Below are 114,014 nucleotides of genomic sequence, written 5' to 3'. Positions count from 1 at the left end.
CCTATCTGCGCCGCAGCCTCGGCCTCGTCACGCAAGACAGCCGCCTGCTCTACGACCGCAATGTGCTGGACAACGTGATGCTGCCGCTGATCCTCGCCGACATGCCGGTGCGCGACGCCAAGGCGCGTGTCCGCGCGGCGCTGGAGCGCGTCGGCCTGGCACAGCATGAGCGTTCGATGCCGATTTCGCTTTCGGGCGGCGAACAACAACGCGTTGCGATCGCGCGCGCGATCGTCAATCGCCCGACCATGCTGATCGCAGACGAACCAACCGCCAACCTCGATGCGGCCTATGCGCAGGACATCGCTGCGCTGTTCCGCGACTACAACGAAGCCGGCGTGACGATGATCATCGCGACCCACGATGAACGCCTGTTCGCCGATCGCGCGCCGCGCCGCATCGAACTCTCGAAGGGAAGGCTGGTGAGCGCATGACCCGCTGGTTCGCCCTCCACGGCATCGCGCTCACGCGCGCCGTCAAACGTCTCACCCATACCCCGCTCGGCACCCTGCTATCGGTGCTCGTGGTTGCCATCGCGCTGGTGCTGCCCGCCTTGGGCTATGTGCTTGCCGACAGCGTCGCCCGACTTGCACAAGGCCTGTCCGGCCAACCCGAGATCAGCCTCTTCATGGAAGTGGGCGCCGACAAGGCCAAGGTCGCCGCAGTCGAACGTGCGCTGCGCAGCGACAAAGGCGTCACCGGCCTGCGCTTCGTTCCGCGCGACGAAGCGCTCAAGCAGCTGGCAAGCGGCAGCGGCTTGGGCGACGTGACCCGCGCGCTCGGTGAGAATCCGTTGCCCGACGCCTTCATCATCACCCCGCACAGCGACGCACCCGCCGAGTTCACACGCCTCGCCGAGAGCTTCCGCAAACTGCCCGGCGTCGCGCATGTGCAACTCGACACCGAATGGGTGCAGCGGCTGGCAGCATTGGTGAGCCTTGTGCACTCGGCGGTCGGTGCACTGGCCGGCCTGCTGGGCGCCGCGCTGGTCATCGTCACCTTCAACACCATCCGGCTGCAGATCCTGACGCAGCGGCACGAGATCGGCGTCAGCCTGCTGCTCGGCGCAACCCAACAATGGGTGCGCCGCCCCTTCCTGTGGTTCGGTGCGCTACAAGGCGCGCTCGGCGGCCTCGCCGCCTGGGGGCTGCTGCTCGGCATCCTGGCGCTGATGCAGGGGCCCGCCACGCGACTCGCCGAGTCCTACGGCATCCCACTCGAACTCGGTGGGCCGGATCTCCTCGGCGTAACCGTGCTGATCGGTTTCGCAAGCCTGCTCGGCTGGCTCGGCGCCGCGCTGTCGGTTCGCCGGCATCTGCATGCGGCCGGTGAGCGCAGTGACGGCTGAACACGACGGCACGGCCCCGCGGCTGCGAAAGCGATAGCACGTAAAAAAGGCCGGGGTGCAAACGCCCGGCCTTTTTCGTTACTGCCTATAGCAGATCAGAACGGCCGTGCGCCGTAGGCCTTCTCGAACCGCGCCGCGATCTCATCGCGCGTCGGCGCGTAGTTCTGCGGGCCGCGAACTTCGATCTTGTAAGCGCCCATCACGCTTGCAAGCTGACACGCCTTCTCCAGCGACCAACCGTTGGATAGCCCGTACAGCAGCCCGCCGCGGTAGGCATCGCCACACCCGGTGGGATCAGCGATCGCGGTGATCGGCACCACCGGTACGCGCGTTTCGCGCCCGTCGGCAAAGATGTCCGAACCTTCGCCGCCGCGCGTGACAACCAGCCCCTGCACCTTGGCCGCGATCTGCGGCAGCGTGAGACCGGTGCGCTCGCACAGCAGATGGGCTTCGTAGTCGTTAACGGTGCACCAGGTCGCCCAGTCGAGGAACTGCAGGAAGTCCTCGCCCGAGAACAACGGCATCGCCTGACCCGGATCGAACACGAAGGGGATGCCCGCGGCGTGGAAGTCGCGTGCGTGCTGCAGCATGCCGTCGCGCCCGTCCGGCCCGACGATGCCCAGCGTCACGCCCGCTGCATCCGCCACATGGTTCTGGTGCGAGAAGCTCATCGCGCCGGGGTGGAAGGCGGTGATCTGGTTGTCGTCCAGATCGGTGGTGATGAAGGCCTGCGCGGTGTAGCTGCCCGGCACTTCGCGCACATGCGTATCCGGGATACCAAGATCCGCCAGGCGCTTGCGGTAGGGCGCGGCGTCCTCGCCCGCCGTGGCCATGATCAGCGGCGCACCGCCGAGCAACTTCAGCGCATAGGCGATGTTGCCCGCGCAGCCGCCGAACTCGCGCCGCATGTCGGGCACGAGGAAGGAAACGTTCAGGATGTGGATCTGGTCGGGCAGGATGTGCTTCTTGAAGCGATCCCGGAAGACCATGATCGTGTCGTAAGCAATCGACCCGCAGATGAGGACAGACATGGCGGCTCCAAACTTGGTGAAGCCGCGATTCTATGACGGGCGCGGGCAATGATCGCCGTACGATTCGCTGACGCGACAAAAACAAAAGGCCGGGCAAGCCCGGCCTTCTCGCACGCAGCGTCCGGATCAGAAGCCGAACACGACGTTCACGCCGCCGTAGCTGGCGTTGACCTTCTCCTGGTTCGAAATGTCGTAACGCCAAGCGCCAACCTTCAGCGATTCCGGCTCGTACTCCTCGATGCCGATGCGGGCATTGACCCAGCCCTGCTTGGTGATGCGGTAACCCGCCTCAAGCACGTAGCCCACTGCATTCTTGTAGTCGACCGTCTCGGTCGCCGCGCCATCACGCTTGAGTTCTGCGCTGATGTTGTTCACGAAGCGCAGGCCGGCGCCGAAACGCCACTTGTCGACGCCGGTGTAGTAGCCCATCAGTTCGAACGGCACGCGCGAGAAGGTGGCATCGCCGTTCTTCGCGCTGGCGTAGTCGGGGTGGTAGTTCAGCGTGGCCTGCAGCGCGATCGGCATGTTCGTCGGCGCCCACAGCGCGCCAGCGCCGATGTTGAACAGGTTGCCTGCACGCAGCTCGGTGGAACTGCCATCGGTGTAGGTGATCGTGGCGATCTCGTCGCCACCGTAGGTGAGCCCCCCGGTCAGCGCGAAGAAGACGGAGCGGCCTTCATCGGCCTGGGCGCTGAGGGTGCACAAAGAAGCCGCAACGGCGGCCAGCAGCATTTTCTTGTTAATCTTGGGTCGGGTCGTTGTGCTCGCAATCCATCGCGGCGAGCGGCGCGAGCGCTCATCCGGCTTGGCGGGCGCGGGCGGATTCTGCCGTGTGTTGTGCCCATCGCGTGGCCCATTCCGTCACGCCAAGGCGTGGTCGTGTGCCGCGTTTGATCCTGCGCAAGCGGGCTTGCGCGCATGGCCGCGACGGGAGATACCCGCCGCAGAGTGTGAAGTAGCCTCGCGCGGCAAACGGGCCATCCGCGGACAATGCCGGCGAACCACTGCGCCGCCTGCAAGCGCACCGACGCCGCAGCCGATCTGTCGAACGGATCATGAGCCATACACCACATGCTTTCCGGAGAACTGCGCGATGCCTGCGCTGAATATGAGAACCCGCTGGGTGCTGGGCCTGCTGGCGATGGCAGCCCTGCTCGCCAAACCCGCCTACGACTACCACCTCGCCCGCCAGGCGCGGGCTGCGGCGCAGGCACGGTATGCCGCGGACAAGGCTGAATTTCAGCGCTTGTGCCGGGAGGTGGCAGGCTACAAGTTCTACCGCAAGGCTGAGAACGTTGAGGGGATTCTGCTCTTGAAGGTTCGTCGCGATGGCGATTGGCAGGACATCATGGCGCCGGGGACAGCGTTCGCGTTGGAATCAAAAGACGAGGGTTACATCACGTCATTTCTCGCCTACCGTCGTACTTCGTCGGGTGTCCAGGACGAAAGCTATTTCGTAAGCACCACTAAGACGGAAGACTCGACATCGGGCTTTGCCTACGTCGACGTCATAGATGACAAGACTGGCAGGCGGATTCACTACACGCCTCGCTGGGACGAACCGTGGCAGTACGACAAGTCCTACTCGAAGGGCTACATCAAGTTCTGGCTGGATGAAAACCCACCGCTAGACCCGCCCCCCCGTTATGCGGTGACCTTCGAAGACCATGTCGTGCCTACGGAACGGGCACGCGGTTTGGCCAGCGGCACGGTCAAGGTGATCGATACGCAGACCAATGAAGTGATGGCCGAGATGCTCCGCTACGCCTGGAGCCCGCCAGGCGCGTTCTCGGCGAGCGCCACGCCCTGGCTGTCGGCCTACAAGTGCCCGGCTGTGAGTGTTGGATCAAGCTATGCGACGCGCCAATTTGTCGATCGTGTGCTGATCCCCCCTGGCGTAAAGCCTCCTCCAATGCCACTGCTGCACCAATAACCTCCGCCGACAGTGACGAAGGTTGGGTTGAGCGTAGCGAAGGCCAAGGTTTGGGTTGAGCGCAGGTTGGGGCGGCTGGCGATTCGCTTTGTCGCTTTGCAGGCGTGCGTTGGCCGGGGTCCCGCCCCCGGCGGGCGTGTTACTTCTTTTGCTTCGTCAAAAGAAGTAACCAAGAAAAGACGACCCGGCGTTCGCGGCCCTACGGGCTGCCCTCACTACGGCATCGCCCGTCGGCCGGCCTCGCGAACTCGGCGCTGCGCGCCTCAAACAGCGAGTCCGGACTGCCCCGCCGGCCGACACCTCCGTTCGGCGCTCTCGACGGGACCCGAAAGTCAAAACCATCGGTTGAGCAACGATTGCGTGTGTTTCGTAGCCTGGATGGAGCGCAGCGAAATCCGGGGCAGGCGTATCCAGATGCTCAACCGCACATCCCGGATTCCGGCCTTCGGCCTGCATCCAGGCTACGGAAATCCGACAGCGGGGAAACGTCGACGCTTCTTCCTCCCCCTCTGAAACGCCGAGCAGCGCAGCGTCGCCGGGTTCCGACGTGCACAGCACGGCGGGGCCGAGGACTGTTTGAGCTCCGAGCGCAGCGAGGGCGAGTTCCGCAGGCCCCCGGCGACGCGAGCAGCGCAGGGCACCGTGCGCGAAGCGCGCGGCGTTGAAGCGGGGCCGCTTCTTTGGTTCCTTTCTTGTCGGCACAAGAAAGGAACCCGCCCGCCGGGGCGGGACCCGGCTTGAACGGGAAGGCCAGCGCACACTGGCAGCACACATCGCAAGCCAAAGCGTTGGGCTTCGCAAAGCTCAGCACCAACCTACCAACCCACAACCCCACAAAACAAAAGAGCCCGCACTCAGCGGGCTCCCTTCCTCAGCGCACGAGGCCGTCGCAACGGCCTGCCACCAAAGCCTTACTTCAGAGCAGCCAGCGCCGCCTCATAGTTCGGCTCGTTCTTGATCTCGCTGACGAGTTCGCTGTGCAGCACCTTGTTGTCAGCATCGAGCACGACCACGGCACGGGCGGTGACGCCGGCGAGCGGGCCGCTGGCGATGTCGACACCGTAGGCCTGCTTGAAGGCCTCGCCGCCGCGCATGGTCGACAGCGTCATCACATTCTTCAGGCCTTCGACCTCACAGAAGCGCTTGGCGGCGAAGGGCAGGTCGGCGGAGATGACGAGCACGACGGTGTTGTCGAGCGACGAGGCGCTTTCGTTGAACTTGCGGGTCGACACCGCGCAGGTCGGCGTATCGAGCGAGGGCACGATGTTCAGCACCTTGCGCTTGCCGGCGAACTCGGCGAGGCCGTGGTTGGCGAGGTCGGCGCCGACCAGTCCGAATTCGGCGGCGGTGCTGCCGGGGGCCGGGAACTTGCCGGCGACATCGATCGGGTTACCGCCCAGGGTGACTGTGCTCATGGTGTTGCTCCTGTCAGGGTTGAGGGTGATGTTGCGGGCGCCATCTGGCGGGCGCCTCGGGTTCTCTGTTTGTACGCGTTTCGCGTGACAAGTTCGCGAGCCTACACCGAATCGGCTGCGTGCCGGGCGGCGGTTCAGCGCGGATCCCGATAGCGTTCTGCGATCGAATCGATCACGCCGCGCTTCCTGAGCGCATCGAGGGCGGCCTGGAGTTTCCCGGCCAGACCCGGCGTCGAACCGCGGTTGAGCGCGAAGTAGTAGCTGTCATCACTCGACAAGGTGTAGACGACGCGCACGTCTTCGGCCGAACGCGCCTGCCGGCGCAGTTCCCTCGCCAGGATGCGTTCCACGCCGACGATGAGTTGCACCCGGCCGTTGAGGAATTTCCGGACGCTGCTCTCGACATCGTCGGCGTAGTCGATCTGCCCGATCGGTACGCCCAGCTCGATCAAACGGTGGGCACCGGCGCCCTGCCGTTCAGCACCGATGCGATAGCGTGCAAGCTCCGAAACTTGCAGGGTCTGGATCGGGCTTTCGCGCAGCGCGAACAGGCGTTGCATTTCCGCCGCGGGCAAGGGGCCTACCCAGTCGAACTGGGCCTCGCGAGACTTGAGCCGGACCATGGTGAAGGCGAGCCGGTTGGGCATCTGACTGGCCAGTGAATAAACCCGAGCCCAGGGCACGATGTGGATCTCGCAATCGAGTCGGGCCTCGGCACACACGACGCGGAGGACATCGGTCGAGAGACCTGCAGGCGATCCGTTCTCCTGGTAGTTGTACGGCGGCAGCGATTCGGCATAGGCGATCACGTCGGCCGCATACGACGGCACGATGCCGAACACCGCAGCGATCACAGCCAGGCAGCGAAGGACGCGAGCGCTCCTTGGAACAACCCGTGCTGGGCGCCGAACTTCGCTCACGCCGGCCCTCCCCGTCCACGACACGGCCTCGACCGCGCACAGGCGCTGCGAGGCGGAAAAGCGCTCACTGTGAAGACCACCGTTCACCGGTCTGCAGACGCCACAGTGAAGCGTATTGGCCGCTCTGCGCCAGCAACTGTTCATGCGTACCCGTTTCGATGATCCGCCCTCCTTCCATGACATGGATGCAATCGGCGTGGCGCACCGTCGAAAGACGATGTGCAATGATGAGGCTGGTACGGCCGACTACCAGCCGCTCTAGTGAGCGCTGGATCGCGGCCTCGGTTTCATTGTCGACCGCGCTGGTTGCTTCGTCCAGCACCAGGATCGGCGGATTTTTCAGGATCGCGCGGGCCAGCGCAATGCGCTGGCGCTGGCCACCGGAGAGCTTCTGGCCGCGCTCGCCGACCGGCGTGTCGTAGCCCTGCGGCAGCGCGGAGATGAAGTCGTGCGCCTCGGCCGCGACGGCCGCCGCGACGATGTCCTCCCGTTTCGCGGCGGGCAGCGCGTAGGCGATGTTCTCGGCCACCGTGGCGTCGGCGAGGAAGCTGTCCTGCGCGACATAGCCGATCGCGCGGCGCAGGTCCTGCAGGTTGGCTTCGTCGATCGGCGCGCCGTCGAGCAGGATGCGGCCGGATTGCGGCTCGATGAAACGCAGCAGCAGCTTCACCAGCGTGCTCTTGCCGCTGCCGGTGCTGCCGACGAAGGCGACCGTGTGGCCAGCAGGAATATCGAGCGCAATGCCGTGCAGCGTCGGCGTGTCGCCGTAGGCGAAGCGCACATCGTCGAAACGCAGCGCGCCGCGCACCGAGCCGGCCGGCAGATGGCGGCCCTCGTACGGAATCGCGAGCGGCGTATCGATCAGGTTCATGACCCGCTCGATCGAGGCCATCGAACGTTGGTAGAGGTCGGTCATGTCCGCGAGCCGGGTCAGCGGCCACAGCAGACGCTGCGTCAGGTACACCAGCACCGAGTAGCTGCCCACGCCCAGCTCGCCGTTCAGGGTCAGGAAACCGCCGTACAAAAGCGTGACCGTAAAGCCGGCCAGGATCACCATGCGGATCACCGGCGTGATCGCCGCGGAGAGGCGGATTGCCTCAGCATTGCGCACCCGGTAAGCGTCAGAACCCTGGCGCACATGCTCGGCCTCGTAGGCTTCTGCCGTGTAGGCCTTGATCGTGGCGATGCCGAGCAGGTTGTTCGACAGTCGTGACGCGAGCGTGCCGGCCGCCTCGCGCACGCCGGCATAGCGCGGTGCGAGCCGGCCCTGGAACCAGAAGGCACCGTAGAGGATCACCGGCACCGGGATCAGCGACAGGAAGGCGAGCTTGGCGGTCAGCGCGAAAAACACCGCGCCGACCATCAGCGAGGAGCAGAAGACCTGAATCAGGTCGTTCGCACCGCCGTTGAGGAAGCGCTCCATCTGGTTGATGTCGTCGCCGAGGATGGACATCAGGTTGCCGGTGCGCTGGCGCTCGAAGAAGCCCATCTCCAGCCGCTGCACATGCTGGTAGGCCTCTTGCCGCAGGTCGTGCTGCAGGTTCTGCGCCAGCGTGCGCCACTTCACGTCGTAGAGGTACTGGAACAGCGATTCGCCGACCCAGATCAGCGCCGTCACCGCGGCGAGCAGCACCAGCTGATCCTTCGGTTCATGCACGCCGACGCGGGCGAGGAAGGAGTCCTTGCGGTTGACGACCACGTCGACCGCGACGCCGATCAGCACCTCGGGCAGCACGTCGAAAAACTTGTTCAGTACCGAGTACAGCGACGCGAGCCATACGTCGCGCCGGTAGGCGCGCGCGTGGCCGAGCAGGCGGGCGAGCGGATGCGTGGCGCTCATGAAGCATCCCCTTTCGGCGTTGCCACTTCGACAGTCGCCGCAGTCGGCGCGCTATCCGGCACAGACAGGGCCTGCGCGAGCGGCGCCGCGATGCGTTGCCAGGCCTCGGCGTTACGGGCGCAGGCGGCCAGCGCCTGCTGCACCGTGGGCCGCTCGTCGTCGCTCAGGTGCGCGGCGGCATACGCCTCGATTTCCGCGGCCAGCGCGGTATCGCGGGCACCGTCCAGCGGGCTGCTCACGATGTAGCGGCGGGCCCAGGTGGAGGCGCGCGCAAACAGCGTGTCGGCATGCGCCTGGGTGAAGGTCCACACCTGGCGCGCGTTGCCGTGTTCCGCCAGCCAGCCGGCAAGGCTGTCGCGCACCGCGCGCGGCAAGGCATCGTCGATGCTTAACGCCAGCACGCTTTCCACCGCCTGCGGTGTGGGTGCGAAGGACAAGGCGTGGCCGTAGGCCCATTCGAGGCCGGTGTCTCGGTTGGCACGGCTGCGCGCGATCAGTGCATCGAATTCGGCCGGCTGCGCGTGGGCGGCATACACCTTCAGCAGGCCGATGTAGCGGTCTCGCGGCACGTTGGGTTCGTCGCGCGCGACCTGCTGGCGCGCCAGCGCGATCACGCCCGCATCGCCCGCCAGGCCACGCAGGGTTTCCACCTCCGCGGTGAGCACCGCGAAAGCCGGCTGCGCCTGCTGATCGGCGGGCAAGGCGGCAAGCCGATCGGCCACCGGTGCGAGCCAGGCACGTACGCGGGCATCCCATGCGGCGACCTGCGGTGTGTTGCGTGCCAGCGCACGTACCGCGCGCATCATCTGGATCGCGCTACCCCAGGTCTGCGGTGTATCGGACACCGGTAGCGCATCCAGCATCGCGATCACTGTGTCGACGCGCTGATCGCCGGTCTGCGCTAGCGCCCAGGCATCGCCCAGCAAGCGCGCACGCTGCTCGGAGCTGAGCTGCGGGAAGCGCGCAAGCAGCGTGTGCAGGCTGGCGTCGTCCCACGCGAGCCGCCACAGATCGAAGGGTGAGGGCTCGACGCTGCGCTGCGTACGGCAGGGCGGGCCGGCGAGCGACAGCGGCGCACTGCCCAGTTCGATGCGCTCGCGCGCGACGCCGTCCTGTGCCGCAAGCTGCAAGGGCAGCGGCCACTGCTCATCGGCCGCGGCGACCGAACCAAAGCCATAGCGTTGCTGGCGCAGGCTGATCTTTTCCTGCCCCGCCTCACAGCTGCGTTCGGCAAACACCGTCGGGTGCCCGGGCCGTGTCGTCCAAGCCTGTGCAAACGCAGCGACCGGTTTGCCGCTGCGCTTGGCCAGTGCGTCCCACAGATCGGCGCCCGTGGCGTTGCTGTAGGCGTGTTTGGTGAGGTGACTGCGGATGCCGTCGCGCAAGCCCTGTTCGCCGAGGTATTGCTCAAGCAGGCCGATCACCATGTGGCCCTTGTTGTAGGTGGTCGCGTCGAAGGAATCGAAGGCGGCGCGATCACTCGCGACCGGGCGGGCGATCGGCTTGGCCGTCGCCAGCGCGTCGTCCCGCATCGCCTTGTCACGCTCTTTGCCCAAGGAGTCGAGGGCGCGCCATTCGGGGTTGAGTTCGCGCGCGGCCTTCACGCCCATCCACTCGGCGAAGGCTTCGTTGAGCCAGAGGTCGTCCCACCACGCCATCGTCACCAGATTGCCGAACCATTGATGCGCAATCTCGTGCGCGATGGTGGTGAAGCTGCCTTCGCGCTGGCTGTGGCCGGCTAGATCGGGATCGAGCACCAGCAGCGGCTCGCCGTAGGTGATGAGGCCCCAGTTTTCCATTGCGCCGCGCTTACCTGGCACAGCGAGCTGGTCGAGCTTGGGCAAGGGGTAACGGATGCCGAACCATTGGTGGTAATAGTCGAGCACCTGCCAGGTAACCGCCATGGCGTAGCCGGTGTGCTGACTGAGGCCCTCGGTCGTCCAGATCGCGAGTTCGATGCCGTCGTGCGTGGCGCGTGCAGCCTCGAATTCGCCGACGGCGAGCGCGACGAGGTAGGACGCCATCTTCGGCGTCGGCATGAAGCGCACTTCCTTGCGGCCATCGGGCAGGCTGCGTTCGCTCGCCTGCGGCATGTTGCCAAGCACGGTGAAGCGGGCCGGTGTGCGCACGCTGATGTCGAAACGGGCGCGGAAGGCCGGCTCGTCGAACAGCGGCATCATGCGCCGGGAGCCAATCGGCTCCATGTCGGTAACCAGCATGCGCTTCTCGCTGCCGGCGGGCGTGAGGTAGCGCGCCACATAGAGCCCTTCGCCATTTTCATCGAGCGCGCCCTGCCAGCTCAGCCCGATCGTATGACGGCCGGGTTGCAACTTGCGTGGCAGGCGGATCGTGATCGTCTGCGCCTGCGCGTCTGCCTCCACCGGCATCGTCAGTGCAACACCATCCAGGGAGTCGGCACGCACCGTCAGCGCGTCGGCGTGCAGCACGATCTCGTTTGTGGCTCGCCGCAGCTCAAAGCGGATGGTCTGGCGCCCGGAGAACTGATCGGCGTAGGGATCGGCGTCCAGCTCGACCCGGTAGTCGATCGGCACCACGCTGCGCGAGAGCGCGCCGGGCACCTGATCGAGCTTGAAGGCGTATGCCGTGCCGCAACACAGCGTCAGGCTCAGGCCAATGAGGCCACCAAGACTGCGCAGGAACATCGTTGTCTCCGTCGGATGCGCTGGCAGAGGGCCAAGCGCCGAGGGCGACAGTTTAGGGCCTGAAGCGCCGCATTCCGGCGGAAGCGGCAGAGGGGACAGACTGCGGCTCGCGAGTGCGCCGCGATCAAGACTTCATCGCAAACTTTGTCACATTCGGTGAAACGCAATCTTTGACAAGCAATTTTGTTCGAAATCCGGACAATGCCGACTCAACCCCCATGAACCGAGGTCCGGATGTCCGCAACACGCCCCCTCCCCTGCGCAGGACGCTGCCGGCACTTTGCGCCGGAGAGCTCGCATTGCGAGTTGCATGGCAAGGGCATCGAGGCACCGTTCGAGCAGCGCTGCGATCACCACGAGGTGATGGAGTCGTTCGCCGTGCGCAGCAACCTCTCACTGCTGGACTGGCGCGATACGAACCGGGCCTGAACCGGCCCGGCCGAAGCCTTAGATCGCGTCAGGGTCGAAGGACATGCCGGCGCCGGGTTCCAGCGCCTCCCACACGATGTTCTCTTCGAACGCGACGTGCGCCGTCAGCGCCGCCGCAAAGGCACGCACACCTTCCACCGACGGGTTCGCAAGCGCCGCGGCCAGCTCACGCAGCCGATCGTGATCGCGACGGGTACGCTCAGCCAGATCCGCGCGCCCGGCTGCCTCAAGGCGCGGCAGCACATGTTTTTCCTCTTCCTCGAAATGCCCTACCAGCTCGCGCTCGAAGGTGTCGCGGATGCGTTGCGCGACGGCCGGCAAGGAGGTGGGGTCGTCCGGCGTAAGCGCCCGCACGGCGAGGGCAAGCTTGAGCGCCGAAGCGTGTTCGTGAGAGAGGTGGATCAGGCGAGGGCTGCGTGTCATGTGTGGGTCTGGCCTAACGGTTCTAAAGCCCATCCGCACGGACGGGAAATTGGCAGATTCGCATTTAACGGCAAAGTTCTGCACCAAGGCTTGAGGTTGATCAAAGCGCCCCGATCGCCGCCAAGGCAGGCATGTTGCTTGCAGTAGCCATTCCGAACGCCTAACCTTGCCCGCTTTGCCCGGTACGGCAGCCCCCGGACACCCGCCGGTGGATGCTCGCCGCAGCCCCGCCCGACAGGGCGGCGCGATACCGGGCCGCGCCAGACTCAGGAGCCCCGAAACGATGCGCATGCCCCAACGGCTTGCATTGATCACCGCCGCAGTCGCCTGCCTGCCCGGCGTATTCGCCGCCGAGGTCCCGCCCGGCACCCAACTGCATCCGATTCAGGAGATCGTGCGCGGCAATGGCACCGAGCCCGCAACGCTGGATCCGAACAAAGCCGAAGGGCGCCCCGAATCGAGCCTGGCCCTTGAGATGTTTGAGGGGCTGGTCAGCCCGGACATCAACGGAAACGTGGTGCCCGGTGTCGCCGAGAAGTGGGAGAGCCTTGAAGGTGGGCGCGCATGGCGATTCACACTGCGCAGCAACGCGCGGTGGTCCGACGGCAGCCCCGTGACGGCGCACGACTTCGAATACGCATTCAAGCGCATGGTCGATCCGAAGACGGCCTCGCAATACGCGTGGTATCTCGGGAAAGCCAGCAATGTAAAGAACGGCACCGCAATCGTCGAAGGCAAGCTGCCGCCCTCGGAACTGGGCGTGAAGGCGCTCGACGACCGCCATCTGCTCATCACACTGGAGCAACCGGTCGCCTACCTCGTCGCCACGCTCGCGCATGGCAGCCTGATGCCGGTGCCGCGCAAGGTGATCGAGAAGTACGGCGACCGCTGGACCGAGCCCGGCAAGATGGTCTCCAACGGGGCCTACAAGCTGGCCGAACGGGTGGTCAACGAGCGCATCGTAATGGTGCGCAACCCGATGTACTGGAACAACGCGAAAACGGTGATCGACAAGGTCACCTTCCTCCCGATCGTCAATCAGTCCGCCGAGTATCAGCGTTACCGCGCCAACGGGCTCGACATGACCGCTGACGGCGGCGTACCACCAGAGCAGCTCAAGCAGATCCGGCGCGAGATTCCGAACCAACTGGTGACCTGGCCACAACTGGGCACCTACTTCTACGCCTTCAACTTCCGCAAGAAACCCTTCGACGATGTGCGGGTGCGCAAGGCGTTGTCGCTCGCCCTGCAACGCGAAGTCATCGCGGAAAAACTGGTCGGCACCGGCGAGACGCCGGCTTACAGCCTCACACCGCTGAACGCCGCGGGCTACGTCCCGGTCGTACATGAATGGCAGCGCTGGACGCAGGCGCAACGCGAGAATGAGGCCCGCCGGCTGCTGGCGGAGGCGGGCTTCACGAAGACCCGGCCGCTGCGCTTCGAACTGCTCTACAACACCAACGAGAATCACAAGAAGATCGCGCTCGCCGCTGCGTGGATGTGGCGACGCATCGGGCCGGTAGAAGTCGTGCTGGTCAACCAGGAATGGAAGAGCTTTCTCGACTCGCGCGCACGGGGCGAGTTCGAGGTCTGCCGTTACTCCTGGGTTGCGGATTACAACGAACCGTCGACGATGCTGGATCTGTTCCACTCCAAGCACGGCAGCAACGATTCCAAGTACAACAATCCGCGCTACGACGCGATCATGGAGCAGGCCAAAGTCACCCCGGATGCCGGCGACCGCGCACGGCTCTACCAGGACGCCGAACGCATCCTCGCGCAGGACTTTCCGCTCGCCAACGTTTACCACTACAGCGTGCGCCGCCTGATCAAGCCGTGGGTCAAGGGCTACGGGCGCGACCCCGAGGGCCGCATCCTGACCCGCGACATCTACATCCTCGCCCACTGACGCCGCCGCCATGCTCAAGTTCATCTTCCGCCGCCTGGTACTTGAGGCGCTGCCGACCCTGCTGGTGCTGGTGACCGTCACCTTCTTCCTGATCCGGCTCGCGCCGGGTGGGCCGTTCTCCACCGAAGCGGCGATGCCGCCGGAGGTGATGGCCGCGGTTGCGGCCAAGTACCGGCTCGACCAGCCGGTGTGGCAGCAGTACCTCGGCTACCTCGCCGACCTCGCCCGCGGCGACTTCGGCCCCTCGTTCAAGTACAAGGACTTCACCGTCAATGACTTGGTCTGGGCCGCCGCGCCGGTCTCCTTCCGGCTCGGCCTGTTCGCCTTCGTGATCGCGGTGATCGTGGGCGTCGCCGCCGGTGTTACCGCCGCGCTGCGGCAGAACACCTGGATCGATTATTCGGTGATGGGCGTGGCGATGATCGGCGTGGTGCTGCCGAACTTCGTGCTCGCCCCGGTACTGGCGCTGGTGTTCGCGATCTGGCTCAAGTGGCTGCCTGCGGGCGGCTGGGAGGGCGGCAAGCTGATGTACGTCGTGCTGCCGGTGGCGGTGCTGTGCCAGCACTACATCTCGGTGATCGCACGGATCACGCGCGGCAGCATGATCGAAGTGCTGGGTAGCCCCTACATTCGCACCGCGCGCGCCAAGGGCCTGCCGACCGGCTACATCCTGCGCCGCCATGCCCTGAAGCCCGCGCTGCTGCCGGTGATCTCCTACCTCGGGCCGGCCTTCGTCGGCATCATCACCGGCTCGGTCGTCGTCGAGACCTTCTTCGGCATCCCCGGCATCGGCCAGCTCTTCGTCAATGGCGCGCTGAACCGCGACTATCCGATGGTGCTGGGCCTGACAATCCTGATCGGCGCGCTGACCATCTTCTTCAACGCCGTCGTCGACATCCTGTACGGCGTGATCGACCCGCGCATCCGTCTGCAATGAGCACCTCGACCATGAATACCCCGACCGTTGCCGCCCGCCTGATGCGGCCGCTGCCGCCCTTGCCGGGGCTGGACGACACCCTCGCGCAGAGCATCCGCGGCCGCAGCCTGTGGGCCGATGCGCGCCGCCGCTTCCTGAAGAACCGCGCTGCGCTTGCGAGCCTCGTGATCCTGGGCCTGATCGTGCTGCTGTGCGCCTTCGCCGCCCTGCCCTCGCCACACGCCTTCGACGACCCGGATTTCGAGAACATGCACATCGCGCCTGAACTGGCGACCGCGCACTGGTTCGGCACCGACAGCCTCGGCCGCGACCTGTACGTGCGCACCCTGCTAGGCGGCCGCATCTCATTGATGGTGGGCGCGCTCGGCGCACTGGTCGCGGTGCTGATCGGCACGCTGTACGGCGCCACCGCCGGCTTCCTCGGCGGCAAGACCGACAGCGTGATGATGCGGCTGCTGGAGATCCTCGCCAGCTTCCCGGTGATGTTCCTGGTGATCCTGCTGATGACCTTCTTCGGCCGCGAACTGTGGCTGATCTTCCTCGCGATCGGCGCGGTCAGCTGGCTCGACATGGCGCGCATCGTGCGCGGCCAGACCCTGTCACTGAAGCGCAAGGAGTTTGTCGAAGCAGCGCGGGTCTGCGGCGTGTCGCGCTGGGGCATCATCACCCGCCACATCGTGCCGAACGTACTGGGCATCGTGGTCGTGTACGCAACGCTGCTGGTGCCCTCGATGATCCTGTTCGAGAGCTTCCTCTCCTACCTCGGGCTCGGCGTGCAGGAACCGATGACGTCCTGGGGTGCGCTGCTCGAACAGGGCGCCAAGGCGATCGAGGCCGCGCCCTGGGAGCTCGCCTTTCCGGCCGGCTTCCTGGTCACCACCCTGTTCTGCTTCAACTTCATCGGCGACGGCCTGCGCGACGCGCTGGACCCGAAGGAGCGTTGATGATGAACGACCCCCACGCTCGCTCTCGCTCGCTGCCCCCCAGGGGGGCGCCCGGCGGCTCCGGGCGGCCGAGCGCCGCCGGATCCCTCCTTCAAGTCCGCAACCTGAACGTCCGCTTCGCCACGCCCGAAGGCGAGGTTGCGGCGGTCAACGACCTTTCCTTCGACCTCGCCGAGGGCGAATCGCTGGGCATCGTCGGCGAGTCCGGTTCCGGCAAGAGCCAGACCGCCTTTGCGCTGATGGGTCTACTGGCGAAGAACGGCCGCGCGAGCGGCGAGGTGATCTACGGCGGCGCGAACCTGCTGGCGCTGTCGGAAGCCGAACTGAACCGCCGCCGCGGGTCCGAGATCGCGATGATCTACCAGGACCCGATGACCGCGCTGAACCCCTACCTCACGGTAGGCGACCAGCTCACCGAGGTGCTGCGTTTCCACAAGGGCATGGATCGCAAGGCGGCAGCGGCAGAATCCGTGCGCATGCTCGACGCGGTGAAGATCGCAGAGGCGAAGAAACGCTTGGGCATGTACCCGCATGAGTTTTCCGGCGGCATGCGGCAGCGGGTCGTGATCGCGATGGCGCTGCTGTGCCGGCCGAAACTCCTGATCGCCGACGAGCCCACCACCGCGCTGGACGTCACCGTGCAGGCGCAGATCCTGCGGCTGCTGCAAGAGCTGCGGCGCGACTTCGGCACCGCGGTGATCATGATCACGCACGATCTGGGCGTCGTCGCCGGCGTCTGCGATCAGGTGCTGGTGATGTACGCCGGCCGCGTGATGGAACAAGGCCCGGCCGAGACTCTGTTCGCCAGTCCCAGCCACCCCTACACGATGGGCCTGCTTCATGCCGTGCCGCGCATGGACCACACCCACGGCAGCGACCAGTTGGCCACGATCCCCGGCAACCCGCCGAACCTGCTCGCGCTGCCGCCGGGCTGTCCGTTCGCACCCCGCTGCATCGAGCGCGACGCCGCCTGCCTTGCGCCGGCACCGCTCGCCGACTTCGGCGACCAGCGCCGCCGCGCCTGCCATCGACCGATCGAACACCTGCTACGCGCCGAAACGGAGGGCGCCGCATGACCGCCCCCTTGCTGGAAGTCCGCGACCTGCGGGTCGAATTCAAGGTCGGCCGCGAAGGCTGGGCGCCCTGGGCGCCGCCGCGCAGGCTCAAAGCGGTGCAGGAGGTCAGCTTCACGCTGGCCGCGGGCGAGACGCTGGGCATCGTCGGCGAATCCGGCTGCGGCAAGAGCTCACTGGCGCGCGCGCTGGTCGGCCTGAACCCGATCGCCGGCGGCAGTGTGAAGCTCGCCGGGCGCGAACTGGCCGGTCTGCCGGAAGCGGAATGGCAAGCCTTGCGCGGCGACGTGCAGATGATTTTCCAGGACCCGCTCTCGTCACTGGACCCGCGCATGACCATCGGCGACATCATCGCCGAACCGCTGCGCTGGCTGCGGCCGGGCATGGCGCCCGCCGAGGTCAAGGCGGAAGTCGAACGGGTGATGGCCCGCGTCGGCCTGCAACCGAACGTGATCAACCGCTACCCGCACGAGTTCTCCGGCGGCCAGTGCCAGCGGGTCGGCATCGCGCGGGCGCTGATCGTGAAGCCCAAACTGATCATCTGCGACGAGCCGGTGTCCGCGCTGGATGTATCGATCCAGGCTCAGGTCATCAACCTGTTGATGGCTCTGCAGCGGGAAGACGGGCTGGCGCTGATCTTCATTGCCCACGATCTGGCGGTGGTGCGCCACATCTCGGACCGGGTGCTGGTGATGTACCTCGGCCGGGTGATGGAGACGGCCGACGCCGACACGCTGTTCCGCGCCCCGGCCCACCCCTACACCCGAGCGCTGCTCTCCGCGGTGCCGATTCCCGATCCGGCACTGGAACGAAACAAGACCGTGCAGATCCTCGAAGGTGACCTGCCGAGCCCGATCTCGCCGCCCTCCGGCTGCGTGTTTCGCACCCGCTGCCCGAATGCAATTGCGGCCTGCGGCGTCGGCGTACCGAAGCTGGCGCATCGAAGCGGCAGCCACGCCGTGGCCTGCACCTTGGCGGAGATCGATGCGGCCGGCTGAACGGCGCGCATCAGGCGCGCAATTTCCATCAAATCCAGCCCGCGCTTGCGGATTGCGCGCCTCGCATCTGCGGCGGCGCAACAGATTTCTGGAAAAAACAGGTCCCCATTTCGCTACGGCAGCAAAGCAAATTTCGACTAGCCCGGAAACCCGCCCCCAAAGAGCCTTTCCGTCAATGTGAACGGACACGCTCTTTGGTACTAATCCCATCTTCATTTGCTGCAACGCAAGAAGCGTTCTTGCCAAATGGATAGCGTTTTGTCATTTTCGACGAGTAAAATCGTCAAACACTATCAAGACGCGACTTCGCCACAAGCGAAGAATCCGCGACAGAGACAAAACCCGATCGCGCTCCCACAACGCGACCGTTCTTCCAGAGCGAGAACACTGAACATGAGTACGCAAACCCCTAGCTTCGAGGTCGGACATCGCGTCCGCATTGGCCACCTCGACGCCGGCGCTGCCGCCCGGCACGCCTTCTTCAATGGCCGCACCGGCACCTTGGTACGCAAGAACCGCCTCGGCGGCAACGCGCGCGAAGCCATGTGGTACGTGAAGGTCGACCCTGACGAGGCCTGCGCTTCGCTCGAGGCGCTGTTCTACGCCTCGGAACTCGAACCGGTCGCCTGAGCGCCACGTAGCAAGCGAAGCCCGGCGAGTCGCCAGACGGCGCGCCGGCAAGGTCCTCGGTCTGCATGCAAACACAAATGCCAGGAACAAAATGCGTTATTAGCACTCTCTAGCATCGAGTGCTAACATTGTTCCAGAGGTAATTGTTGGAGGTATGCAGATGACCACATCGCTGTCGTTCCCCGTCCCGTCCGCACTGGGCAGTCTGGATCAGTACGTTCAGGCGGCGAACCGCTTCCCGATCCTGACCGAAGCGCAGGAGCTTTCGCTCGCGCGCAAGCTGCGCGACGAACAGGATCTCGAGGCTGCGCGTCAGCTGGTGCTTTCGCACCTGCGGCTGGTGGTTTCGGTTGCCCGCAACTATCTCGGCTACGGCCTGCCGCACGGCGACCTGATCCAGGAAGGCAACGTCGGCCTGATGAAGGCCGTCAAGCGTTACGACCCGGATCGCGGCGTACGCCTGGTGAGCTTTGCGATCCACTGGATCAAGGCCGAGATCCACGAATACATCCTGAAGAACTGGCGTCTGGTGAAGATCGCGACCACCAAGGCGCAGCGCAAGCTGTTCTTCAATCTGCGCAGCATGAAGACCGACAGCAGCACGCTGACCACCGGCGAAGTGGCCGAAATGGCCCGCGTGCTAGGCGTGAAGCCGGAAGAAGTGCGCGAGATGGAAACCCGCTTCTCGGGCGGCGACGTTGCGCTGGAACTCGGCCCGGAAGAGGACGACGACGGCCGTGTGGCACCGATCGCCTACCTCGCTGACGCCAACGCCGAACCGACCGCCGTGCTGGAAGCACGTGGCCGCGACCGCCTGCAAAGCGAAGGGCTGGAGAGTGCGCTGGAATCGCTCGATGAGCGCAGCCGCGCGATCATCCGCCGCCGCTGGCTGGCCGACGACGAGAGCGCCACGCTGCAGGAGCTGGCCAGCGAGTACGGCGTTTCCGCCGAACGCATTCGCCAGATCGAGGCGAAGGCGCTGCAGAAAATGAAGGGCGCGCTGGCGGCGTACGTGTGAATCGCCAGCCTGTGCCAACGATATGAACAAGGCCCCGCAAGGGGCCTTGTTGTTTTCCGTTACTCGCTTTGCTGACCCGGGCGGCGGGGCCGCTCGGGTTCCTGGCGGCCATGTTCGCGCGTGTCATGCGCACGGTTACCCCCTTCGGGCGCTCGCTGCGGCGGCGGATTGACGCCCTGCATGGGCTGCCGATCACCGCGCGGTTCTGCCGGACGCCCCTCAGGCGCAGGCGGACGCGGGCCACCGCGCTGAGCCTCAGCACCACCCCCGCCGGGAATCGGCATCATGCGCGGCGGCATGCTCGGATTCGGGCGCGGCGGCGGCGCCTGCTCGCTGCCCGGCGCGGGCGGCCAGCGCCGCGGTGGCGCGCCGTCACTGCTTCGCGGCACGCCCGACGCCCCCGAATGAACCGGCTCAGCCCCTTGCCGTGGCATGCCGGGCACGACCCCGGGCTGGTTCTGTTGCGGCCCAATGTTGGGCATGGCAGGTTCACGCTGCGGCGGGGTGGCTTGCGGACGCACGTCGCGTTCGATCGGGATGATCGGCGCCGGCGCGCTGCGCACGGGCGGTGCAGCCGGTATCGGGCGGTCAGCCGGCGCCTGCGGCCCTGCACGTTCGCCACCCCAGCCTTGCGGTGCCCGGCGCGGATCGCCGATCGGGTAGCGCGGCAGATCCCCCCGCTGTGGGTCGCCCGGAATTCGCGGCGGCATCGGCGATGGCGCAGAAGGCGGTACCGGTTGTGCCCCGGGCCCGCCGGACCGGCGTGGATCGTTCGACCAGCCAGCACCGCCGGGCCCGCGAGGCGGCTGCGGCGTGACGCCCGGAGGCGGTGGTGGCATGCCGCCGATCGGCAGGTGTCGGATCACGTCGGTACGCACACCGTCCTGGGCATGTTGAATCGGGCGGGAACGGAAGAAATCGTCGCGCGACACAAAGGTAGCGGCATCAAGCTGTGCGCCGTAGCGATAGTCGATCGGTCGGCGCGGGAAGTCACCATTCTGGCCGCCGGGCGTAGGTGGCATACGCGTGACATGGGTGATGTTGATGCGCCGGATGTAGTTGTCGCTGTAGGCGTAGGCCGGGCGATAGACCTCGAAGGGCGCGAGCGGGAACCAGCCGACGACCGGCCCGAGCCGCACGCTGATCGCGATGCCGGGCGTGCCGCCGTAGAAACCCACCAGCGCTGGCGCATACACCGGGCGCGCGACGTAGCTACCCGGCGCCCAGGCCCAACGGCTGCCGATCATGATCCAGCGCCCGTAGTGGAAGGGCGCGAAGCCCCAGGGCGCATCGTCGATCCAGGTCCACCCCCAGGGCGCAACCCAGGCCCAATGGCCGAAGCGGTAAGGCGCCCAGCCCGGCGCCACCGCGACCGGATACCACAGCGGCCCATAGCGGCCGTCTTCCTCCCAACGACCGTGGCCGTCGAGCGCCTCGATGCCGGTCATCTCGGGCGACACATAGCGGCTCGACGCCAGCCGATCCTGCTCGCGATCACGCCCCTCCGCCCATTCGTCGAACTGGCTGCGAGTGGCTTCTTCCGACGCGACGAGACGCTGCGCCTCAAGATTGAGTTCGACGCGCTGGCCCGCCAGTACCGTAAGCCGCTCGACAACGCCGCTGACACGCGCACGGCCGGCAAACACGGAGACCCAGGCACGGCGTGAGGCAGGGTCGTATTCCAGCGCGTAGTCACCGGCGCGTTGCGCTTCGATGCGCACGCCCCCCGCGCTGATCAGCAGTTGCTCGTCGTCCGGCAGGCTGCGCAGGCGCACGCGAGCCACGCCTCGCCGCACCTCAAGGGCGAGCACGGCGTCGTCGACGCGATCGAAATTGAGTTGCGAATCGGCGTCCAGACGCACTGAGGTGCTGCCGATACGGACCTCGGCGCGACCATCAGTCGCGCTCCAGAGCCCGACGCCAGAGGTGACCGGCATGTTCACATTGATCGGCGCCCAGTCCTGGCTATCCGCCATCCAGGCTTCGATTCGCCCCTCAACGAGGCTGATCCGGCCGACCCGCCCAGGCGGGTCCGGCACTTCGGCCCAAGCCTGCGCCATCAAGCACAGCGCGCCAATCAGCGCCCACACCCAACGCAAGCCGCCGTCTGCTCGCCACTCCCGCATCAAAAGCCCCCACTGCGCTGCGCGCATTGCAAGATCGCCGCGCCGACACGGCGGGCGTACCTGCTCAACGCCTCACGGTTCAGCGTCGCTGACGGCGGCCAGGCAAGGAGTTGTAACAGTCGGTGAAGCCTACTTGCCGGCGATCAGCAGGCGCAGATCGTCCGCGATGTTCTGCGGTGTTTCACCGTGGCGGATGTAGAGCCGCAGGCGGCCCTGCGGGTCGTAGGCATAGGTGCCGGCAGTGTGGTCCACCGTGTAGTTGCCGCCTGCGATGTCGCCCTGCTTCTGCGCGAAGACGCGGAAGTCTTTCATCACGCGCTCGGTCGTCGCGGCATCGCCACGCAGTCCGATGAAGCTGGGGTTAAACGCAGGCATGTACTCCGACAGCAGCTGCTGTGTATCGCGCTGCGGATCGACGGTAACGAACAGCACCTGCAGGCGCTCGCCATCGGCCCCCAACAGCTTTACGACCTGCGCCATCGTCGTGAGGTTGGTCGGGCAAACGTCTGGACATTGCGTGTAGCCGAAGAACACGGTGACAGCCCTGCCCTTGAACTCAGCCAGCGAGCGCGACTTGCCGTGCTGATCGGTCAGCGTGAAGGCCTTGGCATAGTCGGCACCGGTGATGTCGGTGGCGTGGAATTTCGGGGCGTCAGAAACGCCGCAGCCGCCTAAAAGGGCGGCTGCGAGCACGGCGAGAAAGCGGCGGCGCATCACAGGTAGTGGTCTATCAGCAGGGCGGCGAACAGCGCTGAAAGATACACGATCGAATACCGGAAAGCGCGGCGCGCGAGCGCGTCGGAGTAGTTCATCCAGAGCCGCCAGCCGTAGCGGATGAAACCAGCCCCAAGGGCGACAGCCGCAACAAGGTAGGGCAAGCCGCTCATCTTGGTTGCGTACGGTAACAGCGTCACCGCAAACAGGATCAACGTATAAAGCAGCACCTGCAGGCGGGTGTATTCCGAGCCGTGGGTTACCGGCAGCATCGGCAGGCCGGCACGGGCGTATTCCTGCGTGCGATACAGCGCGAGCGCCCAGAAGTGCGGCGGCGTCCAAGCGAAGATGATCAGGAACAGCAGGCAGGCGTCCGCCGACACCTCTCCCGTCACCGCAGCCCAGCCCAACACCGGCGGCATCGCGCCGGACGCACCGCCGATCACGATGTTCTGCGGCGTGTAGGGCTTCAGCAGCACGGTGTAGATCACGGCGTAGCCCACAAAGGTCGCAAGCGTCAGCCACATCGTCAGCGGGTTCACCGCCTGCCACAACACCGTCAGGCCGAAGCCGCCAAGCAGGCCCGAGAAGGCCAGCGTCTCGGCTGGCGTCAGCACACCGCGGGGCAGCGGCCGCGCGCGGGTACGCGCCATCACCGCATCGATCTTCTGTTCGATGAGGCAGTTGATCGCCGCCGCCGCACCGGCAACGCAGGCGATACCGAGCGTGGCGGCGAACACCGTCGCGGCGCCGGGCAGACCCGTCGGCACGGCGAGGAACATGCCGATCACCGCGCAAAAGACGATCAGCAGGTTGACGCGAAATTTCGTCAGCGCGCCGAAGGCCCGCAAACGGTCGGCCAGCGGCTGCGCGAACTCAAGCGAGAGCGTTCTCATTCAGGCACCTCCCCCGAAGTACCGGCACGGCACGCGGCCGCACGGCGTGGTTGATCCGGACCATCACCAGCACCAGCAGCAACGCGCCGGCGTTATGCATCACCGCGAGCGGCAACGGCAGGCTCAGCAGCACGTTGGCGACGCCCAGCGAAATCTGCAACACGAGCGCTGCCAGCAACAGGGCACCGAGACCCCGCGTCGTCGTACGGCGTAGCAGCGCAACCGACAGCGCGGCGAGCAACACGCCAGCCACAAGCGCGCCAACACGATGACTCAGGTGTATCGCAGTCAGCGCCGCGTTCGACAGCAGATCGCCCGTGGCGGTCATGCCAAGTTCGCGAACAAGATGGAAGGCATTGCGGAAATCGGCCTCTGGCCACCAAGCGCCATGGCAGGTCGGCAAATCGGTGCAGGCCAGCGCGGCATAGTTGGTGCTGACCCACCCGCCGAGAATGACCTGGCAGATCAGCGCGACAAAAGCTGAACGAGCGAGCCACGCTTGCGCGGGCGACACTTCGATGCGACGCAGACCGGATAGTCTGCACGCGAGCCATGCGAGCAGCGCTGCCGTCGTCATGCCGCCGATCAAGTGACCGCTCACGATGGCTGGCTTCAGCAGCAGCGTGACCGTCCATTTGCCAAGCAACCCCTGAAAAATCACCACACCCACGAGCGCCAGCGCGAGCCCGAGCGGCGCGCCTTCGCGACGGCGGCGCCAGGCCGACACCGCGATACCAAGGATCAGCAATCCCAGCGACGCCGCCAGATAGCGATGGACCATCTCCTTCCACGCCTTGGGCATTGAAACCGGCCCCTGCGGCGCTTCCGCCTGGGCGGCCGAGATGGCGTCGGCTGCGTGATGCGGACTCAGTTGGCCGTAGCAGCCGGGCCAGTCAGGGCAGCCGAGCCCCGCATCCGAAAGCCGCACATAGGCCCCCAGCACGATCACGATGCAGGCAAGCGACAGCGCGGCGAGGACGAGTCTGCGCAACATGACGGTCACCCGAGCTGCGAGTACTTCAGGATGCGCGTCAGATCCTTGATGATCCGCTTCGGTTCGGGTTGTGCGGGGTAGCGCATCATCCGGTTACCGAGCGGATCGACCATTTCGATGCGCCCGCTGGGCGCCGCCGCGGCGTCGCCATGCACCACGCGCAAGCCCGGATGTTCGGCCAGCAACTCCGCACTGGGCGTGCTGCCATCCGTCACCAGCCAGACCCGCTCCACGCGCTCCATTTCCTTGCCTTGCGCCGTACGTACCTGGCGCATGATCCAGAGATCGTGCCGACAAGTCGCATCGCACGCCGATGGGGCCGCGTAGACCATCAACCAACGCCCCTTCAGACTCGCCGGATCCAGCGCGCGGCCACCGAGTTCGACCATGCGCCCCGGCTGCCATGGTGCTGGCTGCAACAGCTCACCGTAGTTGGCGCCGCCCGGCGCGCGTCCGAACCAGTAAAGCGTGTAACTGGCGATCACCGGCGCAGCACATACAGCCGCGATCAACAGCAAAGTGCGGCGGGCATCAGGCTTCATCACGTCGCAGACTCCTCATTCCAAACCACAGCGTCAGTCCAGCCGCCAACGCGGCGAGCAAGAACCATTGCATCGCATAGCCGCGATGTTTCTCCGGCCCGAAGGCCAGCGGCGCCCATTCGCGCACGAGACCGTCCCCGACGTCGCTTTCCAGTTGCAGCAAAAGTGGATAGGCCTTTGCGGCGCCCGCCCGCCGCTGCATCTGCGTCGCATCGATGCGCGACCACAGCGCCTCGCGCGCATCGCCGCCAGCCAGCGTGAAGCCCTGCGTTGATGGCAGCACCGCAACGCCAAGCAGCGTTTGCTCTCCAACTTGCAGGGGCGGCAAGGGGAGCTGTGCGCGGTCGGCCGGCATCGGCGCCCAGCCTCGATTGACGAACAGCCAGCTGCCGTCAGCCAGCACCAGCGGGGTGACGACATGCACGCCGGCGCGGCCAGCGTGAGTCCGGTTATCGACCCAGACGCTGCGCTCGACCCACCAGTGCCCGCGCACCGACACCCGCGCACCGTCGTAATGCGTTGCATCGGCGGAAGCGGGAAGCGCCTGCGCGGCGCCGGCCGCGGCGTGCGATGCGGCCAGCGATGCCTTGAAGTCGGCGCGCTGCATTTGCCAACGCCCGAGTGCGAGGAACAACACGCAGCACGCGAAGCCCGCCAGCAGCGCCACCGCGCGGCGCAACGCGGCACGCCGGCTGGCCGAAGCCGCCGGGGCTGAACTACACTGCGTGACAAGCATTCCGGAGTGAGACATGCGCGTTCTGGTGATCGTGTTTCTGCTGCTGATCGTGGCAAGCCTGGCTTCCGCGCTGGGCTTCCTGCTCAAGGATCGCGGTGCGGGTCAGCGCACGGCGATGGCCTTGTCGATACGGGTCGGCATGTCCTTGCTGCTGTTCCTGTTGCTGATGGCGAGCTATCACTTCGGCCTGGTCAACGGCAGGCTCTGACGCCCGCCGCGATCAAAGCCAGTAGACGACGACGAACAGGAACAGCCACACGACGTCGACGAAGTGCCAGTACCACGCCACCGCCTCGAAGGCGAAGTGGCGCTCCGCCGTAAAGTGCCCCTTGATGCTGCGCGCGAGGATCACGATCAACATCGTCGCGCCAATCGTCACATGCATGCCGTGAAAGCCGGTGAGCATGAAGAACGTCGATCCATAAATGCCGGATGCCAGCGTGAGGTTCATCTCGGCGTAGGCATGGTGGTACTCATAAGCCTGCAGGCACAGAAAGATCACGCCAAGCAGCACCGTCAGCACAAGCCCCTTGATCAACTGCCCTCGCGCACCCTTCAACAAACCCCAGTGCGCCCAAGTTAGGGTAACGCCCGAGCTGAGCAGGATCGCGGTATTGATGGCAGGAATCCCCCACGCCGCCATCGGCGTGAAGGCCTCTTCCGCGTAAGGGCCGGCGTTGGGCCAGGCACTCTTGAACCCGTCCCACAGCATCGCGGACTTGCCGGAACCCAGCTCAGGCAAGGCCAGCACGCGAACGTAGAAGAGCACGCCGAAGAAGGCCGCAAAGAACATCACCTCCGAAAAGATGAACCAGCCCATGCTCCAGCGGAACGAACGGTCAACCTGCGCGCCGTACTTGCCGCCTTCGGATTCGCGCACCACTTGGCCGAACCAGCCGAACAGCATGTAGATCAGCGTCGCGAACCCGGCCGCCACCATCCAGGAACCGGGCGATACCCGGTTGAGCCACATCGCCGCACCCGCACCGATCAGCAACAAGGCGGCGGAGCCGAAGATCGGAAAGCGTGAGGGCTCGGGTACGAAATACTTTTCGAGCGTGGAGCTCATCTGTGCGTCTCCCTGTCGATGCTGTTTTATGTCGGCGCCTTCAAGGCGACGCCGTAACCCATGACACAACCATCACGAGCGTGAAGATGAACAACGCACCCGCGATCAAGCCCGCCACCACCACCGCAAGCGGATTCAGCGAACTCGCGTCCTGCTGATAATCCTGTCGTTTGCGCACACCGATGAACGACCACAACACCGCACGCAGCGTTGCCAGGAAGCCGGCCCGCGGCGTTGTCGTCACCCGGCCCGCCCCGCGGCGGCCACAGGCGCAGCGCCTTCCACCTCGAAGAAGGTGTACGACAAGGTCACGGTATTCACTTCAGCCGGCAGCGCCGCGTCCACCACGAAGACCACCGGCATGACACGGCGCTCGTGCGGCGCCAGGGTCTGCTGCTGGAAACAAAAGCACTCGAGCTTCTTCACGTACTGCGCGGCGACGCGTGGCCCATAGCTCGGGATCGCTTGCCCCACCACCGTTTTGTCCGTGGTGTTCTCCAGCACGTAATCCACCCGCACCAGTGCGCCGGGGTGCGTGCTCACACTCGACTGCTGCGGCGAGAAGCGCCACGGCAACGCGTGGGTGTTGGCGTCAAACTCGACGGTCAGCGTGCGCGAGGCATCGACCTGGCTGTTGGCCGCCTGCGCATCCGCTTTCATCAGGCGATTGATGCCGGTGACCTCACAGATCGTGTTGTAGAACGGCACCAGCAGGAAACCAAAACCGAACATCGCGACCGCCGCGATCGCCAGCCGCAGCAACAGACGACGATTTTCCGAGGCGCGTTCCGGTGTGCTCATTGGTGGTTCTGCAACCAGTACTTGAGCATCACGCCAAAGAAGAACACCAGCGCGACCGAGCCCAGCCCCATGGCTGTCTTCAGATTGCTGCGCGCACTGCTCTTCTTCGTCATCGACCGGCTCACTTGATCAGTAGCGGCTCTTCAAAGGTGTGGTACGGCGCCGGCGACGGCACCGTCCACTCAAGCCCCTCGGCACCGTCCCAAGGCTTGGCTGCGGCCTTCTCACCACCGCGCACACACTTGATGACCGTGAAGAGGAAGATCAACTGTGAAAGCCCGAACCCGAAGGCGCCGATCGTGGCGATGGCATTGAAGTCCGCAAACATCGGGTTGTAGTCCGGAATGCGCCGCGGCATGCCGGCCAGCCCGAGGAAGTGCATCGGGAAGAAGGTGATGTTGAAGAAGATGATCGAGCACCAGAAGTGCAGCTTGCCGAGGCGCTCGTCGTACATGTGGCCGGTCCACTTTGGTAGCCAGTAGTAGGCGCCGGAGAACAGCGCGAAGAGCGAGCCGGCAACCAGCACATAGTGGAAGTGCGCCACGACGTAATACGTATCCTGGATCTGGATGTCGATCGGCGCGATCGCGCAGATCAGCCCGGTGAAGCCGCCCATCGTGAAGACGAACAGGAAGCCGACCGAAAACAGCATCGGCGCCTCAAAGGTCATCGAGCCGCGCCACATCGTCGCGACCCAGTTGAACACTTTCACGCCGGTCGGCACCGCGATCAGCATCGTTGCGTACATGAAGAACAGCTGGCCGGTCGCCGGCATGCCGGTGGTGAACATGTGGTGTGCCCACACCATGAACGACAGGATCGCGATCGAAGCGGTCGCGTAGACCATCGACGCATAGCCGAACAGCGGCTTGCGCGCGAAGGTCGGAATAACCTGCGAGACGATGCCAAAAGCCGGCAGGATCATGATGTACACCTCGGGGTGCCCGAAGAACCAGAACACATGCTGGTAGAGCACCGGGTCACCGCCACCGGCCGCGTTGAAGAAGCTGGTGCCGAAGTGCCGATCCGTGAGGATCATCGTCACTGCGCCCGCCAGCACCGGCATCACCGCGATCAGCAGGTAGGCGGTAATCAGCCAGGTCCAGCAGAACAGCGGCATCTTCATCAGCGTCATGCCGGGCGCACGCATGTTCAGCACCGTCACGACGATGTTGATCGCGCCCATGATCGAGCTGATGCCCATGATATGGACGGCGAAGATCGCCATGTCCATGCCCATGCCCATCTGGATCGACAGCGGCGCATAAAGCGTCCAGCCGGCGGCCGATGCGCCACCAGGCGCAAAGAACGATCCGATCAGCAGGATCGCAGCCGGCGGCAACAGCCAGAAGCTCCAGTTGTTCATCCGCGCGAAGGCCATGTCGCTCGCGCCGATCATCAGCGGGATCTGCCAGTTCGCGAAGCCGACGAAGGCCGGCATGATCGCGCCGAACACCATCACCAGCCCGTGCATGGTGGTGAGTTGGTTGAAGAACTCCGGCTGCACCACCTGCAGGCCGGGCTGAAAGAGCTCCGCGCGGATCGTCAGCGCCATCACGCCCCCCGAGAGGAACATGATGAAGCTGAAGATCAGGTACATCGTGCCGATGTCCTTGTGATTGGTCGTCGTGATCCAGCGCATCAGCCCGCTCGGGTGATGGTGTTCGTGTCCGTGTTCAAGGCCGTGTGGGACCGCACTCATGCTCTAGCTCCTGTCTCGGATTCGGTGCGTGATCAACCGGACGCAGCCGTGTTGGCGGCGGCCTGCGGGGCCGCGGGCTGCGCTTCGGCGGCCATGCGCTTCTTCTGCGCCGCCACCCATTCGGCGTACTTCGCGGCGGACACCACATGCACTTCGATCGGCATGAAGCCGTGCTCCTTGCCGCACAGTTCGGCGCAGTTGCCGCGATAGACGCCTTCCTTCTCGGCACGGAACCAGGTGTCGCGGATGAAGCCGGGAATGGCGTCCTGCTTCACGCCGAAGGCTGGCACCCACCAGGCGTGGATCACATCGTTCGCGGTGGTGAGGATGCGGATCTTCTTACCCACCGGCACGACCACCGGGTTGTCGACTTCGAGCAGGTAGTTGGCTCCCTTCGCCGCCCCGCCGTCGATCTGCTCGCGAGGCGTAGACAGCGTGGAAATGAAGCGCACGCCCTCCCCCTCGCCCTTGAGGTAGTCGTAGCCCCACATCCACTGGTAACCGGTGGCCTTGATCGTGATGTCCGGGTTCGAGGTGTCCTTCATCGAAATCACAGTCTTCGTCGCCGGGTAGGCCATGCCAAGCAGGATCAGCACCGGCACGACGGTCCATGCGATTTCGACGGCGGTGTTCTCGTGGAAGTGGGCTGCGACAGCGCCCTTGGACTTGCGGTGCCGGAACACCGACCAGAACATCACGCCGAAGACGCCGATGAAGATCAGCAGGCAGATCACCAGCATCATCGAATGCATGCCGTAGATCTGCTCGGCGATGCCAGTAACAGGGGGCTGGAGGTTGTAGCGTGCGTCGGCAGCCGACGCGGTGCCGGCGACGAGCGCCATGGCGAGTGGAACTGATGCGCGAGTGGTATGCCTCATGGGTCCTCGAAAAACACCGGATGAGTGCTGCTTCTGACGACAGCTTTGCAGTCCGTGAGCACCCGACCTCGCGACGCCTCACACGACCGCTTGCCGCAACTCCAACTCCCGCGCGGGGGAACGACGCCCTTTCGGGCCGTTCTTCCGCGTCCTGTTTTGATGGTGCCACAGCGCTGGCGCCGACAGCAACAAATGTTGATTCATATCAACGTGTTGCGCAGACGCGCATGCTGCGTCGCCATATCAATCTGCCTAAACACTCACCGCTCACACAGCACAAAAACAAAAGGCGCCCGGAGGCGCCTTTCTGCTTTGCTCTCAAGGGATCAGGTGTTTGCGAGCGCATCGAACAACTTCTGGTGAACACCGCCAAAGCCCCCGTTGCTCATCACGAGGATGTGGTCGCCCGCGCTGGATTGCTGCACTACAGCACGCACAAGTTCATCGATCGACTCAAAGGTCTGCGCCCGGTCACCCAACGGATCCAGCGCTTCTGCCGGGTCCCACCCCAGATTGTTCGCATAGCAATAGACGAAATCCGCCTGCGCGAGACTGGGTGCCAGACGATCCTTCATCGTGCCGAGCTTCATCGTGTTGGAGCGCGGTTCCAGCACCGCGAGAATGCGCCCCTGCGGCTGCCGCCGGCGTAGACCTTCAACAGTGGTCTGAATCGCGGTCGGGTGGTGGGCGAAGTCGTCATACACCGTCACGCCGCGCACGACGCCACGCACTTCAAGCCGTCGCTTGATGCCCTTGAAAGCCGGCAGCGCGGCAATCGCATCCTGCGGACGCACACCGACGTGGCGGGCCGCCGCAATCGCAGCCAGCGCGTTGGCGCGATTGTGCGAACCGGCGAGTGGCATGTCGGCACGGCCGAGTTCCGCGTCACCCAAGGAAAAGACCGCCTCCGCCGCAGTGTCACCCTCGCGGGCATGCCACGCGCCGGCCTCGTCGAACCATTCCAGCTCGCTCCAGCAGCCGCGGCCGATCACGCGCTTCAGGCTCGCCTCGGCACCGTTTGCAATCACGCGCCCGAGGCGCGGAATCGTGCGCACCAGGTGGTGAAACTGGGTTTCGATCGCGGCGAGATCCGGAAAGATGTCCGCGTGGTCGTACTCAAGGTTGTTCAGGATCGCTGTACGCGGGCGGTAGTGCACGAACTTCGAGCGCTTGTCGCAGAACGCCGTGTCGTACTCGTCCGCCTCGATCACGAAGAACGGCGATTCGGTGAGCCGTGCCGACACACCGAAATCCTTCGGCACACCGCCAACCAGGAAGCCCGGGTTCAGCCCGGCCGATTCCAGCAGGTAGGCCAGCAACGATGTCGTGGTCGTCTTGCCGTGCGTACCGGCAACCGCCAGCACCCATTTACCCGGCAGGATGTGCTCGGCCAGCCACTGCGGCCCGGAGGTATAAGGCAGGCCGCGGTCGAGAATCGCTTCGAGCAGCGGGTTGCCGCGCGACACCGCGTTGCCCACCACGTACATATCCGCCGCCTGATCCAGCTGCGACGGATCGAAGCCTTCGATCAGACCGATCCCCTGCTCGGCCAGCTGCGTGCTCATCGGCGGGTAGACATTGGCATCGCAGCCGGTGACGCGATGGCCTGCTGCGCGGGCGAGCAAGGCGATGCCGCCCATGAAGGTGCCGCAGATACCAAGAATGTGAATGTGCATCAGAAACAGCGCAGCCCGGAGAGCGCGCGCGGGGAGTGGTTAGAATAGGCCCAATTGTAGCCGAGGCCCCGCGCCCCACCCCGATGCCGCTCGATGCACCGCCCCAACGCAGTTCGCTGCGCCAGAACGTTGCCGCACTGGCCGCCAGACTGATGGCCGAAGACGGTATCGCCGACTACGGCCTCGCCAAGCGCAAGGCCGCCCGCCAGCTCGGCGTGACCGAAGGCGAAGCGATGCCGAACAACGCGGAAATCGACGCCGCGCTGCGCGAGTACCAAGCGCTTTACCCCGACGACGAACACGAAGAACGTCTGGAAACAATGCGCGAAACCGCCTGCGAGGTGATGCGCCTGCTCGCGCCCTGGCGCCCGGCACTCACTGGCGCGGTACTGGATGGCTCAGCAAACGGCTTTTCGGAAGTCGAGATCGATCTGTTCGCCGACAGCGCCAAGGAAGTCGAGATTTTCCTGCTGAATCAGGCGCTCGACTACGAACACCGCGAAGTGCGTAGACCCGGCCCGGAGTCGCCCGAGGCCATCCTCGCCTTCGAGTGGGACGAAGTGCCGGTCAAGCTTTGCGTGTTCGGCCCCCTCGCCGAGCGCATCCCGCGTCGCAACGGTTCGGACCGTGCCAAACTGCCCGCCGTCGAAGCCCTGCTCGCCGAATCGGCCCAACGCGAAGAATGAATCCCTCTGCACGACGCGGCATTGCCGCTGCGCTGATCATTGGCGTATCGGCCATCGCTGGCTACGCCGGATGGCGCGCCCAAAGCCATATCGACCAGGCTACGCCCGCGCCGAAAGTGAGCGATGGCGCCCGTCAGCAACTACTGGCATTGAAGCTGCCAGATTCGGACGGCCGACCCCAAGCCCTTCAGCAATGGCAGGGCAAAGTGCTGGTGATCAACTTCTGGGCAACCTGGTGCCCGCCCTGCCGCAAGGAAATGCCCTTGCTCGACGCGGCGCAGCGGAAATGGGGCGGTAAAGGCGTGCAGATCGTCGGCATCGGCATCGACGAAGCCGATGCCGTGCGCGATTACGCCGCCGCCAACAAGCTCTCGTTTCCGCTGCTGATCGGCGGCGCAGAGCTGGTCGATCTCAGCGTCGCGCTCGGCAATGCCGCGCAAGGGCTGCCGTTTTCGATCGTGATCGGCCCCGACGGCCGCGTCGCACAAACCAAACTCGGCGCGTTCAAGGAGGATGCGCTGGAGAAACTACTGCAGGATCTGATTCAGCGCTGATCAGCCCGCCTTCACGCTTGCAAAGCGGGGCTTCGAGTGGCATCGTGCAGCGAACTCGCCGCATGAATGCGGCGGGTTATTTTCGTTGGTTCCTGCCTCGACGGTAGTCATCTTCGTCGATTTCCGGCAAACTTGTCGGTTATGGCGACCTCCAATCGCAAATCGAAGGGCACTTCTGCCGCACCGCCGCAGCGCCGCATCCTCGTGCTGCACGGGCCGAACCTGAACCTGCTCGGTACGCGCGAGCCGGAGGTTTACGGCCGCACGACGCTGGCGGACATCCACGACATGCTCACGGCCCGCTCGCGTGCCGATGGCGTGTTGCTCGAATCCTTCCAGAGCAATCACGAAGGCGAGCTGATCGACCGGGTGCAGGCCGCGCGCAGCGAAGGCGTGGACTTCATCCTGATCAATCCGGGTGGTTACACCCACACCAGCGTCGCGCTGCGCGACGCTTTCTCTGCGGTGCAGATCCCGTTCATCGAGGTGCACCTGTCGAACATCCACGCCCGCGAGCCGTTCCGGCATCACTCCTACTTTTCGGAGATCGCGGTGGGCGTGATTTGCGGCCTCGGCGCGCAGGGCTATGTGCTCGCGCTCGAATACGCACTCAACCGCATTCGCGAAAACTAAGCCGTCACCGCCTCCCCTGACAAAAGGCGGGCCGGCATCCACGTGAGGGAGTAATAAATTGGACCTGAGAAAACTCAAGAAGCTGATCGACCTCGTCCAGGAGTCGGGCATTTCTGAACTGGAAGTGACCGAGGGCGAAGAAAAAGTCCGCATCGCGAAGCATCTCGGCGCACCGAATGGCGCCCAGGCACATTACTACGCTGCGCCGGCCCCGCTGGCGGCAGCGCCCGCACCGGTTGCCGCAGCCGCCGCTGCACCGGCCGAGCCGGCACAGCCCGAGGGCCATGTCGTCAAGTCGCCGATGGTCGGCACCTTCTACCGCACGTCGGCGCCCGGGGCGAAGCCCTTCGTCGAACTCGGCCAGTCGGTTTCGACCGGCGACACGCTGTGCATCATCGAAGCGATGAAGCTGATGAACGAGATCGAGTCCGACGCGACGGGCACGATCAAGGCGATCCTGGTTGAAAACGGCCAGCCGGTCGAATACGGCCAGCCGCTGTTCGTGATCGGTTAAGGGTTCGGGCGCAAGCCCTCCCCCTACCGACCCTATTCACCTTTCACGGACACATGCCTCATGTTTGAAAAAGTCCTGATTGCAAACCGGGGCGAGATCGCGCTGCGCGTCTTGCGCGCCTGCCGCGAGCTTGGCATCCGCACGGTTGCAGTGCACTCCGAGGCCGATATCTCGGCCAAGTACGTCAAGCTCGCGGACGAATCCGTCTGCATCGGCCCGGCACCGTCGGCCCAAAGCTATCTGAACGTGCCGGCCATCATTGCCGCAGCGGAAGTGACCGATGCGGAAGCGATCCACCCGGGCTACGGCTTCCTGTCCGAGAACGCTGACTTCGCCGAGCGCGTGGAGAAATCCGGTTTCGTCTTCATCGGTCCGCGCCCCGACACCATCCGCATGATGGGCGACAAGGTGTGCGCCAAGCAGGCAATGATCGAAGCCGGCGTACCCTGCGTGCCCGGCTCCGGTGGCGCACTGCCCGACGACCCGAAGGAAATCACCAAGATCGCGCGCGCGGTCGGCTTCCCGGTGATCATCAAGGCCGCCGGTGGCGGTGGTGGCCGCGGCATGCGCGTGGTGCACACCGAGGGCGCGTTGATCCAGTCGGTGACCATGACCCGCACCGAGGCTCAGGCCGCGTTCGGCAACCCGACGGTCTACATGGAAAAGTACCTGGAGAATCCGCGTCACGTGGAAATCCAGATCCTCGCCGACCAGCACGGCAATGCGATCTACCTTGGCGAACGCGATTGCTCGATGCAGCGCCGCCACCAGAAGGTGATCGAGGAAGCGCCGGCGCCGGGCATCGATCGCAAGCTGATCGAAAAGGTCGGTAAGAGCTGTGTCGACGCCTGCAAGCGCATCGGCTATCGCGGCGCGGGCACCTTCGAATTCCTGTACGAGAACGGCGAGTTCTTCTTCATCGAGATGAACACCCGTGTGCAGGTCGAACACCCGGTCACCGAAATGATCACCGGCATCGACATCGTGCAGGAGCAGATCCGCGTCGCCTTCGGCGAGAAGCTGCGCTACACGCAGAAGGATGTGGTGCTGCGCGGTCATGCCATGGAGTGCCGCATCAACGCCGAAGACCCGTTCAAGTTCACGCCGTCGCCGGGCAAGATCACCAACTGGCACACGCCGGGCGGCCCGGGCATTCGCGTCGACTCGCATGTGTACAACGGGTACACGATTCCGCCGAATTACGATTCGATGATCGGCAAGGTGATCTCGTACGGCGACACCCGCGAGCAGGCGATCCGCCGGCTGCGCATAGCGCTGTCCGAGATGCTGGTCGAAGGCATCAAGACCAATATTCCGCTGCACCAGGAACTGCTGCATGACGGCAACTTCATGCGCGGCGGCACCAGCATTCACTATCTCGAAGCGAAGCTGGCGAAGAAAGACTGAGGAACACGACGATGTGGCTGCAGGTTGCCGTTCAGGCGGATGAAGCGCATGCGGAAACACTCTCCGAAGCGCTGATGGACGCGGGGGCGCTGTCGGTTTCAATCGACGACGCCGATGCAGGCACGCCTGACGAAGTGCCGCAGTTCGGCGAGCCGGGCCACCCGGCCCAGCCGCTGTGGCAACACAGCCGCGTCGTCGCATTGTTCGATCGTGATGTCGAACTGGCGGTGGCACTGGCTGAAGCGGCCGCGCAGGCCGGCCTCGACGCCGTGCCGCCGTTCACTGTCGAAGAAGTCGCGGAGCAGGACTGGGTACGTTTGACGCAAAGCCAGTTCGATCCGATCGAGATCGATCCGCGCCTGTGGATCGTGCCCTCGTGGCATGTGGCGCCGGACCCGAATGCGATCAATATCGAGATGGACCCGGGCCTGGCCTTCGGCACCGGCTCACACCCGACCACCCGTCTGTGCCTGCAGTGGGTGCTCGACAACATTCCCGCCGGTTGCAGCGTGCTCGACTACGGTTGCGGCTCGGGCATCCTCGCGATTGCAGCGGCGAAAGTCGGCGCCGGCAAGGTGGTCGGCATCGACATTGATGAACGCGCACTCGAAAGCACACGCGACAATGCCGAGCGCAACAAGGTGTCGATCGAAGTCGTACACAGCGGCACACCGGTAACGGCCCGCTATGACCGCGTGATCGCGAACATCCTGACCAACCCGCTGTGCGTGCTGGCCCCGGCGATCGCAGCCTGCGTCGCCGACGGCGGCAAGCTGGTGCTCTCCGGCGTGCTGGAACCACAGGCCGAGCAGGTTATCGCTGCTTACGCCCCGTACATCGCGCTAAAGGTGGGTGCGACGCATGAGGGCTGGGCCCGCCTGGAGGGTCAGCGCTGATGCTGATGACGCGCTGCCCGCATTGTGGCACCGCGTTCCGGGTCAAGCCCGAGCAGCTCCGCGCGCGCGGCGGCAGGGTCCGCTGCGGCCATTGCCAGGCGCCTTTCTCGGCGCTCGAGTCACTGATCGATTCGCCGCCGGCCGTACTGTCCCCAGATGAGGTGCGCGCCGAACCCGAGATCACACCCACGCCTGCGGGAAACAGCGCATCACCGGTTTCCCTCGCCGCGGCGCCAGCGCCGGCTGCTGTCGCTGCAACCGCGACGGACACGACGCCAGCGCCCACGGTGGCGCGTGTCCCTCCTACGGTGGAACCCACAAGGACGCCCCTTGCGGTGAACTCCGCGCTGGCCACGCATCGCACCAGTTCATGGGCTGGCACCTCGACCACCGAGATCGTGCCGCCGATGCCTGAGCTCGATCCCGCCGCACCGCCTCGCAGCACCACATACGAGCTCGACTTCGACCTCGACGCAGAGGTCCCCGCGCCAACGCCAACGGTTGCGGCGCCGATCACGCCACCCGCGACCGACGACTTCGTCCGCCCTGCCCGCGCCGATGAGCGGACAACGCTGACTTTCGATTGGCGTGCCGGCAGCGAGATTCCCGGCGGCCACGGTGGGGCAGCGCAAGCGCACGAGGCGGAAGTCGATCTGGCTGCATCGGACTGGCACAGCGAACCGGTGGAGCACAGCCCGGCCGAAGCGCTGTCGGAAGTGCCGCTCGAAACCGAAGAGCTGACGCCGGCCGATGCAGACGATGCACCCGTCTTCGTCACCGCCTACGCTTCGCCCGCAGGCGTGACGCAGGAGCCAAGCTGGCCCACCGATATTCATGAGTTCGAGGCGATCGAAGAAGACCGCTTTGCACCGCTTCCCGAACCGGTGGTTGCGAGCGCCAACGTCGTCGGCGACGAGAACCACAGTGTCCCGGGCGAGCCGGAGCTGATCGAGCATAGCGACGAAGAGGATGAGCCTCCGCACGAGGAAGCCCCGCAGTTCGCGTGGGAGAAGCCACGCAGCTCAAGAGCCGTCAGCTGGATGTGGGCGCTTTCGATTCTGGTGCTGTTCTCGGGCGTGCTCGCTCAAGGGCTGCTTTGGGCACGTCACGACATCGCGCGCGAACTGCCGGAGACGCGGCCGCTGTTTGAAGCCGCATGCAAACAGCTCGGCTGTGCGATGCCGTGGCCACGCGTGTCCGCGCAGATCAGCATCGACGCGTCCGACCTGCACCCGCGCCCCGGCAAGGACGGTCAGTTCGAACTGAGCGGCACCTTGCGAAACAAGGCTGCGTTCAGCCAATCCTATCCATACATCGAAGTCACGCTCACCGATGTGTTCAACCGGGCGCTGGTTCGCCGTGCGATTCCCCCGGAAGAGTGGCTGCCGCCGGCTCAACCACACTCGCAGGCCTTTGCGGCCGGCAGCGATGTGTCCTTCACGCTCTATCTGGATGCCACCGGCCAGAAGGCCACCGGCTACAAGCTCTACGCCTTCTACCCCTGAGCGCAGCCCGCTGCAGCGCAACAAATCCGGCTTATACAACAATCGGAAAGATGAATTGGTGCTCCCCTTAGGGCAGAGTAGTCTTTGTGCTGTGCACAAATCAAATAACAACGCACGCAGTACAACTACCCTGGGGGTACAGATCATGAGTGAAAACGCTCTCGAAGTTTTTGAAGTCTCGAACGGTTCGGTACGTGTCTTTGGTGGCGTTTATGCCGCCAACGATGGCTTCTTCGCCGAAATCCACGAACAGCGCGACGGTTCGATCCGCCGTGTCGACAAATCCGACATGCTGCCCTCGCACGAAATCGCGGTGGCTTGGATGCAGAGCCGGCCCTGGTTCAAGCACTCCGCCGCCTGATCACGACTTTCGCCCCGCATTGGGGCACGCCGACATAATGGCCACCCAAACGGTGGCCATTATTCATTCTGGGTGTCCGATAGAAAAAACTATCGACATATCAAAAGCTTGAATTTGTTAGCTGCTTTGACCGCGACTAGAATTCAACTCAGCAGTAAAGCAAAAAGAAAGGAAGAAATCATGGCCCCCCTACCGCTAGACGTGATGGAAACCGGCACCGGTCGTAACTGCGTGTTCGGTGGTGTGTACGCTGCGAACGACGGCTTCTTTGCAGAGATCCACGAACAGAAGGACGGCCGCGTCCGTCTGATCGCCAAGTCGAGCAGCATGCCGACGCGCGAGATCGCCGTGGCATGGATGCGCACCCGCTGCCAGGCAAACTGAAGATCTCCCCCGCTGGGCGCGCGTCAATCGCGCACTGGCACAAGCACCGAGACAGGTGCAAAGCAAACTGGGCCACGCGGCCCAGTTTGTCTTTCTGGCTCACGCACGTGGGCCATGCAGCAGCACCAGGGCAGCCTTCCTTGCGATGCTTTTAGAGCTCAGCTCAGCGCGCGTCGGCGGCACGCCACAGATACCAGCTCGCGACACTCCGCCAAGGTGCCCACGCCTGCCCTGCCACGCGCAGTTCTGCCGCCGTCGGCAGGCGATCGAGGCCATACGCCCGCGCGTAACCTGCACGAATGCCGTAGTCGTCGAGCGGCAGCACGTCGATGCGCCCCAGCGTGAAGATCAGGAACATTTCAACCGTCCAACGCCCTACACCGCGCACGGCCGTAAGCCGTGCGACGATCGCATCGCTGGCTAAGGGATCGAGCTCGCCGCGCACGGTCGGCACTAAGCCCTCCAAGGACTTGGCGGCGAGATCTCGCAGATAGCCTTGTTTCTGCCGCGAGAGGCCGGCAGCGCGCAGCTGCTCGTCGCTTGCGGTGAGGAGGGCCTCGGGCGGAGGGAAGGTGTATTCAGGAAACAGCGCAAGAAAGCGCCGATGTATCGTTTCCGCCGCCTTGCCGGCCAGTTGTTGATACATCACAGCGGTCACCAACGCTTCGTAAGGAGAGCGGGCCGATTCCGGCGCCAGCATGCAGCGGCCATGGCGCGCAATCAACGCCGCCAGCACCGGGTCAGCCTCTGCCAGTCCGCGTTCAGCGGCACGCAAGCGCCGCGGCGTGATCAGCAGCGGCTTGGTCACGCGCGCAAAGGGCTGCGCAAGAAGCTGGTCAACGGACCTGTCTCGTCTTCCGACAACGGTGACGGCACCTCGGCCGGCGGCTGCCAACCCTCGACGCGATTCCCACCGGCCTGCCTCGCACTGACCAGCGCGAGATCGGCGCGACGCAGCACCGCGTGTGAGCGCTCGCCCACCATGCAGTCGGCCACACCGACGCTGACGCTCACCGCAATCGCACCGTCGGCCAGAACAAAGGGTTCATCGTGGATCGCCAATCGCACGCGCTCGGCAAGGCAGTGCGCTTCCTTGACGTTCGTATCCGGCAACAGGATGCAGAACTCGTCGCCACCAAATCGGCCACAGACGTCGTCGGCGCGGGCAACACCGATGATTCGCTTTGCCACTTCGAGCAGCACCCGATCACCCGTGGCGGCGCCAAAACCGGCATCGATGTCACCGAACCGATCGATGTTGATCATCACGACGCTGTAGGCGCGCCCACTCCGCAACCATCGGGCATGCTGGCGGGCAAGCAACTCGGTCAGCGAAAGGCGGTTCGCGAGCCCAGTGAGATCGTCGATGCGGGCAAGCCTTGCCAACTGTGATGAAACACGGACGTTCGCCCACAGCAAGCAGCCGAAGGAGAAGACGATCGACAGCACGCTGACACCGGCGTAGCACAGCACGCGGGTCGTCGCATCGTTCGCATTCAGGCCGCCCGGCAGCCAGGTCGCCGCGATGCGGGTGCAGAAGATGGCGCCGAGACCCGTGGCGGCCAGCAGGATCACGACTCGCGCCGATTGCTCCTCGACGGCGCCCGGCCCAAGCACGCGCAAGGCGATGGCGCCACACGCAAGGACCAGCAACGCGGACATGAGCGTGACGCGAATCGTCGCCTGCATGCCTTCGCCCGCGAAACCGAAGCTGATGACGAGCGCCGCGAGTGCCGCCAGCGGCACCAGCCAAAGGCGCGCCACGGCGCCATCGAAACGACGCACGCCCTCAAGGAAAGCCGCGAATCCGGCAAGCACACCGGCATTGAACACGGCCCGCCCACCGGGCAGACCAACCCACATCAGACCGACCAGGGCAATCAGCCCAGTGGCCACAAGACTCATGCCGAGGCACCAGAGATCGCCCCCCGGCACTTCGTTGCGCCGGCGGATCGTCAGCGTCAGTACCAGTGCAAGCGCGGTGTGGATGGCGGCCGCCATGATCGCCATCGTCGGTTCATGAAACTGCATGGTGACGCTCCTTCCCAGCCTCGCAGACCTGCATGGTGCCCATGCCGTCGCGCCGCCTCACCCGATCGTTGCAATCCGGCCATGCTACGCCCGGCGTATCGCCCAAGAGCGAGAAATTCGTCAAGGCCGCCGCCAAACGGCCGACGTCATTCAATCGCGCGGGCGTCGCACAAGGCCTGCGAGACGCGCGCCGATCAGAAGCCCAAGTCCCATCGCGCCGACCACAAAGCACGCCTTGAAGAAGCAGGCGAAAGTCGCCGCCAGCTGCGCAGCGTCAGCGTGCGCGCCCTCGCGAGCAATCTGCATCGCGCCCGCAATCCCTTGGTAGATGAACACGCCAGGCATCATCGGTACGGCACCTGCAAACGCAACCGCAGCAAAAGGCAGACGCATGCGGTCCACAGCGACGTTGGCCATCGCGCCGATCGCGACGCAGGCAAAGAGGGTCGCAATCTCCTGCGACACGCCGTTCTGCATCGCGACGTAGCGAATGCCGTGGCCGACCATGCCGCAGAGGATCGAGGTCCACAGCACGCGCCAAGGTTCGTTGTAGAACGCACCGAATCCACAGGCCGCCACGCCCGCCAGCAGCACATCGACCAGCAGCGTGATCTGGGCATCCGGCGCAGGTACCGCCGATACGGTGGTCATGCCCAGCGTCAGCCAGCCACCGAGAAACACGCCCAAGGCGGCGGCGACGAGGATGCCGGTTGCCAGCCCGAGCCGCGCGATGCCAGTCTGCATGTGGTTTTCCAGCATGTCGTAGAGGCCGTTGATCAGGTGCGGACCCGGCACCAGCATCAGTGCCGGCACCATGAGGCAGAAGCCGGGGGTTGCTGTCCAGCCTGCGCGGATCACCAGACCGCCCAGCAAGGAGCCGATCAGCGCCGCGGTGAAAGGCATCGCGAACAGCACGACATGCCGTTTCGCGAGCTCCTGCCGTGCGAGCAAGCCCAGCCCTGAGGACACACCACTCACCGCCACCGCGCCCCAGTCCGCCTGCAGCAAACGCGCCAGCGCAGCCGCTGCAACGCCGAAAATGCACGCCAGCAGCCAACGGTTATGCCGCACGGCCCGTCGCTCGATCGATTCGAGCTCGGCAGTCGCGTCAGCCAGGCCGATGCGTCCCTCACACAACTCATCGATGACCCGATTCACGACCGAGCTGACGGCGACGTTGATCCGCAACTCGGGGGCCTGTGCGTGGAACTGCTGACCGCCGGGAGAAAAGAGCGTGACGCCGCGATAGCTGACGAAAATGAGGGTGTCCACGCCGAGGTGCGACGCGGCGCGCAGCAATTTTCTGCGCAGCAGTTCGGCGCGCATGTTGTATTCGCAAAGCAAACGCGCAGCAAGAACAAGGAAGCGCATCGCCGGCAACACATCTACGGCAGACGAGTCGCTGGCGGGTTGGGACGGAGCAGTTGTCATCGTGTGGTCTCTGCTGGCGTGCGCGGGGTCACGACGCTTGGGTCGCTGCCGGATGAGCAGCGCGGCAATCGTAGCGGAAGCTGCGTTGCAACCGCGCCGGATCGGTCAACTCCGATCGACGATGCGCGAAACACTGGACACGACGGCCACCGCAACTATGCTATCGGAATCCCCCCGCCCGCCGAGGGTGCGTGGCACAACCGCGCTCCCCGAATCTCCAGCCCGACAGAGAAGGAGTTACCCATGGTGTTTCGCAAACGTCAGCTTGTGGCCTCTATCGCAGTCGCACTCTCCGGCATCGGCACCGCTTGGGCCCAGGAAGCATCCGCCCCGGCGGTGAAGCGCGCGCAGATCCATCTGCAGAATTTCGGCGCAAACGTCCAGGCCTCGGACGGCGACCAGTTCATCGCGCGCGGCACGATCACCGATGCCGACGGCAGTGAGCATGTCCGCTTCGATCGCACCTACAAGGGCCTGCGCGTGATCGGCGGCGACATCGTCGTGCATTCGAATGCGCGCGGGCAGGCGCAGCGCTTCAGCCACACGATGGCAACGCGGCACCAGATCGATACCCGCCCGACGCTCGACGACCAGAGCGCCACCGCCGTTGCGGAGTCGGCCTTCCGTGGCCAGCGCGACGGCACTTCGCGTAGTGAGCAGGTGATCTTCGCGCGTGGCAGCCAGCCGGCGCTCGCCTATGAAGTGGTTACGAGCGGTACCGCACCGGACGGCACGCCCAGCGTGATGCACACCTTCGTCGACGCGCACGGCGGCCAGGTGCTCGACAAGTGGGATGAAATCGAAACCGCCGCCACGGCGGGCACCGGCAAGAGCCTCTTCGACGGCACCGTGCCGCTCACCACCGACAGCCAGAGCACCGGTGGCTACGCACTGCGCGACCCATCGCGCGGCAACCACTACACCACCAACCTGAAGAACCGCACCAGCGGCGGCACGATCTTCACCGACGCCGACAACGTGTGGGGCGATGGCACCACCACCGACACCGCCACCGCCGCGGTCGACGCCACCTACGGGCAAAACGTCACCTGGGATTACTACAAGAACGTGCATGGCCGCAACGGCATCGCCAACGACGGGCGTGGTGCGTATTCACGGGTGCATTACAGCCGCAAATACGTGAATGCCTTCTGGAGCGACTCCTGCTTCTGCATGACCTACGGCGACGGCAATGGCACCACCTACTACCCGCTGACCTCGCTCGATGTCGCCGGCCACGAAATGACGCACGGCGTCACCAGCCGTTCGGCCAACCTCACCTACTCGGGCGAATCCGGCGGCTTGAACGAGGCGACTTCGGACATCTTCGGCACGCTGGTGGAGTTCTACGCCAGCAACGCGTCGGATCCGGGCGACTACCTGATCGGCGAGAAGATCTTCGTTGCGAACAAGGGCGTCAGCAATCCGACCCAGGCGCTGCGCTACATGTTCAAACCGAGCCTCGACGGCTCATCGCCTGATTGCTACAGCAGCACGCTCGGCTCGCTCGATGTGCATTACTCGTCCGGCGTTGCGAACCATTTCTTCTACCTGCTCGCCGAAGGCGCCAAGGTGCCGGCCGGCTTCAACCTCTCGGCCTCGCAACTGGTCTGCAATGCCGACACGGGTCTTACCGCGGTCGGGCGCGATGCCGCGGGCAAGATCTGGTACCGCGCGCTGACGGTGTATATGACCTCCAACACCAACTACAAGGGCGCCCGCAGCGCCACGCTGAGCGCCGCGGCGGATCTTTACGGTGCCAGCTCTGCACAGTACGCAGCGGTGGCGCGGGCCTGGTCGGCGGTCAGCGTGAATTGAGCATGGCGAAGCGGCGCATTCGGCGCCGCTCGGTACGAACGCCCGGCGGCCCGCATTGCGCCGGGCGTTTTTGCATGAATTTGCCAAGCCGGTCTGGTGCAAGGCGCACACTTGCGGTACGAATTACGCCTCTACGGCCCCCACCGTCAGACCATGCCTGCAACACCCGACACGATCCAGCTCGAACCGCTCGCAACACATCACGCAGAAGCCTTCTGGCCGCATGCGCAGGCTGATGCGCTGTATGCCTTCGTGCCGATCGAACAGCCCGCTTCGCAAGCCGAACTCGCGGCCTGGTTTACTCGTCTCGCGAACGGCGCACCGGCTCACCTGAACGAGGAGTGGCTTAACTGGGCAGTACGGCTGCCGGATCGCGGTGCCGTCGCCGGTATCGTGCAGGCGACCGTGATGCCGGATGGCGAAGCGGAGCTTGCTTACCTTATCGCCCCGGCGTTCTGGGGTCACGGCGTCGGCCGCACAGCAGTGCGGCACATGATCGAATGGCTGTGGCAGGAACGCGCCGTTGCGGTACTCCGCGCGGTGGCCGACACCCGCAACCTGCGCTCGCAAGCCTTGCTCGACGCGCTCGGTTTCGTGCTCGCCGGGGAAGTCGCCTCGTCTATACGCGGCGTACCAAGCACCGACCGCGTCTACGCCGCACAAGCGCGCACTGTGCTGCGGCGCCGCTGAACGTGCGGGCGCTTACGCGGTGGAGTCGTCCTGCTGTGCCTTGCGCCCGCTGAACAAGCGCCGGGCCGCCGCGGCCAAGGCAATGCCGCCGAGTGCGATCAGCTTGAACGACTTTGCCGCGAAGGCCGCAATGACTGCGAAGAGCCCGAGCTTCTTCACCGCAAGGCCGCCCACCAGAGCCGCGAGCCCGTACTCGGCCACCTTGTCGGTCGAGGCGTTGAAGTCGGCGTAACGCTTGCCATCACCGTATTCGAGCGCCGCGAGCAGTTCGTGCGCGACCGGTTTGTCCTGCGCGATGCGGTCCGCGCCGGTGACCAGATTCAGGCTGAAGTAGCCGTCACGCCCCAAGGCATAGGTGTTGTAGTTGATCGAACCCTCGGCGCTGTCCGGCTGCCCCTTCTGGCGTGCGTGGATCGACCAGACAAGGCGGTGCGTGCCCGCGTCGTAACTGGGCGCCTGCACCCAGCCGAGTACATCCAGCTCCGGAATGCCGCGCGTGCGGCGGGCTTCGTTGCTCGCGGCCGTGCCTTGCTTGATGTTGTCGAGCAGCTCGTCGGCCTTCCAGTCGCGCGCGTCGTCATCCTTGATGTAGCCGGCCTTCTCGAATTCCGCGACAACCAGCCAGTCGCCCTCGCCGTCGGGGAAGACCACGCCGGCGAGGCGATCGTCGGCGCTGTTGCCCATCGCGTGCATCAGCTTGCCGGCGGCCGGCTGTGGCACCCAGATGCGACCCGCGGGCAGCTTCAGCGTGGCTTGATCGAGCAGCTTCACCTCGGCCGGGCCGACCACCTTCACCGCCTCGGCGGCCTGCACGGCGGCCGACATTTCGGCCTGCCGCGCCGCGACCTGGGCATCGTCGGCGGACGCCTGCGTGGCACAGGTCAGCAGCACACACACGGAAAGACAACGCAGGGCACGGCGGGAAAGCGCAATCATGATCGGTCCGGGAAATTCGGGAACATTGGCGGGGCTGGCCCTGCCGGGAAAGGTGGGGGTACGATGCCCTCCGTTGGTGCCGGCAGCAAGGACAGGGTGCTTTGCGGTGTGCCCTCGCGCACACCGCAAAGCAATCCTTGTGATTTTGATGCGCGCAGTCCAGATTAGAAGCTCACAGATCCGCCCCAGAGCGGCACACCCACAGCGAGGAGAGCAAGGCAATGACGATTACGGTACGGCAGATGCTTCAAGCCAAGGGCGACAAGGTGTTCACCGTTTCGCCGGATCAAAGCGTGCTGCATGCGCTGGAGCTTATGGCGAAGAACGATGTGGGTTCGGTGCTGGTCACCGAAGGCGAACGCCTCGCCGGCATCTTCACGGAGCGCGACTACGCGCGGAAGGTGGTGCTGAAGGGCCGCACCTCGTCCGAATCGACCATCGGGGAGCTGATGACCTGCAATGTGCTGACCGTCTCGCCGACACAAACGATCGACGACTGCATGGCGATCATGACCAACAACCGCATCCGCCACCTGCCGGTGGTCGAGAAGGGCCAGCTGATCGGCATCGTCACGATCGGCGACGCGGTGAAGGCAGTGATCGAAGAACAGCAACGCACGATCAGCCAGCTCTCCAGCTACATCTCCGGCGAGCTCACGACCTGACCGGGCAAGCCTGCCCGCGGGAGCTCAGTTCGCCCGCGGCAGGCTCATGCTGAAGTCCACCACCGCGAAGCGCCCACCGGCGTCGATCACACTCACCGTGTGCGCGCCGGCGCTGGCCACTTCGATCAACTGAGCCGACGCGGCCGGCGCGCTGCGCAGCACGCGCCCGTCGAGCAGCCACCACACCGAGCCGCTCGCCCCGAGCAATTGCAGTTGCACCCGCGCGGACGTCTGCCCCGGCGCGGGCCGTAGCACGCTGCCCGGCGTCAGGCCGTTGATGCGCAGATTCCCACCCCCGTCGCCGCCGGCCGCACAGCGCGGCGACCAGGGCGGAATGCCGACCCGTTCGCGCAGCGCGGGGCCGAGGAAAGGTTCCAGATGCGTCGGCCAGCGCGCAACGCGACGCGGCTGCGCATCGGCGCGGCAGGCTGGCGTGGTGCGCAAGCCGCTGTCGGGATCGAGCCAGACCGTATCGAGTTGCCCGCTCGGCCGCACGCGATCCGGCAAGGTTGGCGGCACCGCGCCGTTGAGCGTCCAGGCGGTGCGCTGTTGGTGGCAATGCGCCGGATCGGTGTCGGCCAATGCGCGGCCAAGCGGCCAGCAGATCTCCGCCACGCCGACGTTCTTCGGCGGCGTGCGCGGCGCGCTCGCGGCGGCGCCGGGCAGCGCAGCCGCGATGTCCTTCAGTAGCGGCGCGGCGATGTTGGCCCCGAAGAAGCCGGGGTTGGGTGTGCCGTCCGGGCGGCCGACCCAGACGCCTATCGTGTGGCGATCGGTCACACCAACCGCCCATGCGTCGCGAAAACCAAAGCTGGTGCCGGTTTTCCACGCCACGCGCCGTGAGCCCGCCTCGACGAAGGGCCTGTCGGGGTGACCACCGGTTTCAAGGATGTCGCGCACGATGAAGGCGGCCCCCTCGCTCATGATGCGGTTCTCCACCCGCGGGGCATCAGGCGTGAGGCGTGGTTGGCCAGCCAACCCGCCCGCGGCCAGCGCCCGATACGCGCCGACGAGTTCCTCCAGCGTTGTACCTGCGCCACCGAGGATGAGTGACAGGTTGGGCGTGGCGCCCTTGGCCATGCGCAAACGCAGGCCGCCCGCCCGCAACCGGGCGGCAAAACGTTGCGGCCCCACGCGGTCGAGCAGATCGACCGCCGGCACGTTGAGCGACCGTGTCAGTGCTTCGGCAACGCTGACCGGGCCGGAGAATGCGGCCTGGAAGTTGCCGGGCTCATAGCCGGAGAAAGCCTGCGGCGCATCACTGAGCAGGCTCTCTGAATGAATCAGGCCTTCGTCCAGCGCGATCGCGTAGAGGAAGGGTTTCAGCGTGGAGCCCGGTGAGCGCACGCCGCGCACCATATCGACGTAGGCATAGCGGGCACGATCGGAGAAATCCGCCGAGCCGGCATAGCCGAGCACCGCAAGACTGGCGTTGTCCATCACCAACGCCGCCATCGACACCTTCGGCGGCAATTGGTCGACGCGATCCAGCAACATGCGCTCCAGCGTGCTTTGCACCTCAGGTTCCAGCGTGGAGCGTACAAGCTGCAAGGCACCTTCGGTACGCGCTGCTGCGGCCGGGGTGCGCGCTTCGCCGCGCAGGCGCTCGGCCGCGAGCGGCGCAAGCCAATGCGCGCGGATCGGCTGTGCGCCGACGCGCTCAACGCGCGCGTCGGCCACTTCGGCTGCCGACCACACACCAAATGCAGCCATGCGATCGAGCACCTTGTCGCGCGCGGCCTGCGCCTTGTCCGGCGCACGATCGGGCCTCAGCCGCGACGGCGCCTGTGGCAAGGCCGCGAGCATCGCGGCCTCGGCGTGGCTGAGGTATTTGGACGGTTTGCCAAGGTAAGCCCGGCTCGCCATTTCAACACCTTCGACGATGCCGCCCATCGGCGCATGGTTCAGGTACAGCGTGAGGATTTCATCCTTCGAGAAGTGCACTTCAAGCTGCAAGGCCCGCACGACCTGGCGCAGCTTGCCGCGCAAGGTGCGTGGCGGCGGATCGAGCATGCGCGCCACCTGCATCGTCAGCGTCGATCCGCCGGAAACGATGCGCCCGTTGCGCGCCCACTGCCACGCCGCACGCAGCATCGCGAAGGGATTCACGCCCGGATGCCAGCGGAACCAACGGTCTTCGTAGTTGAGCACCGCCTGCAGGTAGCGCGGTGACACCTGTTCTGCCGTAACCGGGTAGCGCCATACGCCATCCACCGAGGGCCAGGTGCGCAGCGGGGTGCCGTCGGCTGCGGCAACGATCAGTCCGGCCTCGTGCGGCGGCAAAGGTAGTGGGAATAAGTGGTCGGCCACCCATAGCGAAGCGAAGACCGTTGCGATACCGAGCAGAAATGCTCGCCGCTCCGCGATGGCACGGCCTCTCGTAGCGATACGCTTGGCCCTTACCATCACGCGATGGCAACGCGTTCGACATGGAGATGATGATTGACTCAAAGCCGCTTCAGTGGAGTGTTTTTAAACGCCCGCGGTGCACGAATTCGATGATGGGCACGACAACCTGGGGACAACGAGGCGGCGCATGACCTCATCACGGGCTGCAGCCCTATTTAAAGTGGAAAACATAAAGATCGCTGTCGTACTTCTCAAAGCTCCCTCGTATTTGAATCCCACTCGCTGAACGCGCCCCCAAAGGGGAGACGACCGAAATACTGTCGATCGGCTCGACGCGCGACGCGCAGCCCTGTGTCAAAGAGCGGAACAAGGCTACGGCGCGCCCCTGTGGGAGGGACAAGCGCAACTCCCCTTTGCGGGCGTCGCACACGTAGTCCGCCACTCGCTCCGATCGATTAATTGAGACAAGGTCCTCGATCTGAACCTCTCGTGGCAGAACCAATCCGACGAATACCTCCGAACGATCCGGGCATGGCTCCCCAACGGGAAACGAGTAGGAAACGGAAACGCCTTGACCACTTTCGTTAGCAACAGCGAAGGTTGAAGCCTTGTTGATGCAGCACCCCGTTAAGCCCAGCATCGTCAAGATCGGCACGCAGCTAAGCAAGCAAGAACACCGCACTGGATACTCCATCCTCTACGAACAACTCGCCGACACAAGCGGGCAGCGACCGAAACAACGTCAACGCCCAGCACCAACGCTAGCGAAGCAATTGCCGGTCAAACGCTTGAGCCCGTCACCGTCTCATCAAGACCCGAACGAAGGTTATCGGAAGCGGAGCGAACTTGTTCCTCTTGCTCCGTTGCTGCAAGAACACGTCGATACCAGAAAGTCCACAGCATCAGGACCGCCATCATGCCGTAACCGATAAACGGGGCCACTGCGAGAAAACGTGACGGCGCCCAGTTCCATGCGAGCCAGGTACGCAGCGCCGCCTCGGCCGTAAGCCCACCGCCCCACACGGCGGTCATCACCCGCACTGCCCGGCGTGCGCCCGGCGTCGCCCACCATTCGGCGATTACGTCGTGCGCGTCGTCGCCCTCACGGGCCATGGTTGCTCGCGCGAGGTAGAAGACCAGCGGCTTATCGAGCAGCAGCGAGAGCAGGAAGACCACACCGATTGCCCCAGAAGCAAGCGATTCGCGCACCAGCAGAATGCGTCCGTCACCGCCCAAAGCAAGCCCAACCAGCGACATCGCGATGCCGACCAACACCAGCACGCTCAGCGCGTCCAGGCGGCGATGCCGTAGCAGCTCGCCCAGGCTCCAAAGCAGGGGCGGAATCGCCGACGCAATCAAACCACCCAGTTCGCCCCAGCGCGGCTGGGCTAGGGTGTAGGCGAGCCACGGCAAAGCCAGATTGACGGCGATTTCGGCGACGAGGTGCAGTTGCTTTCTGTTCATCGCGCAAGAGTGCCGCTTACGCGGCGGATTGCCTGCGGCATAACTCACCATCGTGACGCGAAACCAGTCATGACCCACGAGACACCTTGGGCTTGGGCCTGAGCCCAAGCCTGGGAAGAAGGAGAAAATGGTACGCATGGCAGTTGCAAAGCGATTGCACCACCAGGGCGCCAGCAACGACTTCTCGCGCCTCGGCATCCGCCGCTTCACCGATCCGGGCAATCGTTCCTTGACAAGATGCCGGCCAAAAAATTCCAATGGCATTTTTGAGGAGAATCGGATGAACACTTCAAGACAGGCTCGACTGGCCGTGACACTGATTGGCATGCTGATCGGCGCCTGCCTGGTCACTCAAGCCCGGGCCGGCAACGTTTCGGTACGCGCCCCAGGCGTCGACATCCAGGTCGGGGAAGGCGCGCAGGTTCAAGTGGGCTCGGCGGCGAAATCACGCAGCCATGTCGCCAATGACAACGATGCCGACGACGAGCTCGAAATGGCGAATCAGTCCCTGCAAGGCGTTGATTGGTCGCGCCGCCAGTTGGCGGGCGCCAACCTCACCAACGCAGATCTGAGCGGCGCCAATCTCGCTGGCGCCAATCTGAGTCGCGCGAATCTGGTCAATACCAACTTCGCCGGGGCCGATCTCAGCGGTGCTTCGCTGTCGGGCGCGAACATCGTGAACGCGCGATTCAAAGGAGCGGTCCTTACTAACGCGGTGTGGGTGGACGGTCATCGCTGCAAGGCCGATTCCATCGGTCGCTGCCGCTGATCCGCCTCTGGGTTACAGCAACCACGCCCCAGCGTTGCTGATCCATCCAGTGACGCCGGGTTGGCTGATGCAATGAACCCCGCAGGATTGCCCTCGGGAGGCCACCAAAGTGCGAACTGCACGGCCTCGCATTTTGCTCAACCCTCCCGGCGCTGACCTACACACACCGGCAATCACTGCCGTTGGCCACGCAGTCGAGAATCGTGATCGGCGCAGCGGTGAGGCCGATTCCGGTCACTCGCGGCACGTTTCCGTTGCACCGTCACGAATCAGGTCGGGGTAGTAGGCGTAGGGCACCACGATGCCGGGAATCGGCGTGACAAAACACTTCACGTTGCCGGCACGGTCACGCAATGCCCGCATCATCCACCCGGCAATGAATCGGTCATCCCGAAGATGAATGAACGGAACCGGGCGACGACCACCGCCGTAATCAAGCGTGATCCGGTCTGCCGCGCTTGAAATACTGACCTTTCCGCCAGTTTCGAAGTGATAGTCACCAGCGAATTCCTCTGGTCGCGGAATGGGCGTGGCACGGCTGTCGGCATCAACCCGCACTTGCGCGATCAGCCACTCGATGGGCTCCTTCTGAAACGCCAGCGTCTGGACACCGCCGTGATCGGTATTTTCTTCGCGCACATCAGGGGCTCCGCCGCTGCTGTGCAGCATAGCTGCGGCGTTTCTTGCAACATCAAGCGGTACATTTGCGTCCGGCTTCGAGATATAGACACGTACCGTGTTGCCTGCCACCGCGTCGAACGCCGGCCCCCAGTCAGCGGTTGTCGTCAGCGGACGGCTGGCAAACCACAGCATGTCGTCGTTCACCAGGCCGCCCGCCACAGGCATCACGGCGGAGAAGCGATTCGGAAAACTCAAAGCCATCGCCCAACTCGCAAAGCCGCCCATACTTCCGCCAGTGATGGATATGCGTGTTTTGTCGACCGAGTAACGCGCTTCGACATCCCGAATCACCGCGTCCATGAACACCGGATCGTGCCAGGCGATCGGATAGTCATAGAGATCCACATCTTGCTGAGGCTGCACGACAATTGCCGGCAGATGCGAGCTTGCGTACTTCATGTATCCCATGACCCCTTGCTTCGATAGCGAATCGATCTCGAGATTCGAGAAACTCTGGGACCCATGCATGAAAACGACCAGAGGCCACTTCTTTCCCGGCTCAAGCGCGTAATCCTTCGGCAGATAGAGCAGATAACGAGACGCCCCATTTACAGGCGTACTCAACCTTTGCTGGCTGACTACGATAGGTGGTTCGTTCGGGCCGCCGTCGCCGCCACAAGCGCTCAGGATCAGAACGCAGAGGACGGCAATCGCGCCATTTCTCGTAAAGAGGCTCATTTGATTGGTCAGTAGGGTGAATGTGCGGAGGGAGAGGACGGCCCGAACACGACCGCCCAAGGTTCGTGGATCAATACTTTCAGCGCAAAGCTGGCGATGGCGCCTCGCGGGTAGCGTGGCGCCACCTGCATGCGGATACGAGAGGTGCTTACCTCTCAGCGGGCGCCCTCGGGTCAACGATCGTGATCGGCGCCGCGGCGGGGCCGATGCCGCGCAGTTCGGGTCGGTACATGTCTTCCGCGAACGGGGCCGGAACCACGTAGCGGCCCGGCGTGACGACGCGGACCATGTAGAACACGTTGAGCTCACCCGGCTCAAGCCGCGCCGCGGCGACATAGCGGTCGTCGCGGAACTCACGGTGCTTGATGCGCGCATCCTCCATCGCCTGGCCGACGTTGATGTTGCCAACGGTGAACTCCTGCGCTGATGGCCCCTGCGAGAGGTTCATGTTCTCGACTTCGAACCCGGCCGGAATGTGGTCGACGATCAAGCCGTCTTCGATGCGCTGCTTTGCGCTGGCGGTGACGCGCACGATCATCATGTCGCCCACCTTGAGCGGGCGTCCCTTCCATTCCTTGCCATCGGCCTCGTACCAGGTACGGGTAAGCTTGATGGCGTCGGACTTCGGTTCGGGCGCCTTGACCGGGTAGCCGCTGGCTTCGATCTCGACGAACAGGGCCTCGCTGTGGCTGCTATCGATCTGCACGCCACGGGCGAGTGCGGCAGCGTCGAAGCTGCGTGCTTCGGAGCTCTTCGAGGTGAGTGTTTGGGCCGCGTCACCGTTCTTCAGCACGGCGCTCCATTCCTGCTTGCCGTCGCCGCCCGCCGCACGTGCCGCAAGGAACAGCGACAGGCGTTCCTGAGTGGAAGCCCAGCCACCACGCTCTCCGAGGCGGTCGGCGAGGTCGAAGAGGATCTGCTCGCGGCGCGGGTGCGCGATCTTGTGCCGCACCAGCAGCGCGTACGACAGCGCCAGATCGCGCACCGGCGAGCCGTAGTCACCCAGCCATTCCCAGTAGTAGCCGGTCGGTTGAACGCCATAGCGGCGCGTCATCGCTTCATCGAGTGCAACCTTGGCGCGCGCCGGGTCACCGGAGAGCTGCAAGGCAATCGCAAGATGAACCAGCGGTAGCGGTGAACGCGCGCGGTCGCGGTACTGATCGTGAAGCAGGCGCAGCGTAGCGAGCGGCGCGGCCTGCTCGCGGGCGAGCATGTAGGCCAGATGCGCCATCTCGGCGAAGCGCTGGTGGCCGTTGCGCAGCAGCTCGTAGTCCTGCGCCTTGTAGAAGCCCTTGTCGTCCGGCTTGAGCGTACCCGGGATGCTGGGGAAGTTGTTCGGTGCGTTCTGCAGTTGTTGCAGCATCCAGGTCTGCGCGCGCTTGCTCATCTCCGCCGGCACGGTGAAACCGGCCTCGCGCGAATCCTGCAGGAAGCCGGCGACATAGGCGGTCAGCCACGGTTCGTAGTTGCCCTGGCCCCACAGCGTGAAGCCGCCCTGCGCACCCTGCATGCCGGCGATACGGCCGATCGCGCCTTCGATGAAGGCGGCGCGCTGCTCACGCGTGCGCGGCTCCAGCCCCATCGCCTTGGCGCCCGCCTCGTCGATGAAGACATGCGGGTAGGCCGCGCTGGTGGTTTGCTCAAGGCAACCGTAGGGGTAGTCGAGCAGACCCTTTACCAGCGCCTTCACGTTCAGCGGCGGTTTGTTCGAGAGCGTGACGCTGACGTTGCTCGATGCCTTGAAGTACGGCGCGATCATCGTCGGATCGAGCTTGAGGCTGCCGTTCGGCTCGATGCGCGCGCGGCGTACCACGCGCTCCATCGGCACCGGTGGCTGCACCTGCAGGGCCGATTCGCGTTTGATGACGATCGGCTTGGCGCCGCCCGTCTTCAACTGCAGCGTGACGCGTGCAAGGCCGTAGGCATCCGTCGCCTCGGCCTGGAAGCGCAGCGTGCTGCGTTGCTTGTCGGCGAGCTTGAGCGTGCGCTCGCCATCCTTGATCTTTGCCGGGTCCGCGGCTTCAAGCTTGAGCGTGATCTCCTGCGGTGCGCCGGAAAGGTTGGTGACGTCCAGTGCAATGGTCGCCAGATCGCCCGGTGCGATGAAGCGCGGCGTCGCAAGTTCCGCAACGATCGGCGCGGCGACGGTCATCTCGCGTTCGGTGTTGCCGTAGCGCTCGGCGGTGGACGCCACCGCCATCAGCCTCAGCGTGCCGTTGAAGTCCGGAATGTCGAGCGGGATCTCGGCTTCGCCCTTGGCATCGAGCTGCACCGGGCCGCTGAAGATGTCGACGAGCTTCACCTTCTTCGGCATCGACTGGCTGTCGCGCATACCGGCGTCTCCGCCCCACTTGAGCTTGCCGCGCGTGCCATCCATCTTCTCGATCAGCTTGCCGTACAGATCGAGCAGTTCAGGCGCATAGCGATGCTTGCCGAAGAAGAAGTCGAAGGGATCCGGCGTCTTGTAGCGCGTGATGTTGAGGATGCCGACATCAACCGCCGAGAGGGTAACCGTCGCCACTTTGCCCGCCGCGCCATCGACCTTGACCTTCACTTTCGTGATGCGTTCCGGTTGCACTTTGTCGGGCGCCGTCACCTGCACCTTGAGGCGGCGGTCCTCACGCGCCAGCGGCAGGTGCGCGAGGCCCAGCGCACGCGCCGGCGTCACGCGGTCGCCCTGGCTGCCGGGGCGGAACACCACGGCGGACACATACAGATCATGCCGCGCCCACTTCGCATCCACCGGGATGCTGACCGTAGTGCCACCGGTAGATGCCGCAACGCGCTTGGTCCACAGCACCTTGTCGCCTTCGACCACGACCAGCGCTTCGCCATCGTGCGGCGGTGTCAGCGTCAGGCGCACGGTGTCGCCGGGCTTTGCCGGCACGCCTTCAAGCTTCATCTGCACACGATCCGGCCGGTTGCCGACGTCGTCGGCGTCCTGCGCGTTCCAGCCAGCGTAGAAGCGGTAGCGCAGCGTTTGCTGCGTGTCGGGGTCTTCCACTTCGAGGCGGTAGCGGCCCCACTTCACCGGCAGCGACACCTTGGCGCGCTGCTTCAGCGCCACGGCGCCGGATTCGATCAGCTCTTCGGTTTCGGTAAAGCCGGAGTGCCAGCCGCGCTGATCGTCGAAGCGCCAGTAGTACTGGCGGTCTTCGCGGAACAGGCGGATCTTCGCCTGCGCCAGCGGCGCCAGGGCACCGGCGGGCGTAACGCGGACCAGTTCAAAATCGGCGTTCTGCTCTTCGCGCGAGACATCGCGATCGAAGGCCGGGCGCACACCGATCATCGCCTTGGCCGGCCACCAGACGCGTTCAACCGAACGCACCACCGGGCGGCCACCAGATTCAAGCAGACTGAAGGACGCGCGCACCGTGACCGGCGACTTCGCGCTGTCGATGCCCGTCGGCACCGTGACGTTGGCCGCGCCCTTGTCATCGAGCGCCGTCTCTTCCATTTCGCTGCGATGCTTCAGCGTATCGTCGGCAAAGTCGCCGAAGATGAAGCCGTTCCATTCCTTCGTGAAAGGCGTGCGTGCGCGCTCGATCGCCACGCTGCCAAGCAGCCGGTTGCCCGCCGCCGGCGCGCCGAACAGGTAGTCGCCCTGCACGGCCACCTCGAAGGCCTCGCCGCCCATCAGCGGCGCCTTGGCGGTTTTCAGGTCGAGCTTCATGCGTTCGGGCAGGAACTCTTCAACCCGGAAGCTCCACACCGCATCCGGCGCCTTCGCGGCCGGGTCGGCGCGCACTTCCAGCATCCAGCGGCCGGTCTGCGCGTCCGCCGGCAGGTTGAGCGCCTGCTGGAAGTAGCCCGGCTGCTTGTCGTTCGGGCGCCAGCTTTGCGTGACCACCGCGCGGCCGTCCGGCCGCTTCAGGATCGCCTGCACCGGCGAAGGTGGCAGCGCGCGGCCATCCGCATCGCGCGCGAGCAGCGAGACATTGAACTTCTCGCCCGGCCGGTACAGATCGCGCCCGGCATAGACGAAGAGCTTGGCGTCGCGCGGCAGGTGGCCACCGATATCGAATTCCGAGAGATCCAGCCCCGGCTCGCGCAGCGCCACCAGCGACAATTCCTTGCCGCGCCGCCCCAGCAGCAGATGGGCCGAAGCAGGCAGGCCGGCGATCTGCACATGCCCATCGCCATCGACCTTGGCTTTCGCAAGGCTCTTGGCGTTGGCATCGAGCACTTCGACGTCGACATCGCCCATCGCCTTGCCGCTGACCAGCGAGGTGGCGAACACGTCCATCGTCCTGGTGTTGCGGTGCGCGTGCAGGCCGATGTCGGAGACGTAGAAGTAGGTGACCTGATACTCCTCGCGGAAGCGGCCCGGTTGGCTCATCACAGCGATGTAAACGCCGGGCTCCTGCAGTTCCTTCACGTCTTCCACCGGCAGGAAGGTCACCTGCCGCTTGTTCGGTTTGTCGCCGGTCAGGAAACGGCCTGCATAGACGCTCTTCGACACATCGCGCAGGCGATCGAGCTGCCACGAACCCACGGTGCCCTTGAGCCGGCTGTTGGTGTCGTAGCCATATTCGTAGTTCTCCTCGCCGCCCTCGGTGTCGGACTCTTCGTCCGAGGCCGGCGCGCGGCGCCCAGCGATCACCTGTTCGATGAAGCGCGGCAGGTTCTCCGGCTCCACGCGCAGGAACTGCACATCCACTTCCGCGACGTTCACCGTCACCACCGGCAGGCCGCCGTTCTGCTTCGCGGGCAGCACCGTGCCCTTGCTGGCGAAGAAGTAGGAAGGCGGCATTTCCTCGGTCGCCAGCTCGCAGGTCTTCGCGCTGGCAAGCTTCGCGCCGCTCGCAGCCAGCACGCCCTCATTCACCGTGATGCGGTACTTGCGCTGTGGCTGGATGTAGGGGAACACGACGACGCGCGGGTTGCCATCCACCACCCAACTGCCTTGCAGGATCTTTTCGCCCGGCGCCGCCTTGTCCGCATTGCGCGGCTTGCTGCCGTTGGCCTGCTCCTCGCCCGCTTCGGACTTGCCGTCGATGCGGCCGAGGTCGGTCACCTGGAAAACCTTGTCGAGTGCCTGGCTGCGATCCACCGGTTCTGAGAACACCACCGCCAGCGCGGGCTGATCCTCGAACAAACGCGCGCGGCAATCGGTCGCCGCGAAGGGGCCGCCGGTATCCGCGATCACCGCATCGCCCGCCATCGTCCCGCCCGCGCCGGCTGCACGGTGCTTGTACCACCAGCCACCGCCAGCGGCCGCGAGTGCCGCGACGACCGCGCCAGCGGCCAGGATGCGTTTGTTCGCAAACGGGTTCATGCCCATGCTCCAGAACGGATTCGGATGTGCCGGCGAGTATGCCGCTTTGGTAATCCGCTCGGTAGCGGATTTGCGGAGGGGGAGCGACGGATCGCACGGCAGAGAGGTTGGTGCCCTGGCGCGGGCACCTTGCGCGGTGGCGGCGGTGCAGAATGGGCTGAACGGTGAGGAGCCCGACGCTTCGGCTTTCGATTGACCGTGTTACGTTGCGTCAGTCTGACCGTTCAAGCCGGGTCCCGCCCCGGCGGGCGTGTTACTTCTTTTGCTTCGTCAAAAGAAGTAACCAAGAAAAGACGACCCGGCGTTCGCGGCCCTGCGGGCTGCCCTCACTGCGGCATCGCCCGTCGGCCGGCCTCGCGAACTCGGCGCTGCGCGCCTCAAACAGCGAGCCCGGACTGCCCCGCCGGCCGACACCTCCGTTCGGCGCTCTCAACGGGACCCGAAAGTCAAAACCATCGGTTGATCAACGATTGCGTGCTGTTCGTAGCCTGGATGGAGCGCAGCGAAATCCGGGACGGGCGCATCCAAATCTTCAACTGCACCTTCTGGATTCCGGCCTGCGGCGTGCATCCGGGCCACGAGAATCCGACAGCAGAAGAACGTCGACGCTTTTCCCTCCCCCTCTGAAACGCCGAGCAGCGCAGAAGCATCGGGTTCCGACGCGTAGCGGCGGTGGCGAGGACTGTCTGAGGGCCGAAGGGCCGAGTTCCGCAGCCACCCGATGCTTCGAGCAGCGCAGGGCACCGCGTGCGAAGCGCGCGGCGTTGAAGCGGGGCGACTTTCTTTGGGTACTTTCTTTGTTCGCACAAAGAAAGTACCCCGCCCGCCGGGGCGGGACCCGGCTTCAGCGGGAAGGCCGGCGCAAAACGCCCGCGCAATTTGCAAGCCATCGCGTTGGAATTCGCAACGCTCAGCCCAAGCAACTTCACTGCATGTGCGCAAGCGTCCAATAGTAGCTAGCGGAACGCGAGGGTACGTCAGTTGTCCTTACGCGGCACAAGAACTTGATCGACAAATAAGCGCGACGGAGAGCCGGAGCCGCCCCCGTAGGTCGGGCATACTCGAGCGCGCATCCAAGCACTGTTACCGCGAGATTCGAATCCATAGGTGAAGGCATACACCGTCAATTCACCGAGCACTTCGTTGGTTTGAATGTCCAGCACTGTCACCGTGCTACTCGCAACCCCGAGTGCACGTTCCTCCGGCACAACGTGGTCCTCGTAGGTCACGGCATAGCGCAAAGATGGTTCGGGGGCATAGGTCTTGTCGAGCGTCCAACGATAGACGTTCGGATCAAAGCGGTCTCCCTCGCTCTTCATCTCACTGATGATCCCGGGGGCCGTTTGATCTTTCTGACCAACCACCTTGACCGAGCCGGAATATCGATAACGCGTGCCGTCCTTCTCGTCGGTTACATCAACATAGCGGTAGCCGGGGCGCTCCTTCGGCGACGGGTTAGAGGACGTGTTAATCCCGCCACGCGCTGTCGGAGTGATAGGTCGTCCGAAAGCCTCTTCGTAGCCAAGAAAGTCTTTGATGTATTCCTCGGCCGTTCCCTCATGGGCAAACGCCGCCCCCGGCCACATGCGATCGTGCCACTCGTTCTCGCCCGCTGGCGGGCGCACCTTGAGCAGCGTGATGCCTTCGACGTCCTCCACCGTGCGATAGATCTTCTCGCCGGCCTCGGTCTTGCATTTCTGCTCCCACAGAGCGAGGCCCGCCTTTGCACGTTCTCGCTGCGCCCGCTGATCAGCGGTTTCGGACTGCGCGCAAGCACCAAGCGCCAGCACCGCAGACAGGAGAACAAGGATCGAACTTCTCGTGTTCGCTGCAAGGTGATTCATCAGGAGTTCCCATCAGGAAGCAAAGACCGCACACCGCCCAACCGCGGCCGAGCGGAGAAAGGCTGCATCACCCCGTCGCCGCGTCCACCGCGACGGGCCCCACCAGCGCCACCAGATCCGCCGGCGCAATGCCGACGAGATACCCGCGGCTCCCGCCGTTGATGTAGAGCTTCTCCAGGTCGAGCACCGTGCGCTCGACATACACCGGCATCTGCTTGCGGGTGCCGAAGGGTGAGGTGCCGCCGACGCGGTAGCCGGAGTGGCGTTCGGCGACTTCCGGCTTGCAGGGCTCGACACTCTTCACGCCGATCGCGCGCGCGAGGTTCTTCAGCGAGACCTCGCGGTCGCCGTGCATCAGCATCACCAGCGGATGGGCGCGGTCGTCCTGCAGGATCAGCGTTTTCACCACGCAGTGCTCGTCGACACCGAGCGCGGCGGACGACACCCGCGTACCGCCGTGGTCGACGTAGGTGTAACAGTGTTCGGTGAAGGCGATGCCGCGGCTACGCAGCAAGCGGTTGGCGGGTGTGGAGGGGATCTTCGGACTCACGGTGTCTTCCTGAAATGCGTTGTCACACGGCGGTAACGCACGCGTCATGTTTGGGTCATGGCCGGATTCTAGAGTCACCCCGACAAAAAACGGACAAGACAGGGTGAGAAGCATGCTGCAAATCGAATCCAGGCCCGAGCGGGCCCGTACGCGTGATCTGCAAGTGCGGCTGGCGAGCTGCGAGACCGAGATCCGCGAGGCGCAGAAGCTGCGCTGGCGCGTGTTTGCCGACGAGATGGGCGCGCGCCTCAACAGCCGCGAACACGGCGTCGACCGCGATCATTTCGATCCATTCTGCGAGCACCTGATCGTGCGCGACGAAGCGCAGGGCCGCATCGTCGGCACCTACCGCATCCTCACGCCGAGCGCCGCACGCCGCATCGGCAGCTACTACTCGGAAACCGAATTCGACCTGACCCGCTTCCACCTGATTCGCGACCGCCTGGTCGAGATCGGCCGCTCCTGCATCGACCCGGAATACCGCAGCGGCGCTGTGATTGCGCTGCTGTGGTCGGGCCTTGCGCGCTTCATGCAGGAAAACGGCTACGAATACCTGATGGGCTGCGCGAGCATCAGCATGGCCGATGGCGGCCACGCCGCCGCGGCGATCTACGACCAGCTCGAAGCCCACCAGGCGCCGGCCGAATGGCGCGGCTTTCCGCGCCTGCGCCTGCCGCTGGAAGCGCTGCGCAACGGCCAGCGCGCCGAACTGCCGCCGCTGATCAAGGGCTACATGCGGGCCGGCGCGATGGTCTGCGGCGAACCGGCATGGGATCCGGATTTCAACACCGCCGATCTGTTGCTGCTGCTGCCGATGGGCCACACCGACGCCCGCTACGCGCGCCACTTCATCGCTTCGCGCAGCGAGTGATTGCAGTCGTTTCGGCGCCGGGGCTGGCCGCTACGGTCACGCCTTTGGCACGCGGGGCACTGGGAGCCGCCCGGAGGGCACGGGTTACAATCGCGCCACGCCAACGGCCGGCACAGGGCCGCATGGCGCACGTGGCCGGCGCGATGCGCCCGGCCAGCCCGCAGCCCCGCCGACCCGTACTTGCCTTGTTCAAACAGATCCGAGCCGCCTGGCGGCTACTGCGCACCATCCTGCATTTCTTCCGCGGCTGCGCCATCGTCGCGATCCGCTTCCCGCGCTGGAACGAAGCGCAACAACTGGCTGCCAAGCAGCGCTGGTCGATCCAACTGCTCAACTGCCTGGGCGTCACGCCGGTGCTGCACGGCGAAGTGGTGGGCGGTGGTGCGCTGATCGTTGCGAACCACATTTCCTGGCTCGATATCTTCGTCATCAACGCGCTGCGCCCCTGCACCTTCGTGTGCAAAGACGATGTGAAGGATTGGCCGCTGGTCGGCTGGCTGGTCGCCAACACCGACACCATCTTCATCCAGCGCGGCAATCGCGCGGCCGCGCGCCGCACCGCGGAATCGATGGTCGAGCATCTTCAGGCAGGTGTCTCGATCGTGGTGTTCCCCGAAGGCACCACCACCAACGGCACGCACATGCTGCCCTTCCGCCCCGCGCTGCTGCAGTCAGCGGTGGATGCCGGCGTGCCGGTGGCGCCGGTGGCGATCCGCTACCGCGATCCGCAACACCCGATCAGCCCCGCACCGGCTTACGACGGCGATATCTCGCTGTGGCAGTGCATGCGCGCGATCACGCTGGCAGATGGTCTGGTCGCCGAAGCCTGGGTCTTGCCGGCCATCGATTCGCAAGCCGAGCGCGCCCACCTCGCCGCGCACGCCAAGCACGAAATCGCCACCCAGCTGGGCGTGCCGCATCAGGCACTGCCACATACACAGCACTGAGGCATGATGCGCAAACATGCACTGCTGGCATTCGTGCTGGCGCTGATCCCGGCGCTGTCGTCGCTGACGCTGCAAGGCACTTTTGTGACGGCGATCCTGGCCCTGCCCGGATGCTTCGTGCTGTCGGCGCGCTTGCTGGAGAATCTTTGGCGGCTGCTGCGGCCGGTGTTGCCGCGCCGGCAGCATCTCCAAGCGGCGGTGTTGGCCGTCGCCGGCCTGCTGGTGATCGGGGTATCGGCTGTCAGGGCTGACAGCGACCTGCGCGCGCTGACGCAGCAGCGCATCAGCTTCCTCCAGCACGCGGCGCCGGCCTTTCAGCGCTACCTTGCAGAAAACGGCCGCTGGCCCGAACGACCAGAGATGCTGGTGCCAGCATATCTACCGCAGTGGCCCGACTATCTGCGGATTGAGCCACCGCTCGCAGGCGCAACGCGCGTACGCTATGAGCAGGGGCGCGGCAAACAGCCACCGCAGGTTATCTTCTTCGCGCTGCGCGGGCCCGACGCCACCGTGCGTTTCAACCTTGCCGACGGCAGCATCACCCGGGATCGCTAGGCCAGGCGCAAACGTGCTGCCAGGCAGCGAGCTTGTCATCGAAGCGCAAACTCGCGTGCGCCGGACTGGTCGACGGCAGGCGGATGCGCTCGATCGCGCGCGCCCTCGCATCAAGCCGCGGCAAAACATGGCGCCGGAACAGGGTTTCGGCGGCGGTGCCATTGAAGGCGATCCGCGTGATGCCGGGGTAGGTGGCCAGAAAGCCGGCGAAATCGTTCGGCTCGATGCTGTCGTCCTCGATCGCCGAATCCAGGCTGCCGACACGGCGACAAGCCGCCAGCACATCCCACAAGGCCACGCCTGCCGCCTGCAAATGCTGCAAGCGGTCCGCATACGGTGCGGCCGGATCGAAGCCGAAAAGCGTAGCGACAATCGGCCAGAACGCATTGCGTGGGTGGGCGTAGTACTGCTGCGCGGTGAGCGAGGCCTCACCCGGCATCGAGCCGAGGATCAGCACCCGCGCACCGGCAGCAGCAACCGGAGGAAAGGCTTGCTGGCGTTCAGCGCGGGATGGCATCGATCGCAAACACCGCACGCACCGGATCGTGATCCGACTGGGCGTCCGGGTATTCGGCATTCAGGTGCACGATCTGGTAGCCGCGCAGCGACTCCGCCAGCGCCGGAGACACGAACACATGGTCGAGCGCCTGCGCGTTGCCCTGGTAGATGAAGCTGTAGCGTTCCTGCGGCGGCAGGCCGAGCGTGAGGTTGGCGAGGCCGGCGCTCTCCAGTGCCTGCGCGGCTGGGCCGAAGGCGAAGTCGTTGAAGTCGCCCAGCACGATGATCGCCACATCGGCGCGGTGGCCACGCAGCGTGTGCACAAAGTCGGCCACCACCGCGGCCTGCGCCGCGCGCTGCACTTCCGACCCGGCGAAGGGCGGTTGCTGCGGCCCGAACAAGGGCTGATCCATGCGCTTGGAAACGAAGTGCGTGGCCACCACGACGAGGCGCTTGCCCGCTACCGTGAACTGCGCGGCCAGCGGTTTGCGGCTGGACTCGAACGCCGAGTCACTCGGCGCGATGCGTCCCGCCGCCGGTTGCAGCTTGCCGCCAAGGCCGATCGCCACCGCTTCACGCGCCCCGCCCACACTGCCGTCGAGCTGCACCCGCGCCGGGTCGTACAAGATCACCTGCCGGATGTTGGCGCCGGGCGCACCGCCGTCCGCGTTGTTCTCCGGCGCCACGTCGATCCAGCGGTAGGCCGGCCCACCCGCGGCACGGACTGCATCGGTAAGCCGCGTCAGCGTGCGCGTTGCGTCGGTCACGCCGTTGTCACGCGTGCCGCTGCTGTCCTGCACTTCTTCGAGCGCCAGCAGATGCGGGGCGCGCAGGGGCCCGACGATCTGCCGCGCCAGCGCACCGAAGCGCGCCTGCGGCGCATCGCCGCCGAGGTTTTCGACGTTGTAGGCGGCGACCGAGAGCTGGCCCGGCGCGAGCGGCGGCGCGGCATCCGCCGGCAAGCTTTGCGCCACCAACTGCGGCGCTTCGGTGAGCTTGAGCCGATAGCTGCCGTAGGCGTAGTCGACCACGCCACGCACGCCGCGCAGGTGATCGCCCACCGTCACACCGGCCGGCGTCGCAGCGAGCGAATCGTCGATCAGGATGCGATGCGGATTGAAAGCCCCCGGCGCAATCGTCAACGCACCGCGCGCCGAGCGCAGCCCGGTCTGCGCCTGTGCCGCAGCGATCACAACCAGCTCGCCGCGCTTACCGCGCGGGCTCACGGCAACGGCATCGTCAATCTCAACCCGCATGCCTTCGAGGCTCTCGAAGAAATCCATCGCGTAGCGGGCGGGCTCCAGCGCGCGACGTGCGGCTTCGACATTGCCCACGGTGGGCGCGATTGCGGTGGTGGGCGGCAACCGTCCGCCCTCGCCGATGCGCACCGGCGCCGGCAGCGGCACGCCGCTCGCCAGGCGCTGCCAGCGCGCGTCGTCGATCTGCGTGATCGTCAGATTGTCCGGGTTGCGGCCGGGCCGGTATTCGCCGACGCGGCCGCTCACGCCGAGCCGGTCGCCGACAGCGGGCTTGGCGCCCTTGGCGACGTAGATGAAGACCGCGTCGGCAGTCCGTTCGTCCGCATCCGGCGTTTCGTCCTGCAGCCAGAAGCCGTTGCGCGAAACCGCGGTGACGATGCCGCGCACGTCCTCAACGCTGCGCCCGGCGTAAGGGCTGAGATGGCCGCTGCCCTGCAGTTCGCCTATCGTCGTTGCAAAAGCGCCGGTCGCCACCAACAGCGGGAACAGACCGGGAACAATACGGTGCAGGGGCAGCGTGATGCGCATCATGGTGCGCTAGCGTACCGGATACCGCAGCGCAGCGTGATCCATACGCCCGCGTACAGCAGAATCAGCGCGGCAACTGACCGAGGATTCGCGCGATGAGCTGGCCCACGCATGAAGTCACCAACCAGTCTCCGGATCTGGGCGACTACAACCTGTTCGATGCCGACACGGCGCTGCGCGAAGCGGCGGCCCGCGAGGGTGCAGGCTGGGCGGCCGACACGCTGCGCGCCACCGGCGCTGCGCTCGGGCGCGTCGAGGTCTTCGAGGCCGGCCGGCTCGCCAACACCTACGGCCCGGTGCTGCAGGCCTTCGATGCGCGTGGCAACCGGGTCGACCAAGTCGAATTCCACCCCGCCTGGCATGACTTGATGCGCGGCATCGTCGCGCGCGGCTTCCATGCCTCGCCGTGGGCCGAACCGCGCCCCGGCGCCCACGCCGCGCGCGCGGCCGGCTACCTGATGCAGGCGCAGGTCGAGGCCGGATCGCTGTGCCCGACGACGATGACCTACGGGGCGATCCCCGCACTCGCGCGCGACGCGCAGCTCACCCGCGACTGGCTGCCGCGCCTGATGTCGCGCGACTACGATCCGCGCGACGTGCCCTTCGCACACAAGCGCGGCGGCCTGATCGGCATGGGCATGACCGAGAAGCAAGGCGGTTCGGATGTTCGCGCCAACACCACTTGGGCAGAGCCCGACGGCCACTGCACCTGGGCGCTGACCGGCCACAAGTGGTTCTTCTCCTGCCCGCAGATCGACGCGCATCTGGTGCTGGCGCAGGCGCCCGGTGGGCTGTCGTGCTTCTTCGTGCCGCGCTGGCGGCCGGACGGCACGAAGAACCCGGTGCTGGTTCAGCGCCTGAAGGACAAACTCGGTAACCGCTCCAATGCCTCGTCCGAAGTCGAGTTCCAGCGCGCCTACGCCACCCTGCTCGGCGAGGCCGGGCGCGGTGTGCCGACGATTCTCGAAATGGGCACCTACACGCGGCTCGATTGCGTGCTCGGCACCACCGGCCTGATGCGCCAGGCGCTCACGCGCGCGCTGCACCACGCCCGCCACCGCGGCGCCTTCGGCGCGAAGCTCGTCGCCCAGCCCCTGATGCGCAACGTGCTGGCCGATCTGGCGCTCGAAGTCGAAGCCGCCATCGCGCTCGCTCTACGCCTCGCTCGCACGTTCGACGAACACGATGACGCCTCGCAACACCTGCGCCGCCTGATCACGCCCGCGGCTAAATACTGGGTGTGCAAGCGCGGGCCGGAGCTCGCCGCCGAAGCGATGGAGGTGATGGGCGGCAACGGTTACGTCGAATCCGGCGCGCACGCCCGCATCTACCGCGAGATGCCGGTGAATTCGATCTGGGAGGGCTCGGGCAACGTGATGTGCCTCGACGTGATCCGCGCGCTCGGCCGCAGCCCGCACGCAGCCGAGGCACTGGCCGCCGAACTGGCGCCCGCGGCCGGTCGCAATACAGATTTCGACCACTTCACCGGCACGCTGCAGCGCACGCTCGCCGCGGCCCAGCTCGACCCGATCGGCGCGCGCCGCCTCGCGCAGGACATCGTGCTCGCGCTGCAAGCTGCGCTGTTGCTGCAGCACGCGCCCGGCGGCATCGCGCAGGCCTTCTGCCGTTCGCGCCTGGCGGGCGACTGGGGTTACAGCTTCGGCACCCTGCCCGCCGGCTGCGATGTGGAAAGCTTGATCCAGCGCGCGCTGCAGACGGAGTGACCCTACCCCGCGCGTCGCGAACGCGCTAGGCTTGAGGAAAAAACACCGGGGGGAATTCCGTGCCGCGCTGCGTCCGCGTACTGCTGCTCGCTGCAAGCCTTGTTGTGGGGATGGCCGCCCAGGCGGGCGAAACGATCATCCGTTTCCCACGCGGTGCCAACCCCACCGACTTCCGCTACACCTATCCGGTGCGCATCCTGCAACTGGCGCTCGACAAGACCGCAGAGGAGGATGGTCCAGCCCGCGCGGTGCAGGTATCCGAGCCGATGACCAATGCGCGCATCCAGGCCGAGATCGAGCGCGGCGGGCTGATCGACATTGCGAACTACCCGCCGGATCGCGACCTCAACCAACGGCTGCAGGCGATCCCGATCTGCATCCGCAAAGGCATCCTCGGTATCCGCACCTTCATCATCGATCGCAAACTCGCGCCCCGCTTCGCCGCGATACGCACGCTCGACGACCTGAAGGCGCTGAGCGCCGGTCAGCTGAAAGACTGGCTGGATACCAAGGTGCTGCGCGGCAACGGGCTGAAGGTCGTGACCACCGAGAACTACGAGGACCTTTTCGATATGCTGGCCAACGGCAAATTCGATTTCTTCCCGCGTGGCGTGCATGAGCCGTACCGCGAGATCGAACCGCGCGCGCTGCGGTTTCCCGACCTGATGGTCGAGGAGACGCTCGCACTGAACTACCCGCTGCCGGACTACTTCTTCGTACGCAAGGGCAACGCCGCGCTGGCGGAGCGCGTGCAACGCGGGCTCGAACGCGCAATCGCCGACGGCTCCTTCGAGGCCGCATTCCAGAAGGAGTTCGCCGAGTCCTTGCGCCACGCGAAGCTCGCGCAACGCAACGTCATCTATCTGAAGAACCCGGAGGTCGGCCCCTTGCCTAATCCGGACGATCCGAAACGCTGGCTGCAGGCCGCCAGGATCGCCGACGACGGTGCCAAGCGCAGCAACGGCTAATCAGCCCGCAGCGACTGACAGCCAGCGCTCGAACGCCTCGGGCGTGATGATCGCGACGCGCTCGCGCAGCAGGCGGTGTTTCGCCAGCCGCAGCACCGCCTTGTCACGGCTCAGCAGCAGGTTCGCGTTGCCGGTGAACGCCAGTTCGATGAACTTCTGGTCGTCGGTATCGCGGCACTTCGGCAGCAGGTATTCCAGTTCGATCGCCGGCACCAGCTCGACCCGCGCGCGGTATTCGGCGAGCAACGCGGCCTGCGCATCCGGCGCCACCGCGAACTGCGGATAGGCAAGCACGCGGCGCAGCTCTTCCAGCGTTTCTTCACGCGCCAGCAGCGCGAACCGACCCGCTTCGCAGGCCTCGCGCAGGTGCGGCAGCTTCGGGTCGCGGAACAGCCACAGCGCGAGCACGGTGTTGGAATCGAGCAGCACACGCGGCTGCGGCGGAAGGGTTTCGAGCAAGGCAGACATGGCGGCGACTGTAGCGCAGATCAGTGCTGCATCAACGTCGCCAGCGCGCACGATTGCTTTGCCGGCTGCGGTCGCCTACGGTGAGAAAGCGGCAAGCCATCGCGTTTCCGCCCGCACTGACCGCGATCACCATGAACCCCGAGGTCCCTCCGTTCGATCCCGACGCCCAACAGCGCCAACTGGTTGAAGCGCTGCGCCAGCCCGCGTGCTATCCGCATCCGGTCGGTGAAGTGCGGCTGCTGGAAACGCACATCTCGCGGGTGCTGCTGACCGGCGATTTCGCCTACAAGCTGAAGAAGCCGGTCGATCTGGGTTTCGTCGACTTCCATACGCTCGCGCTGCGCCGCGCTGATTGCGAAGCCGAGCTGCGCCTGAACCGCCGCCTCGCCCCCGGTCTGTATCTCGCGCTCGTGGCGATCTGCGGTGACATGCACGCGCCGCGCATCAGCACCGATACCGACGCCACCGATGCGATCGACTATGCGGTACGGATGCGCGAGTTTCCGCAGGATGGGCTGCTCGACCGCATCGCTGCGCGTGGTGCACTGACGGCCGACCTCATCGACGCGATCGCCGACACGGTGGCGGACTTCCACCAGCGCATCGCGCGTGCGGGCATCGATGACCCCTACGGCACGCGCGCCACGGTGTGGGAGCCGGTCGCCAATGTGATCACCCCTTTGCGCGCCAGCGCGCAAACCGCCGACGAAGGTGCGCTGCTGAGCCGGCTGGATGCCTGGTGCGCGGCCGAGTACGCGCGACTCGAAGCCTTCTTCGCGGTGCGCAAGCGCGAGCGCTTCGTGCGCGAAGGCCATGGCGACCTGCACCTGGGCAACATCGCGCTGCTGCATGGCCAGCCGCAGGTGTTCGACTGCATCGAGTTCAGTGCAAACCTGCGCTGGGTGGACGTGATCAGCGAAGTCGCCTTCCTGTTCATGGACCTCGAAGCCCATGGCCGCAGCGATTACGCCTGGCGCTTCCTGAACCGCTACCTCGAACACAGCGGCGACTACCCGGGCCTCGCGGCGCTGCGCTTCCACCACGCCTACCGCGCGCTGGTGCGCGCCTTCGTCGCCGGCATTCGTGCCGCGCAACCGGATGCCGCCAGTCACCCGCAGGCGATGGCGGAGCGTGCGCGCTACCTCGCCTGCGCCGCACGAGCCTTGCGCAAACCGGCGCCACAACTGCTGCTGATGCACGGACCATCCGGCAGCGGCAAGTCGCACTGGTCGGGCGCTGCGCTCGAACTGATCGGTGCGGTGCGCCTGCGTTCCGACGTTGAACGCAAGCGTCTCAACGGCCTCGCAGCAACAAGCCGCAGCGGTTCGCCGATCGACGGTGGCATCTACGCCGACGGGGCTACGCGCGCCACTTATGCGCGGCTGGCAGCGCTCGCAGCCGGCCTGCTGGCCGACGGCCACAGCGTGGTCATCGACGCGGCCAACCTCAAGCGCTGGCAACGCGATGGCTTCCGTGCCATTGCGCAGAAGCTTGATGTGCCCTGCCGCATCCTCAGCTGTCAGGCTGAAGCGGTGACGCTGCTCAAGCGTCTTCAAACGCGAGCCCTGGCGCGGCAGGATGCGTCGGAGGCCACAGCCGATGTGCTGGCGCATCAGCTCGCGCACAGCGATCCGCTCGATGCGGATGAACAATCGATCACCCTCATGATCGACAGCGAACGCGCCACGCCCGAGCTGCTGCGAACGGCCCTCTCGGCCCCCAGCCACGCTGCGCGCAAGCGCGATCACGCGCCGTCCTGAGCTCCCGTTTCAAGATCCGGTTCGCCGCACAAACGCCGCAGTTCACCGCGCGTGGCCGCCATCAAGCGCATCGCCGCCGGCCAGTCGTTTCCGTCGGGCTGTAGCGTGGCGCCCTGTTCGAAGCCGAGCGACTCGCGGCGCGGCAGCCAGGTGCCGTCACGCAGCAAGGCGCGACTACCGCGCAGCCCGGTGCACACCACCGGCACACCGGCATGGGCGGCGGCGAGGAAGGCGCCGCTGTGGAAACGGCGCAGCCCGGCCGCACGCGTGAAGGTGCCCTCGGGGAAGAGCACCAGGCACGCGCCCTGCCGCAGGGCATCAACCAGCAGCGCCACATCTTCGGCACCGCGCAGCGCATCGTGGCGCTCAACGAAGAGCGCGCCGAGCCCGCGCATCAGCCTGCCGGCCACGCGTTGCTGCGCCAGCTCCGCCTTCGCGACGAAGCGGTAGTGCTGCGGCAGTATCGCGCTGAGCAGCAGGCCATCGAGGTAGCTCGCGTGGTTGCACACCAGCAGATGCGCCCCGGCCGGCGCCGCAAGCGCCGCAGGCATCTCGATCGAGAGCCCGCACAGCCCTAACCAGCCGCGCGCGGCACGATGCACCCAGGCGCGCGACCACGCGTGGCGCGGGCACAGCGCCAGCAGCAGTGCTGTCGGCACCGCCAGCAATGCGAAAGCACCGAAAGCCCAGCACGACCACAGGCGCCGGCCGGCCTGCCGCAGCATGAGCCGGGCGCGCGCCAGCCCGCCTTGCGCGAGCAAGCGCAGGCCTTGCCCCCACAGCGGCCAGTCTCGCTGGCGCAGCTCGCCGGCGAGGTAACGCTCACGCGTTGCAGCGCGGCGCAGCTTGCCGCTGGAGGTTTTCAACACCGCATGCGGCGGCGCCAGCACGATGTCGTCCGCCGCTTCACCAAGCACCGCTTGCGTGCATTCCGCGATGCGCCGCTGCAGCGCGGCGCGGGCCGTGGCGTCGTGCTCGCGCGTTTCGGCCAGCACGACCAGGCGCTCGCTGCCGCCGCCCGCCGGCGCACACGCAAACACCGCCACACAGCCGCGGCGCACGCCGGGCAGCGCACCGACCGCCTGCTCCAGCTCGTAGGGGTAGAGGTTGCGGCCGCCGCGGATGATCATGTCCTTGATGCGGCCGGTCAGATGGATCTCGCCGTCGGCGAGGTAGGCCATGTCGCCGGTATCGAGCCAGCCATCGTGGAACAGCCGCGCACTCGCCACCGGGTTGCGGAAATAGCCTGCGGTGGCAGAAGGGCCACGGAATTCCAGCCGGCCGATGCGCCGTTCCGGCAATTCGTCGCCGGCGAGATCCACAACGCGTACCTCATGCCCGGGCAAGGGTCGGCCACAGGCGACAATCTGCACCGCGGCGGCGCCCGCTGCGGCGGGCTCGGCGCGGCGCGCCTGCATGAAGGGCACGCTGCGGATGCGATCGACGCGCGGCCCGCGGCCCGGCAGCGGGAAAGCCAGGCCGACCGAGCATTCGGCCAGCCCATACACCGGCGCCAGCGCTTCGCGCCGCAAGCCGGCCGGCGCGAAGCGCGCGGCAAAGGCTTCCAGCGTGGCCGGGCTGACCGGCTCGGCGCCGTTGAACGCGAAGCGCCAGCTTGAAAGATCCAGCTCGCCCAGCAGCGCATCCGGCACCTTGCGCACGCACAGTTCGTAGGCGAAGTTGGGGCCGGCCGACAGCGTCGCACGGTATTGCGAGATCGCCTGCAGCCAGCGCGCCGGGTTGGCGAGGAAGGCGAGCGGGGACATCAGCACGAGCGGAAAGCCGTGGTACAGCGCGCCCAGCCAGGCGCCGATCAGGCCCATGTCGTGATAGAGCGGCAGCCAGGAGACGAACACGTCCTGCGGTGTGACGCGGCAGGCCTGCCCCATCGCGCGCAGGTTGGCGAGCAGGTTGGCGTGGCTCAGCGCAACGCCCTTCGGATCACCGGTGCTGCCGGAGGTGTATTGCAGCAGCGCAAGCGCATCGGCCGCCGGGTGCATCACATGCTGCGCGGTGCCGACGAGATCCTCAGGGGCCAGCACCGCGCGGATGCCGGGCGCCGCTGCGCGCAGCCGCAGCGCCACCGGCTTGGCCTGCGGCACCGTGATCAGCAGACGCGCCTCGGCGTTGGCGAGAATCGTCGCGTGGCGCCGTACATGTTCGTCGATCTGTGCCAGCCGCGCCGGCGGGTAGATCGGCACCGGCACGCCGCCAGCGAGCAGCACGCCGAAGAAGCTGACGAGGTAGTCGCGCCCGGTCGGCAGCATCAGCGCCACGCTTTGCCCACCGCGCAAGCCGGCGGCGAGCAGCGCCGCGGCGCGTTGGCCGGCTTCTCGCCACAGTTCGGCGAAGCTAAGCGGCTGGCTTGCGCCCGCGTCGTCCAGCAGCAGCACATGCAGGCGATCCGGCTCGCGCTGCGCGCGCCATTCGAGCACCTCGACCAGGCTTTGCGCATGTACCGGCGTGCCCTGCTCGCGTGCCGTGTCGAGCGACAGCGGGCTTGCTGCGCTTGCGGCCGGTTGTTCGCCGGCCCAGCGCAGCAACTCGCGCAGCGTGTCAGCCTCAGCGTAGGCGCGCTCGGGGAAGTGCAGCTTCAGCGCGTCGGCGATGCGGCTGATCAGTTCGACGCGGCCGAGGCTGTCGAGCTCCAGGTCGCGGCCAAAGGCGCTGTCCGCATCGAGCGCGAATTCGCGGCCCGGGTGCGTTTCGCGCAGCAGGGCGGCAGCGATTTCTAGCGCTTGCGCACAGCGTTGGTCGCGCTGCGCGGCGGCATCGGCCATGTTCGGCCCTCCACCCGCGGCGAAGGCGACCGCGTCGCACCGCCGGGGCCTGCTCTCAGCATAGGCCGCGGCGCCGCGGGCGTCAGAACCGGTAGCCGAGGGTCAGCTGAATCCGCCGCCGGTAGGTGCTGGGTACGCCGCTGCCCCACAGCAGGCCGCCGCCCATCAGCGCCACCTCCCACTCAGGTGCGAGCCGCAGCCCGCCTTCGAGTTCGGCGGTGGCGCCGCTCTTGCCGCCCTGCTCCCAGTCGATCGCCGGTTTGAACGTGAGCTTCACGAAGCGCCCTTCGCCCCAGCCGTCGTTGAGGCTCACTTCGAGCTTGGTGTAGTCGATGTCCTTGCGGCTCTCGTCACCGGCGAACGACAGCACCTGCTGAACGACGGCGCCGAGCGTCAGTGCGTGCTTGCTGTCATCGATGCGGTAGGCGCCGGCCGGCAGCCGGGTTCGCACAGCGGGTGCGATCTGGTACTTGCCACCGCCAAGGCTGGCCGGGTCGGCGGTCGGCAAGGTGAGTTCCGCGTACGCCGTAAGCGGCAGGCCGAACGCCTGCACCGCTTCGAGATCGGCGCGCAGCTTGATGTCGCCGAGGCGTGGGTCGAGGATCTTGCCGCTGTAGCCGGTATCGGCATCCGGAAACGGCAGGTCGAGCCGCAACAGCGACAATTGCGAAAGCGGGAAGTACTCCAGCCGCAGCGTGCTGCGGGTGGACTCGTCGGCGGTGCCGCGATCGGTGTTCTGGCGTTTGAACTGGAAGCGCCAGGGGTAGCGCTGCGCGGCGGCTGCGTTGGCGGCTGGCTCGTCGTCGGCGAAGGCCGGCGGGCATGCGGCCAGCGTGGCAAGCAGGCAAACGGCGAGGCGGTGCGGCAGGCAGGGGCGGAACATCATGGCCACGATTGTGGCGTGCGCAGGCGCGGCGCGACAGCCGGCACGCTCAGCCCCCGATACGCAGGCCGGTCTTCTTCAGGATCGCGGTGGAGAACAGCACGTCGTGCGCGCGGCAGGCCTCGCCGAGCATTGCCTGGATCTGTGCGACACGCGCGAGCACCTCGTCGCGCGTGTGGCCATGCACCATCGCGAAGAGGTTGTAGCGCCACAAAGGCAGACGGCGCGGCCGCCGATAGCAGTGGGTAACACAGTCCATGTGGCCGAGCAGTTCGCCGAGCGCGTCGACCTGCTCATCATCGACATCCCACACCGACATGCCGTTGGCGGTATAGCCCAGCGCGTAGTGATTCGGCACCGCGGCGATGCGGCGCACGCGGCCGTCGGCCTGCATCGCGCGGAAGCGTTCGAGGATGCGCCCGGGCTGCTCGCCCAGTTGTTCGCCAAGCGCCTGGAAAGGCTCCACCGTAAGCGGCAGCCCGGCCTGGGTGGCGAGCACGATGCGGCGGTCGAGTTCGGTGTCGTCCATCTCGCGCGCTCCGGATCAAACGGTGAACTTGAGTTCGACGAAGAACTCGCGTTCCTTCGGGAAGGCATACACCGGCAGCCCGGTATCAGCCTCGATGCGTGCGATCGCCGCGGCGATCCCCTGCGGGGTTTCGGTGGCGAGCACGAACCACATGTTCAGCGCATGTTCGCGGCGATAGTTGTGCGCCACCTCGGGCAGCGTATTGACCTGCTCGCACACCGCATCCCAGCGCTCGTCGGGCACCGCCAGCGCGGCCAGCACGAAGGCGCCGCCCATCTTCGCGACATCGAACATCGGCCCGAAGCGGGTCAGCACACGGCGTTCGAGCAGCGCGGCGATGCGATCGACCACCGCCTGTTCGCTGATCCCGAGGGCATCGGCCAGCGCAGCGTACGGACGCTCGACCAGCGGGATGCCGTCTTGCAGCGCGGTGATGAGGGTGCGGTCGATCGGGTCGAGTTGCGCGGGTTCGGTTGCGAGCGGGCGCGCCATCGGCTCAGCGCTCCGCGTAGCGCGCACCGCGCTGTTTGTAGCGGCGCGTCGAGAACAGCACTTCGGACGGGCAATCGGCGATGCCCGCTTCGGCGATCGCGCGTTCGCGCGTCTGCAACACCACGTCGCGCTCGCGGCCGTGGATCATGCAGTAGAGGTTGTAGTGCCAGCGCTCGGACACCCGCGCGCGGCGGTAACAGAGGTTCACGCCTGGCAGCGCAGCGATGCGGCGCCCGGCCTCGGCCGCCCGCGCGTCCGGCACATTCCATACGCACATCGCGTTGGCGCGGATGCCCAGCTCGTGGTGATGCACGACCACGCCGATACGGCGGATCGCACCGATCGTGAGCCAGTGGCGCAATTGCTCGATCACTTCGGTTTCGTGCATGTCGGCACGCATACCGAGCCGCGCGAAAGGCCGCGGCACCAATGGCAGGCCTTGCTCCAGCGCGGCAAGCAATCGCCACTGACGGCTGTCGAGATTCACTCGCGCGCGACTCAGGTCCACCGAGCGCGCTGCACGCGCCTCGGGGCCACGCAGATCGAAGCCCAGATCCAGGTGGTAACCCTCCAGCATCGGCAGATCCAGCGGCACGGCACCGGTCGCATCCTCGATACGCTGCAGGGCGGCGTCGATCTGGCGCCGCTCGCCAGCAGTGAGCACGAACCACAGGTTGTACTCATGCTCACGCGCGTAGTTGTGGTTAACCTCGGACATCAGCGAGATGTAACCGGCAACGGATTCGACGCGATCGGGCGGCACGCTGAGCGCCGCCAGCGTGGAGGCGCCGAAGGCTGCCGGCGTGAGCACCGCGCCGACGCGTGAGATGGCGCCCTCGCGTTGCAGGCGGCGCAGTGCCGCCAACACATCGCGTGGCGGGCGGCCATAGGCCTCTGCGATACGGGCGAAGGGCTCTGGATCAAGCGGCAGGTCGCGTTGCCAGCGGTTCAGTAGTTCAAAACCGAAGGCTTCGTCATGCGCCTCGTCGCCGCCCTGCCCGCCGAGCAGCGTAAGGATGTCGACCGAGCCGCCGCTCGAGGGCACGGAATGGGGCGGCGGCATGTCGGTCATCATCCTGGGTTTCATCAGAATCCGATTCTCGCGGCGCGCGTCGTGAAGAAGATGCCGGACGGCGCATCGATGGAAAAGCTTGCGAGCGTGTCAAAGCGCTCGGTGTTGATCACGCTGACCCGATTGTCATCGCGCGCCGAGAGCCACACCTCGCCGCCGCGCGGCTGGAACTCCAGGTGCAGCACTGCCCGACCCGGCTCCAGTGATTTGACGACACTGCGAGACAACGAATCGATGACCTGTACTTTGCCGTTATCCGGAAAGGCGAAGTTGACCCATATCTGTCTTCCGTCAGGTCGCGCCATCACGAAGACCGGCTGACCCGCCACCGGGATCTGCGCAACCTGTTGCCAGCTGCGGGTATCCACCACCCAGACCTGGTGTCGGCCGATCGCCGGTAACCACAGGTAGCCATCGGCCAGCGCCCAACCGCGCAGATGCGGCATCTTGTAGACCGGCAGCTTTTCGTCGCCGCGCCCCCAGTCGCGCAGCACCTTGCGCACACCCTTTTCGGGCTGCCAGAGATCCAGCAGTGCGAGGCCATCTTCGCCAAACAGCCCGGCAAGGTAGTAGCGCCCGTCCGGTGTCACGAGGCCATCGTAGGGCTGCAGGCCGGCAGGGTATTTTTCGGTGCGCGGCGCCTTAGGATCGGACAGGTCGGTGACCCAGATCTCGCCGGCATCGAACAGCGCGTACGCAAAACGGTTACCAGGCAGATCGGCGAGGCCGACCACCTTGGAGCGCCTGCCCTCGGTACCGTAGGTGGACGGCACGTCGGCGAGCGGCGCCAGCGTGGCGGCATCGAACGCCCGGATGCCGCCCGGTTCGTAGTTCTGCGCGACGACGATACGGCCGTCCTGGCTGATCGCGCCGCCAATCGCGTTGCCGGCCTGCTGCACACGATGCGTGATGCGCCGGGTCAGCAGATCGACGCGGGTCAGTGCACCGTCGCGGCCAAACACGAAGGCGAATCGGCCGTCTCGGGCGAACACCACCGACGCGTGCGACAGATCGCCGAGCCCGCCAATCTCACCGAGCACGGTGCGTTGCGTGGTATCGACGACCGCGATCTTGCCGCTGGCGCGTTCGATCACAACGCCCAGATCCCCGGTGCCGCGCAGTTCAGGTGTCGGCGCCTGACTGGCGCATGCGGCGAGCAGGCCTGCGCCGAGCAGCAAGGCACCGATGCGGAAATTAATGTGCACGGGCAAGCTCCTGCGGGAAGCCGTTGATCAGCTGGTCGAGTATCCAGTTCGCCTCGCTCTCGCTCAGGAACGGTGCCCAGGGCGGCATCGGCGTGCCCGGACGGCCGTGCAGGATGGTGGCGAGCATCGCCTCGCGTGGCCGGTTCGCCAGCGTAGCCGCGTTGAGCGCCGGCCCGAGCCCGCCGGTCAGCTGCATGCCGTGGCAAGAACCGCAGTCTTGCCGGACCAGGTGGATCAGCGCGTCGGTGCGTTCCGCCGGCGGTGCCGCAGAGGCGTCGGACGCCTGCCAGAAGCCCAGCAGCAGCGCGCCAACGGCGCCGATGCGAATGATGCGATCGAATGTGTGTGGCGACATGGTTTCGCGCTCCCCCTTCGCGATGTGGGGGCCAGCATGCCGAGCGGGTGCCGCGCCAGCGTTGATCGCAGTCAAGCCGCGGGATTCGGCGTCCGGTGATCGGCCTTCGCCTGATCTGACACAAGCGCTGTGCACGCCGCGAGCGTGATGTTTGAGCCGGATGCCGACCGATAGCGATAAAGCGCAGCCGGATTGGCCTCCAGACACGCCCGATTTGGTCGAGAATGCAATCAGGGTGCCGCAGACACCCACCGGAAGAACAAGGAGACATCGTGAGGACGATCGCACTGTGGGCCGGCCCTTCCCTGCCCGCGAATGAGCCGCCGGGCCTCGGCTGGGTGACGGCCTTGCTTGCGGCGGCCCTGCTGTGTGGCTGTGCGAACTGGTTCGGCCGTAACGACGCGCAGCAGGAGGCGCTCAAGCGCGCCGAATCGCAAATGCAGCAACGCGTGATGCGTTACGCCGACGGCTACATGGACGGTGTGGCGCTGGCGGTGCGCGCGGTTGAGGAGCAGGTGCCCGACACCCACTCGCGGCGCCTGCTCAATGACTTCCAGGTCAAGCAATCGACGGCCGCGGTGCAGATCGCGTCGGGGCCGAATGCGCGGATCAACGCGCTGGATATGCTGATCCTCGCCACGCTGACCCGGCACGCGGTCGAGCAGCGCCTGCCGCCCATCCTCGGCAAGGCCGCCAGCCCGATCGTCGACGCCTTCGGCAAGTTAGAAACCGGCGCATGGGCGCTGGTCGACTTCCTCAGCCCGGCGCAGCGCAACGACCTGCGCGACAAGCTGGAAGCGTGGAAGAAGACCTCTAACTCGCTCGACAGCGTCGCGTTCAACCGCCTGGCGGATTTCGCGCGCGCATCGGGCCTGATCAGCGCGGGCGACGCGGCGGACGACAGCATCTACGGCGTGATCGGCTTCGACCCCTTCACCGGCCTCAGCCCGGCCGTGAAGGAAATCGAACAGAGCCGGCTGCTCGCCGAGCGCGCGATCTACTACGCCCAACGCTCGCCGATGCTGCTGGATCTGCAGACGCGCTCACTCTCCAGCGCGCTGGCCGACATGCCGGAATCGCGCGCGATGCTGGCCACCTCCACCCGCGTCGGTGACGCCGCAGCGAAGATGGCCGAAACCGCCGCGCTGATGCCCGGCACGCTGAGCAGCGAGCGTGAGGCCGCCATCCGCCAGATGTTCGCAGCCCTGCAGCAACAGCAGGGCACCATGACGGCGATGCTGATCGAGCTGCGACAAAGCCTGGAGGCGGGCCGCGCGGCATCGGATTCGGTGCACGGCGTGGTGCAGAGCACCGATGCCCTGCTGGCGCGGCTGAAGGTCGGCGAACCGCCACCACCCAACGCGCCGCCACCGGGGCGCCCATTCAACATCACCGAGTACACCGCCGCAGCGGCCGCCCTCGGCGACACCGCACAGCAGATCCAGAGCCTGGTGCTGTTGCTTGAAAAGGACACGCCGGCCGCGATGAAACTCGCCGAGTCAGTGCGCGCGCAGGGCGAAGTGCTGATCGATCACCTCTTCAAGCGTCTGATCCAAGCCTTTGGCGTACTGTTCCTCGGCGTGCTGGTGATCGTCGTCGCGTCCCGCTGGATTAGCGGCCACTTCCAGCGCAAGGCACTGCAGCGCTGAGTCAGCACACAATAAAAAAGGGCGCCCGACGGGCGCCCTTCATTGCTGAGTCAGCCGGCTACTTGCCGCCCGCCAGCACCCATGCCACCAGGGTCTTGATGTCCTCGTCCGGCACGTTGTTTGGCGGCATCGGCACCGGGCCCCATACGCCCTTGCCGCCCGCCTTCACCTTCGCTGCGAGTGCTTGGGCGGCATCCGCCTGCCCTTTGTATTTCGCCGCGACGTCCTGGTAGGCCGGGCCGACCAGCTTTTTGTCGGTGGCGTGGCAAGCCAGGCAGTTGTACTTCTTGGCCAGATCGGCGTTGGCCTGCACCTGCGGCGCGAGCAACGCGGCTGCCGCGATCAGCAGCACTGAAAATCCCTTCATGAATCCCTCCCCGTTCAGCAGGTGAAACGATAAAAAACGCCGGCGCTTCCCCCGCCGGCGTTCCTTGTCCGGCCCGCATGCGGCCGCGCGGGAGGCGGTCGCTGCGGGTGTCACGATCAATAGACGTCGTGCTGCGTGTTGTAGAGGTTGAAGTGGCCCGTCGGCGTAATCAGGCGCGGGTCGCGGATCACCGCCTTGAGCGCGAGGGTCTTGTCATCGACCACCACGATCGCGGATTCCTTGTTCTTCGCCGACCACACCGAGAACCAGACCTCGTCGCCAGCCTTGTTGTACTCGGGCTGCACCACGCGACGGGCGCCGTCGTCCTTGATGCCCGACCACTCGGCGATCGGCAGCACCTTGAAGCCCTTGTCGAGATTCTTGGTGTCATACACCGCAACGCTCTGCGATACCGCCTGATCCGGGTTCAGTGGCGTATCGACGTAGAGGTGGTTCGACTTCGGGTGGGTCTTCAGGAACAGCGAGCCGCCACCCTGGCCCTTCAGCTGCTCGACCATCTTCCAGGCGTACTGCTTGTGCTTGACCGGGTCGGTACCGACCAGCGCGATGGTGTCGTCGCCCAGGTGACCGGTCGCCCACACCGGACCGAACTTCGGATGCACGAAGTTCGCGCCGCGGCCCGGGTGCGGGATCTTGCCCACGTCCGCGATGCCGGCGAGCTTGCCTTCCTTCGCGTCGATCACGCCGATCTTGTTCGACTGGTTCGCGGCCACCATGAAGTAGCGGTGCGAGCTGTCCCAGCCGCCGTCGTGCAGGAAGCGGGCGGAGCCGATCTCGGTGATCTTCAGCGCGTCGATGTTCGAGTAGTCGACCATCAGCGTCTTGCCGGTTTCCTTCACGTTGACGACGAACTCCGGCTTGAAGTGCGAGGCCACGATGGAGGCGACGCGCGGCTCGGGGTGGTAGTCCTGCGTATCCACCGTCACGCCACGGGTGGCGACAATCTTCTTCGGCTCCAGCGTATCGCCGTCCATGATCACGAACTGCGGCGGCCAGTAGGTGCCGGCGATCGCGTACTTGTCCTCATAGCCCTTGTACTTGGAGGTATCGACCGAGCGTGCCTCGAGACCGACACGGATCTCGGCAACGTTATCCGGCTTCTCCATCCACAGATCGATCAGGTTGATCTTGGCGTCGCGGCCGATCACGAACAGGTAGCGGCCGGAGGCCGACACGCGCGAGATGTGCACCGCGTAGCCGGTCTTGATGACGTTGATGATCTTCTTGCTGTCGCCGTCGATCAGCGCGATCTCGCCCGCGTCGCGCAGCGTCGTCGAGAAGATGTTGGCGATGTTGTAGTTGTTCATCTTCTTCGTCGGACGCTTCTCCGGCGGGATGATGACCTTCCAGGTCGCCTTCATGTCCTTCAGACCATATTCCGGCGGCTGCGGGGGCGTTTGCTGCACATAGCGCGCCATCAGGTCGACATCCTGCTCGCTGAGCTCACCCGAGGTCTGCCAGTTCGGCATGCCGGCCGGCGAACCGTAGGCAATAAAGACCTTCAGGTAGTCGGTGCCCTTGCCGATCGTGATGTCCGGCGTCAGCGGCTTGCCGGTCGCACCCTTTCGCAGCACGCCGTGGCAGCCGGCACAACGCTCGAAGTAGATCTGGCGCGCCTTGTCGAACTCCGCCTTGCTCATCGGCGGGGCCTTCGGGTTGATGTCCTGGTACATCTCGACGTCCGCCAACGGCGAACCGCCGGCCTGGTACTTCACCTCTGCGTCGGTGACGCCCATCTTGCTGTCCGCCGCCCACAGCGGCCCGCCCGCGAATGTGGCCAGCGCGGCCAGCGTGGCGATCGATAACGCCTTCTTGTTCATGTGCTCTCCCCCAATGAAAGACCGGTGCCCAGACCCGTCTGAGACGGCGCCACTCTCGTCCCCACTACCGGTGGGGTCATTGATGCGAGTCAAGATCGCCAGAGCACCCTTGCGGCAGCACCCGGACGGCTATCATTGGCGGCACGGAGGCCTTGCATGACATCACCCACCCCACCCGATTCCGCCGCAATCCTGGACGCTCTGAGCGAGGTCGCCGACCCCGAACTGGGCGTCGGCATCGTGCCGCTCGGCCTGATTTATGAGGCCCGCGCAGAGGGCACGACACTGCGCATCACGCTGACGCTGACCTCCCCCACCTGCCCACTCGGCGACGTACTGATCGCCGATGTCGAGGATGCGCTGACCGCGCACTTCCCCGACTACAAGCCGGATGTCACGCTGACGTTCGACCCGCCCTGGACGCCCGAGCGTATGAGCCCCGCGGCCCGCGCGGCCATGTCATGAATGCGGTCCGGACGCTGCCGGTAGCCGGCGCGCTCGCGGCGCTGATCGCCGCGATATGGGCCGGCCTCGTCCGCCTTGGCCTCCCCTTGCCCGTGCCGCTCGCGCAATGGCCTTTGATGCATGCCGCACTGTTCGGCTGCGGCTTCTTCGGCACCGTGATCGCACTTGAACGCGCCATCGCCTATGGCCACGAAGCGGCCTTCGCAGTGCCGCTCGCGAACGCCACAGCAACCATCGTCGCCCTTGCGGGCATGTGGGAGTTGGCGCTGTACATCTGGGTCGGCGCCGGTGTCGGTCTTATCGTGATTGCCTTCCTGCAGGCCCGCGCGATTCGCGAGCCGTACGCCGACGTGCTGACGTTGGCGGCGAGCTTCCTGCCGCTGGCGGCCGTGCATGTACTGGGCGGCCACAGTGCTGCCGCGGCGCTGAGCTGGATCGCCTTTCTGGTGCTGACGATCGCGGCCGAGCGCCTCGAACTCTCGCGCGTGATGCCGCGCCCTGCCTGGGCAAGCGCGCTGCCGCCGCTGCTCGCCTTCGCGCTCGCCGTGCCGGTGTGGTTTGCGGTGAGCCACCCCCTCGCGGCACAGCGCGGGCTCTCGATAAGCTTGCTGGCGTGGGTCGCTTGGCTGGTGCGTTTCGACGTGATCCGCGTCACCTTGCGGCGCCCGGGCCAACCTCGCTTCACTGCGGTTTGCCTGATCAGCGGCTACATCTGGCTCGCCATCGCGGCATTGGTGCTGGCGGGCACTAACGCCCCTCTCGGCGCCGGCGATACCGCCTACGACGCGGTACTGCACGCCGTGTTTGTTGGTTTCGTCATGTCGATGCTGTTCGGCCACGCGCCGATCATCCTGCCTGCGATCACTGGCTGGCGGCCACGCGTACGGCCGGTGCTGTATCTCGCGCTCGCGTTGCTGCATCTCTCGCTGGCGCTACGCCTGGGCGGCGATGCAAGCGGGGTCGCTGCGCTGAGACAAGCCGGTGGCACCCTGCATGTCGCTGCGTTGCTGGTTTACGCACTGCTGCTGGCGCAAGGCGGCGGCACGCGCATCCGCCTGAGCGCGCCGGCAAAGCGTTAGGCGCAGCTCAAACCCAGGTATCCGGAGGCAGATCGAACTCGCCGATATCACCGTCGCACACAAGGTCGGCGGGTTCGTCTTGCAGTGCAAGCATCTGCGGGTCGGCCCACAGCGTCGCGCACCACACCTCATCGAGCCGGTCATCCGGCACTCGCGCGCGCAACGCTGGCTCAACGGTATGTGGCGTCATCACGCCTCCTGAACGTTCGCGGCGCAGAAGCCGCGATTTTGGGGGAATTGTGAATTAATAGACCATCAATCCCGGAATCGTCAATTTTCCGACTTGACGCGGCGCCGCATTCGCGTAGCCCCGGAGAGTTCGACCGACAGCCTCCACGCACCCGGTGAGCGCCCCATATGTATATGCCCGAGCGGGTCTTTGGCCGCACCGCACATGCGCCTAGAATCCCGCCACCACCCCGGATGCCTTCCCCTTACAAGGAGACGCACAGCATGCGCATCGCGAATGACGTGACCCAACTGATCGGCCGCACACCGCTGGTCCGCATCAACCGCCTGACGAGCGGCGCAAGCGCCACCGTCGCCGCAAAACTCGAATTCTTCAACCCGGCCCACAGCGTGAAGGACCGCATCGCGATCTCGATGGTCGAAGCGGCCGAGCGCGAGGGCAAGATCAAGCCCGACACGATCCTGCTGGAGCCCACCTCGGGCAACACCGGTATCGGGCTAGCAATGGTCTGCGCCGCGCGCGGCTACAAGCTGACGATCGTGATGCCCGAAACCATGAGTCGCGAGCGCCGCCTGCTGCTCAAGGCCTACGGCGCCGAACTGGTGCTGACGCCCGGGCCTGAAGGCATGCCGGGCGCGATCAAGCGCGCCGAGGAAATGGCCGCCGCCGATCCGCGTTACCTGATTCCGCAGCAATTTACGAACCCGGCCAACCCGGCGATTCACCGCAACACCACCGCCGAAGAGATCTGGGCCGACACCGATGGCAAGGTCGATATCTTCGTCTCCGGCATCGGTACCGGCGGCACTATCACCGGCGTGGGCGAAGTGCTCAAGGCCCGCAATCCAGGCGTAAAGGTCGTCGCGGTGGAGCCGGACGCCAGCCCGGTGCTGTCGGGTGGCGCGCGCGGCCCGCACCCGATCCAGGGCATCGGCGCCGGCTTCGTGCCGGAGATCCTGAACACGTCGATCTACGACGAAATCGTCCGCGTGAAGAACGCCGATGCCTTCGACCTCGCGCGCCGCGCCGCCACTGAAGAAGGCCTGCTGGTCGGCATCTCGTCCGGCGCCGCCCTGTGGGCTGCGACCGAACTGGCAAAGCGGCCGGAGAACGCCGGCAAGCTGATCGTGGTGGTGATCCCGTCCTTCGGCGAGCGCTACCTCTCGACCCCGCTGTACGAGCACCTTCAGGTGTAAGCAGCGCGTCCAGCACTGGCTGTACGACATCCAAACGCGACTTCGGTCGCGTTTGTCATTTCCGGGCCGGAGTAGCATGTCGGCTCCTCGCCCACGGACACCCGCCGACATGTACGACTTCGATACCCCGCTGCCGCTCGCTGATCGCGCACAGTCCATGAAGTGGTCGCGCTACGCCGGCCGCGATGTGTTGCCGATGTGGGTAGCCGACATGGACTTCGCCGCACCGCCGCCGGTGCTCGCGGCCCTGCGCGAAGCGGTCGATTTCGGCCACTTCACCTATAGCAAGCCGACCACCGCGCTCACCGACGCGACCATAGCCCATCTGGCGGAGGCTTATGGCTGGCAGGTCGCACCGGAATGGCTGGTGTGGCTACCGGGCCTAGTTTGCGGCATCAACGTCGCGGTGCGTGCGGGCTGTGAGACAGGCGATGCGGTGTTCACCGCCACGCCGGTCTACCCACCCTTCCTCTCGGCGCCGGGCCTCGCGGAACGTCGACTGGAACGCCTCGATCTCGTAAGGGGCGAGACGCGCTGGGAATGGGATTTCGACGCGGCCGATGCTGCACTCGCAAAAAGCCGGCTGTGGCTGTTGTGCCACCCGCACAACCCGGTCGGCCGCGCGTGGGATGCGGACGAACTGCGCCGCATCGCAGAACTCGCCGAGCGTCACGACGTGGTGCTGTGTTCCGATGAGATCCACTGCGGTCTGGTGCTGGACCCGGCCAAGCGCCATGTACCGATTGCCGCGCTGGACCCGGCGATCGCGCGACGCAGCATCACGTTGATGGCGCCGTCGAAGACCTTCAACATCCCCGGCCTCGGCGCCGCCTTCGCGGTGATCCCGGATGCCGGCCTGCGGCGCCGCTTCGAGCGCGTGATGGCCGGCATCGTGCCGCATGTGAACATGCTCGGTCTGGTCGCAATGGAAGCGGCCTTCCGCGACGGCGAGCCATGGCGGCGCTCGCTGATCGACTATCTGGCCGACAACGCCCGCCATGTCGAATCGCGCATTGCCGCGCTGCCCGGTGTTCGCATGACGCCGGTGGAAGCCACCTATCTGGCCTGGATCGACTGCCGCGAGCATGCGCTGGAACATCCGGCGGCGCATTTCGAAGCCGCCGGTCTCGGTTTGTCCGACGGCCGCGATTTCGGCGCACCGGGTTTTGTGCGGCTCAACTTTGCTTGCCCGCGCAGCACGCTGGAGGCGGGGCTCGATCGCTTCGCCGCGGCGCTCTCTGGCCGCTGAGCGCACGCCGGCGCCCCAAAACACAACGGGCCGATTCCCGCTTGGGATCGGCCCGCAATTTCGGTCAGCGCAACCCGCTCACCGATCGCCGTTGTCTCTTACGGCGTCATTCTTCTGGTTTGTCTCCATCCTCTGGCTCGATTCCTGGACTGGCGCGATAGCTACCGGAATCTGCATTTCTTTAGTCTTCGCCTTCTTGGCTGCCTGACGAAGTGGGCGGAGTGTAGCCAGATCAGATTCTGCGGTCGACAACTGTCAAGCCAGCAATTCAAGTCAAATGGCTGCCGTGTTGCAATCTAGCTAGAGGCGGCTCGGACAGTAATTCGTCACCGAATTGCGAGCGTGCGTTTCAATGATCAAAGCGCGCAACCGCACCATGCAGATCCTGCGCGGTCTGCGCGAGCGACTGCGAGCGCTGCGCAATCGCGACACTCTCGCCGCTCGCCTCTGCGGCCACGGCACTCAGGCGCGCAACGGCCGACGCCACGGAATGCGCCGCCTCGCGTTGCGTGCGCAAAGCCTCCTCGATGCCGGCGATGTTGTCGTCCACACGGCTGGCGCGACGGAGGATCGCCTCGATGGCGCCGCTGGCGCGTTCCGCATTGCCGAGCCCGGCCTCAACCTCCTGCACCGCGCGCGCCATACGTTCGGCGACGTCGTTCTTCACCGCGATGATCTCGCTCACCATGTGCGTGATATCGCCGGTGGCGCGGTTGGTCTGCTCCGACAGCTTGCGCACCTCATCGGCCACCACGGCGAAGCCCCGGCCGGCCTCGCCGGCGCGCGCAGCCTCGATCGCGGCGTTGAGCGCGAGCAGGTTGGTCTGCTCCGCCACTGTCTTGATCATCTGCACCACCTGGCCGACCGCGTCCGACTTGGCGCCCAGGGTTTCGACCGACGCCGAAGCCGCCTCCACCGCCTCCGCCATGCGGCGCATCGCATCGGCTGCTTCACCGATCACCGCGCCGCCGTCGCGCGCAGCTTCGCGTGAGCGCACCGCAGCGTTCGCCGCTTCGGCTGCGCGCTCTGAAATCGTGCCGACGGTCTGCTCCATGTCGCTCGCGACATGGCCGGCACTCGCGCTGGCCTCGGCCTGCGCCTGCACGCCGGCAGCGATCCGCTCGCTGGCGGCAGCAAGTTCCGCAGCAGCATCCGCCACGGCGCGTGCAGACGACGCTGCCACGCCCACAGTGCCGCGCAGATCATCCTGCATCGCGTGCATCGCTGCGATCATCGGGCTGCGCCCGATCTCCCTCTCGTCGAAGCGGAAGTCGAGCTTGCCCGCCTTCACCGCATTGGCGAACTCCGCGCCCACCTGCGCGCGTAACAGCACGGTGCGCAGCATGAAACCGAGGAAGGCGAGCACCACGGTGACGACAAACATCGCGCCGAACTGCGCTGCGATCTGGGCAGTGCTCACGGCGTGCTGTGACGACCAGGCCGCATCGACGCAAGCCCATAGCGCGGCGCCCAACAGCACGGTTCTCTGATCGCAGTAGCCGAGCAGGATCATCACCATCGCCACCGCGGCAAGCCGCGTCCACGCAGCGCCGCCGCCCAGCTGCAACAGCAGCACGGCCATCAGCACCACGCTCGCCATCGCGATCAGCCGCGTCGGCGTCGCGCCCGGCGCCAGCTTGTGCGACAGTGCGAGCGGCAACAGCGCCAGCACGGTCCCGCCGAAGGCGATTGACGACCCGGCGCCACTCAAACCGAGCGCGATCACCACCAGGCCGAACAGCCCCACCAGGCCCATCACAAGTTTGTCGGTCACTGAACGCGCCGCAAAGAACACGCCGTCGCGCGACTGCGACAGCCGCATGATCATCGTTGTCATGAAGTCTCCGTGCCGGTCGATTCCGGTGCAAGCAGTGTTATCGGCAGCCTGGGCCACAGTCTGAAGCGCCATGCTGCAATCGCCCTGCAATGGCAGCGCGCGATCATCGCGCTCCCTGTTCCATGCATCCCGAGGGGCGCACCATGCCAACCGCGGTCGCCGACAAGACTTCACTGCATCTCGCCAATCTCTACACCGAACTCGAAACCCTGCGCGCGGATATCGCCGATGAGGGCGAGGGGCTAGTGGACCAATGGGCCGGCTGGATCCGCCGCGCCGACTTCGCGCCCTCGGCGCGCAACCTGGCCTGCTACCTCGCGCTGCGGCGGCGCGACCTGTGCGCGCTGCAGGAAGAGCTGGCGCGATTTGGCCTGTCCTCGCTCGGGCGTAGCGAATCGCGCACCCTTGAATCGCTCGCCGCAATCACCGCCTTGGTTGCGCGCGCCGCCGGCGTGCCCGAGGCCCACCAGCCTGCCGTGCCGGCGCGCGGCGACTTCATCGCCGGCAATCGCCGCCTCGAAGAAGAGTGTCTGCGGGTGTTCGGCGTGCCGAGCGCGCATCGCCGCACCCGCATCATGGTGACGCTGCCGGATTCAGCAGCCGACGACCCGCATTTGCTCCGCGAGTTGCTGCAGCGCGGCGTCGAACTCGTGCGCATCAACTGCGCGCACGGCGACGAAGCGAACTGGGCAGCAACGATCGAAGCGCTGCGTCGCGTCGAGCATCAGCTCGGCCTGCCACCGCGCACCCGCGTGCTGATGGACCTTGCCGGACCGAAACTGCGCACCACCACCTTTGCTGGCGCCAGCGACAAGCCGCGCTTCGGTGTCGGCGACAGTTTCTGGCTCGCCAGAGCACCGTCCGACGTGCCGGCCGGCGAGCGCGCGATCGGCTGCAGCCTGCCGGAGGTCATCGGCCAACTCGCACACGGCGACCCGGTGTGGGTGGACGATGGCGAGCTCGGCGGCCAGGTCAGCGAACGGCGCCACGGCGCAGTACGTATACAGATCACCCACGCGCCGAGCGACGGCAAGCGCCTGAAGGCCGACAAGGGACTCAACTTCCCCGCATCAGAACTCGCTGTGCCGGCGCTGACCGAGGCGGATCTCGCCGCGCTGCCGTTTGTTGCGCGCCACGCCGACATCGTCGGCTACTCCTTCGTGCAGGGTGCGGACGACGTCGCTCGCCTGCAATCGGCGCTGGAATCGGCCGGCCGGCGTGGCGCCCAGGCGCCCGCCCTGCTGATGAAGATCGAAACGCGGCGCGCGGTGCGCAACCTGCCCGAAATCATCGTCTCAGCCGCCGGACGCAACCCGGCTGCGGTGATGATCGCGCGCGGCGACCTCGCTGTGGAACTGGGCTACCAGCGCCTCGCCGAAATCCAGGAAGAGATCCTGTGGCTCTGCGAGGCGGCCTCGGTGCCGGTGGTGTGGGCGACGCAGGTGCTGGAATCGCTCGCCAAGCGTGGCCAGGCCTCGCGCGGCGAAATCACCGATGCGGCAATGGGCGTGCGCGCCGAATGCGTAATGCTGAACAAGGGCCCCTACATCCTCGACGCGGTCGACCTGCTGGCCGACGTGCTGCAGCGCATGGAAGCGCACCAGCGCAAGAAGACCGCCCGGCTGCGGGCGCTGCAATCCTGGCAGGCGCTGTTCTGATCGCGCGCGTCAGCCGACGGCTGCGAGCCGCGCGCTGACTTCGTCCGCCGTCAGCGGTTGCGAGAACAGGTAGCCCTGGAAGCTGTCGCACGCCAGCGCGGTCAAAGCAATGCGCGTGCCTTCGTCCTGCACGCCCTCCGCAACCACCGCGAGGCCGAGACCGCGCGCAAGGCTGACGATAGACGCGACCACGGTTGCCGCGCGGGTGCTGCGCACCATCTCTTCGACCAGGCTGCGATCGAGCTTGAGGATGTCGAGCGGCATGCGCGCGAGCATCGCGAGGTTGGAATAGCCCATGCCGAAGTCGTCCAGCGAGATGCGGATACCGGCATCCTTGAGGCGGCCGAGCACGCGCGCCACACCTTCCGGGTCTTCGATCAGCAGCGATTCGGTAATCTCGACTTCCAGCGCGTCGGGCGGCAGGCCGCTGGCCTTGAGCGCATGTTCGATCGCCGGCAGCAGTTCCACATCGCGAATCTGCCGCGCCGACACATTCACCGCCACGCGCAGGCTGTGATGCCCGATCGCGCGCCAGCTGGCGAGCTGCATGCAGGCATGCTCCAGCACCCAACGGCCAATCGGCACGATCTCGCCGGTGTCTTCGGCAATCGGAATGAAGCGTGACGGCGGCACCCAGCCGAGCTTCGGGTGGCGCCAGCGCAGCAGCGCTTCGAGCGCGACCACGAGCCCGCTGCGCGCAGCAACGCGCGGCTCGAAACGCAACTCGAACTCGCCACGCTCGGTCGCATGGCGCAGTGATTTCTCAAGCGCAAGCCGTTCGTGCGCTGCCTCGGCGAGTGACACGTCAAACAGCGCATGGCCGCCGCGGCCGGATTGCTTGACCGCATACATCGCCATGTCGGCACAGGCGATCAACTGCTCGGGCTCGTTGCCATCCTCCGGATGCAGGCTCGCGCCAATGCTGCAATCCAGATAGAACTGCTCGCCGCTGACCGCAAAGGGCTGTTCAAAACAACGCCGCACCCGCGCCACCGCCAGCGCCAGCTCGCGATCGGCCAGTGCACGCCCGGCACCGACCGCTGCTTCGAGTGGCATCACTGCGACGAACTCGTCGCCACCGTAGCGCGACAACAGGCCGCCATCGCCGCAAGCCTGTGCGAGCCGCTGCGCGACATCGCACAGCACGCTGTCGCCCGCAGTGTGGCCGAGCGAATCGTTGATCTGTTTGAAACGGTCGACGTCGATGAAGATCACCGCCACATGCTCGCCGCCAGCGGCCGCGTGCAACATCTCACCGAGGAAGGAAATCAGTGCGCGCCGGTTGGGGCAACGGGTCAGCGGATCGCGCTCGGCCAGAAAACGCACCTGACGCTCGATTTCCTCGCGCCGCGTGATTTCGCGCTCCAGGCGCTGCACGGTTTCGGAGAGCTCGCGCGTGCGCTCCGCGACGCGGGTTTCCAGCTCTGCCTTGTCCGCGCGGGTGTCTTCCAGCGAACGCACCGCCTGCATGTAGCGCAGGTTCTGAGAGCTGGTGCGTTCAAGCTGCGTCAACCTCGCGGTGAGCAGCTCACGGTGTGTCGCCAGCGCAGCCGTCGTATCGCCGATCCGCTCATAGTGCTTGTGCAACTGGTCGAGGCAGGCGACGTGGCAATCCAGCAAGGAATGCTTCTGCGCCGAGGCCAGCGCACGATCCATGTGGTTGTCGAAGGTCTCCTTGTCGCCAATCTCGGCCGCAATCGCGGCGAGGTGGTAGTGGCTCCAGGCCTCGATGATCGGCTCGCCCATCGCCTCGCCCAGCTCAAGGGCGTCTTCAATCGCATCGCGGGCGGCGTCGAGCGTGCCACGCAACTGGTGGATCACGCCCATCTGCCCCAACGCCAGCGCACCAAGGCGATTGGCGCCACCACGGCGGCTGATGTCGAGCGCCTCCGCCAGCGCGTCTCGCGCCTCCTCGTGGCGCCCGAGTGCAATCAGCGGTGTCGCGCGGTTGTACAGCGCATAACCAAGCTCGATCTGGTGCTGCGGGCAACGCAGGCGGTAGATGCGCTCGGCCCGCTCCGCCAGCTGCAGGCCCTCGGCCGGGCGCCCGGAATTGGAATAGGTGACCGCTTCAGTGACCAGTGCGCGCGCCTGACCACGCGCTTCGTCGAGCAGATCGAACAGGTCGCGCGCGTTTTCGATGTGCCGCAGTGAATGATCCAGCAGGCCGCTGGCAGCACACACGGTTGCAAGATGGTGGTGCGCCCAGGCTTCGCCGAGGCGATCACCGTTGGCTTCGAACCAGGTGAGCGCAGCGCGAAGGTGGGTGGTGGCATCCGGCACGCGCCCCAGTACCCGCAAGACTTCCCCGAGGCCGAGGCGGATGCGCGCCGCCAACGCGCCGTCGGCCGCACTCAATGCGTCGTCGAGGAGTTCTTCCGCGTAGCGGAGGGCTCTTTGCGGCGCGGTTTCGCGCAAACGATCGAGTTGCGCAAGTGCATCCAGGTGCACCGCTGCACCGCCATCAACGTCCGACACCTGAGCTGCTAACACAACCGTGACCTCCGCATGCGTGCGCGGAGTCTGCCACGACTCGGGCGGGTCGTCAGAGCCATCTGGCCCGATTCGCGGACGGATTGCCGAGGCCTGCGCAATTTGTACGGGCCGCACAAGCAATCGCTGTCAATTCGGAACCGTCTGGAAACTGTGCAGGCAGTCACAGCCGTCGCATTCCGGCATCAAGCAATGCGGGATTACCCGCAAAGCGGCCTGCCGTATGGGTTTCTTCCGTTTTCGTGCAGCCCCGAACTTTTTTTTGAATTGCGCAATCCCCGCAAGGATAGGAAATCGCAAGGCTGGTCTAATTCGTTCCAAGGCGTTACGGACTCCCCCCGTCCCCCCCCGAAGTCGCTTCCCCCAGCGGCCTCTCCTCCTCCGTAGCGTCCTTGTCTCCCCCCGCCCGTCGGTCGAGTCCCCCCTCACCGACGGGCTTCATCTTTCTGGCTTCCGGTTCCATACATTCCCCGCCCCGCGCCGGCAATTCCCGGTCGCATGAACGACAACCGGGCACGATCTGCTCCACTAGAATTTCGCTCCATTCCAGAACGGCGGAACGGGCGTGCGCGTGGGCGCAGGCACCGGTTTCTGCCCCGCCGCCGCGCGGCGCCCAGACCGAGGACCCCCATGCGCACCGACACGCCACAAGCGATCTACCTGAAGGACTACACCCCGCCTGCCTTCTTGATCGAGACCGTCGATCTCGACATCGCGATCGAGAGCGGCTCCACCACCGTCACGGCAGCCCTCGCTTGCCACCGCAACCCGGCCGCGGCCGACCCGAGCGCGGCGCTGGTACTGACAGGCGAAGAACTCAAGTTGGAGGCAATCCGCCTCGACGGCCGCCTGCTCGGCCAGGGCGAGTACGCGCTGTGCGATGACCGCCTGCTGATCCACGCCGAACTGCCGGAGAGCTTTACGCTAACCACCGTTAGCACGATCAACCCGGATGCCAACACGCAGCTGTCCGGCCTCTATCGCTCGAAGGACGGCTACTTCACGCAGTGCGAGGCCGAAGGCTTCCGCCGCATTACCTGGTTCCTCGACCGCCCGGACGTGATGGCGAAGTACACCGTCACCATCCACGCCGACAAGGCGCAGTTCCCGGTGCTCTTAGGCAACGGCAACCCGGTCGGTGCGGGTGACGAAGAAGGCGGCCGCCACTGGGCGAAGTGGGAAGACCCGTTCCGCAAGCCGAGCTACCTGTTCGCAATGGTCGCGGCCAAACTCGACGTGCTTGAGGACTGGTTCGTCACGAAGTCCGGTCGCAAGGTGCGCTGCGCGGTGTACGTGGAGCCGGGCAAGCTCGACCAGTGCGGCCATGCGATGGAAGCCCTGAAGAAGTCGATGAAGTGGGACGAGGACGTGTTCGGTCTGGAGATGGATCTGGACCACTACATGATCGTCGCGGTCGGCGACTTCAACATGGGCGCGATGGAGAACAAGGGCCTCAACATCTTCAACACGAAGTACGTGCTGGCCCGCCCGGACACCGCCACCGACATCGACTTCCAGAACATCGACCGCGTTGTCGCGCACGAATACTTCCACAACTGGACCGGCAACCGCGTGACCTGCCGCGACTGGTTCCAGCTGTCGCTGAAGGAAGGCCTCACCGTGTTCCGTGACCAGCAGTTCGGCATGGACATGCACTCGGCCGGCGTCACCCGCATCCAGGAAGTGCGCACGCTGCGCACCGCGCAGTTCCCTGAGGATGCGGGCCCGATGGCGCATCCGATCCGCCCGGCGAGCTACGCCGAGATCAGCAATTTCTACAGCGCCACGGTGTACGAGAAGGGCGCTGAAGTGATCCGCATGATTCACACGCTGATCGGCAAGGACGCCTTCCGCAAGGGTATGGATCTCTACTTCGCGCGCCACGACGGCCAGGCCGTGACCTGCGAGGATTTCGTCGCCGCGATGCAGGATGCCTCTGGCCTCGACCTGACGCAGTTCAAGCGCTGGTACAACCAGGCCGGCACGCCGAAGCTGATCGTACGCAGCGCATACGATGCTGCCGCCAAGCGCTTCACGCTGGATGTCGCGCAGCAGTACCCGGTCACCGCTTACGAAAAGCGCCTCGAAGCCGAGGGTAAGCCGGTCGCGCGCGGCGCCTACCACCTGCCGCTGGTGCTGGGCCTGCTCGATGCCGAGGGCCGCGAGCTGCCGTTGCGCCTAGCTGGTGAGGCCTGCGCTGCTGGTACACAGCGCGTGCTGTCGGTCACCGAAGACCGCCAGACCTTCGTGTTCGAAGACGTTGCGGCGGCCCCGGTGCCCTCGCTGTTGCGCGGCCTCTCGGCGCCCGTCGTGCTCGACTACCCCTACACCGCGGCCGAACTCACGCACCTGATGGCGCACGACAGCGATGCGTTCTGCCGCTGGGAAGCCGGTCAGCGCCTCGCGACCGACATCCTGATGGCCGGGATCGCCGCCTATCAGACCGGCAATGGCGATTCGCTCGCATGGATTCCTGTCAGCTACGCCGACGCAATCCGCGCGCTGCTCGGCTCGGCCTTCGCGCCGGGCGGAGATCCGGCACTGGTGGCCGAAGCGCTGGCGCTGCCTTCCGAAGTGGTTTTGATCGAGGCCACCGAAGGCACCGTTGATCCGGATGCCATCCACGCCGCACGCCTCGCGCTGCGCCGCCATCTTGCCAAAGAACTCAAAGGCCCCCTGGCAGCCGCCTACCACGAGCTGAAGATCGACGCGCCCTACTCGCCGGACGCACGCCAAGCCGGTGCGCGGGCACTGCGCAACGCCTGCCTCGGCTACCTGGCCGAAATCGACGACGCAGAGTCGCGCGCGCTAGTGATGGCGCAGTTCGATGGCGCCGACAACATGACCGACACGATGGCCGCGCTCTCCGCCATTGCGCAGTTCGATGTGGCGGAACGCGAAGACGCGCTGACCCGCTTCCTCGACAAGTGGAAGGACGAGGCGCTGGTCGTCGACAAGTGGTTGATGGTGCAATCGACCGCACGCACCGCAGACACCGGCAAGCGTGTGCGCGCCCTGCTGCAACACCCAGCGTTCGACATCAAGAACCCGAACAAGGTGTATGCGCTGATCCGTGCCTTCTGCGCCGCCAACCCGAAGCACTTCCACGCCGCCGATGGTTCGGGCTACGAATATGCTGCTGACGCGATCCTTCAGCTCGACGCGATGAACCCGCAAGTGGCATCGCGCATCGCACGCACATTCGACCGCTGGCGTAAGTTCGACACCCACCGCCAGTCACTCGCGCGAGTTCAACTCGCACGCATTCAGAGCCATAACGGCCTCTCGCGCGACGTAGCGGAAGTGGTCGGTAAGGCACTGGAAAGCTGATCCGGCGCAGACGTAGAACAAAGCCCCGCCGAAGCGGGGCTTTTATTTTTGCCCCTGGGGCGTATTGCGACGCCCCAGGGGCACTGCGTTATCGCGTTACCAGCTTGCGTTCAGCGAGTATTTGCCGTTCGTCGAGCCGGTACCGCCGCTGTAGTAGCGCACCTGCACATAGCGCGTAACAGTGGTGCTACCTGTGTTGGTGGTGCTCGCGGTATCGGTCTTCCCGGCGCCGAGTTCGCTCTTCGCGATCTGCGTGCCAGGCGAGTTGTAGAGGTAGAGATCGTAATCCGCGGTGCTGAGGCCCGGCACCATGGTCGCCGTCAGCGTCTTGCCGGCAGGCAGATCGACGCGATACCAGTCCTGGTCAGTGCTGGACGCCATCGTGCCCGCCACCTTCGACGGCTGCGACAACATCATCGGCGCCGTACGCGTGTTGTTCGGCTCGACTTCGTTCACGCTGACCACGCCACCGCCTCCACCGCCGCCACCATTCGCAGCAGCCATCGCCGCGCTGGCATCCACGAGGCCTGCACCGCAACCGGAGCAGGTTCCGGGGAAGGGCCGCACGGTGCTGGTCAGCACGCTCTTCACCTGATCCGGCGTGAGCGCCGGGTTCTTTGCGATCACCAACGCGGCAACCGCCGCGACGTGCGGCGTCGCCATCGAGGTGCCCTGGTAGAAGGCGTAGGAATCCGCCCCCGGCGACTTGGTGCCCGCGTTGAGCGTGGACAGGATGCCGTTGGACGCGCTGCCGCTCATGTCTCCGCCCGGTGCTGCCAGCGTCACGATGCTGCCGTAGTTCGAGTAGTAGGCCCGATCGCCGTAGCGGCCCGTCGCGGCAACCGCGATCACGCCTGAGCAGTTCGCCGGGTTTGAGTTCGAGGCATTCTGGTTCTCGTTGCCTGCCGCCACCACCACGACCGTACCGCGCGAACGCGCCGACGTGATCGCGTTCTGCGTCGTCGTATCGCAAGCACCGCCGCCGCCAAGCGACATGTTGATTACCCGCGCGGGCGTCGGGTTCGCCGGTACGCCGCTCACCGCCCCACCGGAAGCCCACACGATCGCGTCGGCAATATCGGAGGTGTAGCCCCCGCAACGCCCGAGTACCCGCAGCGCTTGTACCCGCGCGCCGTAGGCGATGCCGGCGACACCACTGCTGTTGTTGGTGAGCGCCGCGATCGTGCCGCCCACATGCGTGCCGTGCCAGCTTGAATTCGTTGCAGCCCAGCCGGTGCCGCACTCGCCCGCATTGGTCCAGTCGCCCGGGTCACTCGCGTCGGCATCGCGGCCATCGCCGTCGTTGGACACGGCGGTGTCGGAGATGAAGTCGTAGCCTGCAACGATGTTCGCGGCGAGGTCGGCGTGTGGCCGATAGCCGGTGTCAATCACTGCAACCACCACGCCGCTGCCGTTGCCCTGGTCCCACGCCCCCGGCACACGCATGCCCCCGGTGGCTTCGTAGAGATCCCACTGCTCGGCATAGCGCGTGTCGTTCGGCGTGAAGAGCACATGCATCATGCGATCCGGCTCCGCGTATTCGATATTGGCATCGCGGGCCTTCAGTTCGGCGATCAACTGCGACGCTTCAGCCTGCGTGACCTTGCGGTCGAGCTTCACGACGTCCGCACCGAGGGCGGTCTTTCGCAAAGCATGCATTGTCACACCCAGGCGCGCGCCGGCAGCTTCAAACACCTGCGCGCGCTGCGTCGCCACAGGTGCCGATTGCGCGCCGATGTTGAGCGTGTTGCGGTATTTCACGATCAGGCGATCGGTGTGTTCAACCGGTGCCTGCGGCACATCGAACGCGCTGATGGTGCCGCCAGCAATTGCAAGCTGGGGAAGGGCCGCCGCGAGACATGCGGCGATACCGGTCACGCGCGTGACCAGGGAACGGCGAACGATCATCTTGGACATCTCCTGTTGTGGTCCAGACCCCGCCGGGGTATCCGGCGGTGGTCAATTCCGCTCGACCCGATCGCCCGATTAAGGCGCGCGTCGACGCGAAACCCGCAATGCGCGGCCGGCCAAGTATGCCAACAGCATTTTTGTTCGTGCAGATCACTTTTCCAGTGATTCATTTTCCCAACACGAGCGCGCTCAGATGGGCAAATCCCCCATGCAAATGGGATTCGCGACGCGCATAGCCTCAAAGCACGATAGAACCCGTTTTCGCATTCCTCAAGATCGATTTCGCACACGGTCCAGCGTTGCCACAGACGGAACCTGCCTGGCGGTTGATTGGGGCGGTGTACGAACTTGCTCTGGTCGCCGCGTCAACACGCCGGGGTCGTCGAGGGCGAGCTGCGTATCGAAATCCGCTACGCCAGCGCGCACCCGATGCAACTCACAACATCGTGCTCGCCGGCACCGCGCTGTGGCGCACAGCATCTCGCCACCATCAACACCAAACACGAGTCATGAACATCACCGCACTGCTTCGCAACAGCGCCGCCGCATGCGCGCTTCTTGTCCTGGCCGGCTGCGCAAGCCTGTGGCATCGCACGGACACGCACACCCAATCCGGCAGCGCCGTCGAGTATCTGTTTCCGGACGCCAAGCAGGCGCCGCAAATTGCGCCCGGCGTAACGACCCTGCGGCCACCGGTGAACGTTGGCATTGCCTTCGCCCCGGCCGCGCAATGGGGTAAGGCGATTCCCGAACAGCAGAAGACGTTGTTGCTGGAGAAAGTGAAGAGCAACTTCGCCAGCCTGCCCTACGTCGGCAAGATCGAAGTGATCCCCTCGTCCTACCTGCGCGCGAAGGGCGGCTTCGCCAATCTGGAACAGGTGGCGCGGATGTTCGATGTCGACGTCGTCGCGCTGGTCTCCTACGACCAGGTTCAGTTCGTCGATAACGGCGTGCTGTCGATGCTGTACTGGACCATCGTGGGGGCTTACGTAATTCAGGGCGATCGCTACGATGTACAGACGATGGTGGATGCCGCCGTGTTCGACGTCGCGAGCCACAAGCTGCTGTTTCGCGCACCCGGCACCAGCCACATCAAGGGCAGTTCGACCCTGGTGAACTACAGCGAAGCCTCGCGCGAAGCACGCGCAGCGGGCTTCGATGCCGCGGTGATTGATCTGGTGCCGAACCTGAAAGCCGAACTCGAACGCTTCCGCGAGCGCATGAAGACAGACAGCAGTGTGCAAGTCGTCAATCGCCCCGGTTACAGCGGAGGCGGCAGCGTGGGCCTCGCCGGCGTGCTGCTCGCGCTTGGCCTCGCGATCCTGATCGGCCTGCGCCGCCGGCCGTGAATGTAAACCTGCGCTGGCCGCTCGCCAGCATCGCGATCGCGGTGATGAGCCTCGCGGCGATCGCGCTTCCCTCAGCCTGGGCCGCGCAACTCGAACTGACGCGTGCGCCACTCGATGGCGCTGCCGTTTGGCAGCTCTGGAGCGGCCATCTGCTGCACTTTGGCTTGGCCCACGCGCTGACCGATCTGCTGACGATGCTGATCGCCGCGAGCGTCGTCGAAACCGCGCTCGGCACCCGCCGCGCCGTGCTGCTGTATTGCGTCTCGCCGCCTGTGCTCAGCCTGCTGACGCTGCTCACCGCGCCGCAACTCGCCACCTACCGCGGCGCGTCGGCACTGGCGGTGATGATGGGCTTTGCGGCGGGTGGCGTGTTGTGGCGCGACACCGGCCTGCGCATACCGGTCGCGCTGATCGTGATGATGTTTCTGATCAAGCTGACATGCGATGCAGGCGGCACGGCGACGGATCTCAGTGGCCTGCCTGCGGGCATCGAAGTCGCGTGGCAGGCACACGCCGCCGGTGCCCTGATCGGCAGCTGTGTTGGGCTCGGCCTCGCACGGGCCAAGCCCTCACACGTTACGGCATGATCTCGACGTAGTCATACACCGGGCAGTCGACGATCTCGCGCTGCAGCGCTTCGGGCAGCGCGGCGTACCAGTCCGCCAGCGGATAGCGATCGATCGCGTCGCCGAGGTGACGCACCAACTCGCACACGGGGTCGGTGATGCCGCTACGCCAGGCCTCGTCCTTGCGCACATAGCCCATCCACAGGTTCTTCATGCAGTTGCCGCGGCACCAGGCCTGCGCTTCGCAGCTGCCGCAAGGCATGTCGGGATGCTGCTGTAGCGGACTCGGTTCGAGCCAGTTCTCGGCAAGGTCGCCCATCTGCATCTCGGGCAGGTGCATCAGGTCGGGACACGGGAAGATGCGGCCATCCGGCATCACGTTAAGGATGTGCGAGGAGACGCGGCATTGCGCACGCCCGTGATGGCGTTCGTCAACGAGATTCGGGAACAGCTTGTTGCGCACGATACCCATCAACGGGATCACCGGCAGCAAGGCGTCGGTATCGCGGAAGAAGCGCACAACGAGTTCATCGAGCACCGCCTTGCGGCGTGTCATCGCCGAGTCGGTGTAGGCGTGATCAGCGACGAACTGGAAGTACAGATAGTCGAAGCGCTCCAGCAGCGCTTCGATCTGCGCAACATCGATCTCATCGCTCGACCAGGTCATACGCGCGGTCAGCGAGCCGCCAACACGCGTATGCACCCGCTCCACGTTGCGCATCACCTGACGGTAGATGCCACGCCCGCGGTACCCATCGGTGACCTGCTCGCCACCGTCGATCGAGACAAGAATGTTGTCCAGACGCCGCAGCACCCATTCGGGCAAGTCGTCGAGCAACGTGCCATTGGTCTGCAGCTGGAAACGGAAATGCGGGTAGCGCCACATCACCGTCTCCATGAATGCACGGTTGAGCGTTGGCTCGCCGCCGTAGAAGGTGACGTACACATCCTTGGCAGCAAGGTGTGTCTCAACAAACCGGTGGAGGGTTTCGATGTCGTATTCGACCTTGCCCTGCGAGCCGAGCACGTCGCCCTCGCTGATCGAGCAATAGCTGCACTTGAGGTTGCACTGCAGCGTGGTGAGCAACTGCAGTTCGACACGATGGCCGATGATCGCGGGAAGTCCGCTCTGCACCGAAGAGCGCGGGCGGACGAATGAAACGGGTTGGGCGTGCATGATGCGAAGGGCGTTGCAGGGGGAGCAGGATTTTGAGCGTGCCGCCGATACGCTGCTTGGAGCAAGGTCAACGCCTGCGCAGTCTGTGAGCACCCGGGCCGGTGCATGCAGCCGCGCATCGCAGCGCTCTCACAAGACCGCCGACAAGAAAAAAGGCCGGCGCCTCTCGGCGGCCGGCCTTGTGCGCGCGGAACAAGCGCGGCTTATTCGACGCCCTGACTGTGCAGGTATTCGTCGTAGGTGCCGCGGTAGTCGACGATCTGGCCGTCCTGCTTGATCTCGATGATGCGGGTCGCAACAGAACCGACGAACTCGCGGTCGTGCGAGACGAACAGCACCGTACCATTGAAGTCCATCACACCAGCGTTCAGCGATTCAATTGACTCCATGTCCATGTGGTTGGTCGGCTCATCGAGCAGCAACACGTTCTTGCGCTGGAGCATCAGCTTGCCAAACAGCATGCGGCCTTGCTCGCCACCGGAGATCACCTTGACCGACTTCTTCACATCGTCGCCCTTGAAGAGCAGACGGCCGAGCGTGCCGCGGATCAGCGTCACCGCGTCGTCGCCTTCGTAGCCGCCTTCGCGCACGTAACCCGAGATCCAGTCCGTCAGGTTTTCGCCGCCGGCAAAGTCTTCCGCGTGATCCTGCGCGTAGTAGCCGAGCTTGGCCTTCTCGGCCCACTTCACGGTGCCGAACTGCGGTTGCAGCTGGCCCATCAGCAGCTTCAGCAGCGTGGTCTTGCCAACGCCGTTCTCGCCGATGATCGCGACCTTGTCGCCCGCATCGATGGTGATGGTCAGATCCTTGATGATCGTCTTGCCCGGCTCGTAGCCGAAGGTCAGCTTCTCGACCTCCACCGCGTGGCGGTGCAGCTTTTCCTTCTCGTCGTAGTCGAAGCGGATCCACGGGTACTGGCGGCTCGAGGGCTTGAACTCATCGATCTTGATCTTCTCGATCTGCTTGGCGCGGCTGGTGGCCTGGCGGGCCTTCGACTTATTGGCCGAGAAGCGACGCACGAATTCCTGCAGCTCGGCGACCTTTTCCTTCGCGCGGGCGTTGTCCTTCGCCTGCTGCTCACGCGCCTGCTGCGCGGCTTCCATGTAGTCGTCCCAGTTACCCGGGTAGATCTGGATGCGGCCGTAGTCCAGGTCGGCCATGTGGGTACAGACCTGGTTCAGGAAGTGACGGTCGTGGGAGATAATGATCATCGTGCTTTCGCGTTGATTGATCACGTTCTCCAGCCAGCGGATGGTGTTGATGTCGAGGTTGTTGGTCGGCTCGTCGAGCAGCAGGATGTCCGGGTTCGAGAACAGTGCCTGGCACAGCAGCACTCGAAGCTTCCAGCCCGGCGCGACCTCGCTCATCGGGCCGGTATGCTGCGAAGTCGGGATGCCCACGCCCAGCAGCAGCTCGCCGGCACGCGCCTCGGCGGTGTAGCCGTCATACTCGGCGAAGTGCGCCTCGAGTTCGGCGGCGTGCATGTAATCGTCTTCGGTGGCCTCGGGATTCGCGTAGATCGCGTCCTTCTCCTTCATGCAGGCCCACATCTCGGCATGGCCCTGCATCACCACATCGATGACGCGCTGGTCTTCGTACGCGAACTGGTCCTGGCGCAGGAAGGCCATGCGCTCGCCCGAATCCAGCGCCACATTGCCAGCCGAGGGCTCCAGCACGCCAGCGAGGATCTTCATGAAGGTCGACTTGCCGGCTCCGTTGGCGCCGATCAGGCCGTAACGGTTGCCGTCGCCGAACTTGATCGAGACGTTCTCGAACAGCGGCTTGGCGCCGAACTGCATGGTGATGTTGTTTGCGACCAGCACGAGGAATTCCTTTGATCTGCCATCGGGCGGACGTCCGCCCGGAAAAACCGTATATTGTAACGCGGAATTATTGCTTTCAGCTCAAAGACTTGCGACCAACCGAACGGAAGCCAACCCAACAACACCCAGCGTATTCAAAGGCCACGCCTCGCCCGGTGCGCCACGGGCGGTTTCTTGACTCGGGTAACGCGGTGCAGCGGCGGCGTGGCGATGCGGGCCGCGACGTCGCCAGCGTGCGATTCAACGAAAAAGGCCCTGCAGCGCAACGCCGCAGGGCCGTTCCAGACAAGTCCGGTCGCGCTTACTTCGCGATCGTATAGACGACGAAGGACTGCGGCTGTACCGCCGTCGTGAAGTTACCGCCGGAGGCGACACCACCAACGCCGCTCACAGGCCAGGCCGCCGACACCGTCGCCCCCGCCGGCAGGCCGCTGAACGTCACGCTGGACGCGCTGCTGCCGTAGTTGATGGCAACCAGCGCCGTCTCGTTTGCGGTGCTGCGCGTGAAGCTCATCGTCCAGCCGTTGGCGGTGGCATTGTCGTAAGAGCCGCCCGCCAGCGACGGGTGCGCCTTGCGCATCGAGATCAGCGCTTTGTAGAAGCTCAGCAGTGAGTTGGCATCGCCCAGCTGCGCGGCGACGTTGTTGGTCGCGACGTTGCTCGACACCGCGCGGAAGGGCTTGCCGGTGGTGAAACCGGCGGTCGTGGTGTCGGCCGTCCAGCTCATCGGCGTGCGCAGTTTCCAGTCACCGCTGAGGCCGTTGTTGTTGGCCATGCCGATCTCTTCACCGTAGTAGATGAAGGGCACGCCCGGTTGCAGCATGTAGGTTGCGACCGCGAGCCGGTATTGCGGCAGGTTGCCGTTCACCTGCGTCCACAGGCGGTCACCTGCGAAGGCATCGTGGTTCGACACCATCGCCGCCATGTTCGCCGGCGCGCCGCTGAAGTAGTTCGCCACCGCAGCCACCGCGCTGCTGCTGCCCTTGGCCGCGCTGACGATGTCATAGTTGTGGCCAAAGGCAAAGGCGCTGCCGCAGGCGTCGGAACCGCCAAACTTCTCTGGCGCGACCGGCGCCTCGCAGACCATGTAACGGTTCTGGTAGCCGTTGAGCATCGTGAGCACGGCGCCCATGATCGTGTAGTTCTCGGGCTGCCCTTCCCAGGCCGACGAGCCGTTCTCGACCAGATTGCCAACGGCGTCGAATCGGAAGCCATCGACACCACGGTTGAGCCAGAAGCGCATGCTGTCGTGGTGGTAGGCCAGCACCTTGGCGTTGCGCAGGTTGAAGTCCGGCATCTGGTCCCAGAAGCCAGCGAAGTAGTAGCCGGTGCTGCTCGACTTCCACGGGTCGTTGCCGTAGATGCTCCAGCCGCTGGGCTTGGTCGCCGACCAGATGTACCAGTCACGCCGCGCGCCGTCCTTCGCGCCGCTGGAGTTGAGGAACAGTGGGTTCTGCGCCGCGCTGTGGTTCATCACGTAGTCGATGATCACGCCGATACCACGCGCGTGGGCCGCCGCCACGAACGCATCGAAGTCCGCCAGCGAACCGTACTGCTTTTCGATCGCACGGTAGTCGGTCACCGCGTAGCCGTGGTCGTTATCCTGCGACTGGGTCACCGGCATCAGCCAGATGCCGGTCACGCCCAAGTCCTTCAGGTAGTCGAGCCGCTGGGTGAGACCCTTGAGGTCGCCGATGCCGTCACCGTCGCTGTCCTGATAGCCGCGCACATAGATCTCGATGAACGGACCCTGCTTCCAGGTGGAGGGCAGCGCTGAGCCCGGATCGCTCTTGGCCACCGCCGACACATCGGCGTCCGGCAAGGTTGCCGGCGGCTGCACCGACACGGAACCGCCGCCACCGCCGCAAGCGGCGAGCGACACGAGCATTGGCAGCAGGGCAAATCGAAAGGCGCGACGCATGAAGCCTCCTCTACGGGGCATGAGGGAATCGCGTGATTGTCGCGCGAAACGCCCCAACGATGTTGACCGTCCGTGCCGTCGGCGCTGCGCGGCGGGCCATGCGTCGCAGGTAGAATCCGGGGTCTGACTGCAAGGACCCTCTTCATGGATTTCCGCTCCAAACTCGATGCTGCCTGGCGCAGCCGGAACTCGCTGCTGTGCGTGGGCCTCGACCCTGATCTGAGCAAATTCCCGGCCCATCTGAAGGGCCGCCCGGACGCGGTGTTCGAATTCTGCCGCGCGATCGTCGACGCCACCGCCGACCTCGCCTGCGCGTTCAAGCCGCAGATCGCCTACTTCGCCGCGCTGCGCGCCGAAGACCAGCTCGAAGCCCTGATCGACCACATCCACGCCAAGCACCCGCAAGTGCCGGTAGTGCTGGACGCCAAGCGCGGCGACATCGGCGCCACCGCGCAGCAGTACGCCCGCGAGGCCTTCGAGCGTTACAAGGCGGACGCGCTAACGGTGAACCCGTACATGGGCTTCGACTCGGTCGAGCCCTATCTGGAATGGAAGGACCGCGGCCTGATCGTGCTGTGCCGCACCTCCAACCCCGGCGGCTCCGACCTGCAGTTCCTTCAGGTCGATGGCGGCCGCAAGCTCTACCAGCATGTCGCCGAGCTCGTCGCAACAAAGTGGAACCCGCACGGCCAGGCCGCGCTGGTGGTGGGCGCGACCTTCCCGCAGGAGTTGGCGGACGTGCGCACGATCGTCGGCGACCTGCCCTTGCTGGTGCCCGGCATCGGTGCGCAGGGCGGCGACGTGGAAGCCACCGTGAGAGCCGGCCGCAGCGCCGCCGGCAGCGGGCTGATGATCTCGTCGTCGCGCGCGATCCTGTACGCCGGCAAGGGCGAGGATTTTGCCGATGCGGCGCGCGCCGTGGCGCTCGCAACCCGCGACGAGGTGAACCGCTACCGCGGCTGAGCTACCGGGGCCACCCAGCCCCGACACCTGAAAAGAAAACGGGCCACAGCGTGCATTGCCGCTGTGGCCCGTTCTGTTTACGGTGCGCGGATCAGGCGGCCTTGCTCACCCGGCGCGGGCCACCGAACAGTCGCCGCAGCACACGCCATACGAAGCGCAGCCCCAGCAGCGCAGCAAGCGCCTCGGCCAGCGTCGTGACGAAGGCGACGAAGGCGTTGCCGCGTGCCACACGGTCGCGGAGCTTGCGCATCGCCGAATCGCGCTTGATCTCGATCGAATCGTAGAAGCTCGGAATCACCAGCAGCGTCAGCAGCGTGGAGGTGATCGTGCCGCCGATGATCGCGACCGCCATCGGGCTGTAGAACTCGCCCCCCTCGCCGACACCGATCGCCACCGGCAGCATGCCGGCGATCAGCGCGAAGGTCGTCATCAGGATCGGGCGTAGCCGTTTGCGGCCGGCCGCCATCAGCGCCTCTTCGCGATCCATGCCCTCGCTTTCGAGCTTGCGTGCGGCATCCAAGAGCAGGATCGCGTTCTTCGCCACCAGGCCCATCAACATGATCACGCCGATCAGGCTCATCAGGTTCATCGTGCCGCGCGTCAGCAGCAAGGCCAGCACCACACCGATCAGCGACAGCGGCAGCGACAGCATCACCGGCAGCGGCGCGGTGAAGGAGCCGAACTGGATCACCAGCACGAAGTACATCATGCCGACGCCCGACACCAGCGCGATCAGCATGGCGCCGAACACCTCCTGCTGGTCCTTCGATGCGCCGCCCAGCTCAAGCCCGAAACCGGGCGGGAACTGGATCGCCTGCGCGAGCTTCATCGCGTCCGCCGTGACCTCGCCGGACGAGCGCCCCTGCGCGTTGGCCGACACCGTGACCATGCGCTTGCCGTCGATGTGCTGGATCTTCGACGGGCCCTTGCCGGTCGTGATCGTCGCGATCTGGTCCAGCGGCACCACAGCGCCGCTGCCGGCCACCGCAATCGGCAGCCGTTCGATGTTGCCGGCGTCGACCCGGTCTTCCGGCGCAAGCCGCACCGCCACATCACGCGTCTCGCCGGCCGGGTCCACCCAGTCGCCCACCTCGACCCCCGCGAAGGCCACGCGCAGCGCCTGCGCCGCATCGTTGGCCGAAATGCCCAGCGCGTTGGCGAGGCCACGGTCGAGTTCGATACGCAATTCGTCCTGCGGATCCTGCTCGGACAGGCCGACGTCCACCGCACCCGGCACCTGGCGCAAGCGCGCCATGAAGTCGCTGGTGATCTCCTGCAGCCGGCGCGCATCGGTGCCATGGAAGCGGATCTGCACCGGCTTCTGCGCGCCGTTCGACAGATCGTCCAGCACCACGTATTCGGCACCGACCAGGCGCTTGAGCTTCACGCGCAGTTCGCTCGCGATCTCCTGCGCCGAACGCTTGCGAGTCGAGCTCTTGCCGATGTCCACATAGATGCGGCCGCCGTCCGGGCGCACCTGGGTGTTGGTCGCCGTCGTCTCCTTGATCGTGTGCGCCAGCGTAGCGGCACTCTCGAGTTTGCGGCGCGAGTACTCCAGGCTGCTCGACGCCGGCGTACGCACGTCGACCGCAATCACCGGGTTGTCCGACGCCGGCAGGAAGCTCGACCCGCCCAGCGTGATCTGCAGCACGATCGCCAGCACGAAGCTCGCCGCCGCGAAGGCAAACATCCAGGCGCGGTGATGCAGCGCCCAGGCCACGATGCGGCCATAGCGTTCGGACTGACGATCGAACCAGACGTTGAACACCGCCAGCTTCTTGCCCAATCCGCGCTTTTCCGCAAGGTGATGGCCGGCCGGGTCGCCCCAATAGGCCGACAGCATCGGGTCCAGCGTGAAGCTGATGAACAGGCTGACCAGCACCGAGGTCACCACCGTCAGGCCGAAGGGGCGAAACCATTCGCCCGACATGCCCTGCATGAAGGCCACCGGCACGAACACCGCGACGATGGAGAAGGTCGTCGCCGCCACCGCAGGTCCGATCTCGGCGGTGCCGCGCAGCGCTGCCGTCATGCGGTCTTCGCCCGCCTCCATGTGCCGCACGATGTTCTCTCGCACCACGATCGCATCATCGATCAGCACCCCGATCGCCAGCGAGAGCCCCAGCAGGCTCATGAAGTTCAGCGAGAAGCCGCACAGCCACACCGCGATGAAGGCGGCGATAACCGAGGTCGGCAGCGACAGCGCGGTAATCAGCGTCGAGCGCCAGGAATTCAGGAAGGCATACACCACCAGCACGGTGAGGCCGGCGCCGAAGATCAGCGCGTGCACCACGTTGTTGAGGCTGTCCTGCGCCTCTTCGCCGCCATCGCGCGTGACGACCAGCGTGGTGCCTTTCGGCAGCTCCTTGCCGATCGTTTCGACCAGCTTGCGCACCTGATTCGCGATCGCCACGGTCGAGGAATCGCGCGAGCGCATCACCGAAATGCCAACGTTGGGCTGGCCGTTGCGCACCGACTGGGTGTCGATTTCGCCAAAGCCATCGCGCACGGTTGCGAGCTGCCCCAGGCGCACGACTTGTTCTCCGCGGCGCTGCACGACGATCTGCTCGAACTCCCCCGGCCGCTCGATACGACCGACCAGCCGGATGCTCTGGTCCTGCAGTTCGCCGCGCACCTTGCCGACCGGTGCAGTGGCGTTCTGCGTACGCAGGGCCGCAACCACCTCGGCCACCGATACGTTGAAGGCGCGCAGCTTCTCGGCATGCAGCAGCACCGACAGCTCGCGCTTGAGCGAGCCATGCACCTCGACCACCGACACGCCGGGGATCGCGCGGAAGCGATCGGCCAACTGGTCTTCCGCCAGGCGCGAGAGTTCCGCGTGGCTCATCGCCGAGGACGACAGCGCGAGCTGCATGATCGGCTCGGCCGAGGGGTCAACGCGTTCGAGCACCGGCTCGCGCATTTCCACCGGCAGCTTGTAGCGCACCGACGCGATCGCGTTGCGCACCTCGTCGGCCGCTTCGATCAGGTTCTTGCTGAACTTGAAGATCAGCACGATCGTCGCGTTGCCTTCGGCCGCGGTGGAGCGCACTTCATCGATGCCGGTAATGCTCTGCAGCGCCTTCTCGACGCGGTTGATGACCTCGCGCTCAACCGAATCGGGCGAGGCGCCGGGGTAGGTGATGTTGACCACCAGCACCGGCGGCTGCACATCCGGGATCTGGTTCACGCGCAGCTTGTTGAGGGCGAGAAGGCCCGCGAACATCAGGGCCAGGATGATCACCACCATTGCAATCGGGCGGCGGATACTGAAATCGGACAGGAACATGGCTGTTCGGCTCGCTGAGTGAGGGGGCGCGGCGGCTTACTGTTTGGCCTTCGACGCGGCGCGTTCGACGGGCTGGCCGTCAACGAGGCCGGTGCTCGGCGCGCGCAGCACTTCATCGCCCGCTGCCACCCCTGCGCGCACCACCCACATGCCGCTGCGTGCATCGCGCTCGCCCAGTTTCAGCGCCACCTTCGCGAGCTTGCCGCCGGCTACGCGCCAGGCGTAGGTGTGCTCGCCCTCGCGCGACAGCGACGCTTCCGGCAGCATCGGCACCATGTCGCTCGTCGTAACGACCTGCCCCTCGGCGTAGAGGCCTGCGACGCGCGGCACATCCCCTTCCACCGCCACACGCACCGAGACCTGGCGGGTCACTTCATCCGCGCTCGGTGCGATGTGCTGCACCCGGCCGGAGAACGCCGCCTGGCTGGCACCTGCGACACGGAAGTGCACCGCCTGGCCGGCCTTCAGCTCGGCGACACGCTCGACCGACACCAAGCCTTCGAAGCGCATGCTGGCCGGGTCGATCACCTTCAGCAGCTCCTTGCCGACCTGCGCGGTATCGCCGGCCGAGACCTTGCGATCGCTGATCACGCCGTCGAACGGGGCCCGCACTTCGGTACGCTGCAGTTGCTGACGCGCCGCCACCACGCGGGCGCGAGCAGCAGCCAGATCGCTCTGCGCCTGGTTGCGGCGGGCTTCCGCGTCCTCCACCGACTGGGTCGAGCTCATGCCCTGCCCCTGCAGCGTGGTGAGGCGCTTGAACTGCCGCTCGGACTGGTCCAGCGAACGCTCGGCGGCGCGCGCCGCTTCCTCGGCCGACGACAGGCTGTCGCGGATCGAGGTGTCGTCCATGCGCACCAGCAGGTCACCCTTGCGCACCACGTCGCCGTTGTCGCGCAGAACCTGCAGCACGGTGGTCGACACCTCGGCGCGCAGATCGGCGCGGCGCTCGGGTTGCAGCGAACCGGTCAGCACCGGGCCGCCGGCATTCAGCGCGCTGTCGACGCGGCGAACGTCTTCCGGCGCCAGCAGCAGCGGCTGCGCAGCGGCCTTCTTGGCGGCCTCGGCCGCATCATGCTTGTTGGGACTGCAGGCGCTCAGCGTTGCACCGAGCAGCGCAACGGCGAAGAAGGCAACAAAACGCGACATGCGAAACACTCCGGGGCGGGCCATCATTTCGGAATTCCGTGGCGAATCAAGACGAAAAGTCCCGCGAGCTTACCGTCGCCCGCTCGCCCTTGTATGGCAATTGCGACATAAAGATACATTGGCACACACAAGCCCCGGCGGCGCAGTGGCGCCAAATCCGGCAAACGCCCAGCCGGCGGACCTGACCGGCATCAAGAGCCGTAGGTGTGGCCGGCGCAAGCTTTACGCTCCGCGGCACCACAACAGGGAGGGATCACCATGCATGCACGGCTTATCGGCGGCGCGCTTGCGCTGCTGCTCGCGCTTGCGCCGGCTTTCGCTTCGGCGGGCATGAGCGCGAAGGAAAAAGACAAGGAACGCGCGGAGATCCGCAAGGACGTCAAGGCGACGCTTAGCAAGCTCTACAAGCTGCAACCCGGCGCGAAATCCGCCATCGCCGGGGCGGCGGGCTATGCGGTGATCAACAACTTCGGCGTGAAGATCCTGGTGGCTGGCAGCGGCACCGGCAAGGGCATCGCCTACGACAAGTCAGGCAAGGAGCTCTTCATGAAGATGGTGGAGGTGCAGGCCGGGCTCGGCATGGGTGCGAAGAAGTTCTCGCTGATCTGGGTGTTCCGCGATGCGGCCAAACTGAAGAAATTCATGTCCGGCAGCTTCGAGACCTCGGCCCAGGCGAATGCCACCGCGCAGATGGACAAGAAGGGCGGCGCCTACGCCGGCGCGGTGCCGGTGTCGGACGGCGTGTGGCTTTACCAGATTCAGGGCGACGGCCTGGCGCTGGAACTTACCGCCAAGGGCACCAAGTACTACCTGTACGACGAACTCAACTGAGTTCGCAGCAAACAATGAAAAACGGGGGCCGCGGCCCCCGTTTCCATTTTCAGCGCAGCTTGCCCTTCAGGCTCAGCGCCATCACGGCGCCGCCGATCAGGATCATCGGCAGCGAGAGCCACTGCCCCATCGAGAGTTGGCCGGCAAGCAGACCGAGGAAGTCATCGGGCTGGCGCGCGAATTCCGCGATGAAGCGGAACACGCCGTAGCCGATCAGGAAGCTCGCCCCCATGAAACCAACCGGGCGAGCCTTGCGCGACACCAGCCACAGGATCCCGAACAGACACACCCCTTCCAGCGCAAACTGGTAGAGCTGCGAGGCATGGCGCGGCAAACCGCCGTACTGCGCGAGCTGCGCCATCAGGGCCGGGTCGAGCAGCGCGGCGGCGCGGTCCTCATTCGCCGCTTGCGGGAACATCATTGCCCACCATGCGTCGGGCGAGGTGATGCGCCCCCACAGCTCACCGTTGATGAAATTGCCCATGCGGCCTGCGGCCAGGCCCAGCGGCACCAGCGGCGCGACGAAATCGCCCACCTGCAGGAAGCTGCGCCCGGTCTTGCGGCCAAAGAACCATAGTGCGACCAGTACGCCGAGGAAGCCCCCGTGGAAACTCATGCCCCCCTGCCAGACCGCGAGGATTTCCGCCGGGTGACCAAGGTAGTACGCCGGCTTGTAGAACAGCACATAGCCCAGGCGGCCGCCCAGCACCACACCCAGCACGCCCCAGAACAGCAGGTCGTCCAGATCCTTCTCGACCCAGCCCTTGATCGGGCCATGTTTGGCGCGCCACTTGCCAAGCGTCACGAAAAGCATGAACGCGACCAGGTACATCAGGCCGTACCAGCGCACGGCCAGCGGGCCGAGCGAGACAGCAATCGGGTCGAACTGCGGATGAACAAGCATTGATGGGCTTCCAGTTTCGCTAGAATTGATCTTTTAGGTCGGATGCGAGGCGGTGCAACCCACCTCTGGCTTCCGGGCGGTCCGGGTTGTCGCGCCGGGGCTCATCGGCCCCTTGCAGCGCAATCCGCCGCGCCGGCCCCGCGTTCCGGAAAAGCTGAATTGTATCGGTGCCGCTGTGACAAACAGCGTCGCCGGGCGCCGACGGCGCCATTTCCTGGAGTGAGCACCATGCCTGAGTACCGTTCCCGTACGTCCACCCACGGCCGCAACATGGCCGGCGCACGCGCCCTGTGGCGCGCCACTGGCATGAAGGATGGCGACTTCGGCAAGCCGATCATCGCGATCGCCAACAGCTTCACGCAGTTCGTGCCCGGCCATGTGCACCTGAAGGATATGGGCCAGCTGGTCGCACGCGAGATCGAAGCGGCGGGCGGCATCGCCAAGGAATTCAACACCATCGCCGTCGATGACGGCATCGCGATGGGCCACGGCGGCATGCTGTACTCGCTGCCGAGCCGCGAGCTGATCGCCGACTCGGTCGAATACATGGCCAACGCGCACTGCGCCGACGCGCTGGTGTGCATCAGCAACTGCGACAAGATCACCCCGGGGATGCTGATGGCCGCGCTGCGCCTGAACATCCCGACGGTGTTCGTCTCCGGCGGCCCGATGGAAGCCGGCAAGGTCACCGTGGCCGACCCGGCCGGGCAGAAGATCATCAAGCTCGACCTCGTCGATGCGATGGTGAAGGCTGCCGACAAGGCGGTCAGCGATGCCGAGGTCGATGAAGTCGAACGCTCCGCCTGCCCGACCTGCGGCTCCTGCTCCGGCATGTTCACCGCGAATTCGATGAACTGCCTCACCGAGGCGCTGGGCCTCTCGCTGCCGGGCAACGGCACCATCGTCGCCACACACGCCGATCGCAAGCAACTGTTCCTGCGCGCCGGCCGGCTCGCGGTGGAACTGTGCAAGCGCTACTACGAGCAGGACGACGCCTCGGTGCTGCCGCGCTCGATCGCGACCTTCGAGGCTTTCGAGAACGCGGTTGCGCTGGATGTTGCGATGGGCGGCTCGACCAACACCGTGCTGCATCTGCTGGCGGCCGCGCACGAAGCGCAGGTGAACTTCACGATGAAGGACATCGACCGCATGTCGCGCAAGGTGCCTTGCCTGTGCAAGGTCGCCCCGATGACCGACAAGTACCACATCGAAGATGTGCACCGCGCCGGCGGCGTGATGGGCATCCTCGGCGAACTCGCGCGCGGCGGCCTGCTGCACCGCGAATGCCACACGGTGCATAGCAAGACGCTGGGTGGCGCGCTGGACACCTGGGACGTGATGCACGCCCACAGCCAGGACATCTTCAACTTCTATCTGGCCGCACCGGGCGGCGTGCCGACCCAGGTTGCCTTCAGCCAGGACAAGCGCTTCCCCGAACTGGATCTGGACCGCACCGCTGGCTGCATCCGCGATGTCGAGCACGCCTACTCCAAGGACGGCGGCCTCGCTGTGCTGACCGGCAACATCGCCGAAAAGGGCTGCATCGTGAAGACCGCCGGCGTCGATGAGTCGATCTGGAAGTTCACCGGCAAGGCGATCGTGTTCGAAAGCCAGGAAGACGCCGTCGAAGGCATCCTCTCCGAGAAAGTGCAGGCCGGCCATGTCGTCGTAATCCGCTACGAAGGCCCCAAGGGCGGCCCCGGCATGCAAGAGATGCTGTACCCGACCAGCTACCTCAAGAGCCGCGGACTCGGCAAGCAGTGCGCGCTGCTGACCGACGGCCGCTTCTCGGGCGGCACCTCGGGCCTCTCGATCGGCCACGCCTCGCCGGAGGCCGCGCAGGGTGGCGCGATCGGCCTCGTGCAGGACGGCGACACGATCGAGATCGACATCCCGAACCGCCGCATCCACCTCGCAGTCAGCGACGAAGAACTGGTGCGCCGTGAGGCCGCGATGGAAGCCCGTGGCGACAAGGCCTGGAAGCCCGCCTCGCGTGTCCGCCACGTCTCGCAGGCGCTGCAGGCCTACGCCGCGCTGACCACCAGCGCCGACACCGGCGCCGTGCGTGACCTCTCGCAGCTCAAGCGCTAAGCACAAGGGCCACGCCGCAAGCGTGGCCCTTTTTGTATCCGGCCCCGCCTCGATGCTTGTTGTCCCCGATAGATGAAACCCGCCACTCACCCCACCGCACTGCGTACCCAGCAACTGCTGCACGACAGCGGCCTTGATGTGAAGGTCGTCGAGTTCGACCAGCCCACGCGCACCTCGGCCGAAGCCGCCGCGGCGATCGGTTGCAGCGTCGCCGAGATCGCCAAGTCGATCGTCTTCCGCGGCGCGCACAGCGGGCAGGCGATCGTGGTCGTGGCGAGCGGCGACAACCGTGTCAGCGAAGATAAGGTCGCCGCGCTGGTGGGCGAAAAGCTCAAGCGCGCCGACGCCGACTTCGTACGCAGCGCCACTGGCTACGCCATCGGCGGCGTCGCACCCCTGGGCCACGCGCAGCCGGTACGCCTGCTGCTCGACACCGATCTGCAACGCTTCACTACGGTCTGGGCGGCTGCCGGCACGCCCTTCTCCGTCTTCCCCCTCGCCCCCGCGCAGCTCGCCACTCTCACCGGCGCCGCGTGGAGCGATGTCCGCGCCGGCTGAACACACACAAGAAAACGAGACCACGCGTAATGAAAACAGTCGCCCTCATCGCCCACGATGGCAAAAAAGACCAGATCGTCGCCTTCGCCAAAACCCACCGCGACCGGCTTGAACGCTGCAAGCTGCTCGGCACTGGCACCACCAGCCGCCGCATCCGCGACGAAACCGGCCTCGCCGTCCACGGCCTGCTCAGCGGGCCTCTAGGCGGCGACCAGCAGATCGGCGCCATGGTTGCCGAAGGCCGCATCGACCTCGTGATCTTCCTGCGCGACCCGCTGACGGCACAGCCGCACGAACCCGACATCGCGGCCTTGATGCGAGTGTGTGATGTGCATGATGTGCCGCTGGCGACGTGTCTCAACAGCGCGCATCTGCTGACGGTGGCGATCTTGTTGGATGAGGTGGTCTGACGCGCCAACTGGCGAGCGCGCAAAGCATGAAAGCCCTGCGCGCTCACTCACTTTGGACAAAGCTTTCCGAGCGTCGGCCTGAGCCTTCTCGCTACGCCCATCAAGACGGCACATCGGCCATGCGCAATGAAACAATCACCCGTGTAGAAGTTCGTACCGTCGGCGACCTAAAACAGCTCGTCGCCACCTTGCCGGACGACATGCCCATCTGCGGCGATATCGTTGGTGACGAGATCACTGCAGTGGTATCGACCAGAACCGAGGTGTCAGGCTCCAGGATGATCTTGACGTTCGAGGTCACGAACACTGCGGCTTTAGGCACCCGGCATCCGATGGGCATCGTGAGCACAATCGGCCAATGCAAAAAACAAATGACACCCGCAGGCTGGCGCTCATTCTGTGCGCAGCGGATCTCAGACCCGTTTTCACCGTTTGATCCGGAAATCTGCGCCGATTCACAAAGCGTGTTTCTAACGCGGCAAGAAACCTGCGATTACGAGTACGCCCAGAGCGCCGAATGATTGCGTGGGTCGGGTCGAATAGGCGACGTCCCACTCATGGCCGACGATACGAGTTGACCAGCCAAGACGGCTTTCCCATGTAAGCCGGGTCCCGCCCCGGCGGGCGTCTTACTTTCTGGCAACAGCACCAGAAAGTAAGCAAAGAGTGCCGCCCGGCGTTCGCGCTCAGGCGCATAGCGCCTGACTTCCCTGCGTTGCTCGCGCAACCGGGGGCCTGCGGAACTCGCCCTCGCTGCGCTCGGTGCTCAAACCGGCCCACGGCTGGCTTTGCACAGCCAGCCGGCTCCAGCGGCGCGAAGCAGTGCTTCGCGAAACCCCGCCTGCGCCCTCGGCCTTCTTCCCGGTCGCGCTCCGCTACTCGGCGCTCTCGACGGGACCCAAAGTCAGAACCATCGCAGTTTTCGCGCACTGAGAAGTTGCAGCGGCTGATCGTCGACGCTTTTCTTCCCCCTCTGAAACGCCGAGCAGCGCAGAAGCATCGGGTTCCGACGCGCAGCGGCGGTGGCGAGGACTGTTTGAGGCCCGCAGGGCCGA

General features: G+C 65.7%; 97 protein-coding genes and 1 pseudogene (1 of these 98 running past the window's edge). 47 read left to right on the top strand and 51 right to left on the bottom strand.

Annotation, left to right across the window (positions count from 1 at the left end; genetic code table 11):
• Positions 1-434, top strand: partial view of a cell division ATP-binding protein FtsE gene (locus tag ACE3P0_RS09250; protein ID WP_172201016.1) — the 3' portion only. It extends 223 nt beyond the left edge of the window; the window shows 434 of its 657 coding nt (coding positions 224-657); the start codon falls outside the window, past its left edge; the stop codon is at positions 432-434.
• The gene (gene ftsX / locus ACE3P0_RS09245; protein ID WP_374402107.1) at positions 431-1,348 is read left to right on the top strand and encodes a permease-like cell division protein FtsX; all 918 of its coding nucleotides are present in this window, start codon (positions 431-433) and stop codon (positions 1,346-1,348) included. The genes ACE3P0_RS09250 and ftsX overlap by 4 nt, the downstream gene beginning before the upstream one ends.
• 95 nt (positions 1,349-1,443) lie before the next feature.
• On the opposite strand, the gene ACE3P0_RS09240 is transcribed toward ftsX, so the two are convergent.
• Together ACE3P0_RS09240 and ACE3P0_RS09235 are read right to left on the bottom strand one after the other, a co-directional pair.
• Positions 1,444-2,379, bottom strand: a complete 936-nt coding sequence (locus tag ACE3P0_RS09240; protein ID WP_374402105.1) for a carbohydrate kinase family protein — start codon at positions 2,377-2,379, stop codon at positions 1,444-1,446.
• A 126-nt stretch (positions 2,380-2,505) separates the two neighbouring features.
• Positions 2,506-3,111: an outer membrane beta-barrel protein gene (locus ACE3P0_RS09235; RefSeq protein WP_374402103.1), complete on the bottom strand. Its 606-nt coding sequence runs from the start codon at positions 3,109-3,111 to the stop codon at positions 2,506-2,508.
• A 361-nt stretch (positions 3,112-3,472) separates the two neighbouring features.
• Here ACE3P0_RS09235 and ACE3P0_RS09230 point away from each other — a divergent pair, with 361 nt between their 5' ends.
• A complete protein-coding gene (locus ACE3P0_RS09230) occupies positions 3,473-4,312 on the top strand; it encodes a hypothetical protein (RefSeq protein ID WP_374402102.1) in 840 nt (279 codons plus the stop codon).
• Positions 4,313-5,223: 911 nt separating this feature from the next.
• Here the strand turns inward: ACE3P0_RS09230 and tpx are convergent.
• The 4 genes from tpx to ACE3P0_RS09210 all read right to left on the bottom strand — a co-directional run bounded on the left by tpx (position 5,224) and on the right by ACE3P0_RS09210 (position 11,150).
• Positions 5,224-5,727 carry a thiol peroxidase gene (gene tpx / locus ACE3P0_RS09225; protein WP_374402099.1) on the bottom strand — a complete coding sequence of 168 codons (504 nt, stop codon included), beginning with the start codon at positions 5,725-5,727 and terminating at the stop codon, positions 5,224-5,226.
• 134 nt (positions 5,728-5,861) lie between these two features.
• Positions 5,862-6,569, bottom strand: a complete 708-nt coding sequence (locus tag ACE3P0_RS09220) for a substrate-binding periplasmic protein (RefSeq protein WP_374402097.1) — start codon at positions 6,567-6,569, stop codon at positions 5,862-5,864.
• A 142-nt stretch (positions 6,570-6,711) separates the two neighbouring features.
• A complete protein-coding gene (locus ACE3P0_RS09215) occupies positions 6,712-8,487 on the bottom strand; it encodes an ABC transporter ATP-binding protein (protein WP_374402095.1) in 1,776 nt (591 codons plus the stop codon).
• A complete protein-coding gene (locus ACE3P0_RS09210; protein WP_374402093.1) occupies positions 8,484-11,150 on the bottom strand; it encodes a M1 family metallopeptidase in 2,667 nt (888 codons plus the stop codon). Before ACE3P0_RS09210 ends, ACE3P0_RS09215 begins: the two co-directional genes overlap by 4 nt.
• Positions 11,151-11,384: 234 nt before the next feature.
• On the opposite strand from ACE3P0_RS09210, the gene ACE3P0_RS09205 reads away from it, so the two are divergent.
• Positions 11,385-11,579, top strand: coding sequence for a hypothetical protein (locus tag ACE3P0_RS09205; protein WP_374402091.1), 195 nt, complete (start codon positions 11,385-11,387; stop codon positions 11,577-11,579).
• A gap of 18 nt (positions 11,580-11,597) precedes the next feature.
• Here the strand turns inward: ACE3P0_RS09205 and ACE3P0_RS09200 are convergent, their stop codons facing one another.
• Positions 11,598-12,002, bottom strand: a complete 405-nt coding sequence (locus ACE3P0_RS09200; RefSeq protein ID WP_374402089.1) for a hemerythrin domain-containing protein — start codon at positions 12,000-12,002, stop codon at positions 11,598-11,600.
• Positions 12,003-12,285: 283 nt separating this feature from the next.
• Here ACE3P0_RS09200 and ACE3P0_RS09195 point away from each other — a divergent pair, with 283 nt between their 5' ends.
• The 7 genes from ACE3P0_RS09195 (at position 12,286) to rpoH (ending at position 19,511) form a co-directional block, all read left to right on the top strand.
• On the top strand, positions 12,286-13,911 hold the full coding sequence (locus tag ACE3P0_RS09195; RefSeq protein WP_374402087.1) for a peptide ABC transporter substrate-binding protein: 1,626 nt from the start codon (positions 12,286-12,288) through the stop codon (positions 13,909-13,911).
• A gap of 10 nt (positions 13,912-13,921) precedes the next feature.
• Entirely contained in the window at positions 13,922-14,848 is a 927-nt protein-coding gene (gene oppB, locus ACE3P0_RS09190) for an oligopeptide ABC transporter permease OppB (RefSeq protein ID WP_374402085.1), read from the top strand.
• An 11-nt stretch (positions 14,849-14,859) separates the two neighbouring features.
• Complete coding sequence (oppC, locus tag ACE3P0_RS09185; RefSeq protein WP_374402083.1) at positions 14,860-15,792, top strand: oligopeptide ABC transporter permease OppC; 933 nt, start codon at positions 14,860-14,862, stop codon at positions 15,790-15,792.
• Between the two features lie 2 nt (positions 15,793-15,794).
• Positions 15,795-16,868 (top strand): oligopeptide/dipeptide ABC transporter ATP-binding protein, encoded by a 1,074-nt coding sequence (locus ACE3P0_RS09180; RefSeq protein ID WP_374402082.1) that lies wholly within the window; start codon positions 15,795-15,797, stop codon positions 16,866-16,868.
• Positions 16,865-17,863, top strand: a complete 999-nt coding sequence (locus ACE3P0_RS09175; protein ID WP_374402080.1) for an oligopeptide/dipeptide ABC transporter ATP-binding protein — start codon at positions 16,865-16,867, stop codon at positions 17,861-17,863. Before ACE3P0_RS09180 ends, ACE3P0_RS09175 begins: the two co-directional genes overlap by 4 nt.
• Positions 17,864-18,256: 393 nt before the next feature.
• Positions 18,257-18,493, top strand: a complete 237-nt coding sequence (locus tag ACE3P0_RS09170; RefSeq protein WP_374402078.1) for a hypothetical protein — start codon at positions 18,257-18,259, stop codon at positions 18,491-18,493.
• 160 nt (positions 18,494-18,653) lie between these two features.
• Positions 18,654-19,511 (top strand): RNA polymerase sigma factor RpoH, encoded by an 858-nt coding sequence (gene rpoH, locus ACE3P0_RS09165; protein ID WP_374402076.1) that lies wholly within the window; start codon positions 18,654-18,656, stop codon positions 19,509-19,511.
• A gap of 59 nt (positions 19,512-19,570) precedes the next feature.
• Here the strand turns inward: rpoH and ACE3P0_RS09160 are convergent, their stop codons facing one another.
• The 6 genes from ACE3P0_RS09160 to ACE3P0_RS09135 all read right to left on the bottom strand — a co-directional run bounded on the left by ACE3P0_RS09160 (position 19,571) and on the right by ACE3P0_RS09135 (position 25,534).
• Positions 19,571-21,664 (bottom strand): DUF6600 domain-containing protein, encoded by a 2,094-nt coding sequence (locus tag ACE3P0_RS09160; protein WP_374402074.1) that lies wholly within the window; start codon positions 21,662-21,664, stop codon positions 19,571-19,573.
• Positions 21,665-21,766: 102 nt separating this feature from the next.
• Positions 21,767-22,351: an SCO family protein gene (locus ACE3P0_RS09155; RefSeq protein WP_374402072.1), complete on the bottom strand. Its 585-nt coding sequence runs from the start codon at positions 22,349-22,351 to the stop codon at positions 21,767-21,769.
• A complete protein-coding gene (gene cyoE, locus ACE3P0_RS09150; protein WP_374402070.1) occupies positions 22,351-23,247 on the bottom strand; it encodes a heme o synthase in 897 nt (298 codons plus the stop codon). The genes ACE3P0_RS09155 and cyoE overlap by 1 nt, the downstream gene beginning before the upstream one ends.
• Complete coding sequence (locus ACE3P0_RS09145) at positions 23,228-24,241, bottom strand: heme A synthase (RefSeq protein WP_374402068.1); 1,014 nt, start codon at positions 24,239-24,241, stop codon at positions 23,228-23,230. Before ACE3P0_RS09145 ends, cyoE begins: the two co-directional genes overlap by 20 nt.
• A gap of 5 nt (positions 24,242-24,246) precedes the next feature.
• Positions 24,247-24,786, bottom strand: a complete 540-nt coding sequence (locus ACE3P0_RS09140; RefSeq protein WP_374402066.1) for an SCO family protein — start codon at positions 24,784-24,786, stop codon at positions 24,247-24,249.
• On the bottom strand, positions 24,773-25,534 hold the full coding sequence (locus tag ACE3P0_RS09135; protein WP_374402064.1) for an SURF1 family protein: 762 nt from the start codon (positions 25,532-25,534) through the stop codon (positions 24,773-24,775). The genes ACE3P0_RS09140 and ACE3P0_RS09135 overlap by 14 nt, the downstream gene beginning before the upstream one ends.
• Between ACE3P0_RS09135 and ACE3P0_RS09130 the strand changes: the two genes are divergently transcribed.
• Entirely contained in the window at positions 25,533-25,727 is a 195-nt protein-coding gene (locus ACE3P0_RS09130; protein ID WP_374402062.1) for a DUF2909 domain-containing protein, read from the top strand. The two genes, ACE3P0_RS09135 and ACE3P0_RS09130, sit on opposite strands and share 2 nt — an antisense overlap.
• A gap of 12 nt (positions 25,728-25,739) precedes the next feature.
• On the opposite strand, the gene ACE3P0_RS09125 is transcribed toward ACE3P0_RS09130, so the two are convergent.
• The 6 genes from ACE3P0_RS09125 to mpl form a co-directional block, all read right to left on the bottom strand.
• The gene (locus ACE3P0_RS09125) at positions 25,740-26,588 is read right to left on the bottom strand and encodes a cytochrome c oxidase subunit 3 (protein WP_374402060.1); all 849 of its coding nucleotides are present in this window, start codon (positions 26,586-26,588) and stop codon (positions 25,740-25,742) included.
• A gap of 40 nt (positions 26,589-26,628) precedes the next feature.
• Positions 26,629-26,832 (bottom strand): DUF2970 domain-containing protein, encoded by a 204-nt coding sequence (locus ACE3P0_RS09120; RefSeq protein WP_374402058.1) that lies wholly within the window; start codon positions 26,830-26,832, stop codon positions 26,629-26,631.
• On the bottom strand, positions 26,829-27,389 hold the full coding sequence (locus ACE3P0_RS09115; protein WP_374402057.1) for a cytochrome c oxidase assembly protein: 561 nt from the start codon (positions 27,387-27,389) through the stop codon (positions 26,829-26,831). Before ACE3P0_RS09115 ends, ACE3P0_RS09120 begins: the two co-directional genes overlap by 4 nt.
• A gap of 121 nt (positions 27,390-27,510) precedes the next feature.
• Positions 27,511-29,091 (bottom strand): cytochrome c oxidase subunit I, encoded by a 1,581-nt coding sequence (gene ctaD / locus ACE3P0_RS09110; RefSeq protein ID WP_374402055.1) that lies wholly within the window; start codon positions 29,089-29,091, stop codon positions 27,511-27,513.
• A 32-nt stretch (positions 29,092-29,123) separates the two neighbouring features.
• Positions 29,124-29,969: a cytochrome c oxidase subunit II gene (coxB, locus tag ACE3P0_RS09105; protein WP_374402053.1), complete on the bottom strand. Its 846-nt coding sequence runs from the start codon at positions 29,967-29,969 to the stop codon at positions 29,124-29,126.
• Positions 29,970-30,295: 326 nt separating this feature from the next.
• Positions 30,296-31,645, bottom strand: a complete 1,350-nt coding sequence (gene mpl / locus ACE3P0_RS09100) for a UDP-N-acetylmuramate:L-alanyl-gamma-D-glutamyl-meso-diaminopimelate ligase (protein WP_374402051.1) — start codon at positions 31,643-31,645, stop codon at positions 30,296-30,298.
• A gap of 83 nt (positions 31,646-31,728) precedes the next feature.
• Between mpl and ACE3P0_RS09095 the strand changes: the two genes are divergently transcribed.
• The 10 genes and pseudogenes from ACE3P0_RS09095 to ACE3P0_RS09050 all read left to right on the top strand — a co-directional run bounded on the left by ACE3P0_RS09095 (position 31,729) and on the right by ACE3P0_RS09050 (position 38,585).
• Positions 31,729-32,331, top strand: coding sequence for a hypothetical protein (locus ACE3P0_RS09095; protein ID WP_374402048.1), 603 nt, complete (start codon positions 31,729-31,731; stop codon positions 32,329-32,331).
• Entirely contained in the window at positions 32,328-32,885 is a 558-nt protein-coding gene (locus ACE3P0_RS09090) for a TlpA family protein disulfide reductase (protein WP_374402046.1), read from the top strand. The genes ACE3P0_RS09095 and ACE3P0_RS09090 overlap by 4 nt, the downstream gene beginning before the upstream one ends.
• A gap of 141 nt (positions 32,886-33,026) precedes the next feature.
• Positions 33,027-33,518 (top strand): type II 3-dehydroquinate dehydratase, encoded by a 492-nt coding sequence (gene aroQ, locus ACE3P0_RS09085; RefSeq protein WP_374402044.1) that lies wholly within the window; start codon positions 33,027-33,029, stop codon positions 33,516-33,518.
• A 58-nt stretch (positions 33,519-33,576) separates the two neighbouring features.
• Positions 33,577-34,032: an acetyl-CoA carboxylase biotin carboxyl carrier protein gene (gene accB, locus ACE3P0_RS09080; RefSeq protein ID WP_374402042.1), complete on the top strand. Its 456-nt coding sequence runs from the start codon at positions 33,577-33,579 to the stop codon at positions 34,030-34,032.
• A gap of 60 nt (positions 34,033-34,092) precedes the next feature.
• On the top strand, positions 34,093-35,439 hold the full coding sequence (gene accC, locus ACE3P0_RS09075) for an acetyl-CoA carboxylase biotin carboxylase subunit (RefSeq protein WP_374402040.1): 1,347 nt from the start codon (positions 34,093-34,095) through the stop codon (positions 35,437-35,439).
• A gap of 11 nt (positions 35,440-35,450) precedes the next feature.
• On the top strand, positions 35,451-36,335 hold the full coding sequence (gene prmA / locus ACE3P0_RS09070) for a 50S ribosomal protein L11 methyltransferase (protein ID WP_374402038.1): 885 nt from the start codon (positions 35,451-35,453) through the stop codon (positions 36,333-36,335).
• A pseudogene (locus tag ACE3P0_RS09065) lies at positions 36,335-36,433 on the top strand (MJ0042-type zinc finger domain-containing protein); the annotation flags it as partial. The gene prmA and the pseudogene ACE3P0_RS09065, both read left to right, overlap by 1 nt.
• Before the next feature lie 237 nt (positions 36,434-36,670).
• Complete coding sequence (locus tag ACE3P0_RS09060; RefSeq protein ID WP_374402139.1) at positions 36,671-37,840, top strand: DUF3426 domain-containing protein; 1,170 nt, start codon at positions 36,671-36,673, stop codon at positions 37,838-37,840.
• 145 nt (positions 37,841-37,985) lie between these two features.
• Entirely contained in the window at positions 37,986-38,201 is a 216-nt protein-coding gene (locus ACE3P0_RS09055; protein WP_172201099.1) for a hypothetical protein, read from the top strand.
• A 180-nt stretch (positions 38,202-38,381) separates the two neighbouring features.
• The gene (locus ACE3P0_RS09050; protein WP_172201101.1) at positions 38,382-38,585 is read left to right on the top strand and encodes a hypothetical protein; all 204 of its coding nucleotides are present in this window, start codon (positions 38,382-38,384) and stop codon (positions 38,583-38,585) included.
• A gap of 163 nt (positions 38,586-38,748) precedes the next feature.
• Here ACE3P0_RS09050 and ACE3P0_RS09045 read toward each other — a convergent pair whose 3' ends face one another.
• The 3 genes from ACE3P0_RS09045 to ACE3P0_RS09035 form a co-directional block, all read right to left on the bottom strand.
• A complete protein-coding gene (locus ACE3P0_RS09045; RefSeq protein WP_374402036.1) occupies positions 38,749-39,393 on the bottom strand; it encodes a DNA-3-methyladenine glycosylase in 645 nt (214 codons plus the stop codon).
• Positions 39,390-40,616 (bottom strand): GGDEF domain-containing protein, encoded by a 1,227-nt coding sequence (locus tag ACE3P0_RS09040; protein ID WP_374402034.1) that lies wholly within the window; start codon positions 40,614-40,616, stop codon positions 39,390-39,392. The genes ACE3P0_RS09045 and ACE3P0_RS09040 overlap by 4 nt, the downstream gene beginning before the upstream one ends.
• A gap of 150 nt (positions 40,617-40,766) precedes the next feature.
• Entirely contained in the window at positions 40,767-42,047 is a 1,281-nt protein-coding gene (locus tag ACE3P0_RS09035) for a threonine/serine exporter ThrE family protein (protein ID WP_374402032.1), read from the bottom strand.
• A 243-nt stretch (positions 42,048-42,290) separates the two neighbouring features.
• On the opposite strand from ACE3P0_RS09035, the gene ACE3P0_RS09030 reads away from it, so the two are divergent.
• Both ACE3P0_RS09030 and ACE3P0_RS09025 read left to right on the top strand, forming a co-directional pair.
• Complete coding sequence (locus tag ACE3P0_RS09030) at positions 42,291-43,865, top strand: M4 family metallopeptidase (RefSeq protein WP_374402030.1); 1,575 nt, start codon at positions 42,291-42,293, stop codon at positions 43,863-43,865.
• A gap of 111 nt (positions 43,866-43,976) precedes the next feature.
• Positions 43,977-44,555 (top strand): GNAT family N-acetyltransferase, encoded by a 579-nt coding sequence (locus tag ACE3P0_RS09025; protein WP_374402029.1) that lies wholly within the window; start codon positions 43,977-43,979, stop codon positions 44,553-44,555.
• 12 nt (positions 44,556-44,567) lie between these two features.
• Here ACE3P0_RS09025 and ACE3P0_RS09020 read toward each other — a convergent pair whose 3' ends face one another.
• A complete protein-coding gene (locus tag ACE3P0_RS09020) occupies positions 44,568-45,491 on the bottom strand; it encodes a DUF2167 domain-containing protein (RefSeq protein WP_374402027.1) in 924 nt (307 codons plus the stop codon).
• 221 nt (positions 45,492-45,712) lie between these two features.
• Between ACE3P0_RS09020 and ACE3P0_RS09015 the strand changes: the two genes are divergently transcribed.
• Entirely contained in the window at positions 45,713-46,156 is a 444-nt protein-coding gene (locus tag ACE3P0_RS09015) for a CBS domain-containing protein (RefSeq protein WP_374402025.1), read from the top strand.
• Between the two features lie 24 nt (positions 46,157-46,180).
• Here the strand turns inward: ACE3P0_RS09015 and pbpC are convergent, their stop codons facing one another.
• Positions 46,181-48,466: a penicillin-binding protein 1C gene (gene pbpC / locus ACE3P0_RS09010; protein WP_374402023.1), complete on the bottom strand. Its 2,286-nt coding sequence runs from the start codon at positions 48,464-48,466 to the stop codon at positions 46,181-46,183.
• Positions 48,467-49,285: 819 nt separating this feature from the next.
• Entirely contained in the window at positions 49,286-49,969 is a 684-nt protein-coding gene (locus ACE3P0_RS09005) for a VC0807 family protein (protein WP_374402021.1), read from the bottom strand.
• A gap of 136 nt (positions 49,970-50,105) precedes the next feature.
• Here ACE3P0_RS09005 and ACE3P0_RS09000 point away from each other — a divergent pair, with 136 nt between their 5' ends.
• The gene (locus ACE3P0_RS09000; RefSeq protein WP_374402019.1) at positions 50,106-50,738 is read left to right on the top strand and encodes a pentapeptide repeat-containing protein; all 633 of its coding nucleotides are present in this window, start codon (positions 50,106-50,108) and stop codon (positions 50,736-50,738) included.
• A 234-nt stretch (positions 50,739-50,972) separates the two neighbouring features.
• Here ACE3P0_RS09000 and ACE3P0_RS08995 read toward each other — a convergent pair whose 3' ends face one another.
• From ACE3P0_RS08995 to ybaK, 4 genes are all read right to left on the bottom strand, one after another.
• Positions 50,973-52,097 carry an alpha/beta hydrolase-fold protein gene (locus ACE3P0_RS08995; protein ID WP_374402016.1) on the bottom strand — a complete coding sequence of 375 codons (1,125 nt, stop codon included), beginning with the start codon at positions 52,095-52,097 and terminating at the stop codon, positions 50,973-50,975.
• 148 nt (positions 52,098-52,245) lie between these two features.
• On the bottom strand, positions 52,246-57,375 hold the full coding sequence (locus ACE3P0_RS08990; RefSeq protein WP_374402014.1) for an alpha-2-macroglobulin: 5,130 nt from the start codon (positions 57,373-57,375) through the stop codon (positions 52,246-52,248).
• A 977-nt stretch (positions 57,376-58,352) separates the two neighbouring features.
• Entirely contained in the window at positions 58,353-59,219 is an 867-nt protein-coding gene (locus ACE3P0_RS08985; RefSeq protein ID WP_374402012.1) for a hypothetical protein, read from the bottom strand.
• Positions 59,220-59,286: 67 nt separating this feature from the next.
• Positions 59,287-59,769: a Cys-tRNA(Pro) deacylase gene (ybaK, locus tag ACE3P0_RS08980; RefSeq protein ID WP_374402010.1), complete on the bottom strand. Its 483-nt coding sequence runs from the start codon at positions 59,767-59,769 to the stop codon at positions 59,287-59,289.
• 112 nt (positions 59,770-59,881) lie between these two features.
• Here ybaK and ACE3P0_RS08975 point away from each other — a divergent pair, with 112 nt between their 5' ends.
• The 3 genes from ACE3P0_RS08975 (at position 59,882) to ACE3P0_RS08965 (ending at position 62,142) form a co-directional block, all read left to right on the top strand.
• Positions 59,882-60,640, top strand: a complete 759-nt coding sequence (locus tag ACE3P0_RS08975) for a GNAT family N-acetyltransferase (RefSeq protein ID WP_374402008.1) — start codon at positions 59,882-59,884, stop codon at positions 60,638-60,640.
• Positions 60,641-60,762: 122 nt separating this feature from the next.
• Entirely contained in the window at positions 60,763-61,587 is an 825-nt protein-coding gene (locus ACE3P0_RS08970; RefSeq protein WP_374402006.1) for a 1-acylglycerol-3-phosphate O-acyltransferase, read from the top strand.
• Positions 61,588-61,620: 33 nt separating this feature from the next.
• Complete coding sequence (locus tag ACE3P0_RS08965; RefSeq protein WP_374402004.1) at positions 61,621-62,142, top strand: hypothetical protein; 522 nt, start codon at positions 61,621-61,623, stop codon at positions 62,140-62,142.
• On the opposite strand, the gene ACE3P0_RS08960 is transcribed toward ACE3P0_RS08965, so the two are convergent.
• Together ACE3P0_RS08960 and ACE3P0_RS08955 are read right to left on the bottom strand one after the other, a co-directional pair.
• Positions 62,126-62,659: a DNA-deoxyinosine glycosylase gene (locus ACE3P0_RS08960; protein ID WP_374402002.1), complete on the bottom strand. Its 534-nt coding sequence runs from the start codon at positions 62,657-62,659 to the stop codon at positions 62,126-62,128. The two genes, ACE3P0_RS08965 and ACE3P0_RS08960, sit on opposite strands and share 17 nt — an antisense overlap.
• The gene (locus ACE3P0_RS08955) at positions 62,643-64,430 is read right to left on the bottom strand and encodes an endonuclease/exonuclease/phosphatase family protein (protein WP_374402000.1); all 1,788 of its coding nucleotides are present in this window, start codon (positions 64,428-64,430) and stop codon (positions 62,643-62,645) included. The genes ACE3P0_RS08960 and ACE3P0_RS08955 overlap by 17 nt, the downstream gene beginning before the upstream one ends.
• A 92-nt stretch (positions 64,431-64,522) precedes the next feature.
• Here ACE3P0_RS08955 and ACE3P0_RS08950 point away from each other — a divergent pair, with 92 nt between their 5' ends.
• Both ACE3P0_RS08950 and ACE3P0_RS08945 read left to right on the top strand, forming a co-directional pair.
• Entirely contained in the window at positions 64,523-66,151 is a 1,629-nt protein-coding gene (locus ACE3P0_RS08950) for an isovaleryl-CoA dehydrogenase (RefSeq protein ID WP_374401998.1), read from the top strand.
• A 59-nt stretch (positions 66,152-66,210) separates the two neighbouring features.
• A complete protein-coding gene (locus tag ACE3P0_RS08945; protein WP_374401996.1) occupies positions 66,211-67,119 on the top strand; it encodes a substrate-binding periplasmic protein in 909 nt (302 codons plus the stop codon).
• Here ACE3P0_RS08945 and ACE3P0_RS08940 read toward each other — a convergent pair whose 3' ends face one another.
• Positions 67,120-67,587 carry a putative toxin-antitoxin system toxin component, PIN family gene (locus tag ACE3P0_RS08940; protein ID WP_374401994.1) on the bottom strand — a complete coding sequence of 156 codons (468 nt, stop codon included), beginning with the start codon at positions 67,585-67,587 and terminating at the stop codon, positions 67,120-67,122. It lies immediately after the preceding gene.
• A gap of 131 nt (positions 67,588-67,718) precedes the next feature.
• On the opposite strand from ACE3P0_RS08940, the gene ACE3P0_RS08935 reads away from it, so the two are divergent.
• Positions 67,719-69,347 (top strand): AAA family ATPase, encoded by a 1,629-nt coding sequence (locus ACE3P0_RS08935; protein WP_374401992.1) that lies wholly within the window; start codon positions 67,719-67,721, stop codon positions 69,345-69,347.
• Here the strand turns inward: ACE3P0_RS08935 and ACE3P0_RS08930 are convergent.
• The 7 genes from ACE3P0_RS08930 to ACE3P0_RS08900 form a co-directional block, all read right to left on the bottom strand.
• The gene (locus ACE3P0_RS08930) at positions 69,332-72,127 is read right to left on the bottom strand and encodes an AMP-binding protein (protein ID WP_374401990.1); all 2,796 of its coding nucleotides are present in this window, start codon (positions 72,125-72,127) and stop codon (positions 69,332-69,334) included. The genes ACE3P0_RS08935 and ACE3P0_RS08930 overlap by 16 nt on opposite strands.
• Before the next feature lie 82 nt (positions 72,128-72,209).
• On the bottom strand, positions 72,210-73,013 hold the full coding sequence (locus ACE3P0_RS08925; protein WP_374401988.1) for a hypothetical protein: 804 nt from the start codon (positions 73,011-73,013) through the stop codon (positions 72,210-72,212).
• A 46-nt stretch (positions 73,014-73,059) separates the two neighbouring features.
• Positions 73,060-73,539, bottom strand: a complete 480-nt coding sequence (locus tag ACE3P0_RS08920) for an Lrp/AsnC family transcriptional regulator (RefSeq protein WP_374401986.1) — start codon at positions 73,537-73,539, stop codon at positions 73,060-73,062.
• A gap of 15 nt (positions 73,540-73,554) precedes the next feature.
• Entirely contained in the window at positions 73,555-74,031 is a 477-nt protein-coding gene (locus tag ACE3P0_RS08915; RefSeq protein ID WP_374401984.1) for an Lrp/AsnC family transcriptional regulator, read from the bottom strand.
• A gap of 4 nt (positions 74,032-74,035) precedes the next feature.
• Complete coding sequence (locus ACE3P0_RS08910) at positions 74,036-75,118, bottom strand: Lrp/AsnC family transcriptional regulator (protein WP_374401982.1); 1,083 nt, start codon at positions 75,116-75,118, stop codon at positions 74,036-74,038.
• On the bottom strand, positions 75,118-76,308 hold the full coding sequence (locus ACE3P0_RS08905; protein WP_374401980.1) for a cytochrome D1 domain-containing protein: 1,191 nt from the start codon (positions 76,306-76,308) through the stop codon (positions 75,118-75,120). Before ACE3P0_RS08905 ends, ACE3P0_RS08910 begins: the two co-directional genes overlap by 1 nt.
• The gene (locus ACE3P0_RS08900; RefSeq protein WP_374401978.1) at positions 76,298-76,663 is read right to left on the bottom strand and encodes a cytochrome c; all 366 of its coding nucleotides are present in this window, start codon (positions 76,661-76,663) and stop codon (positions 76,298-76,300) included. Before ACE3P0_RS08900 ends, ACE3P0_RS08905 begins: the two co-directional genes overlap by 11 nt.
• A gap of 272 nt (positions 76,664-76,935) precedes the next feature.
• Here ACE3P0_RS08900 and ACE3P0_RS08895 point away from each other — a divergent pair, with 272 nt between their 5' ends.
• The gene (locus ACE3P0_RS08895; RefSeq protein WP_374401977.1) at positions 76,936-78,312 is read left to right on the top strand and encodes a hypothetical protein; all 1,377 of its coding nucleotides are present in this window, start codon (positions 76,936-76,938) and stop codon (positions 78,310-78,312) included.
• Between the two features lie 58 nt (positions 78,313-78,370).
• Here ACE3P0_RS08895 and ACE3P0_RS08890 read toward each other — a convergent pair whose 3' ends face one another.
• Entirely contained in the window at positions 78,371-78,679 is a 309-nt protein-coding gene (locus ACE3P0_RS08890; RefSeq protein WP_374401975.1) for a c-type cytochrome, read from the bottom strand.
• Positions 78,680-78,795: 116 nt separating this feature from the next.
• Complete coding sequence (locus tag ACE3P0_RS08885; protein ID WP_374401973.1) at positions 78,796-80,520, bottom strand: cytochrome D1 domain-containing protein; 1,725 nt, start codon at positions 80,518-80,520, stop codon at positions 78,796-78,798.
• A 156-nt stretch (positions 80,521-80,676) separates the two neighbouring features.
• Between ACE3P0_RS08885 and ACE3P0_RS08880 the strand changes: the two genes are divergently transcribed.
• The gene (locus ACE3P0_RS08880) at positions 80,677-80,985 is read left to right on the top strand and encodes a metal-sulfur cluster assembly factor (protein WP_374401971.1); all 309 of its coding nucleotides are present in this window, start codon (positions 80,677-80,679) and stop codon (positions 80,983-80,985) included.
• Positions 80,982-82,064: a hypothetical protein gene (locus tag ACE3P0_RS08875; protein ID WP_374401969.1), complete on the top strand. Its 1,083-nt coding sequence runs from the start codon at positions 80,982-80,984 to the stop codon at positions 82,062-82,064. Before ACE3P0_RS08880 ends, ACE3P0_RS08875 begins: the two co-directional genes overlap by 4 nt.
• Before the next feature lie 7 nt (positions 82,065-82,071).
• On the opposite strand, the gene ACE3P0_RS08870 is transcribed toward ACE3P0_RS08875, so the two are convergent.
• Positions 82,072-82,254 (bottom strand): hypothetical protein, encoded by a 183-nt coding sequence (locus ACE3P0_RS08870; protein ID WP_374401967.1) that lies wholly within the window; start codon positions 82,252-82,254, stop codon positions 82,072-82,074.
• Between the two features lie 263 nt (positions 82,255-82,517).
• On the opposite strand from ACE3P0_RS08870, the gene cysK reads away from it, so the two are divergent.
• Positions 82,518-83,450 carry a cysteine synthase A gene (gene cysK / locus ACE3P0_RS08865; RefSeq protein ID WP_374401965.1) on the top strand — a complete coding sequence of 311 codons (933 nt, stop codon included), beginning with the start codon at positions 82,518-82,520 and terminating at the stop codon, positions 83,448-83,450.
• Positions 83,451-83,526: 76 nt separating this feature from the next.
• A complete protein-coding gene (locus tag ACE3P0_RS08860; protein WP_374401963.1) occupies positions 83,527-84,699 on the top strand; it encodes a MalY/PatB family protein in 1,173 nt (390 codons plus the stop codon).
• 349 nt (positions 84,700-85,048) lie between these two features.
• On the opposite strand, the gene ACE3P0_RS08855 is transcribed toward ACE3P0_RS08860, so the two are convergent.
• Positions 85,049-86,536 (bottom strand): methyl-accepting chemotaxis protein, encoded by a 1,488-nt coding sequence (locus tag ACE3P0_RS08855; protein WP_374401960.1) that lies wholly within the window; start codon positions 86,534-86,536, stop codon positions 85,049-85,051.
• 143 nt (positions 86,537-86,679) lie between these two features.
• Between ACE3P0_RS08855 and ACE3P0_RS08850 the strand changes: the two genes are divergently transcribed.
• Positions 86,680-88,194 (top strand): pyruvate kinase, encoded by a 1,515-nt coding sequence (locus ACE3P0_RS08850; RefSeq protein ID WP_374401959.1) that lies wholly within the window; start codon positions 86,680-86,682, stop codon positions 88,192-88,194.
• Positions 88,195-88,203: 9 nt separating this feature from the next.
• Here the strand turns inward: ACE3P0_RS08850 and ACE3P0_RS08845 are convergent, their stop codons facing one another.
• Positions 88,204-90,672 (bottom strand): EAL domain-containing protein, encoded by a 2,469-nt coding sequence (locus ACE3P0_RS08845; RefSeq protein ID WP_374401957.1) that lies wholly within the window; start codon positions 90,670-90,672, stop codon positions 88,204-88,206.
• Between the two features lie 645 nt (positions 90,673-91,317).
• Between ACE3P0_RS08845 and pepN the strand changes: the two genes are divergently transcribed.
• On the top strand, positions 91,318-94,017 hold the full coding sequence (gene pepN / locus ACE3P0_RS08840) for an aminopeptidase N (RefSeq protein WP_374401955.1): 2,700 nt from the start codon (positions 91,318-91,320) through the stop codon (positions 94,015-94,017).
• A gap of 96 nt (positions 94,018-94,113) precedes the next feature.
• Here pepN and ACE3P0_RS08835 read toward each other — a convergent pair whose 3' ends face one another.
• Positions 94,114-95,925: a S8 family peptidase gene (locus ACE3P0_RS08835; protein ID WP_374401953.1), complete on the bottom strand. Its 1,812-nt coding sequence runs from the start codon at positions 95,923-95,925 to the stop codon at positions 94,114-94,116.
• A 512-nt stretch (positions 95,926-96,437) separates the two neighbouring features.
• Between ACE3P0_RS08835 and rhlP the strand changes: the two genes are divergently transcribed.
• Together rhlP and ACE3P0_RS08825 are read left to right on the top strand one after the other, a co-directional pair.
• A complete protein-coding gene (gene rhlP, locus ACE3P0_RS08830) occupies positions 96,438-97,277 on the top strand; it encodes a rhombotarget lipoprotein (RefSeq protein ID WP_374401950.1) in 840 nt (279 codons plus the stop codon).
• On the top strand, positions 97,274-97,864 hold the full coding sequence (locus ACE3P0_RS08825; protein WP_374401948.1) for a rhomboid family intramembrane serine protease: 591 nt from the start codon (positions 97,274-97,276) through the stop codon (positions 97,862-97,864). The genes rhlP and ACE3P0_RS08825 overlap by 4 nt, the downstream gene beginning before the upstream one ends.
• Here the strand turns inward: ACE3P0_RS08825 and ACE3P0_RS08820 are convergent.
• The 3 genes from ACE3P0_RS08820 to ACE3P0_RS08810 all read right to left on the bottom strand — a co-directional run bounded on the left by ACE3P0_RS08820 (position 97,854) and on the right by ACE3P0_RS08810 (position 102,764).
• Positions 97,854-98,978, bottom strand: a complete 1,125-nt coding sequence (locus ACE3P0_RS08820) for a radical SAM protein (RefSeq protein WP_374401946.1) — start codon at positions 98,976-98,978, stop codon at positions 97,854-97,856. The genes ACE3P0_RS08825 and ACE3P0_RS08820 overlap by 11 nt on opposite strands.
• A 245-nt stretch (positions 98,979-99,223) precedes the next feature.
• The gene (locus ACE3P0_RS08815; RefSeq protein ID WP_374401944.1) at positions 99,224-100,843 is read right to left on the bottom strand and encodes an ABC-F family ATPase; all 1,620 of its coding nucleotides are present in this window, start codon (positions 100,841-100,843) and stop codon (positions 99,224-99,226) included.
• Positions 100,844-101,144: 301 nt separating this feature from the next.
• The gene (locus ACE3P0_RS08810; RefSeq protein ID WP_374401942.1) at positions 101,145-102,764 is read right to left on the bottom strand and encodes an alpha-amylase family glycosyl hydrolase; all 1,620 of its coding nucleotides are present in this window, start codon (positions 102,762-102,764) and stop codon (positions 101,145-101,147) included.
• Between the two features lie 144 nt (positions 102,765-102,908).
• On the opposite strand from ACE3P0_RS08810, the gene pyrF reads away from it, so the two are divergent.
• Positions 102,909-103,727 (top strand): orotidine-5'-phosphate decarboxylase, encoded by an 819-nt coding sequence (gene pyrF, locus ACE3P0_RS08805; protein WP_374401940.1) that lies wholly within the window; start codon positions 102,909-102,911, stop codon positions 103,725-103,727.
• A gap of 91 nt (positions 103,728-103,818) precedes the next feature.
• Here pyrF and ACE3P0_RS08800 read toward each other — a convergent pair whose 3' ends face one another.
• Both ACE3P0_RS08800 and ACE3P0_RS08795 read right to left on the bottom strand, forming a co-directional pair.
• Positions 103,819-107,016, bottom strand: coding sequence for an efflux RND transporter permease subunit (locus ACE3P0_RS08800; RefSeq protein ID WP_374401938.1), 3,198 nt, complete (start codon positions 107,014-107,016; stop codon positions 103,819-103,821).
• A 36-nt stretch (positions 107,017-107,052) separates the two neighbouring features.
• On the bottom strand, positions 107,053-108,165 hold the full coding sequence (locus ACE3P0_RS08795) for an efflux RND transporter periplasmic adaptor subunit (RefSeq protein WP_374401936.1): 1,113 nt from the start codon (positions 108,163-108,165) through the stop codon (positions 107,053-107,055).
• 258 nt (positions 108,166-108,423) lie between these two features.
• Between ACE3P0_RS08795 and ACE3P0_RS08790 the strand changes: the two genes are divergently transcribed.
• Positions 108,424-108,996, top strand: coding sequence for a hypothetical protein (locus tag ACE3P0_RS08790; protein WP_374401933.1), 573 nt, complete (start codon positions 108,424-108,426; stop codon positions 108,994-108,996).
• Between the two features lie 49 nt (positions 108,997-109,045).
• Here ACE3P0_RS08790 and lgt read toward each other — a convergent pair whose 3' ends face one another.
• A complete protein-coding gene (lgt, locus tag ACE3P0_RS08785; RefSeq protein WP_374401931.1) occupies positions 109,046-109,900 on the bottom strand; it encodes a prolipoprotein diacylglyceryl transferase in 855 nt (284 codons plus the stop codon).
• A 228-nt stretch (positions 109,901-110,128) separates the two neighbouring features.
• On the opposite strand from lgt, the gene ilvD reads away from it, so the two are divergent.
• The 4 genes from ilvD to ACE3P0_RS08765 all read left to right on the top strand — a co-directional run bounded on the left by ilvD (position 110,129) and on the right by ACE3P0_RS08765 (position 113,480).
• Positions 110,129-111,991, top strand: a complete 1,863-nt coding sequence (gene ilvD, locus ACE3P0_RS08780; RefSeq protein ID WP_374401929.1) for a dihydroxy-acid dehydratase — start codon at positions 110,129-110,131, stop codon at positions 111,989-111,991.
• 72 nt (positions 111,992-112,063) lie between these two features.
• The gene (locus tag ACE3P0_RS08775; protein ID WP_374401927.1) at positions 112,064-112,549 is read left to right on the top strand and encodes a YbaK/EbsC family protein; all 486 of its coding nucleotides are present in this window, start codon (positions 112,064-112,066) and stop codon (positions 112,547-112,549) included.
• A gap of 29 nt (positions 112,550-112,578) precedes the next feature.
• Positions 112,579-112,959 carry a methylglyoxal synthase gene (locus ACE3P0_RS08770; RefSeq protein ID WP_374401925.1) on the top strand — a complete coding sequence of 127 codons (381 nt, stop codon included), beginning with the start codon at positions 112,579-112,581 and terminating at the stop codon, positions 112,957-112,959.
• Between the two features lie 26 nt (positions 112,960-112,985).
• Positions 112,986-113,480, top strand: a complete 495-nt coding sequence (locus tag ACE3P0_RS08765) for a hypothetical protein (RefSeq protein WP_374401923.1) — start codon at positions 112,986-112,988, stop codon at positions 113,478-113,480.
• Positions 113,481-114,014 lie beyond the last annotated feature (534 nt).

The organism is Niveibacterium sp. (assembly GCF_041909475.1).
In the GTDB taxonomy this organism is placed as follows: Bacteria; Pseudomonadota; Gammaproteobacteria; order Burkholderiales; family Rhodocyclaceae; genus Niveibacterium.
Note: the sequence above shows the minus strand (reverse complement) of the source record. Positions and strands in the feature narration are given on the sequence as shown.

What these genes read in the sequence shown, in the direction of transcription:
- ftsX (WP_374402107.1), top strand. Translation starts at nt 431, where the DNA reads ATGACCCGCTGGTTCGCCCTCCACGGCATCGCGCTCACGCGCGCCGTC.
- ACE3P0_RS09240 (WP_374402105.1), bottom strand. Translation starts at nt 2,379, where the DNA reads ATGTCTGTCCTCATCTGCGGGTCGATTGCTTACGACACGATCATGGTC.
- ACE3P0_RS09235 (WP_374402103.1), bottom strand. Translation starts at nt 3,111, where the DNA reads ATGCTGCTGGCCGCCGTTGCGGCTTCTTTGTGCACCCTCAGCGCCCAG.
- ACE3P0_RS09230 (WP_374402102.1), top strand. Translation starts at nt 3,473, where the DNA reads ATGCCTGCGCTGAATATGAGAACCCGCTGGGTGCTGGGCCTGCTGGCG.
- tpx (WP_374402099.1), bottom strand. Translation starts at nt 5,727, where the DNA reads ATGAGCACAGTCACCCTGGGCGGTAACCCGATCGATGTCGCCGGCAAG.
- ACE3P0_RS09215 (WP_374402095.1), bottom strand. Translation starts at nt 8,487, where the DNA reads ATGAGCGCCACGCATCCGCTCGCCCGCCTGCTCGGCCACGCGCGCGCC.
- ACE3P0_RS09210 (WP_374402093.1), bottom strand. Translation starts at nt 11,150, where the DNA reads ATGTTCCTGCGCAGTCTTGGTGGCCTCATTGGCCTGAGCCTGACGCTG.
- ACE3P0_RS09205 (WP_374402091.1), top strand. Translation starts at nt 11,385, where the DNA reads ATGTCCGCAACACGCCCCCTCCCCTGCGCAGGACGCTGCCGGCACTTT.
- ACE3P0_RS09200 (WP_374402089.1), bottom strand. Translation starts at nt 12,002, where the DNA reads ATGACACGCAGCCCTCGCCTGATCCACCTCTCTCACGAACACGCTTCG.
- ACE3P0_RS09195 (WP_374402087.1), top strand. Translation starts at nt 12,286, where the DNA reads ATGCGCATGCCCCAACGGCTTGCATTGATCACCGCCGCAGTCGCCTGC.
- oppB (WP_374402085.1), top strand. Translation starts at nt 13,922, where the DNA reads ATGCTCAAGTTCATCTTCCGCCGCCTGGTACTTGAGGCGCTGCCGACC.
- oppC (WP_374402083.1), top strand. Translation starts at nt 14,860, where the DNA reads ATGAATACCCCGACCGTTGCCGCCCGCCTGATGCGGCCGCTGCCGCCC.
- ACE3P0_RS09180 (WP_374402082.1), top strand. Translation starts at nt 15,795, where the DNA reads ATGAACGACCCCCACGCTCGCTCTCGCTCGCTGCCCCCCAGGGGGGCG.
- ACE3P0_RS09175 (WP_374402080.1), top strand. Translation starts at nt 16,865, where the DNA reads ATGACCGCCCCCTTGCTGGAAGTCCGCGACCTGCGGGTCGAATTCAAG.
- ACE3P0_RS09170 (WP_374402078.1), top strand. Translation starts at nt 18,257, where the DNA reads ATGAGTACGCAAACCCCTAGCTTCGAGGTCGGACATCGCGTCCGCATT.
- rpoH (WP_374402076.1), top strand. Translation starts at nt 18,654, where the DNA reads ATGACCACATCGCTGTCGTTCCCCGTCCCGTCCGCACTGGGCAGTCTG.
- ACE3P0_RS09160 (WP_374402074.1), bottom strand. Translation starts at nt 21,664, where the DNA reads ATGCGCGCAGCGCAGTGGGGGCTTTTGATGCGGGAGTGGCGAGCAGAC.
- ACE3P0_RS09155 (WP_374402072.1), bottom strand. Translation starts at nt 22,351, where the DNA reads ATGCGCCGCCGCTTTCTCGCCGTGCTCGCAGCCGCCCTTTTAGGCGGC.
- cyoE (WP_374402070.1), bottom strand. Translation starts at nt 23,247, where the DNA reads ATGAGAACGCTCTCGCTTGAGTTCGCGCAGCCGCTGGCCGACCGTTTG.
- ACE3P0_RS09145 (WP_374402068.1), bottom strand. Translation starts at nt 24,241, where the DNA reads ATGTTGCGCAGACTCGTCCTCGCCGCGCTGTCGCTTGCCTGCATCGTG.
- ACE3P0_RS09130 (WP_374402062.1), top strand. Translation starts at nt 25,533, where the DNA reads ATGCGCGTTCTGGTGATCGTGTTTCTGCTGCTGATCGTGGCAAGCCTG.
- ACE3P0_RS09135 (WP_374402064.1), bottom strand. Translation starts at nt 25,534, where the DNA reads ATGTCTCACTCCGGAATGCTTGTCACGCAGTGTAGTTCAGCCCCGGCG.
- ACE3P0_RS09125 (WP_374402060.1), bottom strand. Translation starts at nt 26,588, where the DNA reads ATGAGCTCCACGCTCGAAAAGTATTTCGTACCCGAGCCCTCACGCTTT.
- ACE3P0_RS09115 (WP_374402057.1), bottom strand. Translation starts at nt 27,389, where the DNA reads ATGAGCACACCGGAACGCGCCTCGGAAAATCGTCGTCTGTTGCTGCGG.
- ctaD (WP_374402055.1), bottom strand. Translation starts at nt 29,091, where the DNA reads ATGAGTGCGGTCCCACACGGCCTTGAACACGGACACGAACACCATCAC.
- coxB (WP_374402053.1), bottom strand. Translation starts at nt 29,969, where the DNA reads ATGAGGCATACCACTCGCGCATCAGTTCCACTCGCCATGGCGCTCGTC.
- mpl (WP_374402051.1), bottom strand. Translation starts at nt 31,645, where the DNA reads ATGCACATTCACATTCTTGGTATCTGCGGCACCTTCATGGGCGGCATC.
- ACE3P0_RS09095 (WP_374402048.1), top strand. Translation starts at nt 31,729, where the DNA reads ATGCCGCTCGATGCACCGCCCCAACGCAGTTCGCTGCGCCAGAACGTT.
- ACE3P0_RS09090 (WP_374402046.1), top strand. Translation starts at nt 32,328, where the DNA reads ATGAATCCCTCTGCACGACGCGGCATTGCCGCTGCGCTGATCATTGGC.
- aroQ (WP_374402044.1), top strand. Translation starts at nt 33,027, where the DNA reads ATGGCGACCTCCAATCGCAAATCGAAGGGCACTTCTGCCGCACCGCCG.
- accC (WP_374402040.1), top strand. Translation starts at nt 34,093, where the DNA reads ATGTTTGAAAAAGTCCTGATTGCAAACCGGGGCGAGATCGCGCTGCGC.
- prmA (WP_374402038.1), top strand. Translation starts at nt 35,451, where the DNA reads ATGTGGCTGCAGGTTGCCGTTCAGGCGGATGAAGCGCATGCGGAAACA.
- ACE3P0_RS09055 (WP_172201099.1), top strand. Translation starts at nt 37,986, where the DNA reads ATGAGTGAAAACGCTCTCGAAGTTTTTGAAGTCTCGAACGGTTCGGTA.
- ACE3P0_RS09050 (WP_172201101.1), top strand. Translation starts at nt 38,382, where the DNA reads ATGGCCCCCCTACCGCTAGACGTGATGGAAACCGGCACCGGTCGTAAC.
- ACE3P0_RS09040 (WP_374402034.1), bottom strand. Translation starts at nt 40,616, where the DNA reads ATGCAGTTTCATGAACCGACGATGGCGATCATGGCGGCCGCCATCCAC.
- ACE3P0_RS09035 (WP_374402032.1), bottom strand. Translation starts at nt 42,047, where the DNA reads ATGACAACTGCTCCGTCCCAACCCGCCAGCGACTCGTCTGCCGTAGAT.
- ACE3P0_RS09030 (WP_374402030.1), top strand. Translation starts at nt 42,291, where the DNA reads ATGGTGTTTCGCAAACGTCAGCTTGTGGCCTCTATCGCAGTCGCACTC.
- ACE3P0_RS09020 (WP_374402027.1), bottom strand. Translation starts at nt 45,491, where the DNA reads ATGATTGCGCTTTCCCGCCGTGCCCTGCGTTGTCTTTCCGTGTGTGTG.
- ACE3P0_RS09015 (WP_374402025.1), top strand. Translation starts at nt 45,713, where the DNA reads ATGACGATTACGGTACGGCAGATGCTTCAAGCCAAGGGCGACAAGGTG.
- ACE3P0_RS09005 (WP_374402021.1), bottom strand. Translation starts at nt 49,969, where the DNA reads ATGAACAGAAAGCAACTGCACCTCGTCGCCGAAATCGCCGTCAATCTG.
- ACE3P0_RS09000 (WP_374402019.1), top strand. Translation starts at nt 50,106, where the DNA reads ATGGCAGTTGCAAAGCGATTGCACCACCAGGGCGCCAGCAACGACTTC.
- ACE3P0_RS08995 (WP_374402016.1), bottom strand. Translation starts at nt 52,097, where the DNA reads ATGAGCCTCTTTACGAGAAATGGCGCGATTGCCGTCCTCTGCGTTCTG.
- ACE3P0_RS08990 (WP_374402014.1), bottom strand. Translation starts at nt 57,375, where the DNA reads ATGAACCCGTTTGCGAACAAACGCATCCTGGCCGCTGGCGCGGTCGTC.
- ACE3P0_RS08985 (WP_374402012.1), bottom strand. Translation starts at nt 59,219, where the DNA reads ATGAATCACCTTGCAGCGAACACGAGAAGTTCGATCCTTGTTCTCCTG.
- ACE3P0_RS08975 (WP_374402008.1), top strand. Translation starts at nt 59,882, where the DNA reads ATGCTGCAAATCGAATCCAGGCCCGAGCGGGCCCGTACGCGTGATCTG.
- ACE3P0_RS08970 (WP_374402006.1), top strand. Translation starts at nt 60,763, where the DNA reads ATGGCGCACGTGGCCGGCGCGATGCGCCCGGCCAGCCCGCAGCCCCGC.
- ACE3P0_RS08960 (WP_374402002.1), bottom strand. Translation starts at nt 62,659, where the DNA reads ATGCCATCCCGCGCTGAACGCCAGCAAGCCTTTCCTCCGGTTGCTGCT.
- ACE3P0_RS08955 (WP_374402000.1), bottom strand. Translation starts at nt 64,430, where the DNA reads ATGATGCGCATCACGCTGCCCCTGCACCGTATTGTTCCCGGTCTGTTC.
- ACE3P0_RS08950 (WP_374401998.1), top strand. Translation starts at nt 64,523, where the DNA reads ATGAGCTGGCCCACGCATGAAGTCACCAACCAGTCTCCGGATCTGGGC.
- ACE3P0_RS08940 (WP_374401994.1), bottom strand. Translation starts at nt 67,587, where the DNA reads ATGTCTGCCTTGCTCGAAACCCTTCCGCCGCAGCCGCGTGTGCTGCTC.
- ACE3P0_RS08935 (WP_374401992.1), top strand. Translation starts at nt 67,719, where the DNA reads ATGAACCCCGAGGTCCCTCCGTTCGATCCCGACGCCCAACAGCGCCAA.
- ACE3P0_RS08930 (WP_374401990.1), bottom strand. Translation starts at nt 72,127, where the DNA reads ATGGCCGATGCCGCCGCGCAGCGCGACCAACGCTGTGCGCAAGCGCTA.
- ACE3P0_RS08925 (WP_374401988.1), bottom strand. Translation starts at nt 73,013, where the DNA reads ATGATGTTCCGCCCCTGCCTGCCGCACCGCCTCGCCGTTTGCCTGCTT.
- ACE3P0_RS08920 (WP_374401986.1), bottom strand. Translation starts at nt 73,539, where the DNA reads ATGGACGACACCGAACTCGACCGCCGCATCGTGCTCGCCACCCAGGCC.
- ACE3P0_RS08915 (WP_374401984.1), bottom strand. Translation starts at nt 74,031, where the DNA reads ATGGCGCGCCCGCTCGCAACCGAACCCGCGCAACTCGACCCGATCGAC.
- ACE3P0_RS08910 (WP_374401982.1), bottom strand. Translation starts at nt 75,118, where the DNA reads ATGAAACCCAGGATGATGACCGACATGCCGCCGCCCCATTCCGTGCCC.
- ACE3P0_RS08900 (WP_374401978.1), bottom strand. Translation starts at nt 76,663, where the DNA reads ATGTCGCCACACACATTCGATCGCATCATTCGCATCGGCGCCGTTGGC.
- ACE3P0_RS08890 (WP_374401975.1), bottom strand. Translation starts at nt 78,679, where the DNA reads ATGAAGGGATTTTCAGTGCTGCTGATCGCGGCAGCCGCGTTGCTCGCG.
- ACE3P0_RS08885 (WP_374401973.1), bottom strand. Translation starts at nt 80,520, where the DNA reads ATGAACAAGAAGGCGTTATCGATCGCCACGCTGGCCGCGCTGGCCACA.
- ACE3P0_RS08880 (WP_374401971.1), top strand. Translation starts at nt 80,677, where the DNA reads ATGACATCACCCACCCCACCCGATTCCGCCGCAATCCTGGACGCTCTG.
- ACE3P0_RS08875 (WP_374401969.1), top strand. Translation starts at nt 80,982, where the DNA reads ATGAATGCGGTCCGGACGCTGCCGGTAGCCGGCGCGCTCGCGGCGCTG.
- ACE3P0_RS08870 (WP_374401967.1), bottom strand. Translation starts at nt 82,254, where the DNA reads ATGACGCCACATACCGTTGAGCCAGCGTTGCGCGCGCGAGTGCCGGAT.
- cysK (WP_374401965.1), top strand. Translation starts at nt 82,518, where the DNA reads ATGCGCATCGCGAATGACGTGACCCAACTGATCGGCCGCACACCGCTG.
- ACE3P0_RS08860 (WP_374401963.1), top strand. Translation starts at nt 83,527, where the DNA reads ATGTCGGCTCCTCGCCCACGGACACCCGCCGACATGTACGACTTCGAT.
- ACE3P0_RS08855 (WP_374401960.1), bottom strand. Translation starts at nt 86,536, where the DNA reads ATGACAACGATGATCATGCGGCTGTCGCAGTCGCGCGACGGCGTGTTC.
- ACE3P0_RS08850 (WP_374401959.1), top strand. Translation starts at nt 86,680, where the DNA reads ATGCCAACCGCGGTCGCCGACAAGACTTCACTGCATCTCGCCAATCTC.
- pepN (WP_374401955.1), top strand. Translation starts at nt 91,318, where the DNA reads ATGCGCACCGACACGCCACAAGCGATCTACCTGAAGGACTACACCCCG.
- ACE3P0_RS08835 (WP_374401953.1), bottom strand. Translation starts at nt 95,925, where the DNA reads ATGATCGTTCGCCGTTCCCTGGTCACGCGCGTGACCGGTATCGCCGCA.
- rhlP (WP_374401950.1), top strand. Translation starts at nt 96,438, where the DNA reads ATGAACATCACCGCACTGCTTCGCAACAGCGCCGCCGCATGCGCGCTT.
- ACE3P0_RS08810 (WP_374401942.1), bottom strand. Translation starts at nt 102,764, where the DNA reads ATGCGTCGCGCCTTTCGATTTGCCCTGCTGCCAATGCTCGTGTCGCTC.
- pyrF (WP_374401940.1), top strand. Translation starts at nt 102,909, where the DNA reads ATGGATTTCCGCTCCAAACTCGATGCTGCCTGGCGCAGCCGGAACTCG.
- ACE3P0_RS08800 (WP_374401938.1), bottom strand. Translation starts at nt 107,016, where the DNA reads ATGTTCCTGTCCGATTTCAGTATCCGCCGCCCGATTGCAATGGTGGTG.
- ACE3P0_RS08795 (WP_374401936.1), bottom strand. Translation starts at nt 108,165, where the DNA reads ATGTCGCGTTTTGTTGCCTTCTTCGCCGTTGCGCTGCTCGGTGCAACG.
- ACE3P0_RS08790 (WP_374401933.1), top strand. Translation starts at nt 108,424, where the DNA reads ATGCATGCACGGCTTATCGGCGGCGCGCTTGCGCTGCTGCTCGCGCTT.
- lgt (WP_374401931.1), bottom strand. Translation starts at nt 109,900, where the DNA reads ATGCTTGTTCATCCGCAGTTCGACCCGATTGCTGTCTCGCTCGGCCCG.
- ilvD (WP_374401929.1), top strand. Translation starts at nt 110,129, where the DNA reads ATGCCTGAGTACCGTTCCCGTACGTCCACCCACGGCCGCAACATGGCC.
- ACE3P0_RS08775 (WP_374401927.1), top strand. Translation starts at nt 112,064, where the DNA reads ATGAAACCCGCCACTCACCCCACCGCACTGCGTACCCAGCAACTGCTG.
- ACE3P0_RS08770 (WP_374401925.1), top strand. Translation starts at nt 112,579, where the DNA reads ATGAAAACAGTCGCCCTCATCGCCCACGATGGCAAAAAAGACCAGATC.
- ACE3P0_RS08765 (WP_374401923.1), top strand. Translation starts at nt 112,986, where the DNA reads ATGAAAGCCCTGCGCGCTCACTCACTTTGGACAAAGCTTTCCGAGCGT.